This is a genomic window from Paenibacillus sp. Z6-24 (assembly GCF_054161335.1).
Genome location: NZ_CP096398.1, coordinates 2,129,745 through 2,245,087, shown reverse-complemented (window position 1 = coordinate 2,245,087; position 115,343 = coordinate 2,129,745). Strand labels below are relative to the sequence as shown.

105 protein-coding genes, 3 pseudogenes and 1 riboswitch (2 of these 109 cut by a window edge) are annotated in these 115,343 nt (G+C 47.9%); of the genes and pseudogenes, 28 read left to right on the top strand and 80 right to left on the bottom strand.

Features of this window, described 5'->3' with window-relative positions; all coding sequences use genetic code 11:
- The 11 genes from thiO to rnz form a co-directional block, all read right to left on the bottom strand.
- Positions 1-1,020, bottom strand: the 5' portion of a protein-coding gene (gene thiO, locus M1D61_RS09915) for a glycine oxidase ThiO (RefSeq protein WP_458122187.1). 207 nt of this gene lie to the left of the window's left edge; the window shows 1,020 of its 1,227 coding nt (coding positions 1-1,020); the start codon lies at positions 1,018-1,020; the stop codon falls past the left edge of the window.
- A 22-nt stretch (positions 1,021-1,042) separates the two neighbouring features.
- A complete protein-coding gene (locus M1D61_RS09910; protein WP_458122186.1) occupies positions 1,043-1,774 on the bottom strand; it encodes a thiamine phosphate synthase in 732 nt (243 codons plus the stop codon).
- Between the two features lie 394 nt (positions 1,775-2,168).
- Positions 2,169-2,275, bottom strand: a riboswitch (TPP riboswitch).
- Between the two features lie 55 nt (positions 2,276-2,330).
- Positions 2,331-3,167: a hypothetical protein gene (locus M1D61_RS09905; RefSeq protein WP_458122185.1), complete on the bottom strand. Its 837-nt coding sequence runs from the start codon at positions 3,165-3,167 to the stop codon at positions 2,331-2,333.
- Positions 3,168-3,189: 22 nt separating this feature from the next.
- Positions 3,190-4,686, bottom strand: a complete 1,497-nt coding sequence (locus M1D61_RS09900) for a protein kinase domain-containing protein (RefSeq protein WP_458122184.1) — start codon at positions 4,684-4,686, stop codon at positions 3,190-3,192.
- A gap of 190 nt (positions 4,687-4,876) precedes the next feature.
- The gene (locus M1D61_RS09895; protein ID WP_458122183.1) at positions 4,877-5,347 is read right to left on the bottom strand and encodes a DinB family protein; all 471 of its coding nucleotides are present in this window, start codon (positions 5,345-5,347) and stop codon (positions 4,877-4,879) included.
- A 44-nt stretch (positions 5,348-5,391) separates the two neighbouring features.
- On the bottom strand, positions 5,392-6,462 hold the full coding sequence (locus tag M1D61_RS09890) for an SAM-dependent methyltransferase (RefSeq protein ID WP_458122182.1): 1,071 nt from the start codon (positions 6,460-6,462) through the stop codon (positions 5,392-5,394).
- A gap of 25 nt (positions 6,463-6,487) precedes the next feature.
- Positions 6,488-6,811, bottom strand: a complete 324-nt coding sequence (locus M1D61_RS09885; protein WP_052723681.1) for a thioredoxin family protein — start codon at positions 6,809-6,811, stop codon at positions 6,488-6,490.
- Between the two features lie 17 nt (positions 6,812-6,828).
- Positions 6,829-7,176 carry a cyclic-phosphate processing receiver domain-containing protein gene (locus tag M1D61_RS09880; RefSeq protein WP_458122181.1) on the bottom strand — a complete coding sequence of 116 codons (348 nt, stop codon included), beginning with the start codon at positions 7,174-7,176 and terminating at the stop codon, positions 6,829-6,831.
- A gap of 18 nt (positions 7,177-7,194) precedes the next feature.
- The gene (locus tag M1D61_RS09875) at positions 7,195-8,019 is read right to left on the bottom strand and encodes an Fpg/Nei family DNA glycosylase (RefSeq protein WP_458122180.1); all 825 of its coding nucleotides are present in this window, start codon (positions 8,017-8,019) and stop codon (positions 7,195-7,197) included.
- Between the two features lie 72 nt (positions 8,020-8,091).
- Positions 8,092-8,877, bottom strand: coding sequence for a TIGR01457 family HAD-type hydrolase (locus M1D61_RS09870; protein ID WP_458122179.1), 786 nt, complete (start codon positions 8,875-8,877; stop codon positions 8,092-8,094).
- A 108-nt stretch (positions 8,878-8,985) separates the two neighbouring features.
- Positions 8,986-9,906: a ribonuclease Z gene (rnz, locus tag M1D61_RS09865; protein ID WP_458122178.1), complete on the bottom strand. Its 921-nt coding sequence runs from the start codon at positions 9,904-9,906 to the stop codon at positions 8,986-8,988.
- Positions 9,907-10,408: 502 nt separating this feature from the next.
- Between rnz and M1D61_RS09860 the strand changes: the two genes are divergently transcribed.
- Positions 10,409-10,948: a cupin domain-containing protein gene (locus M1D61_RS09860; protein ID WP_458122177.1), complete on the top strand. Its 540-nt coding sequence runs from the start codon at positions 10,409-10,411 to the stop codon at positions 10,946-10,948.
- Positions 10,949-11,067: 119 nt separating this feature from the next.
- Here the strand turns inward: M1D61_RS09860 and M1D61_RS09855 are convergent, their stop codons facing one another.
- The 4 genes from M1D61_RS09855 to M1D61_RS09840 all read right to left on the bottom strand — a co-directional run bounded on the left by M1D61_RS09855 (position 11,068) and on the right by M1D61_RS09840 (position 13,599).
- Entirely contained in the window at positions 11,068-11,862 is a 795-nt protein-coding gene (locus M1D61_RS09855) for an HAD family hydrolase (protein WP_458122176.1), read from the bottom strand.
- Between the two features lie 55 nt (positions 11,863-11,917).
- Entirely contained in the window at positions 11,918-12,442 is a 525-nt protein-coding gene (locus M1D61_RS09850) for a methyltransferase (RefSeq protein ID WP_458122175.1), read from the bottom strand.
- A gap of 273 nt (positions 12,443-12,715) precedes the next feature.
- Positions 12,716-12,907: a DUF896 domain-containing protein gene (locus M1D61_RS09845; protein ID WP_458122174.1), complete on the bottom strand. Its 192-nt coding sequence runs from the start codon at positions 12,905-12,907 to the stop codon at positions 12,716-12,718.
- 119 nt (positions 12,908-13,026) lie between these two features.
- Positions 13,027-13,599, bottom strand: coding sequence for a LysM peptidoglycan-binding domain-containing protein (locus M1D61_RS09840; RefSeq protein ID WP_458122173.1), 573 nt, complete (start codon positions 13,597-13,599; stop codon positions 13,027-13,029).
- A 276-nt stretch (positions 13,600-13,875) separates the two neighbouring features.
- Here M1D61_RS09840 and lexA point away from each other — a divergent pair, with 276 nt between their 5' ends.
- Positions 13,876-14,502: a transcriptional repressor LexA gene (gene lexA, locus M1D61_RS09835; RefSeq protein WP_458122172.1), complete on the top strand. Its 627-nt coding sequence runs from the start codon at positions 13,876-13,878 to the stop codon at positions 14,500-14,502.
- A 258-nt stretch (positions 14,503-14,760) separates the two neighbouring features.
- On the opposite strand, the gene M1D61_RS09830 is transcribed toward lexA, so the two are convergent.
- The 20 genes from M1D61_RS09830 to M1D61_RS09735 all read right to left on the bottom strand — a co-directional run bounded on the left by M1D61_RS09830 (position 14,761) and on the right by M1D61_RS09735 (position 41,718).
- Positions 14,761-15,144, bottom strand: coding sequence for a hypothetical protein (locus M1D61_RS09830; RefSeq protein WP_458122171.1), 384 nt, complete (start codon positions 15,142-15,144; stop codon positions 14,761-14,763).
- A gap of 300 nt (positions 15,145-15,444) precedes the next feature.
- Positions 15,445-16,272, bottom strand: coding sequence for a sporulation transcription factor Spo0A (gene spo0A, locus M1D61_RS09825; protein WP_458122170.1), 828 nt, complete (start codon positions 16,270-16,272; stop codon positions 15,445-15,447).
- Positions 16,273-16,685: 413 nt separating this feature from the next.
- Positions 16,686-18,014 (bottom strand): type I glutamate--ammonia ligase, encoded by a 1,329-nt coding sequence (glnA, locus tag M1D61_RS09820; RefSeq protein WP_458122169.1) that lies wholly within the window; start codon positions 18,012-18,014, stop codon positions 16,686-16,688.
- A gap of 24 nt (positions 18,015-18,038) precedes the next feature.
- Positions 18,039-18,452 carry a MerR family transcriptional regulator gene (locus M1D61_RS09815; protein WP_017812459.1) on the bottom strand — a complete coding sequence of 138 codons (414 nt, stop codon included), beginning with the start codon at positions 18,450-18,452 and terminating at the stop codon, positions 18,039-18,041.
- Between the two features lie 371 nt (positions 18,453-18,823).
- Complete coding sequence (locus M1D61_RS09810) at positions 18,824-20,077, bottom strand: methionine gamma-lyase family protein (protein WP_458122168.1); 1,254 nt, start codon at positions 20,075-20,077, stop codon at positions 18,824-18,826.
- Positions 20,078-20,314: 237 nt separating this feature from the next.
- Positions 20,315-21,601, bottom strand: coding sequence for a GTPase HflX (gene hflX, locus M1D61_RS09805; protein WP_458122167.1), 1,287 nt, complete (start codon positions 21,599-21,601; stop codon positions 20,315-20,317).
- Positions 21,602-21,834: 233 nt separating this feature from the next.
- Positions 21,835-22,380, bottom strand: a complete 546-nt coding sequence (locus M1D61_RS09800) for a DUF402 domain-containing protein (RefSeq protein ID WP_458122166.1) — start codon at positions 22,378-22,380, stop codon at positions 21,835-21,837.
- 102 nt (positions 22,381-22,482) lie between these two features.
- Positions 22,483-25,182 carry a PBP1A family penicillin-binding protein gene (locus tag M1D61_RS09795; RefSeq protein WP_458122165.1) on the bottom strand — a complete coding sequence of 900 codons (2,700 nt, stop codon included), beginning with the start codon at positions 25,180-25,182 and terminating at the stop codon, positions 22,483-22,485.
- A 139-nt stretch (positions 25,183-25,321) separates the two neighbouring features.
- The gene (hfq, locus tag M1D61_RS09790; RefSeq protein WP_017812464.1) at positions 25,322-25,561 is read right to left on the bottom strand and encodes an RNA chaperone Hfq; all 240 of its coding nucleotides are present in this window, start codon (positions 25,559-25,561) and stop codon (positions 25,322-25,324) included.
- 90 nt (positions 25,562-25,651) lie between these two features.
- Complete coding sequence (miaA, locus tag M1D61_RS09785) at positions 25,652-26,629, bottom strand: tRNA (adenosine(37)-N6)-dimethylallyltransferase MiaA (protein WP_458122164.1); 978 nt, start codon at positions 26,627-26,629, stop codon at positions 25,652-25,654.
- Complete coding sequence (locus M1D61_RS09780) at positions 26,626-27,402, bottom strand: class I SAM-dependent methyltransferase (protein WP_458122163.1); 777 nt, start codon at positions 27,400-27,402, stop codon at positions 26,626-26,628. Before M1D61_RS09780 ends, miaA begins: the two co-directional genes overlap by 4 nt.
- Positions 27,403-27,430: 28 nt before the next feature.
- The gene (gene mutL / locus M1D61_RS09775; protein ID WP_458122162.1) at positions 27,431-29,656 is read right to left on the bottom strand and encodes a DNA mismatch repair endonuclease MutL; all 2,226 of its coding nucleotides are present in this window, start codon (positions 29,654-29,656) and stop codon (positions 27,431-27,433) included.
- A 55-nt stretch (positions 29,657-29,711) separates the two neighbouring features.
- Entirely contained in the window at positions 29,712-32,549 is a 2,838-nt protein-coding gene (mutS, locus tag M1D61_RS09770) for a DNA mismatch repair protein MutS (protein WP_458122161.1), read from the bottom strand.
- 325 nt (positions 32,550-32,874) lie between these two features.
- Positions 32,875-34,674: an oligopeptide ABC transporter substrate-binding protein gene (gene opp4A / locus M1D61_RS09765; RefSeq protein ID WP_458122160.1), complete on the bottom strand. Its 1,800-nt coding sequence runs from the start codon at positions 34,672-34,674 to the stop codon at positions 32,875-32,877.
- 36 nt (positions 34,675-34,710) lie between these two features.
- Positions 34,711-35,610 (bottom strand): ABC transporter permease, encoded by a 900-nt coding sequence (locus tag M1D61_RS09760; protein WP_458122465.1) that lies wholly within the window; start codon positions 35,608-35,610, stop codon positions 34,711-34,713.
- Between the two features lie 78 nt (positions 35,611-35,688).
- Positions 35,689-36,657, bottom strand: a complete 969-nt coding sequence (opp4B, locus tag M1D61_RS09755; protein WP_046213950.1) for an oligopeptide ABC transporter permease — start codon at positions 36,655-36,657, stop codon at positions 35,689-35,691.
- Between the two features lie 19 nt (positions 36,658-36,676).
- Positions 36,677-37,603, bottom strand: a complete 927-nt coding sequence (locus M1D61_RS09750; RefSeq protein ID WP_458122159.1) for an ABC transporter ATP-binding protein — start codon at positions 37,601-37,603, stop codon at positions 36,677-36,679.
- On the bottom strand, positions 37,581-38,612 hold the full coding sequence (locus tag M1D61_RS09745; protein ID WP_458122158.1) for an ABC transporter ATP-binding protein: 1,032 nt from the start codon (positions 38,610-38,612) through the stop codon (positions 37,581-37,583). Before M1D61_RS09745 ends, M1D61_RS09750 begins: the two co-directional genes overlap by 23 nt.
- A gap of 192 nt (positions 38,613-38,804) precedes the next feature.
- The gene (locus M1D61_RS09740) at positions 38,805-39,779 is read right to left on the bottom strand and encodes an aromatic acid exporter family protein (protein WP_458122157.1); all 975 of its coding nucleotides are present in this window, start codon (positions 39,777-39,779) and stop codon (positions 38,805-38,807) included.
- Positions 39,780-40,197: 418 nt separating this feature from the next.
- Complete coding sequence (locus M1D61_RS09735; RefSeq protein ID WP_458122156.1) at positions 40,198-41,718, bottom strand: carboxypeptidase M32; 1,521 nt, start codon at positions 41,716-41,718, stop codon at positions 40,198-40,200.
- Between the two features lie 280 nt (positions 41,719-41,998).
- Here M1D61_RS09735 and M1D61_RS09730 point away from each other — a divergent pair, with 280 nt between their 5' ends.
- From M1D61_RS09730 to M1D61_RS09705, 6 genes and pseudogenes are all read left to right on the top strand, one after another.
- Entirely contained in the window at positions 41,999-42,577 is a 579-nt protein-coding gene (locus tag M1D61_RS09730) for a beta-class carbonic anhydrase (RefSeq protein WP_458122155.1), read from the top strand.
- 304 nt (positions 42,578-42,881) lie between these two features.
- Positions 42,882-43,445, top strand: a complete 564-nt coding sequence (locus M1D61_RS09725; protein WP_458122154.1) for a PadR family transcriptional regulator — start codon at positions 42,882-42,884, stop codon at positions 43,443-43,445.
- A gap of 121 nt (positions 43,446-43,566) precedes the next feature.
- Positions 43,567-44,010 (top strand): hypothetical protein, encoded by a 444-nt coding sequence (locus M1D61_RS09720; protein WP_046213943.1) that lies wholly within the window; start codon positions 43,567-43,569, stop codon positions 44,008-44,010.
- A gap of 5 nt (positions 44,011-44,015) precedes the next feature.
- Positions 44,016-44,306 carry a YxcD family protein gene (locus M1D61_RS09715; protein ID WP_046214553.1) on the top strand — a complete coding sequence of 97 codons (291 nt, stop codon included), beginning with the start codon at positions 44,016-44,018 and terminating at the stop codon, positions 44,304-44,306.
- 355 nt (positions 44,307-44,661) lie between these two features.
- Positions 44,662-46,101, top strand: a complete 1,440-nt coding sequence (locus tag M1D61_RS09710; protein ID WP_458122153.1) for a 6-phospho-beta-glucosidase — start codon at positions 44,662-44,664, stop codon at positions 46,099-46,101.
- Positions 46,102-46,286: 185 nt separating this feature from the next.
- Positions 46,287-46,672, top strand: a pseudogene (locus tag M1D61_RS09705) (PTS glucose transporter subunit IIA).
- A gap of 77 nt (positions 46,673-46,749) precedes the next feature.
- Here M1D61_RS09705 and M1D61_RS09700 read toward each other — a convergent pair.
- The 22 genes and pseudogenes from M1D61_RS09700 to M1D61_RS09595 form a co-directional block, all read right to left on the bottom strand.
- Entirely contained in the window at positions 46,750-47,892 is a 1,143-nt protein-coding gene (locus M1D61_RS09700; protein ID WP_458122152.1) for a PP2C family protein-serine/threonine phosphatase, read from the bottom strand.
- A 155-nt stretch (positions 47,893-48,047) separates the two neighbouring features.
- Positions 48,048-50,108 (bottom strand): HD domain-containing phosphohydrolase, encoded by a 2,061-nt coding sequence (locus M1D61_RS09695; RefSeq protein WP_458122151.1) that lies wholly within the window; start codon positions 50,106-50,108, stop codon positions 48,048-48,050.
- Complete coding sequence (locus M1D61_RS09690) at positions 50,109-50,420, bottom strand: STAS domain-containing protein (RefSeq protein WP_458122150.1); 312 nt, start codon at positions 50,418-50,420, stop codon at positions 50,109-50,111.
- Position 50,421: 1 nt separating this feature from the next.
- Positions 50,422-52,521 carry a flagellar assembly protein A gene (locus M1D61_RS09685; protein WP_458122149.1) on the bottom strand — a complete coding sequence of 700 codons (2,100 nt, stop codon included), beginning with the start codon at positions 52,519-52,521 and terminating at the stop codon, positions 50,422-50,424.
- A gap of 56 nt (positions 52,522-52,577) precedes the next feature.
- Positions 52,578-53,393, bottom strand: a complete 816-nt coding sequence (locus M1D61_RS09680) for a PP2C family protein-serine/threonine phosphatase (protein ID WP_458122464.1) — start codon at positions 53,391-53,393, stop codon at positions 52,578-52,580.
- Between the two features lie 9 nt (positions 53,394-53,402).
- Positions 53,403-53,711: pseudogene (locus M1D61_RS09675) on the bottom strand (response regulator); the annotation flags it as partial.
- A gap of 193 nt (positions 53,712-53,904) precedes the next feature.
- Positions 53,905-54,195, bottom strand: a complete 291-nt coding sequence (locus tag M1D61_RS09670; protein WP_458122148.1) for an RDD family protein — start codon at positions 54,193-54,195, stop codon at positions 53,905-53,907.
- Positions 54,196-54,647: 452 nt separating this feature from the next.
- Entirely contained in the window at positions 54,648-54,986 is a 339-nt protein-coding gene (locus tag M1D61_RS09665) for a hypothetical protein (protein ID WP_458122147.1), read from the bottom strand.
- A 588-nt stretch (positions 54,987-55,574) separates the two neighbouring features.
- Positions 55,575-56,054 carry an SMI1/KNR4 family protein gene (locus M1D61_RS09660; RefSeq protein ID WP_458122146.1) on the bottom strand — a complete coding sequence of 160 codons (480 nt, stop codon included), beginning with the start codon at positions 56,052-56,054 and terminating at the stop codon, positions 55,575-55,577.
- Positions 56,055-56,059: 5 nt separating this feature from the next.
- Positions 56,060-57,103: a deaminase domain-containing protein gene (locus tag M1D61_RS09655; RefSeq protein ID WP_458122145.1), complete on the bottom strand. Its 1,044-nt coding sequence runs from the start codon at positions 57,101-57,103 to the stop codon at positions 56,060-56,062.
- Positions 57,104-57,366: 263 nt separating this feature from the next.
- A complete protein-coding gene (locus tag M1D61_RS09650) occupies positions 57,367-57,852 on the bottom strand; it encodes a hypothetical protein (protein WP_458122144.1) in 486 nt (161 codons plus the stop codon).
- Position 57,853: 1 nt separating this feature from the next.
- Positions 57,854-59,251, bottom strand: coding sequence for a hypothetical protein (locus M1D61_RS09645; protein ID WP_458122143.1), 1,398 nt, complete (start codon positions 59,249-59,251; stop codon positions 57,854-57,856).
- Between the two features lie 293 nt (positions 59,252-59,544).
- On the bottom strand, positions 59,545-59,763 hold the full coding sequence (locus M1D61_RS09640) for a hypothetical protein (protein ID WP_458122142.1): 219 nt from the start codon (positions 59,761-59,763) through the stop codon (positions 59,545-59,547).
- Between the two features lie 666 nt (positions 59,764-60,429).
- Positions 60,430-60,759 (bottom strand): hypothetical protein, encoded by a 330-nt coding sequence (locus M1D61_RS09635; RefSeq protein WP_458122141.1) that lies wholly within the window; start codon positions 60,757-60,759, stop codon positions 60,430-60,432.
- Positions 60,760-60,762: 3 nt separating this feature from the next.
- Positions 60,763-63,891 (bottom strand): contractile injection system protein, VgrG/Pvc8 family, encoded by a 3,129-nt coding sequence (locus M1D61_RS09630; RefSeq protein ID WP_458122140.1) that lies wholly within the window; start codon positions 63,889-63,891, stop codon positions 60,763-60,765.
- A gap of 19 nt (positions 63,892-63,910) precedes the next feature.
- Positions 63,911-64,330, bottom strand: a complete 420-nt coding sequence (locus M1D61_RS09625) for a DUF4280 domain-containing protein (protein ID WP_458122139.1) — start codon at positions 64,328-64,330, stop codon at positions 63,911-63,913.
- Positions 64,331-64,343: 13 nt separating this feature from the next.
- Positions 64,344-64,877, bottom strand: a complete 534-nt coding sequence (locus M1D61_RS09620) for a hypothetical protein (RefSeq protein WP_458122138.1) — start codon at positions 64,875-64,877, stop codon at positions 64,344-64,346.
- Positions 64,874-66,154, bottom strand: a complete 1,281-nt coding sequence (locus M1D61_RS09615) for a pentapeptide repeat-containing protein (RefSeq protein ID WP_458122137.1) — start codon at positions 66,152-66,154, stop codon at positions 64,874-64,876. Before M1D61_RS09615 ends, M1D61_RS09620 begins: the two co-directional genes overlap by 4 nt.
- A gap of 64 nt (positions 66,155-66,218) precedes the next feature.
- Positions 66,219-67,634: a phage baseplate assembly protein V gene (locus M1D61_RS09610; RefSeq protein ID WP_458122136.1), complete on the bottom strand. Its 1,416-nt coding sequence runs from the start codon at positions 67,632-67,634 to the stop codon at positions 66,219-66,221.
- A complete protein-coding gene (locus M1D61_RS09605; protein WP_458122463.1) occupies positions 67,615-68,298 on the bottom strand; it encodes a hypothetical protein in 684 nt (227 codons plus the stop codon). Before M1D61_RS09605 ends, M1D61_RS09610 begins: the two co-directional genes overlap by 20 nt.
- A 427-nt stretch (positions 68,299-68,725) precedes the next feature.
- Positions 68,726-70,834, bottom strand: a pseudogene (locus tag M1D61_RS09600) (thioredoxin domain-containing protein).
- Positions 70,835-70,942: 108 nt separating this feature from the next.
- On the bottom strand, positions 70,943-72,244 hold the full coding sequence (locus tag M1D61_RS09595; protein ID WP_458122135.1) for an NCS2 family permease: 1,302 nt from the start codon (positions 72,242-72,244) through the stop codon (positions 70,943-70,945).
- A gap of 401 nt (positions 72,245-72,645) precedes the next feature.
- Between M1D61_RS09595 and M1D61_RS09590 the strand changes: the two genes are divergently transcribed.
- Positions 72,646-72,813: a hypothetical protein gene (locus M1D61_RS09590; protein ID WP_458122134.1), complete on the top strand. Its 168-nt coding sequence runs from the start codon at positions 72,646-72,648 to the stop codon at positions 72,811-72,813.
- A 292-nt stretch (positions 72,814-73,105) separates the two neighbouring features.
- A complete protein-coding gene (treP, locus tag M1D61_RS09585; protein ID WP_458122133.1) occupies positions 73,106-75,127 on the top strand; it encodes a PTS system trehalose-specific EIIBC component in 2,022 nt (673 codons plus the stop codon).
- Here treP and M1D61_RS09580 read toward each other — a convergent pair.
- The 4 genes from M1D61_RS09580 to M1D61_RS09565 form a co-directional block, all read right to left on the bottom strand.
- Positions 75,103-75,390 carry a hypothetical protein gene (locus M1D61_RS09580; RefSeq protein WP_458122132.1) on the bottom strand — a complete coding sequence of 96 codons (288 nt, stop codon included), beginning with the start codon at positions 75,388-75,390 and terminating at the stop codon, positions 75,103-75,105. The two genes, treP and M1D61_RS09580, sit on opposite strands and share 25 nt — an antisense overlap.
- Positions 75,391-75,785: 395 nt before the next feature.
- A complete protein-coding gene (locus M1D61_RS09575) occupies positions 75,786-76,568 on the bottom strand; it encodes a class I SAM-dependent methyltransferase (protein ID WP_458122131.1) in 783 nt (260 codons plus the stop codon).
- 242 nt (positions 76,569-76,810) lie between these two features.
- On the bottom strand, positions 76,811-77,014 hold the full coding sequence (locus M1D61_RS09570) for a hypothetical protein (protein WP_046216516.1): 204 nt from the start codon (positions 77,012-77,014) through the stop codon (positions 76,811-76,813).
- Between the two features lie 129 nt (positions 77,015-77,143).
- Positions 77,144-78,100, bottom strand: coding sequence for an NAD(P)-dependent alcohol dehydrogenase (locus M1D61_RS09565; protein ID WP_458122130.1), 957 nt, complete (start codon positions 78,098-78,100; stop codon positions 77,144-77,146).
- Positions 78,101-78,217: 117 nt separating this feature from the next.
- Between M1D61_RS09565 and M1D61_RS09560 the strand changes: the two genes are divergently transcribed.
- The 5 genes from M1D61_RS09560 to M1D61_RS09540 all read left to right on the top strand — a co-directional run bounded on the left by M1D61_RS09560 (position 78,218) and on the right by M1D61_RS09540 (position 83,778).
- Positions 78,218-79,090: a hypothetical protein gene (locus M1D61_RS09560; RefSeq protein WP_458122129.1), complete on the top strand. Its 873-nt coding sequence runs from the start codon at positions 78,218-78,220 to the stop codon at positions 79,088-79,090.
- Positions 79,091-79,349: 259 nt separating this feature from the next.
- Complete coding sequence (locus M1D61_RS09555; protein WP_458122128.1) at positions 79,350-79,823, top strand: DinB family protein; 474 nt, start codon at positions 79,350-79,352, stop codon at positions 79,821-79,823.
- 93 nt (positions 79,824-79,916) lie between these two features.
- Positions 79,917-80,900: a phosphotransferase family protein gene (locus tag M1D61_RS09550; protein ID WP_458122127.1), complete on the top strand. Its 984-nt coding sequence runs from the start codon at positions 79,917-79,919 to the stop codon at positions 80,898-80,900.
- Between the two features lie 104 nt (positions 80,901-81,004).
- Positions 81,005-82,066, top strand: coding sequence for a Gfo/Idh/MocA family protein (locus M1D61_RS09545; RefSeq protein WP_458122126.1), 1,062 nt, complete (start codon positions 81,005-81,007; stop codon positions 82,064-82,066).
- Positions 82,067-82,239: 173 nt separating this feature from the next.
- Entirely contained in the window at positions 82,240-83,778 is a 1,539-nt protein-coding gene (locus tag M1D61_RS09540; RefSeq protein WP_458122125.1) for a hypothetical protein, read from the top strand.
- A gap of 87 nt (positions 83,779-83,865) precedes the next feature.
- Here the strand turns inward: M1D61_RS09540 and M1D61_RS09535 are convergent, their stop codons facing one another.
- Positions 83,866-84,402, bottom strand: coding sequence for an AAA family ATPase (locus tag M1D61_RS09535; RefSeq protein WP_458122124.1), 537 nt, complete (start codon positions 84,400-84,402; stop codon positions 83,866-83,868).
- Positions 84,403-84,736: 334 nt separating this feature from the next.
- Between M1D61_RS09535 and M1D61_RS09530 the strand changes: the two genes are divergently transcribed.
- Positions 84,737-85,141, top strand: a complete 405-nt coding sequence (locus M1D61_RS09530; protein WP_458122123.1) for a CBS domain-containing protein — start codon at positions 84,737-84,739, stop codon at positions 85,139-85,141.
- Positions 85,142-85,294: 153 nt separating this feature from the next.
- On the opposite strand, the gene M1D61_RS09525 is transcribed toward M1D61_RS09530, so the two are convergent.
- From M1D61_RS09525 to M1D61_RS09490, 8 genes are all read right to left on the bottom strand, one after another.
- The gene (locus M1D61_RS09525) at positions 85,295-85,558 is read right to left on the bottom strand and encodes a hypothetical protein (protein ID WP_046216507.1); all 264 of its coding nucleotides are present in this window, start codon (positions 85,556-85,558) and stop codon (positions 85,295-85,297) included.
- Between the two features lie 526 nt (positions 85,559-86,084).
- Entirely contained in the window at positions 86,085-89,216 is a 3,132-nt protein-coding gene (locus M1D61_RS09520; RefSeq protein WP_458122122.1) for an efflux RND transporter permease subunit, read from the bottom strand.
- Positions 89,209-90,666: an efflux RND transporter periplasmic adaptor subunit gene (locus M1D61_RS09515; protein WP_458122121.1), complete on the bottom strand. Its 1,458-nt coding sequence runs from the start codon at positions 90,664-90,666 to the stop codon at positions 89,209-89,211. The genes M1D61_RS09520 and M1D61_RS09515 overlap by 8 nt, the downstream gene beginning before the upstream one ends.
- Positions 90,667-90,724: 58 nt before the next feature.
- Positions 90,725-91,294: a TetR/AcrR family transcriptional regulator gene (locus M1D61_RS09510; protein WP_458122120.1), complete on the bottom strand. Its 570-nt coding sequence runs from the start codon at positions 91,292-91,294 to the stop codon at positions 90,725-90,727.
- 336 nt (positions 91,295-91,630) lie between these two features.
- Positions 91,631-92,269, bottom strand: a complete 639-nt coding sequence (locus tag M1D61_RS09505; protein WP_458122119.1) for a DUF421 domain-containing protein — start codon at positions 92,267-92,269, stop codon at positions 91,631-91,633.
- A 186-nt stretch (positions 92,270-92,455) separates the two neighbouring features.
- Positions 92,456-92,905, bottom strand: coding sequence for a glucose starvation-inducible protein GsiB (gene gsiB, locus M1D61_RS09500; RefSeq protein ID WP_458122118.1), 450 nt, complete (start codon positions 92,903-92,905; stop codon positions 92,456-92,458).
- A 309-nt stretch (positions 92,906-93,214) separates the two neighbouring features.
- Entirely contained in the window at positions 93,215-93,526 is a 312-nt protein-coding gene (locus M1D61_RS09495) for a hypothetical protein (protein ID WP_458122117.1), read from the bottom strand.
- 156 nt (positions 93,527-93,682) lie between these two features.
- Positions 93,683-94,780, bottom strand: coding sequence for a GntR family transcriptional regulator (locus tag M1D61_RS09490; RefSeq protein WP_458122116.1), 1,098 nt, complete (start codon positions 94,778-94,780; stop codon positions 93,683-93,685).
- Between the two features lie 307 nt (positions 94,781-95,087).
- Here M1D61_RS09490 and M1D61_RS09485 point away from each other — a divergent pair, with 307 nt between their 5' ends.
- The 5 genes from M1D61_RS09485 to M1D61_RS09465 all read left to right on the top strand — a co-directional run bounded on the left by M1D61_RS09485 (position 95,088) and on the right by M1D61_RS09465 (position 99,678).
- Complete coding sequence (locus M1D61_RS09485) at positions 95,088-96,380, top strand: ABC transporter substrate-binding protein (RefSeq protein WP_458122115.1); 1,293 nt, start codon at positions 95,088-95,090, stop codon at positions 96,378-96,380.
- Between the two features lie 120 nt (positions 96,381-96,500).
- A complete protein-coding gene (locus M1D61_RS09480) occupies positions 96,501-97,358 on the top strand; it encodes a carbohydrate ABC transporter permease (protein ID WP_458122114.1) in 858 nt (285 codons plus the stop codon).
- Positions 97,355-98,230, top strand: a complete 876-nt coding sequence (locus M1D61_RS09475; protein ID WP_046216499.1) for a carbohydrate ABC transporter permease — start codon at positions 97,355-97,357, stop codon at positions 98,228-98,230. Before M1D61_RS09480 ends, M1D61_RS09475 begins: the two co-directional genes overlap by 4 nt.
- A gap of 440 nt (positions 98,231-98,670) precedes the next feature.
- Positions 98,671-99,141: a GNAT family N-acetyltransferase gene (locus tag M1D61_RS09470; RefSeq protein WP_458122462.1), complete on the top strand. Its 471-nt coding sequence runs from the start codon at positions 98,671-98,673 to the stop codon at positions 99,139-99,141.
- 99 nt (positions 99,142-99,240) lie between these two features.
- Complete coding sequence (locus M1D61_RS09465; RefSeq protein ID WP_458122113.1) at positions 99,241-99,678, top strand: hypothetical protein; 438 nt, start codon at positions 99,241-99,243, stop codon at positions 99,676-99,678.
- Positions 99,679-99,726: 48 nt separating this feature from the next.
- Here the strand turns inward: M1D61_RS09465 and M1D61_RS09460 are convergent, their stop codons facing one another.
- From M1D61_RS09460 to M1D61_RS09450, 3 genes are all read right to left on the bottom strand, one after another.
- Entirely contained in the window at positions 99,727-99,981 is a 255-nt protein-coding gene (locus tag M1D61_RS09460; RefSeq protein ID WP_458122112.1) for a hypothetical protein, read from the bottom strand.
- 291 nt (positions 99,982-100,272) lie between these two features.
- Complete coding sequence (locus tag M1D61_RS09455) at positions 100,273-100,596, bottom strand: hypothetical protein (protein WP_458122111.1); 324 nt, start codon at positions 100,594-100,596, stop codon at positions 100,273-100,275.
- Between the two features lie 189 nt (positions 100,597-100,785).
- Positions 100,786-102,885 carry a glycosyl hydrolase gene (locus tag M1D61_RS09450; protein ID WP_458122110.1) on the bottom strand — a complete coding sequence of 700 codons (2,100 nt, stop codon included), beginning with the start codon at positions 102,883-102,885 and terminating at the stop codon, positions 100,786-100,788.
- 268 nt (positions 102,886-103,153) lie between these two features.
- Between M1D61_RS09450 and M1D61_RS09445 the strand changes: the two genes are divergently transcribed.
- Positions 103,154-103,336, top strand: a complete 183-nt coding sequence (locus M1D61_RS09445; protein WP_458122109.1) for a hypothetical protein — start codon at positions 103,154-103,156, stop codon at positions 103,334-103,336.
- Positions 103,337-103,593: 257 nt separating this feature from the next.
- On the opposite strand, the gene M1D61_RS09440 is transcribed toward M1D61_RS09445, so the two are convergent.
- Together M1D61_RS09440 and M1D61_RS09435 are read right to left on the bottom strand one after the other, a co-directional pair.
- Entirely contained in the window at positions 103,594-104,397 is an 804-nt protein-coding gene (locus M1D61_RS09440) for a hypothetical protein (protein ID WP_458122108.1), read from the bottom strand.
- 53 nt (positions 104,398-104,450) lie between these two features.
- Entirely contained in the window at positions 104,451-105,086 is a 636-nt protein-coding gene (locus M1D61_RS09435) for a hypothetical protein (protein WP_152663627.1), read from the bottom strand.
- A 631-nt stretch (positions 105,087-105,717) separates the two neighbouring features.
- Here M1D61_RS09435 and M1D61_RS09430 point away from each other — a divergent pair.
- The 3 genes from M1D61_RS09430 to map all read left to right on the top strand — a co-directional run bounded on the left by M1D61_RS09430 (position 105,718) and on the right by map (position 108,328).
- Positions 105,718-106,740 (top strand): hypothetical protein, encoded by a 1,023-nt coding sequence (locus M1D61_RS09430; protein WP_458122107.1) that lies wholly within the window; start codon positions 105,718-105,720, stop codon positions 106,738-106,740.
- A 249-nt stretch (positions 106,741-106,989) separates the two neighbouring features.
- Positions 106,990-107,574, top strand: a complete 585-nt coding sequence (locus M1D61_RS09425; RefSeq protein ID WP_458122106.1) for a TetR/AcrR family transcriptional regulator — start codon at positions 106,990-106,992, stop codon at positions 107,572-107,574.
- 7 nt (positions 107,575-107,581) lie between these two features.
- Positions 107,582-108,328, top strand: a complete 747-nt coding sequence (gene map, locus M1D61_RS09420; RefSeq protein WP_458122105.1) for a type I methionyl aminopeptidase — start codon at positions 107,582-107,584, stop codon at positions 108,326-108,328.
- A 158-nt stretch (positions 108,329-108,486) separates the two neighbouring features.
- Here the strand turns inward: map and M1D61_RS09415 are convergent, their stop codons facing one another.
- From M1D61_RS09415 to M1D61_RS09395, 5 genes are all read right to left on the bottom strand, one after another.
- Positions 108,487-110,121, bottom strand: coding sequence for a right-handed parallel beta-helix repeat-containing protein (locus tag M1D61_RS09415; RefSeq protein ID WP_458122461.1), 1,635 nt, complete (start codon positions 110,119-110,121; stop codon positions 108,487-108,489).
- A 64-nt stretch (positions 110,122-110,185) separates the two neighbouring features.
- Complete coding sequence (locus tag M1D61_RS09410) at positions 110,186-110,731, bottom strand: GNAT family N-acetyltransferase (RefSeq protein ID WP_458122104.1); 546 nt, start codon at positions 110,729-110,731, stop codon at positions 110,186-110,188.
- A gap of 75 nt (positions 110,732-110,806) precedes the next feature.
- A complete protein-coding gene (locus M1D61_RS09405; protein ID WP_458122103.1) occupies positions 110,807-111,256 on the bottom strand; it encodes a DUF3221 domain-containing protein in 450 nt (149 codons plus the stop codon).
- Between the two features lie 197 nt (positions 111,257-111,453).
- The gene (locus M1D61_RS09400; protein WP_458122460.1) at positions 111,454-111,561 is read right to left on the bottom strand and encodes a WG repeat-containing protein; all 108 of its coding nucleotides are present in this window, start codon (positions 111,559-111,561) and stop codon (positions 111,454-111,456) included.
- An 812-nt stretch (positions 111,562-112,373) separates the two neighbouring features.
- Positions 112,374-112,988, bottom strand: a complete 615-nt coding sequence (locus tag M1D61_RS09395; protein WP_458122102.1) for a DUF1836 domain-containing protein — start codon at positions 112,986-112,988, stop codon at positions 112,374-112,376.
- A gap of 372 nt (positions 112,989-113,360) precedes the next feature.
- On the opposite strand from M1D61_RS09395, the gene M1D61_RS09390 reads away from it, so the two are divergent.
- The 3 genes from M1D61_RS09390 to M1D61_RS09380 all read left to right on the top strand — a co-directional run.
- On the top strand, positions 113,361-114,248 hold the full coding sequence (locus M1D61_RS09390) for a DegV family protein (protein WP_458122101.1): 888 nt from the start codon (positions 113,361-113,363) through the stop codon (positions 114,246-114,248).
- Positions 114,249-114,450: 202 nt separating this feature from the next.
- Complete coding sequence (locus M1D61_RS09385; RefSeq protein WP_458122100.1) at positions 114,451-114,993, top strand: sigma-70 family RNA polymerase sigma factor; 543 nt, start codon at positions 114,451-114,453, stop codon at positions 114,991-114,993.
- On the top strand, positions 114,980-115,343 hold the beginning of the coding sequence (locus M1D61_RS09380; RefSeq protein WP_458122099.1) for a DUF4179 domain-containing protein. The gene runs 779 nt beyond the window's last position; the window shows 364 of its 1,143 coding nt (coding positions 1-364); it begins with the start codon at positions 114,980-114,982; the stop codon falls past the right edge of the window. Before M1D61_RS09385 ends, M1D61_RS09380 begins: the two co-directional genes overlap by 14 nt.

The window sequence follows — 115,343 nt, the reverse complement described above, 5'->3', positions numbered from 1 at the left end:
CATTCCCATATAAGGCAGCTCGTCCGCCGTACCCGGCCGTATACCGGCCCAGCAGCGTACCAGTTCCCCGTTGGTGATGGACGGAATATACTGCTGCGCTTTGAACAACAGCTCGGTGACTGACCCGGCTTCTACCAGCGTATCTATTCGGCCGGGCTTACTTGTCGCCCCGATCCAGATGCGATTGCCCTGTTTGGGAATAATATAGATTTGATGACCATAAATCGTATGATTCAGCCAGCTTGTCGGTGTGCGTATTTCCAGCAGTTCTCCTTTGACCGGTAAAAAGGGCAGCCGGTATCCTTCAGCCTCGATCAATCTGGCACTACCAAGTCCGGAAGCCAAAATAATCTGCTCCCCATACATCACTCCCTGCTCTGTCACCACACCGGTAGCCCTTCCATACTCCCCGTGTTCACGCAGCAATCGTCTTACTTCCGTCTGCCGATATAACACTGCTCCCAGACATACTGCCGCCAGCACCAATGCTTCATTCAGCAGGGAAGGAATAAGCTGCTGTTCGGATCGGTTGTAGAGCATCCCATGCTCTGAGCGGATATATGGCTCTTCCCTTGCCAGACGCTGATTATCCCACCATTCCAGATGAGAGTTGCCAGCCTGTACGCTATCCTGCTTGTTATTATAAAGTCGCTCTCCAACGGAACCCGGATCTGCAGAAGCAAGCTGACGAGAATGATGTTCCAGATCATGTGGTTGCACAGGCAGCAGGAATCCTTCACTGCGCAATCCACAATGTATACCTGTCAGCTCATATAGCTGTTCGGTCAGCCCGGTGTACAGAGAGCGGCTGTACAGAGCCAACTGACGAAGATCCGCATGCTGGAAATGTTCCGACTCCGCTGCCAGCATTCCTCCGGCAGCACCCGATGCCCCCGATGCAGGCTGATTTTTCTCAATGATGGCTACTTTCATGCCTTTCACCGATAATTCATAAGCGATAGAGGCTCCAATTACACCAGCTCCGACTACAATCGCATCATAATATCCGTTGCTTCTCATTGCTCATATCACCTTCCTCAGTCTATGTTCTCTCTATCACAGCTGATGCAGCGGATAAGGCTGCTCTGTAGGCAGCAGCCTGTTCAGCCGGATCATCGGCTGCGAATATGCCGGACATGACAGCTATACCGGCTGCTCCGGCATGAGCCAACTCCTCAGCATGCTGCGGCTGAATGCCTCCGATGGCAATAACAGGAATATGCACAGCACCACATAGCTGATACAGCTGATGAATTCCGCGGGCCGGAACTCCCCGTTTGGATGGTGTCTTATAAATATGCCCGTAAAAAAGATAATCCATGCCTTCCTGCTCTGCCTGTATCGCATGCGCGGTAGTGTGTACGGATCGCCCGGCTATATATTTCCATGGATGCTGAATGCCCTGTTCCGGTTCGTATAAAGCGGACGCCGTTTGCAGTAGACTCTTCATGTCATGCCGGGACAGATTATTGTCTGAAAGAGATATACTTGGCCTCCATCGATCCGCTTCTGCTCTGTTGAAACTGTGCTGTTCAGGCAAATGGATGCCCCCGATTCCCAGCTCCGCAGCAAGCTGAACTCTGCTATTGAGGCGAATCTTGGCAGCAGGGATTCCTTCCTGCAGCATGACTTGTATCAATTCTTTCACCTGATCGTCTGACCACTGCTTCTCCCGAATGTGAATCGCTGTTACCTGGTGATGCACCTGTGTACCGACTGCAAGTATCTTCTCTGCCGGCTGACTGCCTGTACTCACAATGTGCAGCTCCATCATGCACCTCCTGCTTTCTACTCACCGACTAATCTGTATCTCTAATCTGTACAATTGAATAATGAGCAACGAACCGACCGTGCCTTTAAAGGCTAATCAGACAGAACCCGATAACGCAAAAAAACCACCTTCCCGCAGGAAAGTGGTTGTCTGATTCAAACAATAACAGGACTATTTTACAAGCAGCCTGCCGAAGTATAATCTTGTCAAAACATTGATGATATCATTGTGTGCATCCTTATGTATTATTGCCTGATAGATGCCGTTAATCCGTTCAGCGCTGAATAATGAATGAGAAACAGGATTGCCTGTTCATTCATGTATCTGCCGCCGGCTGCATAATGATAATTTAAATCCAGTCTGCATCGGATTCAGTTGATATACTCGTTCGTCCAAGGTTATTCTTCTACCACTTCCCTACGCTGGTATAATCCAGATCAGGTACAAAGGGTTCGGCAATCAGTTCTGCCATCTCAGCCGTTACAGGCTCCCCCAGTGCATTGTAGCTATTCAATTTAAGCATATTTATCTTAGCAAAACTGCTCTTATAAAGCAAATATTATGTAGAAATAGGAAACCTGACAACAGAGCCTGATAGCACAGGCACACCACCCAGCTGCTCCATAACCGCCGCTGTCAGAAAAAAAGACTGTCGCAGAAAATCAGCAGATTCCGTATGAGTCCGGTCGAGAATCAAATGGTAACGCATAAAGGAAAGCAGGTCCTGCGCGTTCCATGCATCTTGAAAAGCCTGGTAGTAATTCAGCATGTACATAGGCTGATGTACACCGAATCTGCGAACAATACTGGCAGCAGTCAGCAGAGACTCTGGCTGATATGCACCAAGCACCGGAATCCAGGGTATGGAACGAAGCACTTCATCATGGGCATATTCATGGAAAAATGTTTTCAACTGTGCTGTATTCTGACTCAGATTGACAACGATAAGATCAGCTTCTCCGAGCATCGGCATCTGCTCTGTTCCAGAACCAGCGTCCATCAGGATTAGATCGTAATATTCCCCGGCTATGGTGAGCAGGTATTTCCAGAAAAGATGATCCGGCATCTTCTCTTCCCGCTCATCTGTGCCGATCAACAGATCAAGTCGATCTTTGAGGAGAGGAATCATATAATCCGATACATTATTACGAGTCAGAATACCTGATTCATACAAATAACGAATCCGGTCTACTCCCGGCCTTTTAGGCGGATGAGTATGATTCATAAGTACATCTGCAGACAATAAGCCCGCTTCGACACTTTGGTTACGACACTGGTTATGACACAGCAGCAATCTCAGCCGATACTGCAGCGAGGCGGTAACAGCGGCAATGGCTGTATGGGATGAAGTTCTTCCGTGGCCCCCATCCGGACTCCAGAACATTACGGTAGTCATTGATTTCCTCCTTTTCGCTGGATTAGCGTAGATTGAACCATAGTTTGCGCTTTTTCACCGGGGAAGGCAGATAATCGCTTAGCAATTCTCTCAGCACCGATGCTGCTGCCGGCTGATGGTCAAATGGATCGGGATTCCAGGGAATACTATGTACCTGCTCCGTATGAAGCTCCCGCTGCAGACGCTGTACCGCATCTTCCGGAGCCAGCGGCAGACAATACTGCCATTTATCCTGGGGATACCGCTGCAGATCGGCAGCCATCTTCAGTACATCCTGGTAACGCCATTCCGCCCCTGATCCAACAATGATAGGAATATCCGCCCGTAGAAATTCTTCCAGCCGGTCATTTTGCTGGTAACGCCCCAGATCCAGAATGATAAACCGGTAGCTGCCACCGAGCAATCCTACCACTTCCGCTCTGGCTGATTCACGCCAGTAATCGACACCTTCCAGTGTAAACTTGCGTTCTTCCAGCAGCATATGTCGCTCTGCCATTCCGTTCACCGCTACCTGCTGTATACGGGCAAATGCTCCAGGAATATGGTTCATTTCCACCAGCGCGACCTTTTGCTGACTTCTCGCCAGATGATGGGCAATGGACACAGCCGTATGTGTAGTTCCTGTACCTGATGTTGCTCCCATAACCGCAATGACCTGTGTCATCTTGTTCCATCTGCTGGCGGATATGCCGGACTCTCCATGCACGCGGCTATAGTGCTCATTCACAGCCTGACCAAGTGCCTGCCTCGTATCAGCTGCAGACTGGAAGCGCTCGGATGGCTGATGATGAAGCAGCTTGCACATGACCGGAATTATGGCTTTGGGTATGTCATTCCTTATAAATTTCTCCATGCCAGGCATCCACTCACTGTAATGCCCTCCGGTTGCCAAATACAGAAGGAGCGCTCCCAGTCCGTACAGATCCGAACGGTGATCGGTCTGTCCACTTCCGTACTGCTCCGGCGCAGCAAAACCGATGGTGCCCAGTTTCACGGTATCCTGGCTTTCCTCTGGTTTAAAGGTACGGGCTATGCCAAAATCAATCAGCCGAATATCCATTCCCAAAGTGATCATTACATTGGATGGTTTCATATCGCGAAATACAATCGGAGGCTCATGCTGATGCAAATATTCCAGGACACTACAGAGCTGATCGGCGCAGCGTATAATAAACGCTGCATCCACTTCGGCAGGTTGACTTTTAAACTTTTGCTCCAGGGTCTCTCCTTCGATATAATCCATAACCATATACGTATATCCATCCGGATCATCAGCAATAAAGTCGACAATCCGTGGTAAAAACGGATGACTGAGCGTTGTTAGCATTTTCGCTTCTGCCGCTACCTGCCTGTACTGAGATGGCGGAGAGATACTTTCTTTTACAGCCCATTTCTTGCCGGGCAATCTCAGATCATGAGCCAGATAGACGTGGCTCATCCCCCCGCTGCCCAGTTTCTCGTCAATACGATAGCGCTCTGCAAGCACCATTCCCTCATACAGCCGGGTTGAATGAATCATATGTATCTCTCCCTTCATTGATACAACAAAAAAGGGAAAGCCTCCGTCTTACCAAGCAGACATGAACTGTCTGTTCAGAAGACGGGATGCTTTCCCTATCCATTGTGTATCCATATACCTACATTATAATGAATTTCTCTAAGTTTGTAAAGGGGTATATGAGCCTAAAGACTCATACTATTACACGGAATCATTTTTGTACTGCAAATGCTTCGCGATTGCGCTGAACCTGATTCACATGGCCTTCCAAATGAGTAACGCAGAGCTTTTCTACCAGATCACGAGCCGTAATCTCGCCGTCTATATTATGCTGACCTGTACGCTTCTGGTCCTCTTCAGTAATCGTCTCCAGTACAGGCGCAAATGCTTTGCGCATAGCCAGCAGCGCCTGCAAATGATGCTCCAGATCGAGTGAAGCATATCCAAGCCGCTGTGCCCAGCGATCCTGATCAAAAGCGATGATTACCGGATTGTCATCCGCCAGTATGGCCTTCAGCCGATGCTGCAGTACAATCTCTACATCATACAGATGAACAACAATCTCGTGAATACTCCATGCTGCCGGGTCAGGCTTGAATTGCAGCTCCGCTTCGGGAATACAGCGTACCTGTTCGATAAAGCGTTCCATATCCGGTAAATAACGATAGATTGCATTTTGCATAACGCACAGCACATCCCTCTCAAAGATATATAAACCGTTACAGATTAGTATTTCACCATATACAGCGTAATCTCGTCGCGATTGTGGAAAAGCTGCTTGGCTCGCTGTATCTGAAGTCTGGATTCCTCGAACATATGGATAACCTCTTTGATCAGCGCAAGCGGTTTTTTATGCATCAGTTTAACGGTAACGATGACCGTACCACCGGGCACGACTGCATCCAGCAGATCAATAACGAGCCGTGCGGTCAGTTTGGGGCTCCAGCTCATATCACAGACGAGCAGATCAAATTCTCCTGCACTGAGCTTCACCTCGGATGCATTGCGCCGGATCACTTTGAGATTCGGATGGTTTTGCAGGGAAGGATGCATTTTGGCAGGATCGACAGCTGTTACCTTCATGCCTCGCTCAAGCAGAAACGACGTCCAGCCTCCAGGTGCAGCTCCCACATCCAGGGCGGAGCGGAAGCTTGTAAAATCAATACCAAACACCTTTTCCGCTTCCAGCAGCTTGAATTTGGCACGTGAAATCTGCCCTTCTTCCCGCTGAAAGCGTACCGCCCCTCCATTCCAGTCAGACAGGTTATCTTGCGGAAGCGATATGCCTGCATACAGACGGTCTGCTGTCCAGAAGACAGACAGGATCAGATCGGGATTCTGCACGGTATATTCGGAGTGCAGCGAAGCCAGACGTTCTTCGAGCAGATGGCGAAGCTCGGACATGTTCTCTGCGACGTCTGCGTCTGCAGTCTTGCGCACCTGCACCGACAGCGATATGCCGTATAATTCTTCGCGCTTGAGCAGCAGTTCGGTCAGTACATCCAGCGGATGTTCTCCGGGTTCCAGCTGCTCCAGCACCAGATCGTAGCGTACCGGCTGGATATGACGCAGGAACATCGGCGGTTCCATTTTCAGACGGGCAATGACATCTTCCGGTGCTGCAGGAAGTGTCAGCAAAAGCACTTCACTATGGATCAGCACTGAACTTTTTACGGAGCCAAAGCTGCGTTTCAGTTCCTCCTGCGCATATGCGGCGAATCCGTGATTGGCCGTTCCGATCCAGCGGGATTCCGCCTGTGTGTCCTGCTCCTGCTGTATAGTATTCTCATCATTCATGAATATTCTTATAGCCTCCAATAGTTTATGCAATAACACTACGTATATGTTCAAGTATACGCTGTACCGACTCCATCCGGTAGAGCATGTGCGGACTTTTAACGCGCCAGGCTTCAAATGCGATCAGGCAGGGAACACTTGTTATTTCATAAGCCTGTACAAACCGGGGAGCAAAATTGATATTCAGCGCATAGACCATATGATCCGGCAGCAGTGGAAGCGAAGTCTCCAGCATCCGCCGCCCCATCCGGCAGGTACCGCATAACGGAGTGTATACGTAGATCGCAATGGCCTCTCCGGATTGTGAGGCCATTTCCAGAGCCTGCTGCTCCGTTAATTCCTGAATCACGGCCATCACTCCCTGTATTATTTGCCGCGTGCAGCTGCACGGGCGATTTGTTCCAACAGCTCTGCCGGCATCGGGCCATTATGCACAATAACCCCTTCCGGCTTCGCCTGGTAAAGCAGTTCATACATCTTTTTCTTGCCGTACATGCTGGAGGTATGCAAATAGATTTCCCTGGCATACAATCCCTCATGAATCATGGCTTTGACAACATCCGTTCCATCCATCTGGCCAAAACCAAGCTCATGATCGAGCGAAAGGATGTTCACTTCGCATTCGCGGAGCATCATCAAACATTCCTCTCCGTCTCTTGCCAGCGCGAATCCGTCAGGGCAGGGACGGTAATCATCCATATACAGATTGATCATCAGCCTTTTCCTCCCGGATTACTGCTCGAACTGGGATGCCGGACAATAGTAGGCTTTTTTGCCTGCCACATCGGTTTTGACCACTTTATCTGTCGCAGAGCGTACCGAAGGTTCTCCTTCGCGTTCGTAGACACGGCGCAGCGCATGGAATCCACCGGTCAGCGAATCGTTCGCTGTCAGCGGCTGTCCTTCCATATGACCGCCTGCTTCAATCGCTTCTTCTAGTACAATGTGCATTGCATTGTACAGTTTGGACAAGGCTTCGTCGTCAAGATCCTGTACTTTGGCTGAAGGCAACAGTCCTGCCGTAAAAGCAATTTCATCCGCATAGTAGCTTCCGATACCTGCAATCAGGGACTGATTGACCAGTGCGGTCTTGAGTGCGCCCCGGCGACCTTTTAACAGGGTGATAAACTGCTCCCTGGTCAGTTTGCGGTCAGTTGCTTCAGGTCCCAGATCGGCAAAGTAGGCTTGTGTTTCCTTGGCGGAACAGAAATACATCAATCCCTGGCGTCCGGCTGTATAATACAACGCAGTACCATCTTCAAATTGCAGCTCTACATCCGACTTGCGGTCCGCATTCTGCTCACGGATACCATAATACAGCGAACTTCCGAGCACGATGCTGATCAGCAGGCGATGGCCGCTGTGCAAATGCAGGTTCAGATATTTGCCGCGACGTTCAATAAAAGCAATCCGGTTGCCCGCCAGCATCAGATTGACATGATCTGCTTCAATATTTGTTGCTTTTGGACGATGAACGACCATTTTCTCAATAGCTACATTCAAGATATAACCTGTCAATTGAACCTTATAATTTTCGAGTTCTGGCAATTCAGGCATGGGTTTATCCCTCTCTCTCCAAGTATCATTTCTGTATTTCATAATCACATGAGCGGTTAGACCGGCCAATTCTTATAACTGATCGGATCCAATCTCGGCCAATGTCTGACAGATTCGGTCCGGCTTCACACCTGTACGATGCTGGTGACCGGCCAGATTATCCATTGTTGTCACACCGGTTGTCACCAGCACAGTATAACAGCCCGCGGCAGCTCCTGCTGCAATATCTGTCATCATATTATCTCCTACTACAATCGTATCCGCAGCAGGCAGTCCCAGGCGTTCCATCGCATATTTCATCAAAATGGAAGAAGGCTTGCCGATCACAACAGGCTCCACACCTGCAGCCGCAGAAATTGCTGCTCCCAGCGTCCCTGCTCCAGGCAGCAGCCCATCATGAGAAGGTAGCTGAAGATCGGGGTTTGTCAATACAAAACGCGCTCCCTCTCCAATCAGCCGCAATGCTCTCGTTAACTTCTCATATGTAAAAGACCGGTCAATCCCCTGCAGCACATAATCCGGCTGCTGCTCGGTGGTATGCAGCCCTGCTTCGGCAACTGCCTCATACAATCCCGGTTCACCAATTACATATACGGATGCTCCAGGCGATTCTGCCGCGATGTAGGCTGCAGCGGCAAGCGCAGACGTGCATACACGCTCTGCAGAAGCCTCAATGCCGAGACCGCGCAGATGTTCTGCCACCCCTTCTGCCGTACGGGAAGAATTATTTGTTACATATAAATAAGGAATATTTGCCTGATCCAGGCTGCTTATCCATTCGGCAGCACCCGGAATCACGCGGTTACCGTGATACAATGTACCATCGAGATCAATCAGTAATCCTTTGCGATTGCTCATTTTCAAGCCATCCTCTCTATTACTCACAATCCCCATTGTAAAAAAAGTTGCGGCATAAGGCAAACGCTTTGCTTACCCTGCCGCAACCGGTCTGTTGGAATCTACGGATTAATGCACCGGAAAAAGCTTATGCTCCTCCGCGAGCTGTGTGTTGGCAAATATACTTTGGGCTTCTTCCAACAACGAATGAAGCTGCTCATCGTCCTTATAGCGCGAGCTAAAGTGAGTCATAATCAGTTCGCCCACCTGTGATGCTTTTGCCGCCTCTGCAGCCTGTACAGATGTACTGTGATAATATTTGCGCGCCGTATCTTTCAGATCATTGCTGAACGTAGCTTCGTGAACCAGCAGATTCGCACCATATGCGAGCTTCTCCACATTTGGACAAGGGCGGGTATCACCGAGAATAGTAACGATTTTACCCTTTTTCGGCGCACCGACCACCTGATGGGAATGCAAGGTTTCTCCATTTTCCAGCTCTACGCTGCCGCCGTTTTTCAGCTTGCCATACACGGGACCCGGCTGGATGCCGTGCTGCTTGAGCAGTTCCTGATTGAGCTGGCCCGGGCGATCCTTCTCAATAATCCGATAGCCGTAGCTGTCAATCCGGTGTTCCAGCAAAGCGGATTCCACCAGGAACGTCTCATCTTCAAAAACGACTCCGCCTGTATGCTCCTCGACGATCAGCTCATACTCCATGCGCGACTGACTGAGTTCCAAAGCCATATCGACAAACTGCTTGATCCCCGGAGGGCCATACACAGTCAGAGGAGAAATCCCGCCTTGATTGGAGCGGCTGGACAACAATCCCGGCAGTCCAAACAGATGATCACCATGCAGGTGAGTAATAAAGATCTTCTCCAGCTTGCTCAGTTTAAGCTGTGAACGAAGAATCTGATGCTGTGTTCCCTCTCCGCAGTCAAACATCCACAGGGCTTTGCGCTCTTCGTAGAGCCGCAGGCCAATTGATGTTACATTACGCTGCAGGGTAGGCACACCTGCATTTGTTCCCAGAAAATATAATTCCATACCTGATAACCCTCTCTCTATAGCGTTTCCTGCTGTCTTCATGCTATGCCGTATCCTGAAGCCGGAATACATGTCACTCACGATCATGCATCCATCTGCTGCGGCTTAATAAAAATCCCCCGATGATTTCGGAGGATTGTGCTTGTCATCCTGCCGTTATGGGGTCGGATCGGTTCCGGACACACCCAACGGTGTTCTATCGCTCAAGCTCAACTCTATTATCATACCATGATATGAGCACTTCCAAAAGTCACTAGATAGGCCGCTGCTTCTCGTCTATACGGAAGCCGTCTGCCTTCGGACCGGATGTATTTTAATACCCTTATTTAAAGGCGTGAAATCATGGGATATTTTTGCTTAGTTGAACCTGTTTGTGTCTTGCTTTATGATCAGTAGGAACATGGACAAACAGCATTAATAATGAATTGTTGATGAAAGTGTCGACAATGAAAGTATTTTCTTTTATAATACATCATAAAAATGATGAAAGAAGGGTAATCCGATGGCTGAAATCAGAATTAGAAATACAAATGAGCGAATTTCCGGAGATGACAATGTCCTGGAGTTCCTGAACAAGCACGAAGTAGTCTACGAGAAATGGGATGTGTCCAAGCTGGCTCCCGAGCTGAGCGAGAACTTTACGCTGACTGACGAGCAGAAACAGGCTGTACTCGATACATTTGATGCCGAGATCAAAGATCTTTCAGCCCGTCGCGGTTACCGCACCTGGGATGTGATCACTTTGTCCGAAGCGACTCCTGACCTCGAAGCCAAACTGGCCAAATTTGAGGAAATCCACACGCATACTGAAGACGAGATTCGGGCAATCGTATCGGGGAATGGTATTTTCATCATTAAAAGTCCGGAGCATGGCTACTTTGATGTAGAGCTGGAACCTGGCGATGTTATCTCTGTTCCGGAGAACACGCCCCACTTCTTCACCCTGGTGGATAATCGCAAAATTGTCGCTGTCCGCCTGTTTGTCGAAACCGATGGCTGGGTAGCTCATCCGTTCGCGGATTCCAGTTTCCAAAAAGCCTGATTATTCTTTGCATTCATCTGCTACAAATTCCATTCAAACCTGTGTATTCCAAAAAAATCCCCTCAGCTGTATATAGCTGCAGGGGATTTTTTCATATCTGTATATAATCTGTGCTGCTGTTAGACCAGTTGAGCGGTAATACCATGAAGATCCGTCAGACGCTTAATCTCGTAATCCGGTTGAATGTCACTGTCATTCACCTTGTGGTTGCGATTTACCCATACGGCCTTGATCCCGGATGCCAGTGCACCCTTAATATCGGTCGTCAGTTTGTCTCCGACCATCAGCGCCTGTTCCGGCTGTACATCCAGCAGCTGCAGGGCATGATGGAAAATGGACGGATCCGGTTTGCCTTTGCCAAACGCTCCGGATACCACAATATGGTCAAAAAATGGAGTCAGTTCCGGCACACCATCCAGTTTCTCCTGCTGCAACGCCGGACAACCATTGGTCAGCAGCAGCAGTTTGACCTTGCCCCGCAGCTCGCCCAGAATCTGCAGCGTCTCTTCATAGATATGCGGACGACTGCGGCGTTCCTGTACAAACTGCTCAGCCAGTTGATCCGCCAGCTGTTTATTCTCCACTCTCAGCGCACTTAATCCGCGCCTCCAGGCATCCCGTCGGTACACTGGAGCGATCTGCTGCAGCTGCCGGAATTCCTGCTGTTCGCCAGCAGAGAACTGTGCCCACAACCCTTCAAACGGATTGATGCCGATCTGTTGAGTAAAAGCGAAAGTCTCATACGATTCATACAGTGCTCTGGCTTCGCGGCGTACCGATTCTTCCAGAGCGGAAGCATCAACACCTGCCGCCTGCTGTGCCGTCAGGCAGGTCTGCTCAAAAGCTTCCTGTATACTGCGTTCATCCCATAATAAGGTATCGTCCAGGTCGAATAAAACAGCTTCAATACTCAACGTCAAATCCCCCTTGATCTTTCGGTTATTCCCGATTGTCTAACACAGCTTCATATTACAATTTATCTTCAAGTGTAACATTATGGGCAGCTGCAAAAGTTCTCAGCTGTGCAGCCATTGCATTCGTATCATAACGGTTCAGTGTGCGGGCAAATACCCATGCTCCACCTTTGCCGCTGTGCTCGATGATCACATAGCCTTTTTGCAGACGGATCTTTTTGATCTGAGCTGCCGTTACGAGGCGTTCACGATTGAACTTGGTCGTGATCACTGCATCTTTGCCGACTTTGAGATACGGTCTGCGCAGATAAAGGATGACGCCCAGCAGCAGATACATAACTACCGTTACAATAAATAATACGGTGCTGCCCATGGATGCAGGATACATCAGACCCATCGCACCATAAGCCAGACCGAGCAGAACCAGCGTAGCCGGGAATACAAAATTCCGGCCTTTGTAGGTCGTATATTCGGATGGTTTGGTGCTCTTGCTGCCTACTTCGCTTTGACCGGCCTTTTTACGCCGGGCATTGACCTGCTTGGTATTGCGTTTGACTTGCCTCTCCCAGGAACGGGACATCGCGATTTCCCCCTAAATAAAATATAAAAGATGATTGTTCTATATTCAGACTGGTCGAACTGTTGTCTGTACTTCCCCATAGGCAAGCCGGACAGACAGCTCAATGATCTCAATACGCTTACATGTTGAGGAACCGTGACATGAAAGGGGATGCCCAGCCATGATCAGCTATGACATCCCTGTATGGTTGTTGCATCTTATTATAATGAAGATTGAACAATACCATCTTATTTATATTGGAATATCCAGTTTACCCTGCTGTGCAGCTGCTGCTCAGCGTTTGCCGCCTTCAGCGTCTTCAACAAACTCAATCGTCTCCAGCTGCTGGCGGAAATTACGGCGGATATTGCCAAGATAAACGGCACGAAGTTCATCCCGCTCGATCGTTTCTTCAGCGGTCAGACCGGTGTCCTTCTTTTTACGTGCCAGTTCATTAATACGCGCAATCAGTACATCGATGTCCATGACTAACCTCCCATTCTTATCTTTACTAACTTTGACATGTAAAAAAAGGCTTGTCAAGGCTATTACAGCCGGACAAGCCTTTTATATATCAATATAGAAATAAGGTGTATATATCGTATTTAATCATAAGGGATTACCAGTACATCGCCACTCTCAATCTGGGTGGAAACCAGCTGGTTATGATCACGGATCTCGGCTACATAATCGCGAATATCCGACTCCTCCGATTTGTAACGGGACGCGATTGCCCACAGGCTGTCACCGCTCTCGACGATAACACGCTGTTCATTGCCCGGCACTTCATCGGCAATAACCAGATGCTGAAAACCTCCATATAAAAGGATCGATGCGAACAAAACACATATAAGCAGTCGTCCGCTCGATTTCCATTTCGATTTCTGAACGGTCATCTCGATCAGATTCAGTGTCTTCTGCCGCAGCGTTTTTTTGACAGGCTTTTGACGGGCAGCGGCTTGCCGTTGCTTATTTGTATCATCAGCAGGCTCGGAAGCGTATGTCCATGTATCGACTGTCATCCCTTTCTCTGCCTTGCTGGCAGAAATCGGTGCAGACTGGCGAAGTTCATTCGTATGCGCAGATGTATGTTGAATATCCGTTTTAGTGGAAGCAGAAGATTGATCCTGCTGCTCCGGCTGATTGTGTATGCTCTTGTATGTACTGTACTTTAACATGAATACCACACCCCAAACGTTTGTTCTTGTTTCTCCGTCAATAATATAGCACGAACATATGTTTTGATCAACACCTTTTTGCGAACTTTCGTTCGCTTTTTTAGAAATGAGGTGTATGATGAGTAAGGAAGCAGGATGAGGTAACCATCAGGGACTCGTCTGCTGCCAAATAAGGCATGGGGAAATAGTCACTAACTTTTAGAACTTATGTTTGTACGAACGGAAGTTCTATGTTATACTTTTTCCAAACGTTACTAGTATTGGGGTTGATACGGCATGTCCAAGATTTCAAGTCGCCAACAGGCTATTCTGGAATTTATCCGGAATGAAGTTAAACTCAAAGGTTACCCGCCGTCCGTACGTGAGATTGGTGAAGCTGTAGGTCTGGCTTCCAGCTCTACTGTACATGGTCATCTGGATCGTCTGGAGAAAAAGGGCTTGATCCGCCGCGACCCTACTAAACCTCGTGCGATCGAGCTGCTGGGTCAGGAAGAAACCGAAAATAATCTGCTGTTTGCGCAGACGGTGTCCCGTGTACCGATTATCGGCAAAGTTACCGCCGGCGTACCGATCACTGCTACCGAACATATTGAAGATTATTTCCCTCTTCCACAGCAATTTACAGGTGACAACCAGATCTTTATGCTTTCCGTTGTCGGAGACAGTATGATTGAAGCCGGTATTCATAATGGTGACTTTGTTATCGTCCGCCAGCAGCAGACTGCTGATAATGGAGATATCGTTGTTGCCATGACGGAGGAAGATGAAGCCACCGTCAAAACGTTCTACAAAGAGAAAGATCATATTCGTCTGCAGCCAGAGAATGCAATGTACGAGCCGCTTCGTCTGACTCGTGTAACAATCCTCGGCAAAGTAGTAGGCTTGTTCCGTAACCTGCACTAAGTTATGCCGCTGCATGCAGAATGCTAACCAGCCTTTTGCCTGTATGCTCACTCTTGTTCCGCCACTTTCCTTTTTGGCGAAATAACGAAACGCAAAAAAGACTCCTGTTTATGGAGTCTTTTTTGCGTTTCATGGTTTATTTCTTTTGTTGCCTGGATTCTGCCTATCTAGTTTGTCCATCTACTGCATTCATCTGCTCCAATAAGCCGATTCAGCTATGATTAACAGTGCCTGTTATGATTATGCACTGTTATTTGGCTACACCTTACGCAGCCTGGTCAGCTCCTGAAGGAATCCCTCGAGCAGCAAGCTGATATTTTTAATCTCCGCAGCATGCTGCAGCTCGAGCTTTAACTTGCGCGCTTCGAACACTTCCTTGGCCTTGGTCGTATGAAAAGAGTACGAATGGTACATATCATAGGTCTCGCCTTCGCTGGCTCCTTCGATATCAATCCGCTGATAAATCTCTTCCAGACGTCGGCAGATCTCCAGCTCAACCCGTACATCGATAATGTCTCCGCCTGCCACGTCACTTCCCCGCAGCGGATTCTCGATTGTATACAGCTTACGCAACTGCTCCTCCAGATTGCCAATATGCATCTCACAAATAGTAATCAGACGCTGCCTGACTTCCTTGTCCATTGAAATGCCTCCTTTATTTGTACGAATGGTGCTGCAACAAGTGGTCAGTCATTTATTACCCGCACCGATCACAGAGTTACCTCTTGTTCGTAAAATAGAAGAGTGTGTTCTTGCATTATTACCGGATAAAGAAATGGCAGCGGATACTCCATTTTGATTCTAAAAAGGAGTGTATGCAATTATTCGATTACATAATTGATCATATATAAAAAATAAACACCCCGAACCCCTCCAACCTTTTGAAGATTTTATAGTGAAATTGCAATCCGTATCAGCTACAAACTTTATACAAACTTTATTCTATGGAGAACTACTATGTTCAATCCTCAGCTTGTCTGCAATGGCGGCAATGAAGGAGCTGTTGGTCGGCTTTGTTTTGCTAATATTGATCTCATAATTGAAAAGGTGACTCATATGTGAGATATCTCCCCTTTTCCAGGTAACTTCGATCGCGTGACGAATTGCGCGCTCAACCCGGGCTGGATTAGAATTGAACTTTTGGGCTATTTGAGGATACAGCACTTTAGTCACGGAGCCGAGTATATCGATATTGTGATATACCTCTGTAATAGCTTCTCGTACGTATTGATAACCTTTGATATGCGGAGGTACACCGATTTCGTTGAGAATCTTGGTGATGGACGCTTCCAGAAGCTGCTCCTTGCCAGCATTATCAATCGGGGCTGCCGCTGCTACAGGGCGCGGCGCTGCAGCCACCAACGGCTGTGAACGATAGGCTTTCGCTGATACCGGCACTTCAGCCAGCTGCCGTATTCGGCTGCCCAATACCTGAAGATCGAAGGGCTTGAGCATAAAATACGAGGCACCCAATTCCAGAGCACGCTGTGTTACTTGTTCCTGTCCAAAAGCAGTCAGCATAATAATCTTGGGTTTGGGAATAATATGCATATCAGGAAGACGTTCCAGCACTCCTAATCCATCCAGATGCGGCATAATAATATCCAACAGCACGACATCCGGCGGTTCCGGTAACTCTTCGATCAATTGCAAAGTCTCCTCCCCATTATAGGTCGTACCTGCGAGAGTCATATCTTCCTGATGGGAGATGTAGTCTGACAGCATCTGCGTGAATTCCCGGTTATCATCTGCAACGAGTACATTGATCATTATAAATACATATCCTCCTTTTCGTTAGTAAAAATCATATCATCACAAATATATGTAATAAAATGGTATTAAAGGTATTAATATGATTGTAACACTTTTAGGGAGTCAGTTTTCAAATTTAGGAATTTAAAAGAAATTTATTCTATTATTTCCCAATTTATTTGAAATGTTTGATACTCTATAGTGATTTCATTTTGGTATATTATGGTTTCCAATAAAAAAAGACGATGCTATGATATGCTCTCGTCTTTTGCTATGTGATTAACTTTGCCAGGTCATTATTATGTTGAGTTGATCTTTTCAAACCTGTCGCTCTTGATTGGGCAGAAATAGTAGTCATTCAGATGATTCACGAATAAAATAAAGCCCTGCTGCCGGAAAGTCCGGCAAACAGGGCTTTTGTCAACTTAATTCTAATACAGCGTCATATACTGATCGCGTTCCCACTGGTGAACCTGTGTTCTGTACATGTCCCATTCGATCTCTTTTAGCTCATAGAAGTGAGCTGTCGCATGCTCTCCCAGTGCTGTAACGACTACATCGTCACGCAGCAGTTCGTGCAATGCTTCTTTCAGATCGCCTGGCAGACTCGGGATACCTTCATCGATACGCTCATCTTCAGTCATTATGTAGATGTTGCGGTCGATTGGTTTTGGCAGGTTCAGCTGGCGATCGATTCCATCCAGACCGGCTCTCAGCATAACGGCCAGTGCCAGATACGGGTTTGCAGTTGGATCCGGGTTACGTACTTCGATACGTGTGCTCAGACCACGGGAAGCCGGGATACGAACCATCGGGCTGCGATTACTTGCAGACCATGCCACATATACAGGAGCTTCATAACCAGGTACAAGACGCTTATAGGAATTCACTGTCGGGTTGGTTACTGCTGCCATGGAACGTGCATGACGCAGAATACCTGCCATATAATGACGGGCTACCTGGCTCAGCCCCAATTCATCCGATTCATCATAGAATGCATTGCTGCCATTCTGGAACAGCGATTGGTGACAGTGCATACCGGAACCGTTCATACCGAACAATGGTTTTGGCATAAATGTCGCATGCAGACCATGCTGGCGGGCAATCGTACGAACGACCAGTTTGAAGGTCTGAATCTGGTCAGCCGCCTGCAGTGCATTCGCATATTTGAAGTCGATCTCGTGCTGACCTGGAGCTACTTCATGGTGAGAAGCTTCAATTTCAAAGCCCATTTCTTCCAGCGTAATCACGATCTCACGACGGCAGTTCTCGCCCAGATCGGTAGGTGCGAGATCGAAGTAACCGCCCTGATCGTTCAGCTCTTCAGTAGGATTGCCGTTGGCATCCGTGCGGAACAGGAAGAATTCCGGCTCCGGTCCAACCATCATCTCCGTGAAGCCCATAGCTTCCGCTTCCTTGAGGTTACGTTTCAGAATACCGCGCGGGTCACCGGCGAATGGTGTACCGTCAGGCATATAGACATCACAAATCAGGCGTGCTACGCGGTTCTCGGTTACCCACGGGAAGATCACCCATGTGTCCAGATCCGGATACAGGTACATATCGGATTCCTCAATACGTACATAACCTTCAATAGAAGAACCGTCGAACATCATTTTGTTATCCAGTGCTTTGGTCAGCTGGCTCAAAGGAATTTCGACGTTCTTGATCGTACCCAGCAAGTCAGTAAATTGCAGGCGGATAAATCGTACGTTTTCTTCCTTGGCAATACGCAGAATATCGTCTTTTGTATAACTCACGTTACCCTCTCCTCTGTGCTCTTTTTATTTTTTATTGAAGAATCGGGATAATTCCCCTTGGATCAGTGATACCTGTCCAGGGCGTTTGCCTGTGACAAGCTGCTGCTTAAGCATACGATGAAGTTGCGAATCTGACAATTCCCTGCGGCGTTCTTCCGTGTCCGCCGTAATCACTGTAGCTTCTTCCGATTCCTTGGATACCGGATTCATCACCTGCTTGATTCCTGCAATATTTACCCCTTTTTCGATCAATGCCTTGATCTCCAGCAGACGCTCTACATCATTAAAGGAAAACAACCGCTGGTTACCTGACGTCCGCGCCGGTACGATCAGATTATGCTGCTCATAGTAACGGATCTGCCGCGCGGACAGGTCTGTCAGCTTCATTACGATCCCGATAGGGAACAGCGCCATATTTCTCCGAATTTCATCGCCCATATATTCATCAACCTTCCAATTAACTTTTAAGTTATCTGTATCCTATTGTACATATCCTGATATCAAGCGTCAATAACATGTTAAGTTTACTCACAATAATTTTATACCCAGTTAACATGAAGTTAATAAATCTGAGTCTAAACGCTTTCTAACAATATATTTTCATTCATTTATGGATATTCTATGACATCTATTCCCACCCAGTTAACCCAGTTTTCCAATAGAATTATCTTAACCAGAACAATGAAATGCCTGTTTAAAATCGCTGCATGTAATGACAAGCTTTATCCAGACCTCTTTTTATCCAAATCAATTTGAATGACTGCCACCCGATTGGTAAGCTGCGCACGCTGGTTCTTTGCCTGCAAAATTTATAATAAATTGCGTTCCAGCATCGTCTGCAGCGCCATCAATACACCCAGTTTGACATGGGAAAATGTGAGACCACCCTGCATATAGCCGATATATGGTGCACGGATCGGTGCATCCGCAGACAATTCCAGACTGCCGCCCTGGATAAATGTACCGGCTGCCATGATGACTGGATGCTCATAACCCGGCATATCCCAAGGTTCAGGTACGACATGACTGTCGACAGCTGCAGCCCGCTGAATGCCCTGTACAAATGCGATTAGCTGCTGCTCATCCTTAAAGGATACCGCCTGAATCAGATCTGTCCGCTGTTCACTCCAACCCGGCTTGCTATTAAATCCGGCTACTTCAAACACGGCTGCGGCATAGATGCTGCCTTTAAGTGCCTGTCCTACAATGGTAGGCGCCATGTATAGCCCCTGATAAATGCCGCGTGTGGTCCCAAGCATCGCTCCCACCTCTCCGCCGATTCCCGGAGCGGTCAGTCGGTAGGAAGCAAGCTCTACATACTGGCGTTTGCCGCATATGTAACCGCCCGTTTCGGCAATACCGCCGCCTGGATTTTTGATCAGCGAGCCGGCGATAAGATCTACACCTACCTCTGTCGGTTCCCGTGTCTCCGTGAATTCGCCATAACAGTTATCGACGAAAATAATAAGATCTTCGCGGTATTCACGAATCCGGCGTACCATCTCTTCAATCTGATCTATCGTAAAGGAAGAACGCCAGTCATAACCACGGGAGCGCTGAATTCCGATTACGCGGGTCTTCTCATTGATCAGCGCTGCTACCTGTTCCCAATCCACCTGTCCGTCTGCGGTCAGTGCAGCTTCCTGATAGGTAATGCCGAAATCAGCTAGCGATCCTTTGCCATCACCGGGTTTACCGACTACTTTGTGCAGCGTGTCATAGGGACGACCTGTAATGTACAGCAGTTCATCTCCCGGCCGCAGCACGCCAAACAGCGCTGTAGCAATCGTATGTGTACCTGAGGCAAAATGCGGACGCACCAATGCAGCCTCACTGCCGAATACTTCTGCATAGACTTCTTCCAGTACTTCTCTTCCCCGGTCATTATAAGCATAGCCGGTTGACCCTGCGAAGTGATAATCGCTTACACGGTGTTTTTGGAAAGCTTCAATAACTTTCCACTGATTGGTATCTACAATACGGTCCAGGCCTTTTAGAGCCTCACCAATCATCTGTTCAGCCTGTTCGGACCATTTCATAATCTGTGTATCAAAAACTGCCATTTCCGTCTCTCCCCATAATGATAGCCCGCCCCTATGAATATAAGGCGGGCTATCAGCATATTCATCTTCCATCATTCTACCACAAACTGACGCCGCTGGCTAAGTCAGCGCCTCGTTGGTTACATGAACACAACGTATCCATGCCAATTGCTCCGTAAAATGTAAACTTTCGCGCTTCATATTTTACACGGAGCGGTAGGGTAAAGGGAAGTCTCTATTCAAAATGTCGTAATTCTGTCACTTTATCTCATACTCCTGCAGCCGGTAACCGAATTTATCATAATCGGTCTGGTTAATCTCTACCGTAAACAGAGCATCATTGTCTTCGTAATCCTGATCTACTACACTGCTGAATGTGTACAGCTGCGAGATCAGATCACCACGATCAGCCGGGATACGGTAAATGCGTTTGCCGCCTGCCAGCTGATCCTGGATCATATTTTTGACCGCTTCAAGATCTTGCTCATTATAAGCGCTGATACGCAGATGAGTCTGATCAACCGGCAGCATCTCCTGCTGCTGCAGATTACAGAGATCAATTTTGTTATATAAAATGACCTGCGGCTTATTACCCGCGCCAAGTTCCTGCAGAATCTCATCTACAACCTTCATCTGCTCATCCCTGCGCTCTGAAGAAGCATCGACAACATGGAGGATCAGATCAGCTTCATTGACTTCTTCCAACGTAGCACGGAAAGCAGCAATCAGATCATGCGGCAGATTCTGGATAAAGCCAACCGTATCGGTCAGTACAATTTCTTTGCCTCCCGGCAATTCCAGATTGCGGGAAGTAGGATCGAGGGTAGCGAACAGCTGGTTCTCAATATAGACGTCCGCATCTGTCAGCTGCTTGAGCAGGGTCGATTTGCCGGCGTTTGTATAACCGACAAGAGCTACCTGTATAACACCTGTTTTTTTACGGCGTTCACGGTACAGGGTACGATGACGCATAACCTCTTCGAGCTGACGCTTGAGATCAGTGACACGGGAACGAATATGACGACGATCTGTCTCCAGCTTGCTCTCACCGGGACCACGTGTACCGATACCACCGCCCAGACGGGACAAATTCTTGCCCTGGCCAGACAGACGTGGCAGCAGATAGCTGTATTGAGCCAGCTCCACCTGCAGAATACCTTCACGCGTCTTGGCACGCTGAGCGAAGATATCGAGGATTAGCTGGGTACGGTCAATAATTTTGGCATCCAGGTGCTCTTCCAGATTGCGTACCTGTGCGCCGGACAACTCCTGGTCAAAGATCACCGTATTCGCTTCGAGGGAATCGACGAGAATGCGAAGTTCTTCCACTTTACCTTTACCGATAAACCAGCGTGAATCCGGTGTTTCCTTGTTCTGGGTCAGTTGTTCCAGCACTTCCACGCCTGCTGTCTCGGCGAGACTGACCAGCTCTTCGATTGAACCTTCGGCGTTCACGTTATTTCTTTTATCCATCTGGGTATACAGGCTGACCAGTACGGCTCTCGCCTGCTGCTCCGTCTGTGTATCATGCGTTTCATTTTTCATAGTATCCTGCTCCTTGTGAGATATAATGGCCCGGGTTTGTAAGGAAAGGGAATCGTTAGCCCTTCATCCTGTTATTCAGCCCCCGCTTCATTGTGCAATGATGTACTTGTTCTATATTTACCATTGTTGCTACGGATGAATCGGATCAGGAAGAGTTTTAGATTTTTCTATCCAATAATCATATTTATAGTTAATTTAGGAAGCTCGATACAGATAGAACCTCTGTCTCATATCTAGCGATGCTCCCGGTTGAACAGACTCTGGCGATGCTTGAGTGATAACGAGAATAACGGAAAGGCATGAGCATCGATCTGTTTGAGCAGCTTGCGTGCAGTGCGGTGCGCCAACTCATAATCCTGTTGGGTAATGGCTCTGCGCCGCAGTGCATCATCCAGTTCGTCTTCGTCCAGCAGGAAAATCTGTCCATCTTTCATAACAACGATATCCAGATACAAGTCATCAAACCAGGGCACTCCCTGATCTGTCACTCCCTGTGTTTTGCAAATATCGATATACCATTCGATAATTTCCTGCTTGTCATCGAACATGGCAGTAACGACATAATTAGCGTTCTCGGGATAATATTGCATCCACGAATATTCGGCTGCTGCGATACAGAACCGGCGTCCTCCATAGATTTTATACAGAGGTTCACGCAGACGGTTCATATGGTACAGTGTCACATATCCTGTAAAAATACTATTATTGACGTAGCGACGTGTATAGCTGCGTTGGATAACACGCCGCCAATTCGCTCGATCTGCAAATTTACGTTTCATGGAAGTGTCCCTTTCCTACAAAGTAACTTCAGAATAGCATATTTGCGCGTATCACTCAAAAAGCCTCCAACCGATAAGATTGGAGGCTTTTGAAATTACGTTTTACTGGGTATCCGTTGGTGCCGTCGGGTCTGCCTGTGTATTACCCATATCTCCAGTGGCTGCCGCAGGATCGGTAATGCCGGTAGATGGTGCAACGGTACCGGTAGAAGTACCCTCACTTCCCGGCGTGGTTGAACCATTCGTTGGAGATGTGGTTCCTCCATTGTCGGCTGGTGTCTGAGAATTACCATTCGGTCCACCATTTCCATTGCCGTTTCCGTTATTGCCATTACCGTTGCCATTGCCATTGCCATTGCCATTGCCATTGCCATTGCCATTGCCATTGCCATTACCATTATTGCCGTTCCCGTTGCCTTCGACGTTTTCCGAACCTTCTTCACCCGTAGGTGGAGTTTCTGGTGTTCCTTCCGGTGGAACAATACCATCGGGATTGTCTACAGGCGGCTCAACAGGTTCTTCCTGGGCCTGATCCACAGTAATTTGCACCGTATCCGAGGCATCAGATTCGCCGCCATCCGTCGTAGCTGTTACATAGTATTCATAAGTGGCACCAGGCGTAACACTGCCATCTTGCAGGGAAGTACCTCCGGAGCCGCTGGATATCGCAGTAAACTGGGATTCTGAGCTTTCCTTACGATATACCGTATATCCGGATGCGCCTGCTACTCCAGACCAGGACAGAGCCACTGCCTGGTTATCCTGATCATAGGAAGCCGAGAGTCCTGTCACTACTTTTGGTGCTTCCGGTTCTTCTTCTACCGGCTGCTCTGGTTGAACAGGTTCAGTAACCTGCGGCGCATCAAAGTTCTGCACCGGATAACCTTCCAGTGCCGGCCCCATTACGGCAGCAAACATCGCTGCTGCCCGGCCGCTGCTTTCCTTAAGCAGATGATTGCGATCCGGTCTGTCATATCCCATCCAGACAGCTGCGGTCCATTCTTTGGTATAACCGACAAACCAAGCGTCACGGTTGGCACTGCTGCGCAGTCCTTCAATTCCGTGCTGCGTCGTACCGGTTTTACCGGCTACCGGACGGTTGATCTGTGCCCGCTTGCCTGTACCATCGGTCACGACGTTCTGGAGCATGGCTGTCATCTCATCAGCAGTCTGCTTGTTCATGACATTTTTGGAATCCATCGCATTTTTATATATTTCTTTACCGGAATTATCCGTAATACTCTTTACCGCATAGGCGGCTGTGTAATTACCGCCATCTGCAAAGGTACGGTAGGCTTGTGCCATTTCCAACGTATTGGTACCACTGCTCAGGCCACCCAACGCAATCGCCAGGTTACGGTCAGCATCCGTAAATTTGAAGCCCAGCGATTTGGCAAAGTTAACGCCCGTGTCTACGCCGATCTGATTCAATATCCACACTGCCGGAATATTAATGGACTCTTGCAGCGCATCCGCCATCGTGACGGTACCGGAATAACCATGCAGGTTGCTCGGGCAGTAGCTGCCAAAGCATTGCTTTTCATTGCTTAGCTGCGAAGTTGGTGTGAATTTGCCCGATGCCAGCGCTGGAGCATAAGATACAATCGGCTTGAACGCCGATCCTGGCTGTCTACGGCTGTTAACACGACTAAAGTCACCTTCACGGTAATTCCGGCCGCCCAGCAGCGCAACCAGTCCACCGGTATCGTTATTGACGATAACCATGGAACCCTGAACAGGAATATCATCCGCGCTTTTCTCGAACAGATCTTCATTTTTGAAAGCATCTTCCAGCGTCTGCTGGGCTTTGGCATCCATTGTGGTGTAAATGTTATATCCGCCACGAGTCAGATCATCCGAAGACAATCCGGTGACATCTTCCGCTTCCTGCATCGCATACTCCACAAAAGCCTGATAATGCGATTCTTTGGTGGAACTGTTGGAAGGACTCTTGTACACTACCGCTTTGGCTTCCTCCGCTTCAGCTTTCGTAATATAACCCTGATCGGCCATTAGCTGAAGTACTACTGCTCTTCGTTCCGTGGATAAATCCGGATTGGTGAGCGGGTTGTAACGGGAAGGAGCTTTGGGCAGCCCTGCCAGTGTGGCAATCTGCCACAGCTTCAGCTTATTCAGATCACTTGTGCCAAAATAAGTCTCGGAAGCTTCCTTGATTCCGTAAGCGCCCCGACCGAAGAAAATACGGTTCAGGTAGGTGGTAATAATATCCTGCTTCGATTTATCACGCTCAATCGCCAGCGCAATGGAGAGCTCGGTTGCTTTACGGAAAAATGTTTTATCATCATTCAAAAACACGTTTTTCGCCAGCTGCTGGGTAATGGTACTGCCACCCTCTACAGCCGAGCGTGCGATAATATCTTTTACAGCGGCCCGTCCGACCGACCAGAGGTCTACCCCCTGATGATCAAAAAAGCGCCTGTCCTCGGTCGCCACAAATGCATTTACCAGCATTGGAGGCAGGTCTTCGTATTTGACCGGATCACCCTGCCGTGCGGAACGCTCAACGATCAGCGTGCCGTTGCGGTCATAGATTTTGGTCGGTTCGTTGATCACAAGTTTATCGATATTTGCTTTGTAGATTTTTTCCCCACTTACCATAATGAATAAATAAGCGGCCAGTGCACAAAAAATACCTAAAGCTGTTACACCGAACAATGTCCAGAACACGCGCTTGGCGGTTATCTTCTTCTTTTTTGTTTTGGGTGCAGGTTTGGACTGTCCCGGTCTTGTTCTTTTGGGTGGTTGGTTTTTGTCACTGCGGGATAGATTCTGTCTAGGCATATCTCATTCTGACTCCCTTTCGGTAAAACAAATTGAACCCCTTTAACGGAAAGAAACGAACAACCCTTTTGGAGAGGCTGTCCGATTCTTTCTCTTCATTAAGACGCTATATGAAGCTTAAAGGTTTCGTTTTTTTGCATTAGCCTTCGCTCTGGTTATCCTGCATAAGGGATACGTTGCGCGATGGTGTGAAGGTGGACACTGCATGTTTGTAAATCATTTGCTGGCGTCCTTCACTGTCTACCATAATGGTAAAGTTATCAAAAGCCTTGATCGTACCGCGGATTTGAAAACCGTTGACCAGGTACACAGTTACCGGAATATTTTCCTTGCGCAGTTGATTTAAAAAAGTATCCTGGATATTAATCGACTTGTTCATTGACCGTACCCCCAAATGATTATTAATTCAGCATTAGCAAAATGCTCAATTGTAATACGAATATGATACCTGGCTAAGCTAAATGTCAAATTAAGTTGTTGAAGTATATTCCCTGTCTCTGTATAAATTTCCTGCCACAATTTCATATACTTTATCGATATGCTGTTCTCTATGATTCGTATCCGTCACATCGACCCAGTGAATATCCTGCATATGGCGGAACCAGGACAGCTGCCGTTTGGCAAAACGACGTGTATCACGCTTAAGCAGCACGACGGCTTCCTGCAGCGGTACACCACCTGACAGATGCGCGGCAATCTCCTTGTATCCGAGCCCCTGCATGGCTACCATTCCGGGAGTATACCCTTGATCAAGCAGATGCTGCACTTCCTCCAGCAGACCTTCTTCCAGCATTTGATCAATCCGCGCTTCAATACGTTTATATAGCATTTCCCTATCCATTGTCAAACCGACGATACATAATTCATAGGGAGACTGCTTCATTTGCCGGGACAACTGGTCCGAAAGTTTCACTCCAGTCATATGATACACTTCCAGAGCCCTTATAATGCGTCTCTGGTCATTGGGATGCAGGCGAGTCGCCGACTCCGGGTCCACCACTGCCAGGCGGTCATGCAGCGCCTGTGCACCATGCTGCAATGCATAATCGGTCTGTTCCTGACGGAACTGTTCATCCGCTCCGGTCTCACTGAACTGAAATTCATAGCTGACCGATTCGACATACAGACCGGTGCCTCCGACAATAAAAGGCAGTTTGCCGCGGGAAGCGATCTCCGGAATCAGTGTCCGGCAACGCTGCTGAAATTCGGCCACCGAAAATGGTTCGTCCGGCGAATGAATATCAATCAGATGGTGGGGAATGCCTTGCATTTCGTCAGGGGTGATTTTGGCTGTACCGATATTCATACCACGGTACACCTGCATAGAATCACCCGAGATAATCTCGGCGTCGAATCTCCTGGCAATCTCGATGCTAATGGCCGTTTTCCCTACAGCGGTAGGGCCAACAAGGACCAGTAATTTGGGTTTTTCTGCTGCCAGGCTCATACGTGAATCACTCCATATTCAATTTTGGAATTCTTGCGGCGGATGCGCTCAAATCCAAGCCGCTCGTATTCAGGACTATCCCATTTTTCCTTGAGCATCACCGTTTTGCGAGCTACGCGAATCGCATGAGAAATCGACTCCGGATCAAGCGCATGATCATTGGCAAAGCCGCGCAGCGGCGCGATCGCAGCCGACTCATGCAACGCTTCACGGAACATGGGATCAAAATATACGATATCCACGCTTTTATCCGGAAGTTGGCTCAAATAGGTCTTGTGGTCCTGCTGTATTACCCGAATGCGTCGCATCGCTGCATTAACAGGTTCCAGATTGCTTGCATAAGTGCGCAACCCTTCTGTCAGGAGCGCCGCCAGCGGAGCAGAGCTTTCCAAAGCGGTCACCTGTCCCTCTGGACCGGCTGCCAGGGAAAAGACCAATGAATCTGCTCCTAGTCCCGCTGTGCAGTCCAGAACGGTATCTCCCGGTTCCAGACGGGATACGGTGATCATCGGATCCTCTTTTCCCTGCAATAAGCGCTTGGCCCGTACAAACGCCATGCTTGGATGGAAAAACATCGCAGACTCACCCGGACGGACCAGCCTCGCTTCATTTTCCACCAGTATAATAATATCCTGTTCCCCATGACGGGCAGCCAGCTTAGCTACCGACTGTCCGCTCCGCGGAACAAAAGGAACGGCGAATTCCGCTGCCAGCTGCTGTGCACGCTGCAAAGTAGCCTGGGAAGCATCATCACCTGTTGTAATTATCATCATTCATTCTCCATTCTTCTTCACACTTCAATTACATGACCCGTTTGAACATTTTCTCCAGATCATAACTGGAAAAGGATACGACAATCGGGCGGCCGTGCGGGCATGTATAAGGCTGCCTGCATGCGGCGAGGCGATCAAGCAGCGCCTGCGCCTCGGCCTCGGTGATTCTCTGGTTAGCTTTGATCGATGCCTTGCACGAACAGAGCGTAGAGGCCTGCTCTCTCAGCTGTGCCAGATCAATCTTGCGTTCGCTAAGCACCCACTCGGCCATTTCTTCGATAACACGCGCTTCCTCGCCTTTGGGGAACCAGTACGGATAGGCACGTACACGGAACGTCTGACCGCCAAAATGCTCCAGATAGACACCGACACGCTCAAACCAGTGCAGACGGTCCTTGAGCTTGTCTGCTTCTGCACGCGTAAACTCCAGTGTGATCGGCAGCAGCAGCTCCTGGGATGCGGACTCCGGCTGTCCGAATTTCTCATAGTAAAATTCGTAATTGACCCGCTCATGGGCAGCATGCTGATCGATCAGAAATAATCCCTCTGCATTTTGTGCGATCAGATAGGTACCATGATGCTGACCGATCAGATTCATTTCCGGAAACTGCGGCAGCCCCGGCTCCTCTGCCGTTCCATAAATCATCTCGGCCGGAATGCTGCGATTCGCTCCGTTCGGCCGCTGCGGCGTCCGTGATGACGATTTGGCAGCCGGGCGATTATAGTCACGGGCATAGGATTGCTCCCGTACCTGCTGTGCTGCTGACTGCGACGGATTATGGCGTTCATATTCTACCGGTGCTGAGCCTGTGTCTCCCGCTTGCGGCAAGCTTGTCTCCCCTCCGGGCAGCTGTGCATATTCGGCAGTCGGTACAGAGGATTGATCCTTGTCCGCTGGCAATCCGGCTGTATCTCCAGGCAGCCCATTGGAACCGGATTGCTCCATTGTATCCGCTGCTGAACCGGCAGTTGCGTTATCCGTCTGCTGTCCGAAACGATCATCCGGCATGTCGGAGCGGCTCGGAATTCCCGGAATATCCTGATCCGTATATGGCGGTACATAAGGTGCATCCAGATCGCCCAGTTCGGTTCGTATCACTGGTGCAGGATTCTTAAAAGTGGATGAAGCCGCAGCAGAGCTTGCCGGCTCCTGCAGATCATTTTCAAGATTCACAGCCGGTGTGCGGTTAAAATTGAACTGCTCCTGAATAATCGACTCACTGCTGCCGCGCTTGACGGTCTGCTTGGTCGCGTGGGGAATCAGTATTTCCTTGCGCAGGGTCTGGCGTACCGACTCTTCCACAAACATCATCAGTTCCGCCTCCTTGCTGAATCGCACTTCCATTTTGGCCGGATGCACGTTAACATCGACCAGCGACGGATGCATCGTCAGACGCAACACGGTCAGCGGATACCGGTTGATCGGCAGCAGCGTATGATACGCTCTCAGAATCGCCTGATTGACGGCATAACTCTTGATATAACGGCCATTCACGATGACCGACATGGCATTGCGGTTGGCTCTGGCAATCTCCGGGCGGCCGATATAGCCGCTAATGTGGTAATCCAGATGATCTTGCTCAATCGGTAGCACCATCTTGGCTGCTGAGGTGCCGTAGACGGCAGCGATCACCTGCAGCATATCGCCATTACCCGGCGTCTGCAGCAGCAGATTGCCGTTATGCCGCAGGGTAAAAGCAATCTCCGGATGTGCCAGAGACATACGATACATAATATCCGAGATATGTCCCAGCTCGGTCTGAACGGTTTTCATATATTTCAACCGTGCTGGCGTATTGTAAAATAGTGAATTGACCCGGAAATCGGTTCCGCGTGGAGCTGCATCATCCTCATTGCTCTTCAGCGTACCACCTTCGATAACAAGACGTCTGCCTGCTCCGTCATCGGTTGCACTGGTGAGCAGTTCCACTTTGGAGACGGCTGCAATACTTGGCAGTGCCTCCCCGCGGAAGCCCAGACTGGTAATCTGATACAGATCACGGTCGTCCACCAATTTGCTGGTCGCATGACGGTAAAAGGCAGTCTCGCAATCCTCGGCGGCGATTCCCTGGCCGTTATCATGCACACGAATCGATTCCAATCCACCTTCACCGATATGGACATCTATCCGGGTGGAACGCGCATCAATTGCGTTTTCGACGAGTTCCTTGACGACCGATGCAGGTCGTTCGACCACTTCACCGGCCGCAATCTGGTTGGCGATATGTTCATCCAGCACACGAATCTGACCCATGGTTTTTCCTCCCTCCGGTTATTTTAATTTCAGTTGCTTTATTGGTCGATACGAATTAACGCATCGTTTTCATTTTCAGTTCATTCAGCAGCTGCATCGCCTGCAGTGGTGTCATATTCATCAGATCAGCACTCTGGATCTGGCTGACGATCTGTTTGGCGACCGGATCTTCTTTTACTTTCACCGGCTGAGGAACTTCATCTTCCTCAAAAATCGACAGCTGTACAATATCCTGCTGTACAGCACCTTTCCGGCTTCTGGACGCATCGCTGTCTGCTGGCTCAGACGGGAATCCGCCTGTCGCCAGCACCGGGATCGCTTCATCCTCTGCTGACTGGCGTTCTTCGTACATGTAGCCATGTGCCTGCTCTTTCACCGAATCGCTATTTCCCGCAACAGGCGCATCCTCTGCAGATAATACAGACTGCGTACGCTCTGAGGAGCTGCCTCCTGCTGTCGCAGCATAATCGACAGCTTCATCCTGAGCCACCACGGTGCTTGTCGCTGCCTGTTCCATCCGGTCAAGCAGCAGATTGGCACGGTCGATAATGCTGCCAGGCAGGCCCGCCAGCTGTGCACAATAGATCCCGTAACTGCTGCCAGCCGCGCCGGGTACGAGCTTGCGCAGAAAATGCACTTTGTCCCCGCTTTCCTTGACCGCCATGGAGAAGTTGCGCAAATGTTCCAGCGTCTCCTCCAGATGAGCCAGTTCATGGAAGTGGGTAGATACGAGCGCTTTACAGCCAATCTCGTGATGGACATACTCGATCACAGCCTGGGCGATTGCCATCCCTTCACTGGTCGATGTTCCCCGTCCCAGCTCATCAATAATGATCAGACTGCGCCGGGTCGCCCGTTCGGTCATTACCTGAATATCTGCCATCTCTACCATAAAGGTACTCTGGCCACCAATCAGATCATCCGCTGCTCCGATCCGGGTGAAAATCCGGTCAATCATCGGAATCTCCGCCTGGCGTGCAGGCACAAAACAGCCAATCTGCGCCATGATGGACAGCAGCGCCACCTGACGCATATAGGTACTTTTACCAGCCATATTCGGACCGGTAATCAATACGATATTGGCTTCTTCTTCCGTAATATTCGTACTGTTGGAAATAAAGCTGGCATGATCCATAACCGCTTCCACGACCGGATGACGTCCATCCTGGATTACCAGATCATACCGGTCGGTCAATACCGGTTTGACAAATGAACGCTCGGCACTGACGGTTGCAAAGGACTGATACACATCAATCTCGGCCACTTTCTCGGCCAACAGCTTAAGACGGGCTACCTCACTCGATACACGGGTACGCAGATCGGTGAACAGCTCATATTCGATATCGACCATCTTCTCCTGGGCTTCCAGGATCAATGCTTCTTTTTCCTTCAGTTCCGGTGTAACAAACCGCTCGGCATTTGCCAGCGTCTGCTTGCGCTCATACCGCCCTTCCGGCAGGATGTTCAGATTGGAACGGGTAATTTCAATATAGTAGCCAAATACTTTGTTGTAGCCTATTTTGAGCGACTTGATGCCTGTCGCCTGACGTTCAGCAGCTTCCAGTTCGGCGATCCACTGCTTGCCATTCACACTGGCTTCACGCAGCTCATCCAGATGTTCATGATAGCCCTGACGGATCAGTCCTCCATCACGCACCGAAATCGGCGGATCATCGACAATCGCCGAACCGATCGCTTCCGCCAAATCATGGCAGGCATCCATCTGCTGCGCGACGCTCTGCAAAGTGGATGAAGGCGAATCAGCGCACAGCTGGCGCAGATCCGGAATACGCAGCAGGGAGTCCCGCAGCGCGAGCATATCCCGTCCATTGGCGGTACCAAATGCCATTCGGCCAACGAGACGCTCCAGATCATAGATGCCCTTGAGCTGCCCTCTCAGATCCTCACGCAAAATAAAGCCCTGATGCAGCTTGTCCACTGCTTCCAGGCGTTCTTCCACCAGACGGCGGGACAGCAGCGGCTTGTCAATCCAGCGGCGCAGCAGACGTCCACCCATCGGTGTCTCTGTGCGATCCAGCAGCCATAACAAGGTGCCTTTGCGTGAACGCTCACGTACGGTCTCCACTAGCTCCAGATTACGGCGAGTGAATGGATCGAGAATCATATAATTTTCCGGTTCATAAGCGTTAATATGGGTCAGCTGGCCGAGTGAACGCTTCTGCGTCTCGCTCAGATAGGCAAACAGCAGCGCAATACAGGCCTGCCGTTCCTCATCCAGTCTCGCCCAGACCGCTTCGCCAAACTGGCGCCTTGCCAGTTCTTCGCGGGATTTGTCCCACTCTGTATACAACACCTTGCGGCCCATCTGTGACGCCTGCTTGTATACATCGTCAATCAGTTCAATCCGGCCGATAATCTCGGACGGCTCATACAGTCCCAGCTCGTCACGCAGCCATTCCTGCGAAGACAATGCCGAGGTGACATGCAGTTCACCGGTAGACAGATCACAGGCAGCCAGCGCCATTTTGCCGTCCTGTTCGGTCACACAGACCATATAGTTGTTGGCCTTGTCGCTGAGCGCCTTGCTCTCCATCATCGTACCCGGCGTAACCACGCGGATAATTTCACGCTTCACGATGCCTTTGGCTGTCGCCGGATCTTCCACCTGCTCGCAAATGGCGACTTTGTAGCCTTTTTCAATCAATCGGTGGATATAGTTCTCCGCTGAATGATAAGGCACTCCGCACATCGGGACACGTTCCGGCACACCGGCATTTTTACCTGTCAGCGTAATTTCCAATTCCTTGGCAGCCAGCACAGCATCATCAAAAAACAGTTCATAAAAATCGCCCAGACGGAAAAATAAAAAAGCGTCCTGGGCCTGCTCCTTGATCTGCAGATACTGCTGCATCATTGGTGTATATTGACTCATTATGCCCCTCCAAACCAACCTGTATTCCTGTGCCTGTATGAAGCCTGTTCGCTCCCATACTGCACTTATTTATTATTATTCAAACATTTTTCTACTATTAAAATAGTGAATCTGCGCCAGCACCCTGCTGCACAGCCTATGCAAATGCGTGTTCGTCTATCTATTATAACGAAAGAACCCGAAAAGTTCTACGCTTCCCGGGTTCATTGAACAGCATCCCACTACATCGCAGAACATAACAGAAAGGACCGGTAAGCCTGGGGCTTCCGATCCTCTCCGGATACAGCATATTTTATACGATTCATTGATCCATGAAAATAATGGATTACTGTGTTACTGGTTTGTCCGCTGTCAGTTCAACTTTGGCAAGTGTATCGTAACCTGCATCATACGAAATATCCAGGTTTTTGACACGCTTGTTCACTGCCTGCAGTTCATAGCGGTACAGTGTCGGAATAACCGGAGCTTCTTCAAACATCAGCTGTTGCCATTGTTTGTAGGCGTTTTTGCGGAATTCCATATCAAATGCTTCCGGTGAAGTTCCTTCTTTAAGGAACTTATCCGCATCTTCACTTGTGAAACGGGAATAGTTAAATGCTGCTTCACGACCATATAGACCCGCTGGATCGATATCGCTGCCTGTACCCCATGCTGCGCCGAAGACATCGATATCCGGGCTATCTGCTTTGATATTATCGTAGAAGGAGTTAAACTCTTGCAGGCGACCATTAACCAGTTGTACGTTCAGACCTACATCTTTCCAGTTTTGCATGTAGAATTTGGCAAGCGGCTCGGATACAACATCTCCGCTCATGGCTGCATAGTTAATCACCAGCGGTTGACCTTTAGGATCTTCACGCAGTCCATCACCGTCTTTGTCCACATAACCGGCTTCATCGAGCAGTTGTTTTGCTTTTTCCGGGTTGTACGTGTAACCTGCCAGACTGGAATCATAGTAGTTGGCAAACGCAGGGATGATCAGTGAGGTAGCCGGTGTACGCAATCCTTTGTACAGCTGCGTACCTACCTGAGCGTTATTCATTGCATACCCCATAGCCTGACGCAGGGATTTGTTTGCCATTTTGGCATTCGGATCCATTACGCTTTCGCCTTTGGCTTTGTCATACTTACCCAGTTTGAATCCGATATAGCTATAGGCCAATTCCTGACGACCCAGGAATTGAATATTGGTAGGGTTGGTTTTCTCATCATAAAGGCTGACAGGGAAGCCATCGACATAGTCCACATCGCCTTTTTTGAGAGATTCGATCAGTACGTTAGGGTTAACGACTTTCAGATGTACACCGTCAAGCTTTGGTGCACCGAGGAAGTAATCCTTGTTGGCTTCGAACTCCACCGACTCACCTGTAACCATGGACTTGATTTTGAACGGTCCATAACCAACCGGTTTTTTACGAACAGGATCGGAGGCGGACATATCAGCAATAGCCATATCTCCAAATACTTTTTTCTCCAGTGGATAGCTCCACAGACCGGATTTCACGGATGGAGTAGCTGTAATAAAGTCGATCTGTACCTCTTTGTCATTCAGGATTTTGATGCCTGAAATTGTTTTGGCTTTACCGGCATGATAATCTTCCATACCGACGATATTCATCATCAATGCATCATAACGAACACCTTCATAATCTTTATTGCCAATGACTTCAAAAGCAAAAGCATAGTCTTCTGCTGTAACCGGATTACCGTCTGTCCAGTTCAGCTTGTCATTGATCGTAACGGTAACCGTTTTATTTTCGTTGGACAGTTTGATGTTGGCTCCACCGCCATCCGTAATATCGAAGTTCTTGTCAATTGCAAAAAGGGAAGGATAAAAGAACTGCATAACATTGGCATCCGGATTACCTTCATAGAATACCGGATTCAAGATGCCTTCAAAAGGAGTATCCGAAGCAAGTCCATAATTCAGAATGCCGCCCTGAATCGCTGCTTCATTGTTCGACGTTTTGCTCGCAAACTTGCCTGTTTCCTTGACACTTTCATTTGTTTTTGGTGCATCTGTTTTTTCGGCAGCCGAATTGTTTCCGCTGCTGCACGCAGACAATACCAGAACGAGAGACATGAACAAAATGGATAGTGATTTTTTCTTTTTACTTCCCCACATAAATCTTCCTCCTTTTTGATATACAGCTCTAATTTATTATCCCAATCGCTGTTTGGCGTCGGATGCACGTTTGAGTGCCTGTCCAATAAAGTTGATCGCCAAAATTAAAATTAAAATCAGCAGCGATGCCGGTAACCAGTTCCACCAGTACTGCTCCAATACGATCGGATTGGTCGCGCTGCTCACCAGCGTACCCAGACTCGGTGTTCCATCAGGCAGACCGAATCCCAGATAAGACAACCCTGTCTCAATCCCGATATTACCGGCCAGATTCAGAGTAAGATTAACAATAACGATAGAACTGAGATTAGGCAGTATGCCGAATGTAATGATCTTCCAGTTCGGCGTACCCAGTGTCTTGGAAGCCTGAACATAGTCCAGTTCACGCTCTGCCAGCACTTTGGCCCGGATTAGCCTTGCTTTGCCGACCCAGAGAAATGCGGTCATAATAGCGATAAATTCCCATACCCCATACTTGGGAATAATGGTAACAAATACGATGACCAGCATCAGGAAAGGAAGCACAAGAATAAAGTCAATAAAACGCATAATGATATTATCAACCACTCCACCGAAAAAGCCTGCAATCAGACCAATAGTCAGTCCAATCGCTGCGGACAAAATGGTAATCATAAATCCAATCGTAAAGGAGTTCCGTGCTCCGATCACCAGCTGACCGAAAATATCACGGCCCGCATCATCGGTACCGAGCCAGTGATCCGCACTTGGAGCAGCCTGAATCGCCATTAAATCAATAGTTGTCACTTCATCCTGATTAATAAACGTAATAGAACCGTAAATACCGATCAGGAATAAAATCAGAAAGATGAGCGAGCTGATCGCCAGCTTGTCTTTAAGCAGCTCCCGGCCCAGAATAGACCAGTTTGAAGGCGATTTCTGAATCGTTTCAATAGGTGCAACAGTCTCTACACGCATTCCCATAATTTGTACCTGCCTCCGTTCTTATTCATATATTGAATGGTTAAAATGTCTGCGGTTACTGCCTTGCGTGCTTTAACCCATTCGAATACGCGGATCAACCCAGCTTAGAATAAGATCAGATAACAGAGTACCTATTAACGCAAGCAGACCGGATAACATAACCAGCGCTGTTACGACGGAGAAATCGCGTTGGGTAATGGATTGCAGGAACAGCTGTCCGAGTCCCGGATAACCGAAAATGGATTCGATAAACAGATTGCCTGCCAGTACAGCCGTCAGATCATAGCCGAGAAAGGCTGCAATCGGCAGCAGCGAGTTACGCAGGATATGACGGGAATACACTTTGGATTCCGGTACCCCTTTGGAACGGGCTGTTTTTACAAAATCCTTGAGACGGGTATCAATCACTTCGTTACGCAGATACTGGATCGTCGCTGTAGTACTCACTAGCGCACCTGCACATGCCGGCAGAATCAGATGGTAGAATTTATTTACATAATACGACCATGTGCCCGGCTGCACGCCTACATCCACACTTCCGCTCGTCGGGAACCATCCCAATCGGAAGCCAAACACGAACAGCATCAATAAGGAGAAAATAAATATCGGAGTCGCAAAGCTTAGATACGTATAGCCGGTGATCGTCTTATCCAGCAGGCTGTTCTGATACCTGCCGCTCAGAATTCCCAGCGGAATCGAGATTACATAGGTAAGGATCAGTATCGCTACACCAAGATAAAACGTATTGGCCAGTCTGCTTCCGATAAGATCAGTTACACCAACCTTATGTACATAGGATTTGCCAAGATCACCCTGGACCAGATTGCCCAGCCAGCGTCCATACTGCACCCAGGCCGGATCATTAAGTCCCAGTCTCTCACGCTGTTCTTCCAGGACCTGTGCGCTGACTTTCGGATTGGCCTCGATCGCTCCGCTAAGAGCATCTCCCGGCATCGCTTTGGCTACAAAAAAGATCAGCACACTGAGTATGAACAGCTGGGGAATCATGATCAGGATACGGCGAAGCGTGAATTTCCACATAATAGTTATCCCCCTTACGTTACGGTAATGCTACCTGATGAGATGGGCTAATCGTTTTCAAAGCCAGCGGTTTGCCCTCCGCATCCATAAGCTCTTTCAGGTCCTGCTGATATGACACCATAATTTTCTGCCGGGTCCGTGTACTTTCCTGACGCTGGGCCGGGTCAATGTTCGGAATCGCCGTAATCAGACGCTTCGTATAAATATGCTGCGGATTCTCATAAATATCATCCGTATTACCCTGCTCGACCAGACGGCCGCGATACATAATTCCGATCTGATCACACATATGACGGACAATGCCCAGATCATGGCTGATGAACAGATACGTAAGATTGAATTCTTTTTGAATTTCTTTCATAAAGTTCAGTACCTGTGCCTGTACAGACACATCCAGCGCCGATACCGGCTCATCCGCAATAATCAGCTTGGGATTGAGCGTCAGCGCCCGGGCGATACCGATCCGCTGCCGCTGTCCGCCGGAAAATTCATGCGGGTACTTGAAAGCCGCTTCGGGATTGAGACCGACCCGGTCCAGCAGATTCTGCACGCGGCGGCGTTCCTCATCCGGACTCAGCTTCTCAAAGTTACGCAGCGGCTCGGCGATAATATCCATCACCCGTTTCCGGCTGTTCAGCGAGGAGTACGGGTCCTGAAAAATCATCTGGATATCCCTGCGCAGCGGATGCTGATTTTTGTGAGCGATCCGTGTCAGATCCTGCCCGTCAAAGGACACGGTTCCATCCGTTATTTTATTTAAGCCGATAATGGCGCGGCCAGTAGTTGTCTTACCACATCCCGATTCGCCGACCAGTCCATATGTAGTTCCAGGTTCGATCTGGATAGACACCCCGTCTACCGCTTTGACATGATCCACGACACGCTGGAAAAAGCCGCCGCGAATCGGATAATGCACCTTAAGGTTATTTAGCTCCAACAACGCCATCCATTACGATCCCCTTTCCCTCATCTTCAAAATGAAAATGCTGATAGCACGAACAGCGTACCCAGTGTCCTGGACCAACTTCATCCAACTGAGGGTTCTGCGCATGGGCAGTCTGCGGAATCCACGGAATACGTTCTGAGAACCGGCAGGAACCGCGCGGAATATTTTGCAGTGAAGGTACACGTCCATGAATAACATGGAGCTGCTCCTGATCGGCATTGGCACCAGGCATGGAAGCGAGCAGGGATCGGGTGTACGGATGCAGCGGATTGTTGAACAAGTCCATAACACTGGCAACTTCCACAATTTCTCCCGCATACATTACGACTACCCGGTCAGCCATCTCGGCTACAACGCCCAGATCATGAGTAATCAGTACAATACCGGCTTCCGTCTCTGCCTGCAGCTGCTTGAGCAGATCGAGGATCTGCGATTGAATCGTCACATCAAGCGCCGTCGTCGGCTCATCTGCGATGATTAGGGAAGGTCGACAGGCGATCGCGATAGCAATCATGACACGCTGCCGCATCCCTCCGGACAATTCATGTGGATACTGGTTGTACACACGCTGCGGATTCGTAATGTTTACATGTTCCAGCAGTTCATAGATGCGCTTTGTTTTTTCCTTTTTGGATAAGGTCGTATGATAGTCCAGATTCTCTTCGATCTGTCTGCCGATCGTCATTAGCGGGTTAAGCGCCGTCAGCGGGTCCTGAAAAATCATCCCAATCTCGGAGCCACGAATTTTGTTCATCTGTCCAGGCGACAGTTGGTTAAGATCCTGCCCCTTAAAAATGAGTCCACCATCAATGCGTGTATTTTTGCTATCATGCAGTCGTGTCAGGGAAAGTGCCAAGGCACTTTTTCCACAGCCTGACTCCCCTACGATAGCCAAAACTTCGTTTTTGTTAATGGTTAAATCCAGTTGATCGACAGCCGGATAATACTCATCCTTAATGCGGAAAGACACCGTCAGATCTTTGATTTGCAATACCGGTTCTGTATTCAAAATTCTGGTTGCCCCCTCACCTCAAACTTTAACGCAATGTAAACATTCCTCATAAGATTGTTATCATTTTATATTCATAATCTTCCACAGGTCAATAAAATTTATCTTTTTACCAAAATGGACGAAAGATTTTAGTAAAAAAGCTATCACCAAATGTAATAAAGGTGATAGCTTTTGCCTATAGCGTTATCCTTATTTTACCTTATTATCCTGAGTTAGCAAGGGGTTTCTTGCTTTATCCCGCTTAGAAATTTTGAGATACTGCTCCAGCTCTCTGCACAGCTGCAAAATGGCAGAATACACTTCGAATTCTTCACGTGTAACCGGCAGTCTCGTTTTACGGAAATCTTCTTCGAATTGTAAAAGCAGCTTTTCTGTTTTCCCTGTGTAATACGGCGTTTTTACATCCTGGGACAGCTGTTCGAAAATCTCGGCGGCCTGATCTCCCTGAGGCATTTTGCTGTACACCTGGGCGACGAGCTGCATCATGTTCTGAATGGAATCCAGATGCTGCTTGCGCATATAAAAGTATACAATCCACGACTCATCCGGGTGCAGCATCTGGTTCTCCAGTTCGCGCTTGGCTGCTGTATGTCCCTGCTCCACCTTGGCCGCCGCCTGAATCACTTCTTCCCCATCCCATACATAGGCAGGTTCATGCAGTGTACGGGCAATCTGACCAAACATCTGGGACAGCAGATCATTCACTTCCTTCCGAATGGCATTCAGCCGCTTATACGGATTTGGCATATACACCAGATTGACGATCGCCGCCGAACCGAGGCCAATCAGCAGAAGCTCCACCTCAATCAGCATCGCCTGTGCAGTCAGCAGTCCACCGTTGTAGATATGGACAACGATAACCGAACTCGTGACGATTCCTCCGCTGAAGCCGGCGCGGGTAATGATCGGAAAAGCCAGCAAAATATACAGCGCAAATACCCAGTGTTCAAAACCAAAAATCGAAAATAATACAAACGCACAAACCATCCCGATCAGTGATGCAAAAAAACGGGCAGATATCGTCTGAAGACTGCGTTTGCGTGTAACATCCACTCCCAGTATGGCGAGCAGTGCTGCCGACATTGCGCTGCTGATTCCCAGCGTACTGGCTGCTACTACAGCCAGCAGTGCAGCAATGGCGGTCTTGATCACGCGAAAGCCCATCGGTTATTCTCTCCTTACACTCTTCTCTTATAGTGTTCTCTATTTATTTATAATCAACCTGACAAAAAGGGTATATGGTGTCACCCGAACATCCTGTCTGAACAGGTTGGATTTATCCAATTTCGTATAACATCTATCCTACTGTATTTCGTCTGATCCTACAATGTGGATAACGATGCAAAAGCCTCTCTTCCACCTTTGAAAAAGTGAAAGAGAGGCTTAACGAACTGCGTCATTTGATAATCAAAAGGTATACTGACCCAAGCAGCATAATGGGTAATTAGTTACATATCAGATGATATAAGATCATACAGTCAGACCTATTGACTTTTTGGTGCTTTTTCAAACTCCAATTCTTTTCCTACTATATATAAGAGCCTGCTCTCACAAATTAATACAGCCAGACCTAAAAACTGGATCAGACCAGCTTATAAATCTCTGTATACTTCTGCTCCAGATAATCGGCCAAATAATCCGGATTCAGCTCTTCACCGGTTATCGCCTGGATCAGTTCAGATGGCGTTCTACTTTTGCCGTAACGATAAATTTTATCGGTCAGCCATTCCTTGATCGGCAGCAGATTGCCTGCCGTGATCCATTGTTCAAACTCCGGCAGCTCCTTGCGCATCGTATGGGTAATCTGGGCGGCATACATATTGCCAAGCGAATACGAAGCAAAGTAACCAAAATCCCCACCGGACCAGTGTACATCCTGCAGAACGCCCTGCGCATCATTTGGCGGCGTGATACCCAGATACTCTTCATATTTGCTGTTCCATACTTTCGGCAGATCGGCGACAGCCAGATTCTCGTTGAAAATCATTTTCTCGATTTCATAACGAACAATAATGTGCAGATTGTATGTCAGCTCATCCGCTTCGATCCGGATCAGTGAATTTTCCACCACATTGGCAGCACGGTAAAATTGTTCTTTACTTACACCGGACAGCTGCTCCGGAAACAAGGACTGCAATTTATCGTAATAATGATCCCAGAATACACGGCTGCGGCCGACAATATTTTCCCAGAAGCGGGACTGGGATTCATGAATTCCCATCGACGTACCGGTTGCCAGCGGTGTACCGACCAGGTCAGCCGAAATATTTTGCTCATACAGCGCATGTCCGCCTTCATGCAGGGAACTGAAAATGGCGCTCATCAGATCTTCCGGATAATAGTGCGTCGTGATGCGTACATCGCCCGGAGTGAGTCCGGTTGCGAACGGATGCTCACTCTCATCAAGACGCCCTGCCTGGAAGTCATAGCCCATCTGCTCCAGCAGGAACAGGCCGATTTCCTCCTGTTTCTTCAGATCATACTCCTGCTTCAGGAATGAATTGTCCGGTTTGTCGCTTGATTGCTGGATTTTTTGCAGCAGCGGGACAAGACGCGATTTCAACCGCTCAAAAACGGCATCCAGCTTGGTTACCGTCATATCCGGCTCATACATATCGAGCAGCGTATCATAGCGGGTATCCTTGACACCCCAGTAATCGATAAACTCGCGGTTCATCTCTACAATCTCCGACAGCATCGGTTCAAAGCCCTGGAAGTCATTGTTATGCTTGGCTTCTTCCCAGACGGTCTGGGCATGTGTCGTCAGGCTGGAGTACTTTTGAATTCTCTCCGGCGGGATTTTCTGGCTGCGTTCGTATTCCTTGCGGCATTCTGTCACCGAGCGCTGATCGGTATCACTCAGCTGACTGAATACGTCGGTGCGGGACAGAAACTCAATATAGCCTCCCATCTCCTCGGAGACGGACAGCTTGAATACTTCGGTTGACAGCATCCCGATCGTTTCTGCACGCATTTCCGCACCTTTACGCGGAGCGCCGGTGCGCAGATCCCAGCCCAGCAGGCCGAGTGCTTCGTGGTAGCTGCTGATCTTGCGAACCAGCTGCCGGAATGAGTTTAATACCTGTTCTACGTTTTGTTCCATGATCGGGTACACCTCATTTATTTATATTTTGTAACTATATCCATCTTGATGATACGTTTTTCAAACCGTATAATCAATGTTACATAATTTAATATTTTGGAATCAAGACATTTACAGACCTCAAAAACTGATGTAAAATCTATTCGTTTACATGAGAAAATGATGTGTAGTTGTGCAGGAAAGTAATGAAAAGAGTTATCATGCGATTTCAGCTGATAATTTTGGAGATTCCACGATCCAATATTCACTAATCTAATGTTTTAATTGAGGAGGAAATACAATGGATTCAGTTACAAATATTATGCAGCATAACGAGCAATTCGTGCAGACCAAGGAATATGAAGCTTATCGCTCCAGTGCTTTTCCGGATAAAAAGCTGGTTATTCTGACATGTATGGATACGCGTCTCACCGAGTTGCTGCCCAAAGCCATGAATATCCGCAATGGTGATGCCAAAATCATCAAAAACGCCGGCGCGGTTATCTCTCATCCCTATGGAAGTGTAATGCGCAGCATACTGGTTGGGCTGTATGAGCTTCAGGCAGAAGAAGTTATCGTTGTCGGTCACCATAGCTGCGGAATGGCTGCGCTCGATGCCGATCATATGATTAATGAGATCAAAGAGCGCGGCGTTTCCCCAACTGTATTGTCAACTCTGGAACATTCAGGAATTGATTTAAAAAGTTGGCTGCAGGGGTTTGGTAGCGAAAAGCAAGGGGTAATAAACACTGTGGAGATCATTAAGAATCATCCATTACTTCCCCCCCATGTACCAGTACACGGCATGATCATTGACCCCGCAACAGGTCAACTGGAATTGCTCGTGAATGGGTACACCCAACAAGAGACATCATTGTAGCAGAAATCGCGGGCCGGCTCCTTACATAATGAGGACTTAGCACAATCCGATTTACTGCTAAAGCCCGGATGAATTCATCCGGGTTATTTTTTATCAGCTGCTGCTGCTGTTTATTTGGAAAAGTTGAATCTTTTTGCATATTCATACGTAAGCTTAATTATGACTATTTTTTGTCTAATATGTACTTACTTTTGTATGCTTTCTTCTATTTTGTTCGTCGATTTCTTGCGAAAGCATACAGTTGTAGTGTACACTTTATTGTAAATCGGCCGATTTGCTGCTTTAGAGATAGGAGAGACTGCTTATGAATACGCTATCGTATGGTTTACTTGCACTGCTTGCACGCAAACGTTCATCCGGATATGACCTGATGCTCAGAATCCAACCGTTCTGGCAAGCCAAACACAGTCAAATTTACCCACTGCTCTCACGTATGGAAGAGCAGCAGTTGTTGACAGCGGAATGGATAAAACAAACAGACAAACCGGACAAAAAAATCTATGCCATTACTCCGCTTGGCGAGCAGCGTCTGCAAGAATGGATGCAAATGCCCGCCAGTGAACCGGTGACACGGGACGAGCTGGTACTCAAGGCATTCTGTCTGTGGATTACGGACAAGGATACTGCACTCGCCTTGTTCCGCAAAAGATCCATCTTTTATCAGGAACAGATTCACTACTTTGAGCAGGCGATCCACAAAATGCCTGACGAGAGCCACCAGTTTGGTTCTCAAGATTTTGGATTGTATATTTTGCGTCAAAAAGCGCTCGGAACAGCAAGATCGAATATGGAATGGACGACCTGGGTGATCGATATGCTCAAAAATTCGACACCACCGGAAGTATCTTCTGAACCACAGCATTACTAGTACCATCCGGTAAACCGAATTTATTTAAAATTCGTCTAAAATCGTGAAACCGGTCGATCGTCATTACGTATTACCGTAAGAGTACCCAAACACAATACCAACTAGGGGGATAATGGACATAATGAAAAAAGTGCTTATGGTCTTCATGGCATTCACAGTCGTTTTTGCTTCCCTTGGCATCTTTGCCAGCGATGCAGATGCAAGACGTGGTGGCGGCGGATTCAAATCTCAGCCAAAATCTTATACAAACACACCGAACCGCGCGGATAACAACAGCGGCAGCGTAAACAGCACCAACCGTTCCACTACCAACAACCGCAGTACAGCAGCTACAACAGGCAAACGCGGATTCTTCAGCGGCGGTAACTTCTTTACAGGTATGATGGTCGGTGGTCTGGCAGGTATGCTGTTCGGCAGCATGTTCGCGAACATGGGCTTTATGGGTAACTTCCTTGGCCTGTTGATTAACCTGATTGCTATCTACGTACTCTTTATTGCAGCTCGCGGAATTTATCGTATGATCCGTCAGCGTAAGAAATCCGCTGACCCTTACAACAGACGTTAATGGCAATGCGGCTTAGCATGGATGAGATTATCAATGCAGTATGTCTGAACATCGCCGAACGTAAAGGCATCCAGCCTACGGACGTCACTGTTCAGCTCGCCTGGGAAGAAGATACAGGCTATACAGCAGAGGTCTGGGCGCAAGGTCGCAGTCAGTACCTGATTGAAAGTAATCTCATAGAAGCGATTCTGCGGTATATGTTTTCCGAATACGACGCGAGAGTGTTCCGGGAACAGGTTGAACTGATAATCAACGATGACGTAGAAGAGATTCAGGCTATTATTCACGACAATTAAGTAATTTTATTACTTCCAGCATAATATAGCATTTCAGCAAGCCCTCCTTTGTATCCCAACCGGTGCATGGAGGGCTTTTATTTTTTGGTGACTGAACCGCAGCCTTGGATCATTTATAGTACAGTGCTGAATAATGCATTTCTTTATCGGCTAGCGACTGAATAAAACGCTTTCTTATTGACATTGTGCCTGTGACTTGTTAGAGTTTTAGTGAAAACAGAATATGAATTAGGGATGTTACCTGTTGGGCATAACCTGAATTCTCCTGTCTGCTTGTGATGAGCCGTCGGGAGCGTTCAGGTTTTTTATTTGCCCTGAAGATCCCCTACTCCAGGTATACGGAAGGAGAACGACTATGACAACATTGAAATTTCCCGAGAATTTTTTATGGGGAGGAGCGATTGCGGCGAATCAGGCTGAAGGCGCTTATCTCAAAGATGGTAAAGGGTTAACGGTAGTGGATCTGCTGCCTACCGGCGAGAAAAGATACGCGATTATGAAAGGCTATCTCTCCTCTCTCACCCCACTCGAGGGAGAGTTCTATCCGGCTCATGAAGCGATTGACTTTTATCATCGTTATCCGGAAGATATTGCCCTGTTTGCCGAAATGGGATTCAAGGCACTGCGTGTCTCTATTTCCTGGGCACGTATTTTCCCGACCGGTGAGGATGCCATACCGAATGAAGCAGGTCTTGTCTTTTATGACCGGCTGTTCGATGAGCTGTTAAAGCATGATATTCAGCCGGTAGTCACACTCGCTCACTTTGATGTACCGGTACATCTAATCGAGAAATACGGCAGCTGGCGCAGCCGCAAGCTCGTCACCCTGTTCGAGACGTATGCGCGTACCGTGTTGGAACGTTACCGGGATAAAGTAAAATACTGGATGACCTTTAACGAGATCAATATGCTGCTGCATCTTCCTTTCCTCGGGGCAGGACTTGTATTCAAAGAAGGGGACAATATAAAGCAGATCCAATACCAGGCAGCCCATCACCAGCTGGTCGCCAGTGCACTGGCGGTCAAAGCCTGCCATGAACTGATTCCGGATGGACAGATCGGCTGTATGCTGGCTGCCGGCAGCTTTTATCCGTATACATGCAATCCGGAAGATGTGTATCAGGGTATGGAAAAAGACCGCGAATCCTACTTCTTTATCGATGTGCAGTCCAGAGGGGAATATCCGGGTTATGCCCGCCGCTTCTTCCGCGATCATCAGCTGGACATTGTCATGGAACCGGGAGACGCGGAGATCCTGAGAAATAACACGGTCGATTATATCGGATTCAGCTATTATTCCAGCCGGACCACCAGCACAGATCCAGAAATTACCAAAAATATAACTTCCGGCAATGTATTCGGTTCGGTAGCTAATCCTTATCTGGACAAGTCCGAATGGGGCTGGACAATTGATCCAAAAGGATTCCGGATTACAGCCAATCAGCTGCATGATCGCTACCAGAAGCCTCTGTTTGTGGTGGAAAACGGCCTGGGAGCCGTGGATGAGCCTGCTGCAGACGGAACTGTGAATGATGATTACCGAATCGATTATTTGCAGCGCCATATTGCCGAGATGAGCGAAGCGATTGAGGATGGTGTGGATATTATTGGCTACACCAGCTGGGGACCGATTGATATTGTCAGCGCTTCGTCCGGTGAAATGCGCAAACGGTACGGTTATATTTATGTGGATCGCGACAATGAAGGCAATGGCTCTCTAGAGCGCAGCCGCAAAAAGAGCTTTGACTGGTACAAGAACGTTATTGCGTCGAACGGAACCGATCTCGGTTTGTAATGCAAATGGATTTCCATATGTAAATGCCGATAAAAGTCTGCTGTAACCAATCAAGACATCATATACGAGCGAAGAAGTCTGGTCAGACCAGGCTTCTTTTTTGCATCATGATAGCATTGACAATAGGGTTTGTTCCAGCTGCATTTTATGCATAACTGTATAGACGATAGGAATTGTTACTGGTTATGCAAGCAAAAAAAGGGCTGCTTATTGTCAGTAATGCCGGATCGCTGACAACGACAGAAACCAACTATACGATCCTGATGATGACAGCGGACAGTCCGTTTTGTTTCCTGCAGCTCCTGTTAGCAGTTACCATTGTTCCTGATCCGGCATTCACTTCGGAAGGTGTGGGCAAAGGCATCGCAATTAAGCCCGCTGTCGGGCGTATAGCTGCTCCACTTGACGGCAAAGCGGCGGTTATATTCAAAAAAAAATATGCATTCGTGCTCGTCTCCCAGCACAGATTCCGACTCATGTCGGCATCGATACGGTAAAGCTTGGAGGCCAACCTTTTACTATATATGTACAGGGAGGTAACCGTGTGACCCAAGGACCCTTATCCAAATAAAAAAGTACTCGCTTGAACAGAGAAAAACGACTGCCCCATTATTATACTGGAGCAGTCATTCTGATTATAAATATTCACTATTTTGTAGCGGGATTCAGATCAATGGATACAATATACAAATCTTCCTGATTGCGGCCCAGACGAGCCAGCTTGGTCAGAAATTTCTCGTTATCGATATCCATGAGGCTATGAGCGTAGTGTTCCAATTCACCGATCACCAATTTGGGATTACTGCCTGGACGATTAATTAACCCATTAGTATACAAAACAATCCGCGTATTTTCACCGTATTCCAGTTTTTGTGTATTACCGTTGACATTTTGATTCATACCTACAGGATCTGTTGTTACATTCAGTCTGGCTAAGGGACCCTCCCTATCAATCAACAAACCTGGTGTATGACCGGCATTGAAATATTCCAACTGTTTGTTTTCAAGATCAATGAGCATATAAATGGCTGTAAAATAAGCAGTACGTCGTGTCTTGCCAAACAGTATACGCATTTGTCGGTTCAACTCGGCATATACTTCTTTGGGCTTGCGATATATGCCAATAATATTGTCCAGCAGAGAGCGAATGGACATACTGACCAGTGCTGCCGCGATACCACTGCCAGGAACATCAATCAGCAGTACGCCACACTGACGATTATTAAACATCCTCCAGTAAAACATATCTCCGGACACTTCGGAAGATTGAAAATACTTGCTGTGAATCTGGATACCCGGCTCGGTTAATGGAGGAGTCAATACGCTATTTTGCAGATGCTTGGCGAGCTGCAGATCCTTTTGTACTTTTTCTTCCCATGCTTTGCGGGAATCCATTTCCTTTTTCAGACGCAGTGCAGATTGTACACGAGCCAGCAGCTCATAATCAGGGCCGCCTTTTTCAATAAAATCCATTCCGCCTGCACCAAATGCTTCCTTAAAATGAACACGATCCGCAGTCAGAAAAATGATCGGTAAATCCTGATATACCGGCAGGCTTTTAATTAAAGCACATGCCTCGATACCATCGATTTCGGGCATAACAATATCGAGTAGAATTAAATCAACCGATGCGGCTTTGCGTGGGGCCTGATTATTATAAATACCTAAAATCTGATACGCTTCCTGTGCTGATGTTGCTTTTTGCACATCTTCATATCCAGCCGTTCTCAACACATTTTCCATGAATGCTACGTTCAGTTTGGAATCATCCACAATTAGTATGCTGCTCATTGACTCTCCTCCGAAATCAGTATACTTATATTTCGACAAAATCAGTCAATTATGTAATAGCCAGCACGTAAGATCCTTGATAATATAATCTGCCTCTTTAATGGGAAATTCCGCGCCTTATATCAAAAAAGGTTAATCATTCGTTGGTAGAATGATTAACCCGCTACTTGCAAAATTTCATTGAATTCCAGTAAAATAGCTGTGCCTTCCGTACCTGTATGCAGCATAATACGATCTGCCGAGAGATGCATCAAAGCAAAACCCTTACCAAGCGAACTTTTACTGCTATAGCCGGAAACCAGAATGGTTTTGGGCAGTTCATGTAATGGAATACCCGAACCGTGATCCGTAATATAAATCTGGTATTTTCCATTTTTTTGATAAACGGATATTTTGCCTTTCTCCGCATGCTTAATCAGATTGGTCACAGCTTCAGATACAGCCAATTTGACACTCATTACTTTTTTGGCATACTGCTGCCGGATCAGTTCAGGAATATGCTGGGTTACCAACGTACGACTGGAAGATACATCTGCGCGTGTGTTTACTTCCATTTCATCCATCCAATCGCCCAGCTCATGTTCAATCTCCTGTGACTCCAGACAAATATCAATTTTGCTGTGAGACAACGTACTAATTACATCTTTGTACGCACGCAGTGTTTTCAGATGGAGTTCTTCCCGATATTGCAGTGCTGGTGTAATATCATTGAGCACAATAGCTACCCAGTCACTTTCTGGATAAAAATGAGCTTCATACGTATTGCCCTCACTTACCAGAACTTCATAAAAGTGTTCCGATAATACCAACGCACGGGAGGCAAGTGCTTCGATATCATGAACTATGCTAAATGGCAAGTCGGTGTATATATGCAGACTGCTGGAACCTACAAATTTTAGTAAACGCGTTCCGCCGGTAATGTTCGACAGTTCCCGATTCTGCTGTCTGTCCGGCTCAGTAACAGAAACAAGTTCTACACTGCTAGGAGTGTCATTATAAATCATATACTGTCTCAGCCACGTAATGGTACCGGCATGAATATGGCTGACCAGCTCGGGATCAAGTTCTTTGTGAGACATGTTTTTCAGTTGTCTAATGACCTCATCATCCTGATTAAAATGTCTCATCAAGTACTCAAGTTGATCACACAAATGAATGATCCTGGCCTCGTATGGGATTTCTTTTCCTTTCAGGCGAGCAGGATAACCTTTGCCATCGTAACGTTCATGATGATACAAGATCCAATCCGACATCTTTTTATCACCTGTCACTTTTAGCACTATCTCTGCACTTTTTACCGGATGGGATTGATATTGCTCCTCTTCACTCAGCGATCTTGCTCCTCGCTTGGTCAAAATGTCGAGAGGCAGCAGCATTTTGCCAATATCATGAATAGCAGTCATATTGATCAGATCTACACGCTTTTTTTTGGGATAGCCGAGCAGTTCCAATACATATTCACAAATAACGCTCACATTATGACCATGACCCTGTACTCTTTTGGACATACGCATCTCACCAATATGGATAAACTCTTCTGCTCCGCGCCGCCAAAATCTAAGCTGACGAATATACCCATATGAAAAAAAGATAATCAACATTAGGAACAATAGAATAAAAATGGTCTCATGAAACATATATCTCAGCGATAGATGCATCAGAAAATGAGGAACAATAATAGTACAAAGCAATACAGGAACTGCCAGTTCCTTACATTTCATAATCAGGTTGTTGGATAATGAAGTACCGTTAATCGTCTTGTTTATTCCTGCTTTCAACAGCATATGCAGCAGGCTGAATATTAACGCCGCCACGCTGGCTTGGATATAAAAGGAAGCATTTTCCATACTTTTCACGATTTCATAAGCAGCGTAGAGACATAAGGTATACTTACCCTGAACCACTAACAGGCGAAATACGTTGAACCGATGAAAATTGAAGCTTATGCTATGCAGATGACTAATAATATTACTCAATGCGATCCCATACAAAGCTTCTACGGGTCCGTAAGCCAGCAGTAGAATCAGGAAACCAGCCAGACTGCCACTATATTTTTCTCCGCTCAGCAGACGAACCGGGAATAAGTCAAGCAGGGTGATCAGCAGGAGAATCGGTACAAGCCGAATAAACTCCACGCTGTCTCCCCACATCATGTAGAATATGCTAACAATCCCAAGGATGCTCAACAGGATGGTATAGACATTTTTCTCTTTCATTTAACGTAGGGTATCCTTGCCTAAAATCTCATCCAGCTGCAGCAGCTCGAATACCTCCATTACTTCGAGCTGTGTTTGTTCAATCCATACCTGTTTTTCTTGCTCCTGCAGATTTTGTACCAGTTTGATCAGCAACCCTATACCCGATGAGTCGACAAATTCTACTGCTGCCAGGTTGAGAATAATTGCTGCAGCCTCCGCCAGCTCCGGCTCCAGCTGTTCTTCAAAAATATCACCGGCATCAATATCAATATCTCCTTCGCAATACACAATAATTTGCTGCCCAGTTAAATTCAGATGATAGGTAAACATATTAATCTCTCCCATTCCATACGATTTGATGGTTTTCGTCCAATCGGATTATGACGTGATCAGCATCTTTGACAAACTGGTGAATTCGCTCTCCGATTTGAATAGTAGTACCCTCCAGAATCTTTTTTGCCTGGATTTGTGCTTTGGCATCCACATGCAGTCTGGTTACTCCCGTACCTGGTGATCCGGCTTCCTGCAGTACCATACCTTGTGCTGCATAATAATTCCCGCCACGCAGTGCTCCTACTGCTTCCAGTCTGCCTTCACAATGGAGATGCGCATTGTAGGCTCCCTTTTCCACAACGATATCACCACCACAGCAGACAGTACTGTTTTGAACATAATGCAATCTTGCAAAATTTGTTTCCGTTGCAGGAATAACAGCCAGGGTGTAGAAATAATTGGTTCGCCGTATAAAGTTCTCCAAATCTTCGGCTGTACAGAACGGACTTGATTCCTTATTCATAAATCCAATTTTGATCTCCTGAAAATAGCTGATCCATTCTTCCTTAAGCACAGGCTGATACTGCTCTTCCAGTTTGATTAACCGTTGCAGCTGTTCCAGCAGCCATTTAAATCTCCCCTGAAATAGTACCTGAAATAATGGAGCAAGACCTGTATCATTCATATCATTAATCTTAAAAGCAGAGGCTCGACTAACCTGCCGTACTGCCTGCTTCAGCAATTCGACCTGTTCACGCAAGTAAATCAACATTGGTGCCACCTGTCCATAAAACAGCTGCAGCTGTCCGACAGTCACCCGGCTGCTGATAACATTGGCATGAACAATTAGTGAATTACCTGCAATAATTTGCGCCATATTAATGTTACCGCGTACACGTATATTACCTTCTGCCTCAACTTCCATCGTATCCTGTACTGCCCCACTGATCTCTACATCACCCTGAAAATGAATATTACCGGTCGCAAGGTTAACATCTCCGCTGTGCATCAGCCTTGGGATCATGGATAGCTTAATATAATGCCCATTACGAGTCTGACTGGGCATACCTGCTTTCAATGCGAAGGCACTTCGTCCGTCGTCGGATAGCCTTACATCCTTGGAAGGGATGATCTGAAGATCATAAACAGCAGGGGCCTGAATGACATTTCCGTAGATATCCATTCCATCTGCTCCAGGATGAGATGGAAGTATGGTACCAATCAGCTCCCCTTCCAGCACTGATGGAAATTCTCGGGTTTCCCGGTAATCAATCGTACCGTTATCCCGCACCTTTGGCTGTACTTTACGGGCAGCAGAATCGGTCTTTGACTGAAATACCCCGTTGTTTCCGTGGATGGGAGAACGTCCGGTTACAATAACAAAATTCCCTTCATTGCCAGCCCGGCATGCCGATTCAATTGCCGCCGCATCTATACCAAAGATGATTTCTTTGGCAGCAAGCTGTTCGTATACCAATTGAGGATTAATTTCGATCGGTTCTTTTCTCTGGGCAACGCGCAGTATTAAACGGGTTGCCGGCTCGGCATCCATCAAATAGCGTACCATACGGTAGCCCGGCTCGATTTGAAGGGAAGCTTTCATTCGATCAGCATCTATATTCAGCTGCCAGCTTGGATCTTTGGACTCATCGGTAAGCCGGACTTCAACATGATCCTCCTTGCTTACTGCAGCGGATTGCCCTGCAAGAAGTTCTACTCCGTTAATCAATATATCGCCACTCTTAAAAACGTCGATGATCGGCAGGCTTGCTCCTGCTGGCACATTCACATTTATCTGCCCGTTAGTAATCCAGATTTTCCCCTCTTCTTTTATCTCAAAAGGCAGACCTGAATCCTGACGATCTTGGGATAAGTCTGTTCGCATAGTTTCTGGAGCAGGCGATACTGACTGAATCTGTACCGCATCTTCTAAAGCGTTTGCATTAGAGGATACTGATCCCATGCCGGAATGGAAATTTACAGAGGAATTGGGAACCGCAGGTTGTGCAGCACTAGCAGCAAGCAGACTGACTTTGACAACAGCCGGCTTGGAATTCAGCCCCAAAAATCCTCGATTCTCACTATCAATAATCTCAATACTAACCTCTTTTTTACTGACTTCCAGCAGAGCAAGCGCTCGGTCCACTGCCTGTTCCACTGTTTTGCCTTTAGAAATTATACTTCGTTCCATACGCTATCCCTCCATTTCCTCTGTTACTTCAATTCAATTGACAGAATACAAATATCATCATCACGCTGACGGTTGAGACGCTCCAACTTGCCAACAAAAGTTTTATTATCCAGATAGTGCAGACTTTGTGCATACTGCTCCAGATTTTCAATCCCGGTATGAATGGATAAGCCGGGGCGTTCTACCAAACCATCAGTATATAGTACGATTCGTGCAGGATTATCATACGTAATGGTAGCAGTATCCAATTTCATGTCCGGCTTGATTCCAATGGGTACTGTAGTACCGGTTAATTTAATGGGACTCTGGTTAGGGCTCAATAGTAAGCCCGGCGGGTGTCCTGCATTAAAATATTCAATTTCCCGTTTCTTCATATCAATATATAAATAGATCGCTGTAAAATAGGAAGTTCGACGATTTTTGCCAAATAACAGCCGCATCTGCCGATTCAATTCGGCACATACCTCACGCGGCTTGCGATATTGGCCTACAATGCCATCCAGCAGTGAGCGGATAGACATGCTGACCAGCGCTGCAGTAATTCCATGGCCTGATACATCAATGAGCAGTACACCGCACTGACTGGAATTAAACATTTTCCAGTAAAACATATCTCCTGACACCTCTGAAGATTGCATATACCAACTATGAATGCAGATGTCTGGCTCCATCAATGGTGGTGTCAGCACACTGCGCTGCAGATGCTTGGCCAGCTGGAGATCCGTCTGTACTTTTTCTTCCCAGGCCTTGCGAGAATCCATTTCTTTCTTTAGTTTCAGGGCAGATTGAACACGTGTCAGCAGCTCATAGTCCGGCCCGCCCTTTTCAATGAAATCCATTCCCCCTGCATTAAAGGCTTCCCTGAAATGCATACGATCAGCTGTCAGAAAAATAACAGGCAAATCCTGATAAACACCCAAACTTTTAATTAGTTTACAAGCTTCTATTCCATCAATATCCGGCATTACAATATCCAATAAAATCAGATCCACCGAAGCCGGTCTACGCGGTGGTTGTCCATTATAAATCCCAAGAATAGAATAAGCTTCCTGTGCTGAATAGGCAGTATAGATATCCTCATATCCAGCCTTTTGGAGCACATTTATCAGATATGCTATATTCAATCGGGAATCGTCTACAATCAGTATGCCGCTCATGAGACCGCTCCCCCAAAGTCAGTATACTTAGTTTATCGTCATAATGTGCTTGTTATGTAATATAAAGTATGAAAAAGCCCGGGATAGAATGTGAGATTCTGTCCCGGGCTGCAGCATTTTTTATTTAAATGGTTGTAGATGTTGAAGATTATGGACTATCGCTCTCTAGAATGAAATGGCTGCGGCAGTACTGCTACTTCATTTGCTCCTCATCAACCTCCTGAAACTGACGCTGTCGCAGCCATTCCCGTTTGTTCATCACAAGAGTGCTGGCAATCATATCGTGTAATCCCTGCTTACGCGGAGTCCAGCCAGCGATCATAAAGCCAATTCCGAAAATGTTGCTGAGCATTTTCCCCCAGTATCGTCCAGCAGCACGACCAAAACGCAGGGGCTGGTAATAACTGTCGACAGCCATAATCTTCATTGCCATTTTCCCGGGAGTAGCATGAAAACGGGAAGATTCAAGTAGACTAAAGTACAACCATGGAAAAATCAGCTGTGTGAATTAGTCATTTCTGATTTTTGTGCTTCTTTTGGTTCATACATATTGTGGTGTTCCTCCGATAATTCATTTTGCTTTTGTACATAAATATAGAATTTTCATATAGCAGCGTATAATTACAATAGTCTTAAAGCGAAAACCAATCAAATCTCGCCTTTGATTCCTTTCTTGTTGAGAATCTAATTTTGCTCCCTGTACTTGGTAAATAAGTTTGCTTACTTTTAGAACTTTCAATTTCAACAAGTATATTTTTTCCTAAATAATAGCAAAACCTATTACTTTCCAAGTATCTCTACATAAGAAAAAAATGATATCTCTTATTTTTTAAAAGCTGATTCTCCTTATTATTCAAATTGGAATGAGTTTTGAATCGATTATCAAGGGTTTAGGGTGATCAGTGTTTTGTATATTATATAATTTGAACTAAACAATTACACGTTCAAACAAAGTCGATCAATCACTTCTTGCGACTGCTGATTCACACGCGACAAGTATTTTCGGTGATAATCTATATGATCGTCGGATAGCCGCCAATCATACTGATTAAGGAACTGAGCAACTTTGGCTAAGACTTGATTCCGATGAACGACATCATTGTGCTTCGATTTAGCAAGGTAATTAGCGAGGCTTAGCTCGACTTGCTCCTGTGACATCGGGTCTATGACATACTTGACGAAGATTTGGGTAAGTTCATCAAGATCAAAGCCATGTCCTAGTACATTCTCCCGCCGCATCAGGGTTAGGGCTGTATTTAGCGGTAGCCGTTTCATGGATGCACCCTCCCTTCTGCGGCGGCAGGGGCGGCTAGCTTTTGCTGAACGCTCCATTTCCTCCATAAGAGATACTGCCGCTGTGCTTCCTGTTCATCATAACCATGCTGTACCATGACATTCAGGATGGCGCGGGGGATGGAATCGGTGTAGCCATACAAGCAACTACGAAACCTTTCCCATGAGATGTCATACAGGACAACAAACGCCCGATGTGTTAGCCCTAGCTTCTGAATGCATTCTTTGACTGGATGCATCATGATAGATTTCTCCTTTCAAGTTGTCTTCCCTTATAGGTTAGACACTCTACAGGCAGGAATCACACCAGACATACAGAAGCATAGGGAGCTAATTGAATCTTGAATTTGTCACATCTGAATAACCCATGAATAACAAGACAGCCTAGATTATAACGGTAACTTCCGAATGCATTCAATTAGAGTACCGCATCTCGTCACCCTATTGGAATGATTAACCTTTTCGGTCTAATCTTCGTACGAACAGGAAAACCCGAATTTGCTTGACTTCGTTATCCCCCGCCCGCTAATTGGGCAGTTCGTGATGCGCAGTTGTCGGCATCCCCCACCATTACAACGGAATGATCCCATCCTTAATAGCTTGAGCGCATGAATTTATTGATTTTCTAAGAAATGCACTAAAACTGTCCCAAACTAAAACAGGAGGACCGTCCCCCTCGACATACTGATAAACTGGAGGATCATTACCTTCTGATATAACAAAGAAACTGAATTCATACCCTTGATGCATAGAAAATACAAAAGCATCCGTTGGTAAGATATAGGTTTCTTCGTTTTCCGCCAATAAATCTTCAGCTTCTTTTCTTAATTCTAAAAGATCATCTACATTTCGAAATAATATATCAGTTCCTTGAAAAAGTAACCCTGCATCATGACCAATAGCCAAAAGAAACTCTCGGTATTGGTTTGGTAATTTTGACCCTAATACTTGTTCACATTGTTCTACTTCCGATGCGGTAAAACCTTGAATTTCGTTATCATTTGCAATTTTGTATTCACTCAATAAACTGACTATTTCTTTCTTATCCATTGATATCACCTACTTTTACTTGGTCCATGACTTATTATAACCTCAACATTAGGAAACTGCTCTTTAAACTGTTTTATCACACCTGAACATGATTGGCAAAATGGTAGTTCAGAGAACAGATGAACTTTCCCTGTTACGTTAGTTGGCAACTGGGAGGCTAATTCCTCTAGAATCTTCACTTCTGCATCTAAGGTTCTTGGATTACCATCTGGAGTTGTTATCGTCTCGAACTTACGTTGATTGGGCACTCCTGCTGTTCCTGCTCGATCTGCCTTACCACTAACCCCAATAATCTCACCTGTTGATCCATTAATTTCATATTCAGCAAAAGCTATGTTTCTTTTTCCACCGATGTTATTAGCTTGTCGAATCTCATTTATTTTCTCTAATGATTCTTCAACAGAACGCGAACCAATTCCAACACCTTGTCCCGTCCCCTCAGAACGCATATACCCGTTCTTTTCCGGACCCGGCAGATCTTTCTCCGCAATCCGATACACCATCCCATCGGCCCCCACGACTTCCATCCCGGGATTCGGTCTCGGCATATCAAAAGGCAACTTGGGTACTTTGGTTTTGAGGGGGAGGAAGCCGAGTACCAACTCTGTCATCATCCGCGTCTTCTGTCCAGAAGAAGACTCACTAATCTGATGATAGGTCTGAACAGGATGAACTGCCATTCCTACAAGTCCCGCCATGCCGTCAGCTACTTCATTTGCACGCTCTTTAAGGACTTCCGGCTTGCCTTCTACCAGATCCACGAACAGCGACACGCCACCTTCCGCAAATGTACCAACTTCATCCCAGATAATCCAGGCCGTCGAATGATTATTCCGCTCCGCTTCCTCCGCGGCCTGCTGCGCAATTTCTGCCTCTCTTTCCTGATACCTTTGCAAATTATACGCTTCCCAGGCTTTGCGCTGTGTCTCATTATCCCAGCGCAGACGGACATCTTCCGGGATCTGGCGATAGGATTGTTCCAGGCTGACCTGTGAGGTCCAGCCGATTGGACTAAAAGGAGTCAGTAGCGCAATACGAGCCTGGGTCATGACTTTGCCTGCCCACCAGTGCCGGTAGTGCTGATCCCGTTCGTCGATGCGTCCCGCCCAATCCCAGCCACTTCTATTCCTGGATTCAGCTTCGCCACTCGTTTCATTCTTTTTTAACTGTGAGTATGCAAGAAAAGCTCGTTCCTACTCATGGTTCAAGTGGGAAAGAGCTTTTGAAGTTTATCAAGTGTTTGAATTATTTAGTGTTTGGTTTGTTGGTTGTATTGTACGATCTTGTTGTTGGGGCTGTAAACCCTCATAAGTTAGTTTTTAGGATTCTTATAGCACCAATCTGGGTCATACGGTAACAATTTTAATTTTTGCATATCCTCCCAACTGTAGACCCAATCATAGTCCGCGACCCAAAAGTAATCATCGGGGTTTAATTTCAGGTATTCATATATAAAGCGAAATATCAATTCTTGGGCACCATAAATCTCCTCAATTCCACCCACCTGATATAGTGAAAGACTCGGATCCAAGCCAAAAATGACCTCGTTATTATCATAAGTGATCTCGTAGTTATCAAGTCCATCAACATAAAATATAAATTGCTGATTATTCTCATTAACCAAAGGCTTATCAGTAACATTTAAGGTTGTATATAAGAACTGTTCATTCTTATATTTTTTATAGTTATCAAAATACAATCTAGCATCTGCATGAAAAGCAGCTACTATCGTGTCGCTTAACAATTTTTCAGGGGTATACTTTTCTTGCTTCATTAAAATAAATGCTGACGTTCCCATACTACTTTATCACCTTTCCTAATTCGTCTAATGAATTAACGATAGTCACACCCAGCTCTTTAATTTGTTCTAATTTTTGTATATCTCTCGGAGATAAATTACCAAAGGGCTTATCGATATACAGAATAACTTTCTTTTGTTCTGGATTGAAATAGAACTCGTCAGTCGCATCTGTCATTTTCTCCAGTTGCCCTTCCTTGACAGCTTTAAGTGATGCCTTAACTTCAATCATTTCATCTTTTGTAACCACATCTAAGTCACCTGCGGCTTGACCATCCTTCTTCAATACCTTCTGTCCAAAACCAGTTACTTCCTTCTGTTGTCTTAAGAAATCCGCGACCTTTGCTTCAGTAGCTTTGCCAACGTCTGAACTATTCAAAAAGCTATCAATATCACGATTAATATTTTTCGGATGTTGATCAACCCACGTCAGTTCGTTGCCAGCAGGATTTTTGTAGGTCGTTTTACCTCCGTCTTTAACTATATTACCAAGATTTTGAGGTTTATCCGTCCCCTCAGAACGTATATACCCGTTCTTTTCCGGACCCGGCAGATCTTTCTCCGCAATCCGGTACACCATCCCATCGGCCCCCACGACTTCCATCCCGGGATTCGGTCTCGGCATATCAAAAGGCAACTTGGGTACTTTGGTTTTGAGGGGGAGGAAGCCGAGTACCAACTCTGTCATCATCCGCGTCTTCTGTCCAGAAGAAGACTCACTAATCTGATGATAGGTCTGAACAGGATGAACTGCCATTCCTACAAGTCCCGCCATGCCGTCAGCTACTTCATTTGCACGCTCTTTAAGGACTTCCGGCTTGCCTTCTACCAGATCCACGAACAGCGACACGCCACCTTCCGCAAATGTACCAACTTCATCCCAGATAATCCAGGCCGTCGAATGATTATTCCGCTCCGCTTCCTCCGCGGCCTGCTGCGCAATTTCTGCCTCTCTTTCCTGATACCTTTGCAAATTATACGCTTCCCAGACTTTGCGCTGTGTCTCATTATCCCAGCGCAGACGGACATCTTCCGGGATCTGGCGATAGGATTGTTCCAGGCTGACCTGTGAGATCCAGCCGATCGGACTAAAAGGAGTCAGCAGCGCAATACGAGCCTGGGTCATGACTTTGCCTGCCCACCAGCGCCGGTAGTGCTGATCCCGTTCGTCGACGCGTCCCGCCCAATCGACGAATCCATCCATAAGAAAATGAAGATAACAAAAAATAGGTAGATCATGGAGGTAGTCGATATACTCCTGCTGTTCCCGTCCTCGCTCGGCCACATACTGCATGATATGATTTCGTTGATACAGCTCTTCCTTGCTACCCTTCCAGGTCGCATCCCCAAAGGCAATGTCTGTTCCTGTTGCCACCAAATTGCCTACATCGTTTGCCAATCCGCATAGTCCAGCCCATATTAGAGAATAGAATAGCAGAACGAGAAGAAACACTGAGGATGTCTAGCATCAGAATAGACAGCACGAATCAGGATTCAATGAATCATGAATAGATATGTAGATGATTGAGATCGTAAAACCTCGAACTCCCCCATTTTTTATATCCCAATGAAAAACAACAAAAAAAAGAACCCCACACAACGGCGGGGGGATAGTTAGCCAAACAACGGCAAGTATTTACGATAGTAATCTATATGATCGTCGGATAGCTGCCAATCATACTGATTAAGGAACTAAGCAACTTTGGCTAAGACTTGATTCCGATGAACGACATCATTGTGCTTCGATTTAGCAAGGTAATGCGCGAGACTTAGCTCGACTTGCTCCTGTGACATCGGGTCTTTGACATGCTTGATGAAGACTTTGGTAAGTTCATCAAGATCAAAGCCATGTCCTAGCACATTCTCCCGCCGCATTAGGGTTAGGACGGTATCTAATGGCAGTCGTTTCATGGATTCGCCCTCCCTTCGGTAGCGGCGGGGGCGGCTAGCTTTTGCTGAACGCTCCACTTCCTCCATAAGAGATACTGCCGCTGTGCTTCCTGCTCATCAATACCATGCTGTACCATGATGTTCAGGATAGCGCGGGGGATGGAATCGGTGTAGCCATACAAGCAACTACGAAACCCTCCCCATGAGATATCATACAGGACAACAAACGCTCGATGTGTTAGCCCTAGCTTCTGAATGCATTCTTTTACTGGGTGCATCATGTTTGATTTCTCCTTTCAAGTTGTCTTCCCTTATAGGTTAGACACTCTACAGGCAGGAATCACGCCAGACATATAGAAGCATAGGGAGCTATTTGAATCTTGAATTTGTCACATCTGAATAACCCATGAATAACAAGACAGCCTAGATTATAACGGTAACTTCCGAATGCATTCGATTAGAGTACCGCATCTCGTCACTCTATTTGGATGATTTACCGATTCGGTTAAATCTTCGCACTGGCATGAAAAATTGAATTTGCTTGGCTTCGTTATCTCCCGCCCTCTCAATGCATGGTGCACGGTGCGCGACGGGCATCAGTCTTACTACGATATTACATGGGTTATATGTGTTACTGATTGAATGATGAATTCATTCAGCACTGGGTAGTCCCTCCAAACTACCAGTCTACCCTATAAAAACAACTGCATCCTTACGTTGAAATGCGAGTGGTAATTTATCTTGGAGTCCTGCTATTCTTTCAAATATCTTAACTTTTTGTTCCTCATTTAAATTTTTTGCCGCCCATTCTTTTATACGAATAAGTTCCGCAATAATTTGCGGTACATCTTCCTCCTCTACATCAACACCTGTTGGGAAGAGGTCTGTCCATTGTAACCCTAATGATTCAATCGCAGGTAGCCAACACTCCTTAAAAAACGACTCCGTAGCAACTGGAATAAAAAAATTTTTTTCGTAATCATTTTGTGGGTCAAGAATTAATGCACTGATAGCCATAATCTATTTACCTCCAAAGATTGCACTGAACTTGTAATCAGGAAATTCTTTTCTTAGTTGGTTCAAACTATTTTCAACTGCCTGTCTTAGTTCGGGTGTGTCTCCATCTAATCTAAAAACAAATTCTCGGATACCCTTAATGTCTTCAAGATTCGGTATTTCTGATGAGCCATTCTTTGTTGCCCGTGTAGAAGTTGCATTTTCTAGAGCATTAATCCGATTTCTCGTTTTGGTCAATATCTGTTTATCTGCAAATTGTTGTGGAGTTTGTGCAGGTAAACCTGTTTTGGGATTAACCTTATTGAGACCTTGAGCGGATTTATCCTCATAAAAAATCTTTTTCACCAAATCAATCTCATCTAACTCTCCTAAAGATTCTCCTCTGTGGTTTACTATTTCAACCTCTTTAGCACTTTTAATCTTAGGAATTTCACCCGTCCCCTCAGAACGCATATACCCGTTCTTTTCCGGACCCGGCAGATCCTTCTCCGCAATCCGGTACACCATTCCATCGGCCCCCACGACTTCCATCCCGGGATTCGGTCTCGGCATATCAAAAGGCAACTTGGGTACTTTGGTTTTGAGGGGGAGGAAGCCGAGTACCAACTCTGTCATCATCCGAGTCTTCTGTCCAGAAGAAGCCTCACTAATCTGATGATAGGTCTGAACAGGATGAACTGCCATCCCTACAAGTCCCGCCATACCGTCAGCCACTTCATTCGCCCGCTCTTTAAGGACTTCCGGCTTGCCTTCTACCAGATCTACGAACAGCGACACGCCACCTTCCGCAAATGCACCAACTTCATCCCAGATAATCCAGGCCGTCGAATGATTATTGTGTTCGGCTTCTTCAGCCGCCTGCTGGGCAATCTCTGCTTGTTTCTCCTGCAGCCTTTGTATATTATACGCTTCCCAGGCTTTGCGCTGTGTCTCATTATCCCAGCGCAGACGGACATCTTCCGGGATCTGGCGATAGGATTGTTCCAGGCTGACCTGTGAGGTCCAGCCGATCGGACTAAAAGGAGTCAGCAGCGCAATACGAGCCTGGGTCATTACTTTACCTGCCCACCAGCGGCGGTAATGCTGGTCCCGGTCATCCACGCGCCCGGCCCAATCGACGAAGCCATTCGCTACGATATGACCGAGCTGGCTCCAGCTCATTGGGCGATGATTCGAAGATGCGCGGGCCGCGGCATGGTACACCTGACTGGCTGCAGCAGTTACGATTCCCTGACTGCCTCCGCCGGAGCGCCGGGCAGGTACGCTGGCATTGACCTGCATCAGGGCACCTGTTACTTTGGCTAGCGAATTGTTGATGCCGAGCAGCACTTTGCTCGTTGTTTTGGCCGGAATGGCGCCTGCCACTTTGGACAATAGTCCGAGCAGGCCATCCGACTTGGCTTTTTGGGCAGGGGGTGTGATTTTGGCCTTGGGAGCTGCCGCGTGAGTTTGTGCTTTTTGCTGCTGCGCGGCTGCCTGGCCCGCCTGGTAAGCCTGAATGCTCATCAGTGGCGGCTCGGGAACGGGTGCCAGATCGGCGACATATACCGGAGCTTTGACTGTTCCCACCTGATGGATGGTTGGCGAATGGATATCCGTATCCCCATCTACGATCATACTGCTTTGGCCGCCCTTGAGGTGGATCGCCCGGGCTGCTTCCAGTGACAGGGTCTGTGCGGCATTTAGCGCTATACTGCCTCCCTGAATCCCTATATTCCCCGGGCTGCTGATCTCGATTCCACTGTCAGGCTGCAGGGATATGGTCATGCTGCCTGATGTGGACAGCCGCAGTTCATGTCTATCCATTTGCAGCTGATTACCCGCCGGATGGCTCCATACTTTGGTGTCGGGATCATGGATAGCCGCGGTCTGCTGGCGCAGCGTACCGGTTACATAGCTGCTGCCTTCCCAGGACAACGGAATATACAGTTCGACCTGCTCCCCCTTTTCCGGCATATCGTGCCAGCCGGTATGCTTTTCAGCCGCATACGGTGTACTGACGGGAAACCAGATCAGTTCCTTGTTCGTTGCTGCTTGAGGGTGATTGCGATGATACTCCTCGTCGATATCCAGCTTTATCCGTACAAAGTCAGCCGCAATCTCCTCTACGATACCGGTCAGGGTAATGCCGGTTGTCTGCTCATTCTCATACCGATAGAACTGAATCTGCTCCGGCCGTTGCAGTTCATAGGAGGTCTGGATCAGCCCATCCTCCAGGCGGCTCTTCACTTCCACGACGACCAGCTCTGCCGAACCTGCACTGGCTGGCATCGTCAGATAATCACCGAGCGCATAATACTGGAGACTATCGATATAGTAGGATACATAGCCCGGCTGATGGCGAGCAGCAGACACTTCCGGATTTTGCGAACCGGCAGGATATGCCGCTGGACTAAATTGCCCGGATGAGAGGTCTACAGATTGCACGGAATCATGGGCAGCTGAATGTGTTGCAGCGGGAGCAGCATTATAGGATGAATACGCCGGATTCATCTGTCCAAATGTTTTACGAATCCGGTAAAATGTATCTTCACCAAGCACATGACGCCTGCCTTCCGGCATACCAAAAAATAGTTTTGGTGAGGCAGCGATCGTGTCCGGTACGAGCACCGAGCTAAAGCGGGAAGCCAGCCGTTTCAGAAACTGCCAGTCGGTCTCGTCATACTGCAGCACCAGACTGTCCAGTCTGGCGGAATCCGATATGGTATCGATAGCATCCCCATACGTATACTCACGTACAAGCCGGGTAACCAGATCGTCATACGTCTGATCAGCATTCTGAAAAGAACGTCGCTTGCGTTCGATATCCATTTGACCCGACTGGGAGATCGCTTCAAGCTCAAATGTATACACGCTGCGGATGCAGTGAATGGTGAACCGGGTAATCACGCCATGGAACAGACGCTGGACGGAATGTCCCCCGGCGTCCAACTGACGCAGCACGACAGGCTCACCTTCGAAATCGTGGTGAAGCGATGCTGCGCCCTGTTCTTCCGGTATGATACCGGTGACGAACATATAGCCATGCTCATTGATTTTACGGGTAATCGTCAACTCATTCAAGCGCTGCGGATGAATCGGTCCAGCCAGCCGCAGACTCTCATAGCCGATTCCCTGATGTAGTACAGTCACGGGTATGTAGTCTCCTGTCTTAAAAATCTAATTCCTGCCCATCATCCTCAATTCGGATATTGCCTGCATACAGGCATTGATGGGTACAATTGTGCGTCAAGGCCGGCTGCCCTTCGATCAGTACATCCGATTTGCCGTTTAGCCACGGCTGGGTCAGCACAGGGATGCACGGTGCTTTTTTGACTCCGTAGATATCGACTATCTGACTCGCCTGTACGGCTGGATTGAGCGGGCTGGAGCAGTTGCCGAATGACTTGATATTTGTGCCGGGCAGGTAGTCTCCGATATTCATTTGAGCTTTATTTTTGACGTATACTCCATGGCTGAATGGGCGCTTGAGCCGGGTCGGCTGGGTGCCATAACTGCAGCTAAGAATAGCGCCTGCAACGACATAACTCTTTTTGGCTCCACTGCCGGGCTGTACCTGTGCATTGTCCATATCGATCTTCCTTTCATAGTTTTTGGGCTTCTATAGGTATACGCAGCAGTCGAATGCCTGTATACGAACGGCGGAGCAGGCTTTCGGCTGCTGCCAGATTCACATACACATACGGTTCGCGCAGACCGGATATGCGAAATAGAGGCTGATCGATCTTGTCATGATCCAATACCAGATGCTTTAATGTGCCGTCAGGTCGGAATGTCGTCTGCTCTGACAGAGCGTCGATCACAGGCGGCTGCAGCAGCCAGTACAGATGCTGACTGCCACGCCGAATATCCGTCAGCATCACTGCACGCCATCCGGTATCCGGCAAGAATAGTTCCAATAATGACTTGACCCTGTCAGATACGAGTGGTACCGGAGAATCCAGCAGATCCGGATAGATCGTATGACGGTCTTCCTGAACATGTACGGTCAGCGGAAGCTGTTCCTCGCCTGGTGCAGATATGGCTCCCAGCAGTTCCTGCTGCTGGAGCAGAGACCATGCAGAAGGCTGGATCCGATGGATAATGCGCTCATCCGCGAGCAGCTGAAAATATCTCATTGCAGCCTGCCTCCTTTGCCTGTTAGATGATCCCGCCTCACTGTTCTGTTCAGCTGATCGGGTGATATTATCGCGCCTGTAAAATCAGTCTCGTCCACTATCGCACCATTCAGCGAAGCTCCCTGCAGATTGGCTCCGACAAAAGATACCCCTGTCAGATCACAATGATCGAGACAGGCTCCACTCAGATCGGCTCCCTGCAGTACAGCATCCTTCATGATCGCTCCGCCAAAATCAGCTTCTCGCAGATCGGCATCGGTAAAATCCGTCTGTTCCAGCACACTGTCCCGGAAACAGGCACGATAGAGAGAGGCCTTTGACAATGTACTTCCTGACAAATCCGCTCCGGTAAACTGTACACTGTCAAATCCAAGCACTTCCCAATCCAGTTCTGCCAATCCGGCAGCCCCCATCACTCCATCCAGTGTACAGTTTCGCAGCACACAACGGCTGAAATCCGCGCCATGGATCATACTCAGCGCGAGCGTTACCCCATCCAGTGTGCAATCCTGCCATACCGTTCCGATCAGCACACCAAAGCTCAATCGGCAGACCTTCGCATGCACACGTCTGAATATCGTGTACCGAAAATCCATCTCACTATAGTCACCCAGAGAGAGCCCCGCATCATGAATATCCTGATATCCATACGCATACGGCCGCTTCTCTGCCAGCCATGCATGAAGAGCCGCTGCATTCATTTCATTTCGATCTTCCTTATAAAGGTAAGTATTCTGGTCCAGGTACTCTCCTGCCCGAATCTCCAGCTGCAGCGCACGCTGCAATTCCATATACGCTGGCCGGTTCACTGCCTGCCGTACCGCCTTGCGCAGTATCATCATCATGACCTGATGAAAATAATCCGCTTCATCCAGCCTGATCTCATCCAATTCCAGCTCGCTTATTTTCCAGCCTGCCGAAGCCGCTTCCTGAATAATCCTCTCCAGTAGCTGATGCCAATACTGGAAAATACAGTTTCCTTCATATTCATACTCGACAGGGTTCGGATCCAGTACTCCGCGCTCATCCGCCGCCTGAATCAGATAGGCCGGATGTCCATCGAGCAGCCCCGTACGCAGGAGAGAGTAAGTGATGTAATGAATTTCGCCTTTACGTCCTTCCAGCTGCTGCTGGCGGATATGATTACAGCATCCGATAAAATTATTGCTGACTTCCTCTATCCATCCAGCCTGCCATTCCTGTCTGTTCTGCTCAAGCTGCTGCTGTATGTACAGCCTAGCTTTGCTGCGTATATGCTGCTTTTGTTCTGTAGTCACGCTATTAAAGAAGTATATGATTGCTCACCTGCTTTGCATTTCGCATTCTGTCTATGGCTGTCCATCAGTTGGATTTCACTTCTGCGCCCTTCATATCCGCGGTGCCACTTAGTTCAATATGGCTGCCATTACAATCCAGTGTCAGCGAGCCGCCTGCTGACAGATTCATCGTTTTGCCGGCGGACAGGCTCAGATCACCACCTGCCGAGATGCTTACCTGCTGATTGCTGACAATTTGAATCCCGTTCTGGTTATCCAGCTTGATAAATACGGCTCCATCCTGTGCACTGACTGTAATCCCATCCGGAGCGAGCTGGATCTCGCGCCCATGCGGGGTACGCCAGATTTTCACGCTGGGATCCGACAGTTTGTTATCTCCTGCATCTCTCTTTGCTCTGCGGATGGCTCCGCGTGCATAAGCGTCTTCCTCCCGGCTGCCGGGGAAATAAAGGCTGACCGGGTCCCCTTTTTCCGGCATCACGTACCAGCCAGTATGGTTGCCTGCACTGTACAGCGTGGAATAGGAGAACCAGTGTGCTTTGGATACATCCTGCTGCGGATCACAGTCCAGGTGAATACGCACCTGATCCTGCTGCACATCCAAGACAGTACCGCTTAGCGATGCACCGGCCAAATTTTCCTGATAATAACTTCTCTGCCGCAGCCCTTTATACGTACAGAGTACGTACAGATGGCGGAGCAGCCCACTATGCATGTCCGTGTAGACTTCGGTCACATATAGGCTTTTCCCCTGAAAATGGACATGACCGCCCAGATCAAGCACCTCATCCGTCTCCACTTCATAGACGATAAAATCTCTTTCTTCCAGCGAAGTCCCATCATTCTCCTGAAAATAACGAAAAGGAACCAGCTGCTTGCGCACGGTATACCGGGTATGATCCAGCACTACCGGCTGGTACGTGTCCTGGATGCCAAAATAAAACTTGGGCGCATCAAACTGGGCTACCGGCATCAGACTCGTATGATAGCGTGAAGCCAGACGACGCAGGAATTCCCAATCAGTCTCCCGATACTGGATCGCGATACGCTTCATTGCACCGCCGCCTGTCGCACCATCGATCACATCGAGTCCTTCATAATGGCGACCGATCTGCTCCAGCAGCTGCGGCAGTGTCATCTCTGTATCCTGAAACGAACGGATACGGCGCTGCACATCCATCCGGTACGTATGCGAGACAGCTTCCACCTCCAGATAATAGACGCCGCGAACGACCTTCACCTCTACAGACAGAGCGATACCGCTAAACAGCGGCTTGATCTCGCCATTGTCCTGCAGCTGCCTCACCTGTATAACCGTGTTGGCTTCGGTGCTGTCAATATAGCTATCCTGCATTTCTTCGGGAATAATTCCGGTAAAATACAATCGTGTATGCTCGTTGATCTTCTTGCTGAGTGTAAACTGCTCCAGATTCACCAGCGGAAACGGCTGAATCTGCAAATTATGATAATCCAGGCTCATATGTATTCTCCTCTATGGTCAAAAAGCGCAGCGAGCGGATCAGAATCTCCGTCACCGGCTTCCAGTGTTCAATTTCTGCAGCTTCACAATGAAAAGTGCCAATAATCAGCTTGCCCTGGTCATTCACCAGCAGCATTTCGTTATACATCTCGCCATCTATAATAGATACGACAAATCGGATCACAGCCATTGTGAGATGGTCCGTTTTGATCATCTCTACTCCCTGCCAGCTGAGGATCGGCTGTATCCGCCGGATCATCTCGCCCAGCTGCCGGGCTGTCGTCCCCAGTTCCTCCTCTTGGATCTCCATATCAGTGGGACTCCATGTAAAATCCACTATACCCTCGGGTTCCGCGTAGATCACCTGCGGGCGATGCTCCGATGGATACTTGATACGAACTTCCTCAATAGACATCTGCCCAAAATGATCAGGCAGCAGGCATTCCAGTCTCTCGCTTAACAGCTGAACGGCTCTAAAGCGCGTGGGTCTTCCTTTGATATTAATCCGCAGCTCTGCATCTGCTGCAGAAGCAGTGGTTATGGACTGCATACCGGCTTCCTTTTCCGATGATACCGGCAGTCCTTGTCCTGCCGGTTCCGCAGCATCCAAAGATTGCTTCGCTGCTCGTTTCCCGTACAGCTGTGAGACAATATACTCATCCATATGTTGCAATATACACACTTCTCCTTCCCTTCCTTGTATAATTTTATTAAATATGATGTAAAATTCCTATTCTTCTAAAGTCTTAAATGAATAGGTAGTAACGTTACGTGGATACGTATGATTCCATACACCCAGATCATAGTACATATTACAGTATTTATACCTATCGAATACGCTTACTCCTCCATAATCTGGATATTCACACAAGATAAAATAATATCTTACCCGCTTAGGTTTGCATAAATGTGTAAATATTCTCTATCTCTATCTTATCTCTTAACTATTGTACGAACTTTTTATCGATATGTAAGCTATCGTTTGATAACAGAAAAGAGCAGCTATTTGCTGCTCCTTTCTGTCTGATATCTGCTATTGTCTGATCCATTTCCCATTCCATGCTATGCTTCTTTGTTACATCTCACTCCATCTATCCCTTTTTCACCAGTGCCTCCCGTAGTGCTTCCACCGTAGTCAGCGGCTCATGACAGACAAATCCTTCACAAATATAGGCGGTCGCGCCATCCTGCATGCCCATATCCGCCAGATGCGGCAGCAGCTTCCTTGCGGCTTCGCCGTCTGTTCCGGCATTGTTTAGCAGCAGGGCAGCGAACGGACGATATGCTTTCTGGGTCTCGGCGATCATTTCCTGGTAAGACAGATCTTCCACTTTGCCAGCCAGCACAATCTCTTCCGTACCGTGCAGCATCTGCATACCCGCCAGCAGCATCATCGCATATCCGGACGGATACTGCTTCACCGTTCCGGCAAAAGCATTGAGCGTCCGCTCGGCATAGCCGAGCAGCTCCTCATCCTGGGTAACAGCCGCCAGACGGGCAAGCGTCCAGGCGGCCACCGAGTTGCCGGATGGCATGGCGCCGTCGTACGTCTCTTTGGTCCGGGTGAGCAGCTGTTCACTGTCACTGCCGGCAAAGTAGAACCCGTCATTCTCTTCATCCCAGAAGAGAGCGATCAGCTGATCCTTGAGAATCAGCGCCCGCTCCAGCAGCACGGTCTGCCCGGTTGCTTCATACAGTTCCTGCAGCCCCCAGATCAGATAGGCATAATCATCCAGATAAGCCGGATAGGCAGCATGTCCATCCCGGTAGCGGGCGAGCAGTCGTCCATCTTCGCGGCGCATATGCTGCCAGATAAAGTCCGCTGCCCGCATTGCTGCCTGTGCATATTCCGGCTTCTGCAGACGCTTGCTGCCGCGTGCGAGGGCCGCGATCATCATGCCGTTCCAGGAAGTGAGCACTTTGTCGTCCTTAGATGGATGGATGCGCTGTTCCCGATAATCGAACAGCTTTTGCCGGGCTTCTTCCAGATCAGTCAGCAGGGCCAGTTCGTTCAGATCACGCTGCTCGGCAATCTCGGCTGCAGTGAACGGGATTAAGTTAGGGATATTTGATCCTTCAAAATTGCCTTCCGGCGTAATATCGTAAATATTGCAATACTTGTGCATCTCTTCCAGACCGAGCACTTCCTCGATCTCATCCCGGTCAAAGACGTAGAACTTGCCTTCTTCTCCTTCAGAATCGGCATCTTCCGCGCAGTAGAATGCCCCTTCCGGTGAGGTCATATCCCGCAGTACATACGTAAAGACCGATTCGGCGATCTGGGCATAGCGTCGTTCATTCGTCAGCTGATACGCATCCAGATACGTAATCGCCAGCAGAGCGTTATCGTACAGCATTTTCTCAAAATGCGGTACCAGCCACTTCTCGTCCGTCGAATACCGGGCAAAGCCAAAACCGATATGGTCATAAATGCCGCCGCGATACATGCTGTCCAGCGTATGCTTGACCATCTCCAGCGCCTGCGGTTCCTGGTAAGTCTGGTAGTAGGCGCTGAGGAACATTAGATTATGCGGCGTCGGGAACTTGGGTGCTGCACCGAACCCGCCATATACTTCATCAAAGGAACTGACAAATGTCTTGTACCCGCGGTGGATAATATCTTCACTGAACTCGCCATGCTGCGTCTCGTTCGCATACAGCATCATGCGCTCGACGATCTCATCACCCGCCTTGACGATCCGGTCGCGGTCACTGTTCCATTGTTCCCGGATCTGGGTGAGCATATCGATTACACCGATGCGCCCGTACTTGGTCGTTTTCGGGAAATAAGTGCCTGCATAAAATGGCTTCTGCTCGGGTGTGAGCAGCACGGTCAGCGGCCAGCCACCCTGTCCGGTCAGCGCCTGACAGTAAGCCATATACAGATTGTCGATATCCGGACGCTCCTCCCGGTCGACCTTGATCGGAACAAAGTACTCATTCAGAACAGCTGCGACTTCTTCATCTTCGAAGCTCTCGCGCTCCATGACGTGACACCAATGGCATGTGGATGTAATCCTCCGCTAGGAATAACCTACAGACAGAAACACCGGCTTGCCCTCCCGTTTGGCTTTGGTGAACGCTTCCGGCCCCCAGGCCATCCAGTCGACCGGATTGTGAGCATGCTGCAGCAGATACGGCGACTTTTCATAAATCAGACTGTTCGTATGTTGGTGGTTACCTTCGATAAATTCGCGCATGGTTGATTCCTCCTTAGGTTTGTTATTGATAATATAACCGAATATGAGAGGAAAGAAAAAAGAACCGTCCATAAAAGACGGTTCTCTTTCTGGTATGCCATCCTAATTCTAGTGATCCAGGAACACCAGCTGAATAAAGAACAATACCGCAAAAATATAAAAGATCGGATGAACTTCTTTGCCTTTGCCGCGAAGCAGCTTGAGCAGCGGATAGAAAATAAATCCAAATCCGATACCGGTCGCAATACTGTGGGTCAGCGGCACCAGGATGATGATCAGGAAAGCTGGAAAAGCTTCTTCGAGATCTTTCCAGTTGATTTTGCTAATCACGCTAATCATGAAGTAACCGACAATAATCAGTGCCGGTGAAGTGATCGCCGGGATACCCGAGATGACACTTACGATCGGGGAGAAGAACAACGTGATCGCCAGCAGTATGCTGACTACGATCGCTGTCAGCCCCGTTCTTCCTCCTGCAGCAACACCTGTGCTGGACTCGATATATGCCGATGTAGGACTTGTTCCGAGCAGAGAACCAGCCGTCGTTCCCACTGCATCTGCGAGCAGTGCGCCGCGGGAACGCGGGAACTTCCCGTCTTTGTTAAGGAGGCCGGCCTGCTCTGCCACGCCAAGCATTGTCCCTGTCGTATCAAACAGAGTGATCAGCAGGAAGGTAAAGATAATCGTATACAGGCCGCTTGAAAATACACCTTCCAGATCCAGCTGGAACGCCGTTGTTGCCAGACCATGCGGCATTGCCACAATCGATGCCGGCAGCTGAAACAGTCCGAGAATCCAGGCCAGAATCGCAGTTACGACCATACCGATAAACAGATACCCTTTGACATTATAGGCCATCAGTACAACCGTAATCAGCAATCCGATAATCGTCAGATAGGTCATTGGTGAGGCCAGATTACCGATCGTGATCAAATTGGATTCCGAAGCGATAATCACACCGGAATTCTGCAGACCCACCGTCGTAATAAATAATCCAATACCTGCTGTAATCGCATGCTTCAGACTCGCAGGAATCGCATCCAGCAGCATATAACGGAAAGAAGTGACCGATAAAACAATAAACAAAAGCCCTGCAATAAATACCGCTCCCAGAGCAACCTGCCAGGTCACTCCATATCCGCCAACTACACTATACGCAAAAAATGCATTAAGCCCCATACCAGGCGCCAGAACGATCGGATAATTGGACCACAGCCCCATAATCAAAGTCGCTACAATACTTGCCAGCACGGTAGCAATAAATACCCCGTTAAAATCCATCCCTGTGCTGCTCAGTATGCCGGGATTGACGATCACAATATAGACCATCGTAAAAAAGGTAGTGAGCCCCGCAATAATTTCGGTTGAAACAGTCGTGCCTCTTTCTTTGAGCTTGAACCAGTTATCCATGTAAAGCCAGCCTCCACGCCATCGGTTATTCATAAACGCCATAAAATCCTGATTCTTTTATTAAGACCGCAATTTTCGCGCTGCTGTATTTGTCATTAGGATTCAATAAGAGAAGTGTATGAATAAAATCAAGGCATCTATTTATTATTTTTAACCCGATTTACCTTTCGAATTTTAATGAATTTAGCATGCTTTGTCAACGAAAATCGTATCTTTTTCTTATTATTCACGAACTATTCATCTGATTCGTTCACTTTTCATTCGTTTTTTATACATGATAGTGTTGGGAGTATGATCAACCCAATCCAGCGCGGCGATGCTGTATGCAGGGCAGTATGACAAGCAGGATAACAGACTTTAATAAGCTGACAAATTGTATTTGCAAACAGAAATTGCGTCTAATGATGGGTATCTTGGTTAATCATTCTTCAACCGAGCATATCCGGCTGCAGGTATCCCGTAATGATCATATCTGGAGCGATCCTGTACCGGACGGTGGGTTCCCAGCGCGGCCATCCAAGTTTGACATTTCTCTCAGCAGTATGAAAAAGCGGCAGGTCATACAGTAGGACCCTGCCTAACAGGAAGCAGATGATTTTAACCGAAAAATAAAAAAGTACGACAGCAAGCAATGGATTTGATTCCATACGATTTTAAAGCATTCAAGAAACTGCTGTCCAAAGAGCAGAACGAACTACATAGGCGGGAGCTGGAAGGCACCCTTTTGGAACCAGCTCGGGAAATGCAAACCATGCTGCTGCAAGGAGCCACATCATTTTGCTTGAACATTATGCATCCTAAATATGGGGGATCATCCGGGGAGTTTCTCCGGTAGGGACCCAAAGGAATGGAGATGAACACATGTCGGTAAAAAGAGAAGATGTTGAGAAGATTATCGAAGCCATTGGTGGCAAGGATAACATCGAAGTCGCTACGCATTGTGTCACACGGCTTCGTTTCTCGCTGCTCGATGAAAGCAAGGTCAACAAACAGGCGCTGGATGATAACGAACTGGCCAAAGGCTATTTCTCTACACAGGGGCAATTTCAGGTTATTATCGGACCGGGTATTGTGGACAAAGCCTATGAAGAATTGATAGCGATTACCGGAGGCCAGCGTGCCAGCAAAGAAGATGTCAAAGCCGCAGCCATCAAGCATAAAAGTCCTATCCAGCAATTTATCAAAACCCTGTCCGATATATTCATTCCCCTGCTGCCTGCACTCGTCACCGCAGGTCTGCTGCTCGGGATCAACAATTTGCTCACCGGGCCGGATATTTTCTATAAAGGGCAATCTCTCGTTGAAGTGTTTCCGCAGTGGGCGGACTTTGCAGCGATCGTCAATACGATTGCCAGTACGGCCTTCACCTTCCTGCCTGCACTGGTCGGATGGTCGGCAGCGACGAGGTTTGGCGGCAGTCCGCTGCTCGGCGTCCTGCTCGGTCTGATTCTGGTCAACCCTTCCCTGCTCAGCGCATACGATTATGCCAAAGCATATAATGCAGGAACCGTACCCACCTGGAATCTGTTCGGTTTTCATGTAAATGCCGTCGGTTATCAGGGTCAGGTCCTTCCGATGCTCGTCGCCGCCTACGTATTGGTCGTGATCGAGAAATGGCTCAATCGGAAGGTACCCGATTCATTGAAGCTGCTGGTCGTAGCGCCTGTCGCTCTGCTTGTCACCGGATTTCTCGCTTTTGTCATTATCGGTCCGGTTACCTTTACGGTCGGTAATTGGCTCACTGCCGGGGTGGTGTGGGTTTTCTCCACGGTTCCATGGCTCGGTGGTCTGCTGTATGGCGGTCTGTATGCCCCGCTCGTTATTACCGGGATGCATCATACGTTCCTCGCGGTCGATCTGCAGCTGATCAACTCAACCGGTGGTACATTCCTGTGGCCGATGCTGGCGCTCTCCAATATTGCGCAGGGTTCCGCAGCACTGGCGATGATGTTCGTAATCCGCTCACAAAAGATGAAAAGCCTTTCTGCCACGACTTCGATTACGGCATTTCTTGGCGTAACCGAACCGGCGGTATTTGGTGTCAATGTTCGTTTTAGATATCCGTTATTTATGGGTATGCTCGGTTCGGCGATCGGCGGCATATTGCTGACGATGAACAATGTCAGAGCATTTGCTGTCGGTGTCGGCGGCCTGCCCGGATTCCTAGCTATTGATGTAGGCAACTGGGGTACGTTCTTTATCGGTATGGCGATATGTCTTGTTGTTCCTTTTGCCGGTACCCTGCTCTGCCGCAAGCTGATTATACGCAAGCAGGAAGCCGCCGGAGAGTCTGTGGAAGAGGATATTGCTGATGATGATGTGAAAAAAGTTGAAAATGGTCGCAGTCCGATGAAGGATTCCGATCAGGTGGCGGCTTCTGCCTCATCCACATCGGCCAAAGATGTGGATGTACTGGAACTGCTGGCTCCCATCTCGGGGAAAGCCGTTGCGCTGGATAATGTTCCTGATCCAGCCTTTGCCGAAAAACAAATGGGTGAAGGTATTGCAATCGAACCAACAGACGGCAAGGTATATGCTCCATTTGACGGTACTGTAGCCCATGTCATCGATAAGAGCAAACATGCTGTTATTCTGGAACATGCCAGTGGTGTGCAGATCCTCGTTCATATCGGTATCGATACGGTAGGTTTGAAAGGCGAAGGATTCAAAGCCCATGTCGCTACCGGTGATACCGTGACCAAAGGACAACTGCTGCTGGAGTTCAATATGGAGACGATCAAGGCAGCCGGTTATCCGACGATCTCCCCGATCATTGTACCGGTCGGTCAGGATATGATCGAACGTATTGAAGAAATTCCGGGTCCTGCCGAAGCCGGAAAAACACCGGTCATCCGGATTCATCTGACCAAAGCGCATATGTAACTCATCCGTGGATTACCGAATTTAATAGTATGTACCGTATCGTCTGCTGTTCGGCTCATTGCTGGCAGCAGGCGTTTATTTTGCGGTTTCAGTCTTTTGATTTTTCGATAAATCGTCTTCTCCCAGTCTTCGATCTGAAGCACGGACACCGGGGAACCTGGCATGATACTCGCCTTCAGGAAGATGACATCCACTCTGCCGAATATGAATTTGGCAAAGTGGATTAGAGACCGGTTATCCTCACGGCTGGTTACCTCGGTCACATGGCAGGCTGCTCCTCCTTCATTTGTCCGAATATCCTGTAGCAGCTGGGCCGCTTGCTGGATCGGATGCTGTAGGATTTCTTCCCGGAAATCAGGCAGATGGATATGATATTGTTCGGTTCTACTGAAAAGCGACGTAAAAAAAGCGAAATTAGCTGGTTGGGTGGAAACCTTGCTTTGCTGCTCGTGAGGTCAACTATTACGGCACTGTGAGGACACGCGCTTCGGAAAGAGATTCTACCACTTCCTCCGGTTAAAAAGGGAGATCTTGAACAACCGCCTGCAGCGGTCGATCTCCCTTTTTAAATGTCGGGCGTTGGTAGAATTCTCTTTCCTGCGCTCTGTACAGGAAGCTGCTTTGAGGGATCTAACCTTTGTGAGGCAAATAAGTCGGCTTATCTCTTTTGACAGACGTATACCATGTGTTTGCTGGTGGCAGACAGTGGTGTCTTACGCCAATCTTCATAACGATGCAGAACTTCGAATCCATGTTGATTGAGCAGTCTTTCCAGCTCCTGTGGATATGTATAGCGCAGATAGATCTGTGTGGACAGTTCGTTAACAATCTCTCTCGTATTATCCTTGTAACGCCGGATCGTACGGTAATGCTGAATCTGAGTTAGCGTATCATAATGACTGATTGTCGATACTTCCACCTGATGTCCTGCAGCGCTATCTGTATAGGTACGCCAGTATTCTTCCCTCTCCGGCTGAAGCAGTTCTGCTGTGGATGGGAAGCGCGTATTAAATACAAACCGCCCTCCCGATATCAGATGCTGATATACCGAGCGAAGCAGCCCATCCTGCTCTTCATTGGTCAGGAAATGCTGAAAGGAATTGCCTACTGTAAATATAAAGTCACTTTGCTGATCGAGCTGCAAAGACGCAATGTTCTGCTGAATCCATTGTATCGGGTTCTTCGGGGCAGGCAGCGAAGCTGATTTGCTTCTGGCTGCATCCAGCATACCAGGATGGAGATCCACACCGATCATACGATGGCCTGCGGCAGCGAGCGGGATTGTGGCTCTTCCTGTACCACAGGCCAGATCGATCACAGGTCCTTTTGTCGATTCTGCCAGAGAGGACAGGAAATAAACGTCTTTCTGGAAACCTTCATTTTCTTCGTCATATAAGTGTGGATGATCGTATTCTTCGTCATTGTAATACCGAGTTGGCATAGCTTTTCTCTCCTTGCTGTTATGTAGGATTGCTGTTTTGATGGGTGAATTATACTTCTTCTATCTTAATTGGTGACCTTGCAAATTACATTATTTATTTAAAAATAATAACAGTATGCACAGAAAACAGTAGTTCCCCAAGAAACTACTGTTTGTGAAAGTGAATTTTACGTATCTCTTGTATAGGGAAGAATCTCTGACCTTAAAAACTTGAAAGTTGACTTGGCGACCAGCTGGCTGGATTATTTGCTGTCCGGCATGTGATAGACTTCCTCGCCTCTTCTCAGGTAATAAACGATATCGTCGATAATCTTTTCGGCATGCATCTGGCTATATTTTCCGTAGACCTGTCCGTTGATCCGGACAATACAAGGAGAATGTGAGATATCCACCGTCGCTTCCTTCAATTCCACAATAGACATCTTATCTTGCGAGCAAACAAACATTCGAATCTCCTCCCGGCGGGTATCTGCCTGTTAGTTTATTATGATTTCCATTATAAGGTATAAATTATTAAATAATACATGAATTTATCAATCATTATATAAAACGATTAATGAAGTGTTCCTATTTATTCATAATTTCTTTGGCTGCACTATATCAGTACCCTCCGTATCCGCAGTGCTAACACGAATAACCACATTACCCTTTTTATGACCTTGTTCCACGTAGCGGTGGGCATCCGGTACTTCATCCAGCGTGTAATAACGGTCAATGACCGGCCAGATCTCTCCCGCTTCTGCGCGTTCTCGAATATAGATAAGGTCATCTCTTGTAGTACGGATCATGCCTTGCCCATCTACCGTTATATACGTGCCACCCGGCACAAGGGCTGGAACTGCCTGCTTCTCCGATAATTTCCCTACTGCATCGAAAATAATATCGTATCGTTCCGGCTGTTCATGGAAAACGGTTTTTGTATAATCGATAACCTTGGACGCTCCCATGGACTGGACCATCTGCAGATTGTTCGGACCGCATACGCCGGTGACGACCGCTCCGTAATGAGCCGCCAACTGAACGGCCGTGGAACCGACGGCGCCCGATGCGCCATAGATTAATATGCGCTGGCCGGGTTGAATGCGTGCCCGCCGCAGGAAGCATAGCGCAGATGTGCCGCTGTATGGCAGAGCAGCCGCCTGCTCATAAGCCATCCCCTTGGGCATCCGAGTAATCTGGGCACTCTCGGGCAGGCGTATATATTCGGCATGGGCACCGAAGCGCATTCCGGTAAGCGCAAATACACGATCTCCCCGCTGGAACTGGGTGACTTCACTGCCGCAGTCCACCACCTGTCCGGCCAGCTCTACGCCAAGCACCGGATTGCGGGGCTTGCGTATACCGAGCACCAATCGCATAGGTATCCACAGCAGGAGTGGACTCCGGAACTGACGCACCCGTATATCCCCTGCAGATACGGTCGTCGCATGAATACGGACAATAATATCTTTTTTATCGGGAACAGGGGTATCCATCTGGGCTATTTCCAGGAAATCTGCCGAACCATAACGAGTACATATAACTGCTCTCATTATTAGCCTCCAACTTATATTTATTTATATTCGCACTGCCATGGTAAAATGTCTCCACAATCAGTATGCTAATGATCAGAAACCGCTTTCTACTTTCTTGTAAAAAAGGAGCTAATCATGAATCCAAAACTGCTCAAAGTACTCAAGAAACTGTACAAGCATCCTAATTATACCTATGATGCGGATCGGCGGATTAGTCTTTATCGGACAGACACACTATCCTCCGACGAACAGGAGCTGATACTGCAGTATCACTGGGAAGCCAATGCACTGGATAAATTTACTCATGACAGCATCCATGAACGCCTGATATCGCTGCAAACCCTTCCTGTACTTTCCTGGGAATCGGCAGCTGCCGCCTTTATCGCCGGTGTAGGCGGCAGCTTCCCGCGCGGCATCTCTTCCCTCGAGAGCTACCACCGTATGATACATGCTGCTGCGCATCCTTATGAACAGGCTGACAAGTTTATTTGCTGCGGCGTATGCGGATTCAGTGTCCATTCAGCCGGCTGGACGAATCTGTCGTATTTGCGCTATGTGCTTCATCTGGGCAATGCGTATGGCAGTGATCCGATTGGAGCGCTGGTTGATCTGACCGAGCTGGCAGAGATGATGAATGAGCAGCCTGTGCGGCCTTCTGCTGAAGATATTGCGGTATTCCGCAGCCTTTTGCAAGTATTGGATGAAGCACCTGCAAATGAGACACCCGGTCAGCTGGAGAAACGGCTCACCGCAATGAAGCTGGTCAAAGGCACTGCCGGTATCCGGCGCGGCATCCTGCAATCGCTGGCTACCGTCGGCATTCTGCCCAATATGATTGTAGAGCTGTATCCGGATCGCTGGACGAACAAGGAGATTATTATGAATGGAGAACTACAGCTCAGCAATACCCGTGGACGCTCGGATATGCAGATGCCCTGGGCCGGCTGGCAGGGCGAACTGGGAGTGGATCACAATAAGTCGCAGCAAATTTTCGGACGCTGGATATAGTCACACGCAATAGTAAAAGCCACAAAGAATCCTGACTCTGATGCAAGATCCTTGTGGCTTTTGTAGATATGTTGGTCCGAATACGCGAATGGGATAAATAAATAGTAAGATAGTTCATTTCTTTTATTCCCGAAAGTTATTAAGCTGTATACATACCATCTTGCATTCAACGAGGATGGGCACTTGATACAGGAGATGATCGCACAGGAAAAAGCAGATAACTACCTATTCCCACCACCAATGAAAAGAGGTTTTTCCCATGAATACATACTGCCAGAGTGTTTTTGATCAAATGGATATGGCGATCGAATCCATGGTTCAACTCATTCGCATACTGGATGAACAGGATCTGCATATTCGGCCGACTCCCGGCAAAATGTCCATCGGCGAGCTGATCGCCCATATCGCCGTATTGTGCAAAGCGGACTTCCTGATTGGTGCAGGGGTTTCGGAGGATGAGATTGACCGGTTCTATGAGCAGGCCGAACCTGCTATGCAGCCGGCAGCACTGGAAACTGCTCTGCTGGAAAATTACGATTTCCTGCGAAAAGGCATTGCTGCGCTGGATGATGTCGAATTGATGCGCAGAACGACCGCTTTCTGGGGAGGTATTCATACCCGTTTTGAATGGCTGCTGGATACGCAGGCCCATCTGTATCACCATCGTGGACAGCTCCATGCCATGATGGTACATGTACTGAAGATCGAGCCGGGTGTACGTTTATTTGAATAATCGCCAGCTTCTTCCGAGCCAGCGGGAACCTTACGGAAGACAGCGAGGCAAACTGGCAGAACGAAGAATTCCTTACAGACAGGGGCGGATGGCATGAAAGAAAACTGGGAACATTCGAGTTTGGCTTCAGGCATTACACAGCCGGAGATCGAACAGATGATAGCGGCCGCTTTTCCGGATCAGAAGCTGCTGCAAGCCGAGCGTACAGGCACAGGTCTGAGCAGCGGAACATATAAAATCCATCTGGAACATACAGACACCCCCTACTTGCTCCGCATCTCTGCCGGTGGCGCTGCTACCGCGCAGATGGAGCAGGCGATTACAGCCAAGGTCCAAGCCTCGGTTCCTGTCGCCCGGTATATCCATCTGGATACCAGTGGTACTGTATCCCCGCATGCGTGGTCGATCCTGGAGTGGAAAGAAGGCATTCTGCTGCGGGATATGTTGCAGTCTGCCGGAGAACAGCAGACTGCCGAAGCGGCGGCAGCGGTAGGAACCGTACTCGCTCGTATACATGAATATTCATTTGAGGAACATGGATTCTTCGCACCTGATCTGAGTATTGCTGATCCGTTTGCCATGGGAGCGGATGGGTTCCTTGCATTTATTGAAGAGAGTCTGCAGCCGGATCAGTCCGGACAGTGGCTGGACAAGCCGGTACAGGAAGAATTGTGGGACTTTTGTCTGCTTCACTCTCCTCTGCTGTCTGGCTTAACCGAGCCACCGCTGCTCGTTCATTCGGATTTTAACGGTCTGAATCTGCTGCTGACGACCGACTCAGCAGGTGTAAAGGTCTCCGCTGTGCTTGACTGGGAATTTGCGTTCTCGGGCAGCCGGTATGTGGATATTGGCAATATGCTCCGGTATGGGCAGGAACAGTCGGTGTATGAGCAGCATTTTATACAGGCTTATCGTCAGGCAGGCGGACAGCTGGATGACCAGTGGCGGCTGTTATCCCGATTGCAGGAGCTGATTGCGCTGCTGGATATGCTGAACCGCTCTACCGCAGAGATGCCTGTTCGGATTGCCGATTTGCAGCGGCTTATTGCGCGTACGATTATATTGCCCGCGTTATGATGTTAATATTAGGAATTGTGAATTTGTTGGATCATTCTTTTGAAATATATGGAAAAAGGGTACAATGAAATGAATCTACCTATAGAGAGGAAGGCCAACACGCTATGGAACATAAATCTGCTTATAATCTTGTTATTGTCGGATATGGCGGCATGGGAAGCTACCATGGGCAGCTGATCGAGAAAACGGAGCGGCTGAACGTATCAGGAGTATTTGATACCGCCGATTACCGTATGGATCTGGCCAAAAGCAAGGGATATCCGACGTATGACAGTATGAAAGCGGTATTATCCGATGAAAATGTGGATATTGTGCTGATCGCCACGCCCAATGATGTGCACAAGGATCTGGCGATTGACGCGCTGCGTGCAGGCAAGCATGTTATCTGCGAGAAGCCGGTCACCATTCACAGTGCCGATCTGCTGGACATTATCAAAGTTGCCGAGGAGACAGGCCGTGTCTTCATGGTCCATCAGAATCGCCGCTGGGATGAAGACTTCCTCATTGTGCGTGAACTCGTCCAAAATCATACGGTCGGCCATGTATTCCATGTGGAATCCCGCGTACAGGGAGCAAACGGCATCCCGGGTGACTGGCGTCAACTCAAAGCTTACGGCGGCGGTATGCTGCTCGACTGGGGCGTGCATCTGCTCGATCAGCTGCTGCTGCTGACCGACAGCAAAATCGACAGTGTCTCCTCTCATCTGAGTACCATTCTGGATACCGAAGTGGATGACGGGTTCACTTCCTTTATCCGGTTCAAGGACGGCCTTACGGCACTGGTCGAAGTAGGTACGACCAACTATGTCAAGCTGCCGCGCTGGTATGTGAAAGGTACGGAAGGAACTGCGGTTATTCACGACTGGGATCTGAGCGGCGAAGTGGTACGCAACAATCCTGATGTCGACAAAGTAGAACCCAAGCCGATTCAGGCAGGACGCGGATTAACCAAGACGATGGCTCCTCCTTCGGAAGAATCGACGATCCGCAGTGCGATTGAACGAGCCAAAAATATTCCCGAGGAATTTTATAACAACTTTATTGCCGTGCTTGAAGGCACAGCCAAACCGGCTGTTCCCAATGAAGAAGTACACCGGGTGCTGGTGCTGATCGAGACCTTATTCGAGGCAGCAGAGCAGAACCAGATCATCCACCGCGAGATCTGATCCATCTTCCTCCCGGCTATTCATCAGGGCTGTGGCAGAGGCTGATCCAGTCAGCAGCTGGCGCAGCCTTTTTGTCATGGAAATATGGATTCGCCGCTGTGTTGAATCGCCAGGCTGTACATACTATACTGTAAGGCAATGTGTCATCAAGCCTGAAAAGAAAGGAAATCGCCATGATCCCACAAATCGGAGATATTTATTGTGTCTATTCGCAGCAGCTGCAGCAGTATACGGCCTGTCAGGTGACCGACTATCAGGAAGATGAATCCGGAGGCGGCGGACTGCTCGCTGCCGTTCTTACCCTCGACTGGGCCGGGCAGGAGCTGCCTCATAACGATCAGCTGCACCGAATGCATCCGCTTATATGCAATTATTTTTTCTGGAAAGACAAGCTGGATCACAGCTATGTAAATGCCCTTGTGCCTCCAGGCTATATCTACGTCGGCAATATTCCGCCGCTCACCACGAGCAAAACACACAGTTATGGCGGCGACTGGAGTAACGGGGACAGTGTCTATCGCCAGCGGCAATGGGAGCAGATTGACCCTGTACGGCGCCGGGAATTCAAGGAGGCAGCCGACGATTACAGTGAAGTGCAGATTGGTCATGCATCTCTTCCCCGCCGCACACACCGGCTGGATGTGAAAATGCTGTCCGGACTGGAAGACTGGTCGGAGCTACGCAAGCTGCCCTGTCTGACCGAAATTCATACCGACCGCTATGATGAGAATCTGCTCGCCTATCTGCGCAGCAATCCATTTCTGATCAAGCTGTCCCTGTCCGGAGAATGTCCTGCTGTAATGGATCTCTCGGGAACCCATATTACGGATCTGAGCCTGAATGTTGATAGGTTAGAGCAGCTGATTACCGGCGAACAGACCACGCAGCTGCATCTATCAGGATCTGCATCAGCTCCATGGACCATTCAGACACCAGACCAGGGACGCGGGATGACCCTGTCGGTTGGTCATCCGGGACTGCTGTTCAGCTTGCAGGGACTGCAGCGGCTGCACAGTCTGTATGTATACCAGATTCAGGAGCTGGATATGCAGGAGCTGATCCAGCGGTTTCCCCATCTGCATCAACTGCGGCTCTGGGGCAAGCCGGGAGTCATCAGCCAGATGAATACACTCATCCGTTTAAGCAATCTGCATGGGTTCAGTACGCATGATCTGTTCGGATTTACCGGTGAGGAATTTCCTGCACCGGAGCAGCTGCCTTATCTATCCTCGCTGTGGCTCAGCAGTCTTCCTGCCGATGCCGCGAAAAGCATCAAAAAAGCATACAAACCGCGGATTCCACTCGGACTGGATCTGTCTGTCACCAAGCCCCGCAACCCGCAGTGGCTCGAGGGGAATCTGCATAATCCTTTTCGGGACTGGGACGGCCGGGAACATATTGCTGCGGCCCATGCGCGCAAAGCAGCCCAGCTTTACAAGAAAATGCTGTCTGCAATCCGCAAGCTGGACGCACAGGCTGCAGAACGAGATATTATAGAGCAGCTCGTCGCGCTGGTCACCGAGTATACGGAAGCTTTTAACAAAATGGATAAACGCAAATCATTTATTGATACGATTGAGCGTGAAGAGATCTATGCGGTACTGGAGCAGCTGCTGGATCAGGCAGAACTGCGATACGGGCAGCAGAAAAATCCGCTCCCCGTAGATCGGGAGCAGCTGTATTCACTGTTTGATGAATTGCGTGATTTTTAAACAGTAGATTCGAATATGGTAAATCGATTGGGTAGACAGACTGCAGGTCCGCCGGAATCAGATAGATGATCAACGAAGCGGCTGGTATCAGCCGCTTTTTGCAGTTACCAGGGAGTGTATGTACCTCGCAATCTCTGCGGCGCTGAGCGTATCGGTGTCGATGTATTCGCCAAAGTCTCCTGATTCGTACGCGGCCAGGCAGCGATCGGTCTGCTGGAAGCACCAGTTGCCCTGCTCTTCTCCTCTTGCCAGCAGCCGCTCGTGAATGACCGATTTGGAGGCGCGCAGGCAGTAATGATAAGTATTCCGGTCAATTATCTCGAATCCGCGACGGATGAATTCGAAATTCTGATCGCCGTAGAGCGTCATCGGAACGATCAGATGCCTTTGATACTGCGAATATAGACTTTCAGCGACCTGCACGACAAGAGATTTCCACAGATCCATATCCTGAAAATCCCCTGTCTGCTCATGAGGCAGCTGCACAGCAGCAGGAATCAGCTGCCTCAGCATATAACCAACCTCCTCCGGATCATAAATCATGCTGTCCGGGAGCAGCTGATGAATCTGCTCGGCAACTGTGCTCTTGCCTGTACCAAAAGCACCATTGATCATAATTATCATTAATACTCCTTCTTTCTGCATATATGGATTTGCAGTATTTATATATTTCATATATTCTCTATGCAGCTACAGATCATGCAGTGTCTATCCAGTTCGGGACTGTTCTGTTCACATACATACAAATGCTGTCTCGTCCATTGCCGGTTTGTTCCATCCCACGGTATATAGTCATCATTTTGGCCGAATGTTGCTCGGCCTTCTATCCGCTACCTATTTGCTGTTCTGTCAGGAACAGAGCGATGGATACAAAGCTGTAAACCTTTACACACGAACGCCAAAATGTGTTTTAATAAGACTATTATTGATTACATCAGATGTAAAGGAGTGTCAACCCATGCAAATATCCTACTTTCTGCTGCCCAAAGAGCAGGTCGCCTATATAACTTCCTCTATATCGATGATGGAAGCCATGGAAGATCTGGAGCGTCATCATTATACGGCAATTCCAATCATCGATGATGAGGGTAAATACGTAGGCACCCTATCCGAGGGTGATCTGCTCTGGAAACTGAAAAATTCATTCAACCTGAACTTTGAAGCGATGCGTGATATTCCGATCGCCCAGCTGCAGCGTCGTGTACATAATGAGAGCGTAGAAATCACTGCCAATATGGAGGATATGCTCACACTGGCCGCGGATCAGAACTTCGTACCGGTCGTCGACAGCCAGGGAATCTTCCTCGGCATTATCCGCCGCAAGGACATCATCGCTTATTATACCGATAATATTACCGATTAATACGCCGGCGGGCAGAACGTATGGACGGACGATTGTATATTCATACTTCGGGTCCGCAGGGCAACCGGATCATTCTGGAACTTCCGCTCACATGAAAAAAGCCGTTCCGGCAAAAGCGGAAGCGACTTGGGGATATGCTGGGAATCAAGCTTATCACTTGGCTGTTTCTTCGATGACATCAATACCATAGGGCGTAATGGAAAAGTGGATAAAACCGACAACGTCCTTGATCTCAATCAAGCCTTTTTTGCTGAGATAATCGTAGGCGAGCCGGGTCTCTTTGTCTGTGAGCGGGCCGGTATTTTTCTTGGGTCCGGGCAAATTGTAGGACTTCTCATCCGGACCGAAATGGTATTCGTACAGATCCTGGAGCAGCTTCATTCTCAATTGCTTTCTCTCTTCAATTGTCATTGTCATGGGTACGTTCACCTCCAGTGCAGCGTGCATCTCAAGCCAGAGTGTCTGCCGACCAACCAGCTGTATGTAAACGCCTTGTATAATCTAATGATAGCACGAAGTGAACTATTTGTATGTTGCTGCCGGAAAGTTTGTGGGCCGGTTTTATTCGCAAGTTGGATACATTCCGATATATTGCGGCAACTTTTCCCCTCTATACTTACCGAGCAGCTGCTTTTTCCCGATTATCCTACCTATGGCAACGATCACAGCCTGATGGCAAAGAAAATATTTAAATGATTGATTTTAGAAAATTCACTGCAAGACATATCCCCTCTCCCGGCGATATGGACTGATAAAGGCAGGCAGCGTAAGCAACATTATGCTGACGCGGATGCGGTAGTGACAGTATGACTACAGGCAGCGAAGAACAGCCTGTCGGATAGCAAAAAGCAATCACACCTACTGCACACTGGCAGTAGGGTGATTGCTTTTCTTCTCTTATGGTTATCTATGCTTCTTGCCCCTCATTCTTTTTATGCTTTGGCTATATTTCGATATACCCCTGCTTCAGTCTGGCTTCGTACTCCGCATCCTCTTCTGCACGCTTGGCTTTGCGCTTGTCATCGCGGCGGGCCAGTACCATATACAGTGATGGTACGACGAACAGTGTCAGTACAGTGGAGAATACAAGACCGAACACGATGGCAATCGCCAGCGGACGGAACAGTTCCTCTCCCACGGTAGCCATCGGCAGCAGCGCTACAATCGCGGCAAGTGACGTCAGCAGAATCGGACGGAATCGGGCCGAAGCTGCCTGAATAATCGCTTCCTTCATCTCCATCCCTTCATGCCGGGCATCCTCGATAAATTCGATCAGTACAATCCCATTACGCACCACGATACCGGCCAGGGAGATAATCCCCATAATGGACATGAAGCCGATTGGCGTCTGACTGATGAACAGCCCAAGCACTCCGCCTGCTGCCGCCAGATAGACGGTCGTCATGACGATCAGCGGAATCCACAGCGAGTAGAACTGCATCGTAATCAGGATCAGAATCAGTACCACGACCACAGCGAACAGCTTGGCGAGATCGATGAAAATATCCGACTGCTTGGAAGTCTCACCGCCCGCTTCCCATGAATATCCCTGTGGAAAATTGATTTTGTTCAGACTGGCGCTAATATCGGACATCGCTTCTGTGGCGGTACGTCCGGTTACGTCCGCTTCGATCGTATTCACGCGGGACAGATTGTAATGGTTAATCTGCTTAATCGAAAAGTCCGGGCGAATATCGACGAGCTGGGACAGCGGAACCTGAACATTATCCGAGTTCGTCACATTGACCTGCTGGAACAGGATCGATGGGTCCACCGTAGAGGCATCTTTCATAAAGATCTTGATATCGACCAGATCCTTGCCATTATCAAAGTCACCCACACTGACACCGGTGCCCATCATGAGCAGTGTTCGGGTCAGATTCTCATAACTCACGTTATATCGGTCCAGCGCAGGCTTATTCACCTCAAAATCCAGCGTGTAATTCTGAATGCCCATGCTGTCGGTTACGTTGCTGGTACCGCTGGTCGCTGCAACTACATTTTTGACCTGTTCGGTCAGCTTGCGCAGCTCATCCAGATCGGTACCGGTGACCCGGATCGAGACTGGCTTGCCGACCGGAATGCCCAGCTCGGTCTGCTTGACCGCTGTGCTGACTTGCGGGAACTTCTCTTTGAGCAGCAGCGGCCAATCGGTCACCGCCTTGGTACTGTCGAGCTGTTCACTGTCCCCTTTGAGCAGAATCTGGGCCTGAGTTGTGGAGAAGCTCGCTATATTCGTAATATTGTAAAAGAGCGGCGCTGCCGTGCCACCAGCGGAATAGGAAATATTCTGCACTCCCGGCTGCTGCTTTACCCAGGCGGCCATTTCCTGTACCGTCTTGTTTGTATCCTGGATCGACGAACCGGTAGGCATCGTAATATCCATCGTCAGCTCCGCATTACTGGAGCGGGGGAACAGCTGGACCGGTGTAAATACCGCCAATCCGTAGATCGCCGTACTGATCATCAATCCGAGCAGCGCGATCAGCATCGGCCGTTTCAGTACAACGGGCATCATCCGGTGGGCATACGTATTCGAAGCCATCTGAATCTGCTTGCCCAGCAGGCCGACAGGCTTGTCGCTGCGGCTTTTTTTGCCTTTTAATATATTGCGGCGTTCATACCACTCCCGGAAAATCGGGATAATCGTCAGCGACATTGCCATGGAGGCGAGCATTGCCAGCGAGATCACGACCGGGATCGGCTTGATAAATGCACCGACATCCCCGCTCAGGAACATCAATGGTGCAAAAGCGGCAATCGTCGACAGCGTCGCTGTCAAAATGGAGATCGCGACTTCCTTGGTTCCCCGGATCGACGCATCATGTGGATTCTCCCGGAGCACGGACAGCCGCCTCTCAATATTATCGTTGACGACGACAGCATCATCGACCAGAATCCCCAGTACGATAATCAGCCCGACTACCGTAATCTGATTGAGCGTAATGCCCATCACCGGCAGCAGGATCATCGCGATAGCTACCGATATCGGTATCGCCAGCGCGACAAAGGACGACGTGAGCCAGTTCAGCCCGAGCATACAGACGATCACGACAACCGCAATTGCGATCATGGTCTCATGCAGCAGATTGTCGAATATGCGATCGGTCTCGTCTTTTTGGGCAAATAAGGAAGTGATCTTCATCGTGGCAGGCAGCGTCGGTTTCAGTTCATCCATCTTGGCGTTGACCCGTTCATACACCTGTGGCACGTCCGAGCCGACTTCACTGTTGATCAGGATAGAAATGGACGGCTGACCGTTATAATAGCTCATATACCCGGCTTTTTCGATGGTCATTTTGACGGTGGCCACATCTTTGAGATAGACCGGTGTACCCTGGGAAGTGCGGAACACGGCGATATCCTTGAGACTGTCCACCTGATAGTTGAGCGGCACTTTCAGCTGGTAGCTGCGGTCTTTGTAATCCAGTGTACCCGTAGGTACCCTGTTATTCTCGGACTGGACCGCCTTCATGACCGCTTCCCACGGAATGCCGTACTGCTGCAGCCTGGACATATCCGCTTCGATCCGCACCTGCTGCTCCGGCAGTCCGTTTACCGTTACCTCCGTCACGCCTTCCACCGAGCGCAGCTGATCTTTCCAGTCGGTCATCAGATCCTGCAGTCCGAGCAGGCTATTGTAATCCTTGTTATAAATGGCAAAGGATTGGACGAACGACTTGGTCAAATTATCGTTGATCACCGGTTTGTCGGCGGAATTCGGCAAATCCGACTCGGCATCTTCCACCTTTTTGCGCAGCTCATTCCATACCGCCGGAGCATCCGCTTTGGGCTGTGTCTCGAGAGTGATCATCGATACCCCTGCTCCGGAAATGGAACTTACCGTCTTCAGATTGGATACTTCCTTGATTTTGGATTCCAGGACACGGGTGACCGTCGTCTCCATCAGTTCCGGTGTGGCGCCCGCATAGGTCGTCGTCACGGTGGCCTGCTTGACGATAATATCCGGCATCAGCTGCTTGGGCAGACCCAATCCGCTAACGGCACCCACGAGGATGAGCATGCCGAAGAATAGCAATGTAATCTTGCGCTTTTTGACGATATATTCAATCATTGCTGGCGGCCCCCTGTGCGGCGGCTGCCGTCTGTCCCTGGATCTCGTCGCCATCAAATAACCGGTCTGCTCCCGCAGTCACAATCTGATCACCGGTCTTCAGTCCGCTTCTAATCACCAGCTGGTTATCGTACAGACCACCGGTTTTGACCGGTGTACGAACTGCTTTGCCTTTTACATTTTTGAATACATAAGGGGCATTGCCCGTGCTGATCACCGCTTCGATCGGGACCATGATTCCTGTTTTGGACTGGGTCTGACGGGACGCTTTGACGACCTGACCGGGCTTCCAGTCCAGCTTGGGATTGGCGATGCGTACTTCCACACTGATGGAGCCGGTACTGTCATTTGTTTTGGGGTAAATGCTGGTGACTGTTCCAGTGCGCTGCTCATCGTAGAGCGTAATGCTCACCTGCTGGCCTTTTTTCCATTTTCCGATTTCATCATCCGGTACAGGCAGCAGGACTTTGAGCGGGTTAATCTCTCCGATCGTAAATACGCTTGTGCCTATACCAGCAACCTGTCCGGTCGAGATATTTTTCTCCAGAATAACGCCGCTGATCGGAGACTTCAGTATGGACTTGGACCGGGCAAGCTTGGCCTGGGCGAGAGCGACACTGGCCTGATCATAACTCGCCTGGGCTTGCCGGGCACCAGCTTGAGCCTGCTCAATCCCCGCCTCGGCCTGGGATACGCTGGCCCGGGCGGATTCGATACCCACCTGCGCCTGCTTGACGGCTGCAGCTGCACTCGCACGGTCGGATGTACTCGCGCCTTCCTGGACGAGTGACAGCTGTTCTCTGGCGTCTTTTAACGCTGTATCTGCATTGGCGAATGCCGTCTGGGCCTGTTCATTTTCCTGCTGGGACAGCAGTCCGTTCTGATACAGCATTTCAGCCCGCTTGGCAGCAGACTCTGCCTGATTATAGGCGACTTGCGCTTTGTTCACCGCATTTTGCGACTGCGCTTTCTCCTGGCTGCGCGCTCCATCGAGTACACCCTGCTGCTTGCTCTGCGCCCCTTCGACCTGTGCCTGGGCTGCGGCTACACTTGCTTGGGCAGCAGTGCGAACAGCCTGCGCATTTTGCAGGGAAGCTCTGGCGGCACTGACTCCTGCGGCAGACTGCTGTACCGCCTGCTGCGCTTCGGCTACTTTCAGATCCAGATCATCCGTATTGAGCCGTGCGAGTACCGTGCCCTTGTTTACGGTATCGCCAATATCGGCACCCAGCGAATCGACAGTTCCTCCCATTTCAAAGGATACCGGTGAGGATGTCCGGGCCTGCAGGGTGCCAGACAGATCATAGATAGCGGTCAGCGGTGCTTCTTTTACTTTCATAAGGGATACCGTATTGACCGGATGTTCTGCAGCCGGTGCTGCTGAACACCCGGACAGCATAATACTTAATACGATTCCACTCATCCATATCCGACTATATTTTCTGCTCATACGTGTGGTTCCTCCAATATACAATTACAATCTATATCAAGACCGCTCCGACTCTCGATTACATCAATACTTTACGCAGCATTTCAAAAATCACTTTGTCTTCCAGCGGCTCACGATGCAGCTCCCACTGCGAAGTAAGAGCATCATACAGATGAGCCAGCGCAAAGGCTGTCACTTCCGTATTCTCGATATGCACCAAGTCCTGTTCCACTGCTTTATCCAGCAGCTGTCGTACGGAAGCGATAGTAGCATTGTTAAATTTGTTCAGTGCATTATGGGAGACTACCGTACCGAATTGTCCGGCTTCCAGGGTGAGCTTATCCAGAATGCATAGATTTTTGCGGTACATGATACAGGCGTAGATCGCACGATACAAGCGGTCTTCCGGGGTGCCTTCCCCATTGATTGCTTCTTCGGCCTTGCCGATCATCTCACGGATATAATTATCCATGACTGCAATCAGGATCTCTTCCTTGGTCTCAAAGAACAGGTAGATGGCACCCTTGCTGATTCCTGCGGTTTTGGCGATCCGGTCAACCGTCGTCGCCTTGTAGCCGATCATGGAGAATACCTCTGTTGCTGTGTTAATAATCTTCATGTATCTCTCGTCCGAATGGTGATTGATCATCTGCGTACATCCTTCCTCAGGTAAATGATCCAGCATAAATGATAATTTAATGATAGTTATATAGTTAGCATTACGTAAAGTGTTATCCCATTCGCTTATGCATCTGGCAAGTGCAGCAATGATTTTCTTTTTTTGACCAAAAAACTATTTTGGTTTTCTGGTCAAAATATAGCATGGATAAATAGTGATTGCAATTTTTGATTATTTTTTTGATAAAATCAAAAAAACTGCCTGAAGCGCTTCCCCGATATACGGTCAGGAAGCTGCATTCAGGCAGCCGTTGTCAGCACATACTGGCTGTTGGATCGGTCTATCATTTGATTTACTACTTATCCTCTACTCTTTATCCGGATAAAGAACGACATATAGTCCATTCTCCTCGGACCATTCCGCGCAGAAGATCCGACTGATATCGGAATAACCGCCTTCTTGCAGCTTTTCCTTTACCCAACCTTCATCCCGCTGACGATCCTGATCAAAATCCGCTATTACATATTCGCCTGTATTCGCCAGCAGAATAGAAGGTGTACGGCAGAGTTGTTCCTTGTGAATTACACTGATACCGCCATTCGTCTCCAGAATCGCATACGTCACATCCGACATAGAGAAGACTCCTTGCTGACGGAGAAGGGTACGGTACTGCTCCACTTCCATTTTGTGTTTGATAAAAGCCTGTACTCTCATTTCAGAATCGGATACAAGCAGGACTGCTGCTCCTTTGATCAGACTACGGGCCTTTTCCTTGCGGCTCACAAAATATTCAATAAGATAAATCATGATACACCAGAGAGCAATCGCTCCCAGCAGATGATACAGCTGTACCTGCTCATCATATACAGCCTGTATCAGTACTCCACTCAATACAACGACATATATAAGATCAAGCGGCGTGGTCTGAGCCAGTTTCTTTTTGCCCAGCACTCTTGCCGCAATAATCAGAGCTACCAATCCAATGACCAGTTTCATTACTATCATCAGGAAAAACATCGTATGACCGCCTTTTCTCTCTAATTGCAGGGTATATAAGATGTAAGGATACATTAAATACATGTCCCTGTTCATGTGGATGCAGTCTCTTGCTGCCCAGGACATAGAAAACGAACCGCCTGCAAAGACGGTTCGTTTTGGAAAACCTATCGTGCGTATTATCCGTTATGTGAATTAATCGTTGTCGTTATTGTTGGAGCGCGCTTGGCCGCCTTTGCGTCCTGCCTCTTCACGGCTCATGCCATCGGAATCGCTGCGGGCTTTGCCGCCTTCGCTGCCGATTTCCTGATAGAACTCCTTGCCGTGGGATTCAGAAGTAGCTTCGCCGCCTTTTTGACCGATCTCCTGGTAGAACTCTTTACCATGAGAATCGGAAGTTGCCTGGCCACCTTTTTCACCAATCTCCTGATAGAACTCTTTGCCATGAGAATCAGCGGTTGCCTGGCCGCCTTTTTCACCGATTTCCTGATAAAATTCTTTGTCGTGAGATTCGGATGTTGCTTCTCCACCCTTTTGGCCAATTTCCTGATAGAATTCTTTGTCATGATTTTTGGAAGTTGCTTCGCCACCCAGACGACCTGCTTCTTCTCTGCTCATTTTGTTATCATCATTATTATTTGCCATTTGTACTCACTCCTTGAATTTATTTGATAATCTGTAATGTGTTGTAAGCGTCGACAATATATCATTACCCCTGCATCTGCTAAATAAACGGCATTTTTCGCTTTCTTTATATTTGTGACTTTGTTCATTGGTAATGATGGGTCTTCCACACTATCCGGGTGCTGACAATCCCGACATTTTACCCGCCTGTCGTCAGCAAAACAGCTGCTGTGACAAAAAAACAGCATCCTCACGGATGCTATATGTAGTTCGTCTGAAGTTAGATGCCGCCTGAACGGTGTATGCTTGTATCCTTTCCAATATACTCGTTTAGAACGTTTTCGAAAACTCATCCAACAACAATTCCTGTACGACCTCCAGCGTATCCCGATCATGGCTGTGAATCAGTCCGTTGCTGTCATAGACTTCTTTGTTCCGATAAATATCATTGCCTTTGAGAATAAATTTTTTGAGACCAATGCAGACCATCCATTCCAATGGATAGTGACTGGTTAGCGTCTGGCTCGTCGGCACACCAAGACCCTCAAGTTCCTCCAGGCAATTTTTTAATACGGCCTCAATTTCTTCCTTGAAGTCCTTGTGCGCTCTGTATCTCTGGGATATGATTTCCGCCCAGCTCATTTCTCTCACTCCCCCGTTTGCTGTCATTTGCTTATTGTTATCTATAGTCAGATTATTATCTGTTAGCCATCATTCACCTATATAACTACCAGTTGAATCTGACTTTACTGTAATAATTTCACTTTATTTAATTAATATACTATCTATACTAGCCTTTTATAATGTATTCTCCAGGAAGTTCAGCTTGACCGGTACGATATACTCCTGCGGGCTATACTCTCCTTCCATCTGGGATTGAAGCAGCTTCACCGCCCACATCGCCATCGTCTGTTCATCCTGCATAATGCACGCTACCCCCGGCAACCCCGGATCGTCAAAAGAAATGATCTCGGTCACCCCAATACGCCTCAGCTGACGCAATGATGCATGTGTCAGATCCGCCGCTTCTGCAGTAAGCGCAAATACCGCTGTAATATACGGATATCTCTTCAGAAAAGCCGTTACATACTCCTGTGCTCCCGCCGTTCTTAGAATATCCAGCGGTACATGGCAGAGCAGATTTTTGTCGATGGAAATATGCTGATCCATATAGGCATGCTCCAACCCAAGCGTACGATCCTGAATCGCTGTATTGGTATTATCCGGCGAGATCAGCGCAATATGCCGGTGCCCTTTTTCCAGCAAATAAGAGACGGTCTGATATGCTCCGGTAAAATTATCCGAAATCACCCTATAGGTCTCAATATTGCGCAGATACCGATCCATGAATATAAAAGGGAACTTGTCCAGCGACAGGCGCAGCAGCGATTCGCTGTATTTCTCGTCTTCCGTAGGAAATACAATAATCCCCTGTACGTGCCGATCGATCAGCTGACGAATCGCTTCAGTCTCATTGGTGGCGCATTCACGTGTAATATGCAGGATCAGCTGATAACCCGCCTGGTTGGCATAATACTCTGTATAATCGACCAGCTTCTGAATGACGCGCGTCTTCATCGTCGGGATAATAAGACCGATTACCGGAGCCGGAACGGTATTCTGATGATAGGGGAAATAGGCGATGCCGGTCTGTCCGGCATTGAGCGTACGTGCTCCCGGCTCCAGCGAGACAAATGTTCCTTTGCCCTGAATACGCTTGACCCATCCCTCTTCGGCCAGTTCGATCATAGCGTTTTTGACTGTGATTTTGCTGACCTGGTATTCCTCCATCATCTCCTGTTCCGAAGGCACACGGTCACGGTAGCGCAATTCACCGGATGCAATTTTTTGCTGAATATGCTGCTTGATCTGTTTGTAGAGAGGAATCTTTTTCATTATGGCTCACCCCATTTTTCTGAAAATAAAATCCAATAGATTGATAGAAGTCAGAAAGGCATAATTACGTTTTTACGTTTTAATTTATATAATTATTCTTCCCATCATTCGCTCCTTTCTACGACACATCCCTGTTGGTGTTGACATTATCTTACATATTGATAACGCTTACAATAGTGAATTTAGTATTAATACAAAAATATGTTTTTTATAAATTTATAACCAATTGAGTATATAAATTGATGGTTGTGCATTTTATAATACACGAATAAAGCGCTTACAATAATACTTTAGTGGAGGTTGGATAATGAAAAAAACCGGATTCTTTCTCTCTCTGCTGCTCGCTGGTTCGATGGCTCTCACCGGATGCGGCAATTCCGGAGCATCTTCAGGCTCGGGTGGTGACGCAGATGGCAAGGTAACCCTGACCGTTACTCACTATATGGTCGAGAAACCCAAAGTCGATACGTTCAAAAAATTGACCGACCGATTCACCGAACTTCATCCCAACATCGACTTTGATATCCAGGTGATGCCGGTCGATAAGTACAACGACAATATCAAGATGAAAGTCGCTGCCGATGATCAGCCGGATATCATTTTTGGACGTCCGCAGGGCATGATTGATATTACCAAATCAGGCGCCTTTCTCGATCTGACCAACGAAGCATTCATAAAGAGGGTCAATCCGGATTATCTGCCCAACGTCTCGTACGAAGGTAAAGTATATGGACTGCCGGTGGATCTGATGACCAACGCCGTCATTTACAACAAGGATCTGTTCAAGCAGGCTGGTGTGGAAGTACCCACAACCTACTCCGAACTGGTCGACGTGTCCAAAAAGCTGCAGGCCAAAGGCATTACCCCCTTCGCCGCTTCCTGGAAAGATGCCGCTTCCTACATGAGCTTCATGTTCCCGGATATGTTCGGCAATCTGCTCAAGGACAACCCGGATTATCCCGGACAGATCATGGCTGGCGAGAAGAAATTCTCGGACATCCCGGGCTATCGCGAGTTCCTGACCCGTCTGAATGAACTGAGCAGCTATGCCAACAAGGATGCCAAGGACATTGATTATGACCGCTCTCTCCAATACTTTGCCCAGGGCAAAGCAGCGATGGACATTATGGGCAGCTTTGCAATCGGTACGATCCGCAGCTACAATCCGGAAGGCAATTTCGGAGTCTTCATGTATCCCGCGACTGACAACCCGGACGAGAATGTGATGACATATTCCACCGATGACACTTGGATGATCGGTGCCAACTCCGAGCATCTGGATGCCTCCAAGCAGTTCTTTGAATTTATGACTTCCGATGAAGGTGCCCAGATCTGGGCGGATGGTGTTCAGACGATCAGCACGATCTCCGACGAAATCAAGCCTAAGCAGCAGGACCCGATCGCCAGCGAATTTCAGGACATTTTCAAAACCGGAAAAGTCGTCAACAACCAGGTCAAGCCGCTCTGGTACGGACAGTATGACACTACATTCGGACAGGATATGACGTTCTTCCTCGTCTCCGATCCGGCGACACGCAGCGTCGATGCACTGCTGCAAAAGCTGGATGAAGACTTTGTTAAAATCAACCGCATGAATTAGACATCGAACCGACGGCGTTAGGCGGGTACCGCTTTGCTCTCTGCGATTACTCGCCTGATGCTACATATGATCCAGGCAATTCATTGATTCCAATCCTGATGAACCATGGAGGTGAGCGTTATGACGCATAGATTCCGGGACGAGTGGGTCAAGTTTACCTTTATCATCCCTGCCCTGCTGTTCTTCCTGCTCGTCGTGGTCTTTCCGTTCCTGCGGGGCCTGAATATTGCCTTTACCAACTGGGATGGTATCGCACCGACGTATGACTATGTCGGCCTGCGCAATCTGCAGCTGCTGTTCACCGATACCGAACTGCTCGATCCAATCAAAAACACATTGCTCTTCACCGTCGTCACTACGATCTGTATCAATGTGTTCGGCCTGCTGCTTGCTGTTGCGCTGAACAGCAAGTTCCCCGGTGTCAATCTGCTCAAAAGCTTTATCTTTATGCCGATGGTGATCAGCCTCGTGCTGGCCGCGATTATCTGGCGGTATATTTACAGCGATATCTTCCCGATTCTGTTCCAGACAGACGGCGGACTGCTCGGCAATCCAACCACTGCCATGCTCGGGATCGCCATTATCTGTGTGTGGAAAGAAATCGGACTCGCCATGGTCATCTACTATGCCGGTCTGCAGACAATCCCCAAGGACATGTACGAGTCGGCCCGCATCGACGGTGCAACCAACTACAAGCAGTTCACCAAAATCACCGTTCCGCTGCTGCTTCCGGCCTTCACCTACTGTATTCCGCTCTGGATCGGAACCGGTCTGCGGCAGTTCGATTACCCGATGGTCGCCACCAAGGGCGGTCCCGGCACTTCTTCCCAGACGCTGGCCATGTATGTGTACAATTATGAATTTCCGTATTTCAAAGCCGGCTATGGACAGATGGCGGCACTGGTGCTGTTTGTCTTCATCCTGATCGTGACCGTAATCATCACCAGCTATTTCCGGAGAAGGGAAGTGGAGTATTGAATACAACTCATCCGACTGCCGCTGCCGTCCAGGTACGCGAGCCGCGCCCACGCCGTAAATGGTCGCATATTCTGCGAATAGCGCTGTTGTATCTGATCGCCATTTTGTTCCTGTTTCCGTTTTATATCGCCGTCATCTACTCGATCAAGACACCGGTCGAGACGGCGCAGAGTCCGCTCGCCTTCCCGACGCATATCGCCTGGTCCAACTATGCGGAAGCGATCGAAGCCTCGAACTTCTTTCTCGCGCTGCGCAACAGTGTGCTGACGACTGTCGGTACGGTGGCGCTGACGATTGCCGTCTGCTCGATGGCTGCCTATGTGATCGCGCGCAACAATACGCGGTTTTATAATTTCTTCTATTATCTGTTCATGTCCAGCATCATGCTGCCGTTCCAGGTGCTAATGTTCCCGCTGTACAAGACATGGAGCGAGCTGAGTCTGCTCAATACGATTCCGGGGCTGATCATCGCGCTAACAGGGGTGCAGATCGGGTACTTTGCTTTTCTGTATGTAGGATTTATCAAGACCGTGCCGCGTGAGTTGGAGGAATCGGCGGTGCTGGACGGGGCATCAAGGTACCGGACGTTCTACAGCATTATCTTCCCGCTGCTCAAGCCGATCAACTCGACGATCCTTGTACTGAGTGCGCTCGGGGCGTGGAATGACTTTGTCGTATCGATGATTCTGGTGCAGAAGAAAGAAGCGTCTACGCTGCCGCTGGTGCAGTTCCAATTCTTCGGGGAATATACGTCGCAGGTAAATATGGCCTTTGCCGCGATTATTCTGTCGATGATCCCGATCATGCTGTTTTATCTGTTTGCCCAGAAATGGATTATTGGCGGGGTGACAGCCGGGGCGGTGAAAGGGTAAGCAGAGGTTATTGTACTCGCTTCACGCTTCAATATTATTGGGAGGCATCAATCACTCCAGAAAGGAATAAGGACACGTCCTCCGGTGGAGCCCGGGAATCTACGAAATAGGCAATAGTGTAGATTCCCGGGCTCCAATCTCGTCCTTTGCCCTTATTTCCTTTCTTCCGTTTTGTGCATATTGCAGCATTTGTTATGTAGTTATAGCATCATTTCAGATCACGGATATGCTTTTTATTTTTACATTACTTCTATACATATTCATTAATAAGTCTCCAATTATATCTGCGCTGTATTCTCTAGTCATCATCGTCTAATCAAGTGTCGATTTTTCGCCAATTGGTAATTTTTTTTTGTATAGCCAATCATCTTGCTTTATCATGAGAAAGATAGATCATCCACACATATTCCTTTGACATACCAAGCGAGGTGCATACCATGATACATATCCACCCTCTCCAACCCGGGCAAAATCCGCCGATGGAGCTGCTGCTATCCGCCGACCCTTCACCTGCTATTATCAAAGACTATCTCTCTCGCGGACAGTGCTACATTGCCAACCAGCAACAAAATCAAGAAATTATCGGTGTGTATGTGCTGCTGCCAACTCGCCCGAAGACCATCGAACTGGTCAATGTAGCGGTTGCCGAATCCTACCAGAACAAGGGGATCGGCAAGCAGCTCGTTCAGCATGCAATTCGAACCGCGAGGGACCAGCAGTATCATACGATAGAACTGGGTACCGGCAATTCCAGTGTATCCCAGCTCGCCCTGTATCAGAAATGCGGGTTTCGGATTGTGGGCGTCGACATGAATTTCTTTGTCCGGCATTATGAGCAGCCGATCTATGAACATGGCATCCAGTGCCGGGATATGATCCGACTGGCCCTGGATCTTCATAGACAGGAATGAAATAGGATTAAATTCCAACAAAGACAACTGTATCTTCGACTTGTTATCCATTTTGCTTTGCGAAGCCTGTATCATCAACTAAAATTGAGGTGAAACCCTGTGTATCCATCCAACGATCTGCCTCATTCCAACCTGCAATCTCCGAACAGCCTATTCCATATCGACCGTCAGCATGTCCCTGCGCTGCTGTCGGCCATGCAGACCGGACAGCAGGACAAGATTGCCGAGCAATTCGCCGGCAAAGACTATGCGCTGCCTCTCCTGCTCGCTGTAGAAGCCGCACAGCAGCGGGCGAACGAACTGGCAGAGCCAGCACGGAACTGGTCTCCCCCTCTGTCCATTGATCTGGCACTCTGCTCAATCGATTGTACGGAGGAATACTCACCGGCAGCCGGACGCCTGCTGATCTTCTGGTTCTACTCCGAAGAAGACCCCGGGAACTGGATGGATGGCTATTCCGATCAATTTTACGATATAACGGTGGAGATCAACGCCGATCTGCTAACCGTTCACCGTACAGCCGGACCGAGCCGTTGACTCTGACTGTACGCAGCAGCCTGTAACCCTGTATGTATTTACCCATGATCAGAACACAGTCGTAATCTCTATCCTACTCTCCTGAAAAAGCTGCAGGAACAGCGTCCCTTCAATCTCGGCCTCATTCGCCAGCCGGGTATAATCCATATACACCGGAGTAATCGAACGATTCTCGCATACGAGTACAAATCCACCTTTCATCTGCAAAAATGCATATAGCTTGCCCTGATACATGAATTCAATCTCCCGCTGCTGTGTAAAAAATTCCATTAACTCTTCATAGGTTATATGATGCTCATCCATTCTATTCACCGCCTCTCACTTCTGCATGGAGCTGCGTACCTTTCTCAGCTCCATGATTCCTTCCACACCTATCAATAAATAGGCAACGACGTAAATCATCAAAACCAGCCGGACCAAATCCATAATATCCTCGGGTCTCCTCATCTATTGATCGATATGTATTCATAATGAAATGCCGGGCAGAAGTTCTTCCCTCTCCCGGCATTTGCTCTTCCTGTCATCTGCAGGAGTATTTTTATGCTGTTATTTTATCTATTCCACTGCTGTGTACAGCCTCGTTCAATCGTCTACTCAGAAATTCTCGTTCACAATCCACTCCGCCTCGGCATCATCCGCGCGGTAATGGGTCAGCAGCTGATTCATCGCATGGCGGATCGCTGCCTCTGGGGTATGCTGGCCCTGCTGTTCCAGTACATCCGGCGCGGACTGCTTGCCCGGCTGATAGAAATGGCTCACATCATGGAAATACTGTCCACTGCGGTCCTGCTTGACCCGGATCGCTACGCGGCTCTTGCCCAGCTTGGCGTGCTGCAGCCAGATTTCCCACTCTCCGACAATCGTATAACAATCTATAATCTGCTCATAATCTGCGAATAGTTCGATAGGTTGGCTCATGTTCGCACCTCCGTTGATTTGTGACAGGTCGCTTGTCCTTCACAGGTTCCATTACCCATAATTAGCACCTGTACCCTTTGCGGATGCCTCATATTATAAAAGCCCCGGCAAAAGGAAGTCAAATTCCGCGCCATCTGCCTATATGGAGAATACACTGTACATACAGCCGCTATCCCATGATCCATCCGCCTATTCCACCGCTGCCACTTCTTCCCGGTAAGCACGAATATCGTCAAAATACAGCGTCCCTTCAGGTACTTCCACCCCATCTCCCTTGTTCACATAGATCGAGAACATACGAATATCCCGCAGCGCATCCCCATCCATCGTCTTGCCGGCATTCGCCGTATCCCACGGTGCCGGCTTGAACGCACTGAATGGAATCTTCACCACTCCCGCCTCGGTACCGTTAAGCGAAGGATACGCTTCAAAGGAAGTCCCGCCCGCATTGACCTGAATGACCAGCTTATTGCCGCTGCCATCCGGCTTGAGCCAGAACTGCAGCGCATCCGCACCGGACCAGTCGGCACCCTGCATATTAAGCGACTCTCCGGTATAGCCCTGCGCAGCCAGCATATATTCATACTTCAGCCCGTAGCGTCCATCCTGCTTTTGCTCCGCATCCAGTGAGATCCGGTTGGCATCCCCAGCGGGCGTATAGGCATTATCCAGCAGTTCGTTACTGCCTTTGTAATGTTCAAAGGTATCCACGACGAGCGGATCAGTCGTTCCATCATTGTCGCTCACATACACCTGGATCGTCTGGGTGAGCACTTTTCCATTTTTCAGATAGGCTTTGACAGTCAGCGGGGTACCGTCCTCCGCCAGTGAAGCATCCGGCTGCCAATTGGCTGTGTAATACAGACCGTTCCGGTCACGCGTCAGCTTGTGCTCGGCCGGATCTGTCCGGGTCTGGTAGGTCACCCGGTCGATCTTGGCCTCCACTATGCGTACCCGCAGTGTAGATGGGGTGCTCAGCCGCACTGTCTCCTGATTCGTCGGAGACACAATATGCAGGAACGGCTGCTCCTCCGCCGTCTTCACCCGCAGCGCATACGGCTGGCCCGCCTGCACTTCCCGGTCAAAAGAGGTATAGTCATCGTCATAGAATGCCGTAAAGTCCGGCAGCAGCTCATGGTCACCGAGTCCATTTGGCGCATCCCGGTAAGGGACAAAGATCGAATCCGTACCAAAGTTCGCCCAGGTCAGCATATACGTCAGCTTGCTTGCTTCGGGATCGTTCTTGATCGCAGACAGCAGCCGGGTGTAGAACTGCAGGTCTTTGGTGCCGGTTGGCTTGACATTGGAATAACCGAATTCCGTCAGCGCCGGGACCTTGTGCTTCTCCTCGGCCAGCTGCACGACGAGCCGCGCATCCCGGACGACACTGTCATACCAGGTCGGCGTATTGCCATCATAGTAGGCATCCAGCCCGAGAATATCCACATATTCATCTCCCGGATACGTCTCCAGATAGGTCTCCCTGCTATCGTTAAACGGCACATTCGGCGAGTAGGCATACAGGAAGTTATGTACCCCTTTGACATCGCGCAGATATTCGACGGTGTAGCGGTAAATCTCGATATACTGCTCCTTGGTCCGGTATGGCGCACCCCACCAGAACCAGCCGCCACTTTGCTCATGGAACGGGCGGAAGATCACCGGAATCTCCTCGCCGCGATCATCCTTCAGATGCAGGGCAAAGTCTGCGATCTTGTCCAGAAAAGCATTGTACTCCGCATGCTTATCCCCGCCCGGCAGGATATGGCTGATCACATTGCCCTTGGTATCGTAAAAGTCATTGCCGGTCACAAAGTTCGGCATATGCGAACTGAGCGCCAGCACGCCGCCCTGCTCATAAGCCTGCTTCATCACCCTTACGAGCTCATCCCGGCTCTGCTCCGCCGTTCCGCCATATATACCCGGCTTCTCCTTGCCTTCCAGACTGAGCGTATCCCAGCCAAACATCCCCGGCAGATCCCCGACCGAACGCTGCACTTCCGACTGGCTGCCATCATGAGCCGTAATCCCGATCCCTTCGGTCGTGGCATGCTGGTGACCGAAAATAATCTCCTTGCCCTGCAGCTGATCCAGATAGGCGAACAGGGATCGTGTCGACCGTGTCGCATTACGGTCTGCCAGATCGACTGTTGGTTTGCTGGCATTACTGCTTTCCGTGATCATAGAGGAAGCTGGTGTACTTGCGGATTGTGCCATGGCAGACAGCGCTGGCGTCAGTGCCAGCATGGCGGTGAGGATACCGATGGTGCAGTGCCTGAGATTGCTCATTTACATCGCTCCTTGGGGTTGGTGTGGTATAGCAGACGGAGGCATGATAATTGACAGGATGCAGCAGAATCATGGATACAGTACAATTAGCATAGTAAGGTAAGCGTTTTCAATATGAATATAACAAAGTTCCATCAATTCCTGATATAGCGAAATAACGAACTACTCCGGCAGAAATGGGGTAATAGAGAATGTTCTTTGCATTCAGCTGACTCTGATGTTGGTACTAATTAGATGCTTCTTACTCTCATGGATAAGGTGTGATTTTATGTATTTGACAGCGTTAATCGTTCTGATCGGTAGCGGGATCATTGTCATAGGCGATATTATTCTCGGATTACAGGATATAGGCGGCGGTGCTGCTCTGTCTATCCGCATAGCTCGTTTTTTGTTTGTGCTGTCTTTGCTATTTTTTGTTACGAAACTGCCTGTTAAGAAGAAAAAAACCTAGAAAAGAATAAAACTATTATATTCCTGTTCTTTAAAATTAAAGTAAGCCGGGTGATCATATGGTAAATGTTGCAGCCTATTACTCACTTTGGTTTCAGCTACTATGCTCCTGCTCAGCTAAGCTCCAACAACAGCAAGCTTATACAAGATGATTACCATCTTTGTCGTTTTGAAGATGACCTGCATATGTTTAACACTCCTCTCTAAAATGGCCAGGAGAGGAGTGCAGGACAAATTTAGTGAAACAGCATGAATGCATCATACCTTAAGATCATCTGCAGATATAGGGATATAGGACTTTGAAATCACCAAATCACGACCGTCCAATTGTTGATGTGCAAGAATTTCAAAACTTAATACATTCAATTTGTTTTTCTCATAATATGGTTGATTAATGGTAAAACTGTACTCATACTGCGTTGTCTCCGAATCAGACTTTAGCACTTTAGTAACAGGGTTTAAGATGATTCCTTTTAGTTCGTTCGGAACTTCAAAAGTAATCTTTGAACCCGGTACATTTGACATGTTAAAGGTCATTTTTACTTTTGTGCCCATTTGCTGATAGTGGCTGCCCATCTGATAGACCTGCTGTTTTTCCGGAATAGTATCTTTCGGCAGTCGTTTACCAAATACATATTTACCTGTATCCAGATGAATTTCATTGCCATCCTTATCGATAATCATTAATTCATCAAATGGCTTAGGGACTGTCTTCGATTTAATAATCAACTTATTCTTGTCAAAAGGCTTAACTGTATTTTGTGGATCATGAAGATCTGTAACTACCCGACCATTTAAAAGCAGCGTGGCCTTTTCAATCGGATGTATAAAGTCCACGGCATATGGAAATTGAATAGTAAATGAATGATCGGCGAACAGATAAGATTCTTCATTCACATCAACTTTTTCTAACGCTTGAAGCTGTTGGTTATAGCCACTTCCATTTTGCTCAACGGCTGGAGTTGTAATGGCATTGTTCGTATCTGCTTGTTCATTGCTGTCTTCGCAAGCGGTTAGAAGCAGAACCAGCAACAGTATCGAGGAAATTATTTTATTTTTCATTTCATCACCTTCATATTACAAGAGCACTCTGTTTTATCAGAGTGCTCTTATGTTTATTTTATTTGATTACTGTATACCCAGTATTCATTACCGCGGTGGTCCAGACTTGAAGCCGTGTAACGTTTATCACCAAACCAACCATCGTGTGTGTATCTATAATTTTGCTCCAAAGCTTTTTTAGCGCTTTTTAGCTCAGTCACATGATAACCTTTCACTTTTACATCTTGTGTAAACTCCTTGCTATAAGTCTGACCAATAGTAGCTGTCATAGAAGCTTGGGCAACAGCAGCAAAGTTATATGACATTTCTCCACTAATAGAAGCGGTCATGCTAGAAGTAGTTTTAAGAGTAATCGGAACGGTAGCACCCGTTCTGTTGTTGTAGCGATCCCAATCTGTTCCTGTATAATACGTTCTCTCAGAGACTTTTGTCCACGATCCGACACCTTGTGTACTTATTCCTCCACTTTTATCATGAATAGAGTCTGCAGATTTTTGAAATTCTTTTTCTTTTAGCTCAGCATAATTATCAGGAATAACTTCAATCCCATCTAAGTATGTAACTCCATTTACTGTCTTCTCATCTGGTGCTCTAAAATTACCTTCTTCTGCATAAACTGGACTAGCTAATACTGTAGAAACAATTAAGGATACCCCACATAACTTGATAAAATTATTTTTTTTCATCATTTCCTCCTTCTATTATTTAATGCTGTTACACCGTAACATTTGAAAGCAAAGAGTGTAAAGCAAGCAACCAAAAAGCTATATAATAACCAGGATAGAATTGGTCTCAGATCTACTACCTCTACTAAGTTTAGAATCAACGTCAATCTGATCTGGCTGTATGTGAAAATACACCATCCCCGTATGTAGATATGTTCCAATGGATCTCGTAATTCTGGTAATAGTAATATAGCACCATGCGTTAGCGAAGAACAGAGCATAGGATAGCTGTACATTGAAATAATAGTATGAACAAATCATTTCTCTCCTTGCGATAGAATGACTATGTACTGTATATCCTTAAACTGCTGATTATCCAAGTGATGGGGCTGCTGGTGCATCTTCAATATGTACCATTGCATTGTTCAAACAAACCGAATTGTTGATTATTTGCATGTATAAGAAAGTGTAAACGAACTGGTAAATCCCTGATAAATGTCAATTATAAAGTCTATTTCCAAGTTATAATCTCACACTTTTTTAACAAATGGATAATTTATACACTAAAGTAAAATATAAGTTGAAAAGACTGATGAATCAGTTATAATCAACTCGAAATCCCTTATTTCAAATCCATTACAAAGGAGACGATGCAATGAAGTTAACCTGTCTTGGCCTGAGGACACTTGTCCTGCTCCTGCTGTTCAGCTGGGTACCGTCCGTATTCAGTTATGCTGCCCCTGCCACCGGCGCATCCGGACTCGCCGAAGATGCTGCTTCACCTGTCAACCCACTATCGACCGGAGGAGGTGGCATGTGTTTCCCTTATTTGACTTCTGATTCGGTCAACCCAGCGACAACAACCGCAGATACCTACATAACACCGGATACCGCTGTTTCCGCAGCACCCTCCCCTACCACTCTGGCTCCCTATCCTGTCAACACCTCTGCAGCAACCGCCATCGAGCTGACACCAGGTGTACCGATCGAAGGTTATCTGCCCCCCGATGATCAGGATTGTGTCTGGTTCCAGGATGCCCTGTACTACAAGATCACCGTCACCAAGACCCAGAAGATCACTGCCCTGATGCTCGTCCCTCCGGGTCTGGATTACAGTATGTATCTGGAAGGCACTGCTTCTTTTCGGCATAAAGGGCCTTATGACCAGCTCAGCTATGTCGCCCAGCCGGGAACGTATTATCTGCGTGTCTCCGAAGGAGGTACCCGCGGCAGTCTCAGCCAGCCGTTCAATCTGAAGGTCATGCTGTCGGACAAATTCGATGATTACGAACGGTATTCCGATGACAGTTCGGCGACAGACGCCTATTATCAGGGAACTTCCGTTCAGACGATCGACAATCTGTATGATGAAGACTGGAAAATGTTCGGTCTGGATTATCCAGGCACGACTACCGTTCGTCTGGATAACCCTTCTTCCAAAGGTGTCTACAAAGTCGAGATCTGGGATTGGGACGAAAATGTCATCGCCACCGTGAAGCAAAATGAACCCAAAGCCCTGCGCCTGCCGGTCGATTCCTACTTTATTCGTGTATATGCGCCGACCAAATACGATCCTGATGTTCCCTACACGCTGACACTGGATACCAAGTATGATCCGCGACCGGTCTGCGGATGGGACGAAGAACGCCCATGGGAATGGGTATGTACCGGACCCTGATATGTCAATCTGTACGCAGCGATTGGAATAGACCTTTGTAGACTGTAAGGAGAACCCGTATTGCACCCTGTTGGTTGCAGTGCGGGTTTTCGAGCTTTTGCTGAGTCTAGCGATGGCATGGCGTCTAATTGATCAGGAATATAGAAAGAATAGTCGATATTCACCTGATTTTTTGCATATTTCAGACTCATACGTTATTATTTTTCTATCGACAAATTTGTATGTCTACAAAAGGAGGCTTTTGCAATTATGTGCCCCCGGACAAAAGAACAAAATGAGCTGATACGCCTGCAGCGCAGGGAACAGATTCTGGATGTCGCCGCACGCTCTTATTTCCGCACAGGTGGCAGCTTTGATATTCGTGACGTTGCTCGCGAAGCGGAGCTGGGTTATGGGACGGTGTACCATTATTATCCCAACCGTCATTTATTAATAGATGATCTGCTGAACAGCGGATTCGAGAAGTGCGAGAGCGTCCTGACCGAATGGACGAATGCCAATGGCGATTCCCCGGATGAACTTGTGCTGCTCGCCTATTGCAAAGCTCTGCTGCAGCTCTGGCAGTCGGATGCCCGTACGTATCTCGTCTACAAAATGGCGTCCGAACATTACACCGGCTTGACGGAGAAGGATCAGTACTCCGCCAGGAAAAGATTCATGAAACAACTATATATCCCTCTTCAATCGATCGCCGGGTGCGAAGATGACCGCATCGACCATATGCTGGCCATACTGGTCGGCTGCTGTGGACTGCATTATTACGACGGCAATACCAACCTGAATATCGATCGAATCGCAGAGCTGGCTATGCAAGCTATGACAAAGGAGTCCTGAAACGAACATGATCATCTTAAAAAGCAAACATGAAATCGAAGCTATCCGCAAGGCCTGCCAAGTGGTGGCCGAATGCCATCGTACGATCGCTCCAATCATCCAACCGGGCATTACCACAAATGAGATTGAGCGCATTTTTGAGGAAGTCATGCTAAAACATGGAGCCAAGCCTTACCAGAAGGGATATAAAGGTTATCCCTATGCGACCTGTGCCTCTGTGAATGATGTGATCGCGCACGGCTTTCCCGGTAAGCAGCCGCTGGTAGAAGGCGATATCGTGACGATCGACACCGTCGCCGAGCTGGATGGCTGGCTGGGTGATTCGGCATGGAGCTATACGGTCGGACAAGTCTCTCCAACAGCCGAAAAGCTGATGCGTGTCACCAAGGAATGCCTGGATCTCGGCATTGAACAGGCGAAGTCCGGCAATCGGCTGGGCGACATCACTAGCGTGATTCAGCAGCATGCGGAAAGTAACGGCTTTGGCGTTGTACGTGACCTGCTCGCCCACGGCATCGGCCGGGACCTGCACGAAGAGCCGACGTACATGCATGTCGGCAAGCCTGGCAAAGGCGTTCGTCTCAAAGAAGGCATGGTATTCACAATTGAGCCGATGATCACCGAAGGCACCTACCACATGACGATTGACTCCGACGGCTGGACAGCCCGAACTCTTGACCACAAACTCGCTGCCCAGTACGAGCATACGATTGCCATCACGGCGGAAGGTACAGAGATTCTGACTGCGCAGTGACTGTGAAATGGAAGAAATAGATAGGTAGCTGTTTTCGCAGCTGGATGCGTTTTTGTTGATTTTGTTGATATACTCTAACTAAAAATAACCCCCTCGCAATGTCCTTGCTGCATGGACATGACGAGGGGGTTATTTAGATAGTCCGGTTAATAGATGACTTATTTAGGGTAAACTTTTGTACCTTCCCAGGTGACGATTCCATTTTCAAACTTGTATTTCTCTGGATATGGAGCATTGATAATTGTTGTATTGGTAAAAGTCACATTTCCAACCTTGGCACTTCCCCATACACCTGCCGGAAATTTGGTCGCATTGCGGCTGGTATTGCCAGTGAAGGTAATATTGTCGATAACAATATCATTTGTATTTGCAGAATAACCTCCATATACGAGCATCTCTGCATGACCACCAGTTGGCTTTTGTGCTGTACTATCAAGTGTATTGTTGTTGACCGTCACGTTATTCACTGGCTGTGTTACATATTTATTTTCCTCGCCTGCTTCTGTCGCAATATAGATGCCTGCCATCTGTGTACGTTGGATGCTATTATTTTCAATTCGTATATCACGACCACCTACAACTGATATTCCTCTAGCGCCGGAATCGTATCCGACATCGTTGCCGAGTATACGAATATCATGAGTCGGCAGCAGATTGCCAGCTGCATCTACATTTTTGCCATAGCTGACTACAGCGATCGTATCATCTCCAACATGCTGTACACGGTTATTTTGTACAGTAATATTACTGCTGCCGTTGGTCATATGAATACCATCAGCCTGTGTATCCTGTACAGTGTTGTTGGTAATCGTACCTCCTGCCGAACGCAGAACGAAAATGCCTGCTGTACTGGCTTTATTCACCCACACATTATCAATGGTAAAGTTGGTAGCATTATCGACAGTAATGCTGTTTTTCTCATCCTTGCCATCACGCTTGCCCAGACTGGCATATTCATGCTTCAGATCCCGAATCGCCGGGCTAGTTCCTGTCAGATCAATAGAGCCGCGTTCGGGGTTGGTGGAAGTTAAGATCGATTTGTCTTTACCTGCACCTTTCAGCGTAACGCTGTTCACATTAATAATATCACTCAGCTGGAATGTTCCTGCAGGTACATATACATCCTTGCCCTGCGCACGAGCTGCTGCGATCGCAGCATTGACTGCCGCATAGTCATCTTTGCCGTCATTCGCTATCGCGCCAAATTCCACAATCGACAGACTGCGATCATCCGGCACCTCGGCTCCTGGAGTAAAGGCAATCGCCGGATTCCACAGGGTATGGTCAAAGCTGATCGAACCGACCCGGTTGACGATAAAATGAATGGCTGTTCCTTGTTGCACAGCAATCTTGGATACGCCGCTTGGTGTTACGCCGGTTGTGGATTGGACTTTCTGGCTCCACAGCGTGGTATCGTCCTTTTTGATCGTGGCGAGGATACCGTCTCCGTCAGCGCTTCCTTTCTCCACCGCTCCGGTGATCGTAATTGTGCCGTTCGCCGGGGCGATCCAGGTGCGAACGGAATCGGCATCATTGCCCGGGTGCTGTGCGCTGGCCGTGATCCATGGATAGGTGCCGCCGTTATCCCAACGGCTCGTTCCCGGCTGGTATGTAAGATTGCTGTAGGTTGTGCCGGATAATTTCTCATAGTGCCACTGGTTGGTGCCCTGGGTGGAGCTGTAACCGGCAGACGCCTGATAATTGACTACATCTGCTGCAGATACCAAGCCTGTCCCGGCAGTAACAGCCAGCCCCAACGATGCAATACTTACAGCGATCCGTTTTTTGTTCATTTGCAATTAAATTCCTCCTGTTTTCGTATTAGTTAATTATGTGAATTGTATGACCCTTCCATTATTAACCTTTTATAGGAGGTATAGAATCCGGCAAATGGAAATTTATTGTCCCTTCTGTGCAATATGAGCTGCCCATGAGCTGCGATGGAGCAAATAGCGGCAGATCCGTATTGGAAAATAAATACATAATCATGCCCTGCACCGCCTGGGTGGTATAGCCTTTGCCCCGGTGATCCTTGGAGATGGCGTACATGATTTCCCGGTTGGGCGACAGCAGTTCATCCTTGATGCCAGAGCAGCACCAGCCGATCAGTTCGCCTGTCTGCCGGGATATGATGGCTAGCCGGAGATACATATCCTTGATGTTTTCCCCTCTTTGCAAAGCATTCACAAATTGCCGGTTCCCCGGAATCTCATAGTTCAATAGCCAATCGGCACGCTGCTCTCGGGATACGTTCCAGCCTGGCAGATATTCATGGATTTCAGGCTGCCAGGTCAGGTTATGCAAATCGTCCAGATCCACCGCAGTAAATTCCCTCAGAATGATATCCTGCCCGTCTATGATCAGCAGATTTTCTTCGGGTATAGTCTTGTTATGGGTATTCATTGTATGCATTCTCCCCTTTTCATTAAGCGAAATACCAATATGACCGACTTATTGCCCTCCCTAGCTTCCTGCTGCTCAAGGCTGCTCGGGTGCAGCAGACGAATTCACCGTAATCTTCTCTTCCGGCTGAACGACTTGAATGGCACTCATGCCCGTATGCGCAGGATACGACGTCTCCATAGGTCCGCTCATATTGAGCACTACCTTCTGCCCGATCGGAATCCGGTCGGTATGGCTGACATTTCGCACACCTATCCAGGATGCATGAGGTGAAGCCTGTTCCAGAATCTGTTCAACCGTCTGCTGATCCATGAGCTGCGGATCGATATCCCAGACGAACAGCAGTGCACCACTGTCGGGATCGCGATCAATAATATAACCAGCGAATTGCCAGCTGCCCTCAAGTGAATCCTGCTGTTCTCTAGACAGTACTCCTCCCAGGGTGGGAGAATCGCTGCCAGATATGGAGCAGCCAGCGAGCAGCCACAGGCATAAGATTATGAATGCACGTATAGTAATATTCATATCCTGCTCTCCTCTTTTCCGGATACTTTCCGTCAAACTGGGGCATTCACAGTAAAATGATTCCATATTTAGTAAACGATGGATGACTGGATGATGTTGCATTTCTATTTTACTTTATGGATTTCAAAATCAATTGATTACTACGCGGTAAATTCCAACTTCTCAATGTATGTAGAAACCTGTTACACATTTCCTGACTATCGATTAAAGTTCTGCGGCTTGTATACCCCAGCCTCTTTATATACAGGTGGAATTACAAATTCTCCTTCTTGATCTATAAATCTGTAATTATTATTCTGTTTCATTAAATACAAATTAGCATTCATAGTTTACTCACCTCTTAAATGATGAGGCCCAGATTTGTCATACCAATCTTTAGGCCATTTATTGGCTTTGGTCGATAAAAGATTATATACCGTATCAATATTCTTTCCTGGCAATTCTCCACTCTATATGTCTCAAATGCTTTCATTTGTGGATCGTTAACAGCGCGTGTCTGAGGAATAATATTCAACGGGCTGTCCTCTACTGCATTATCTAACGCACCCTCATTAACCGACTTGATATGTCCTCGCTCTGTTCCTTTAGGTACTTTTGCTCTCCTGTAACCCGAGCCACATTTAACTTTTGTTTCTACTGTCCAGCTCATACCTGTTGTCTTACCAAATTCATCGATCCATACCGATGTAGTAAGAACACCTTTACTATCGAGTACATCAATTTTATACTTGGCTTTTCTATCTCTTAATTTTTTGATTTACTCAGTGTCTTGGATACTTTTTATAGTTACTTGTCCATAATCTCTGTCTACCTGCATCGCCCATATGTTCCGTACGACCGCTCCTCACTAAATCTTAATCTTTATGTTTATGTAGGCTATAAGTGAACAGTATTATAGCTACAACTATAAAAAGACGAAGAGACTACAGTAAACAAACTATAGTTTCTTCATCCTTTGATTTTTTTAGTTATATGCAAGTCACTTTTTTTATTGTCTAGTCAGGAACTTAATACTATTAACCAACTGCTTTTTAGCTTTCTTATCACCTTTAAAGTACAAAAGTATTGGAGTAGTTGAAGATACACCTATTAAGAAAATATATGCCAACCAGCATACTTATTTGACCGCCTGCTGTTTTGATTGTATGGATATTTCTTTCTCTGCTTCCTCGCTCATTTCCAGTCCGGTAATTTTCTCGGCCAGAATCTTGCCTGCGTTGGCAAGGGTCGCCATTTTCAGTGAGAAATTGGACAGCATCTCCTGCTGTGAACCGGCGCTTTCACGTAGAGTACGCGCTTCCTGGCAAGCCAGCTCCATCGTATAGCGGGAAGCGGCTTCCTGTTCATCGCAGAAATGATTATAGATTTCGCCCAGCGTATGAATCTCCAGCTGGCTGTCGATCATCGTCTGTATGGTAGCGATCGGCAGGACCGGCTTGAGATTGCAGATTATGATCAGGTAAGCGATATGGGTGCGGGAATACCTCTTCTTCACAGTAGGCGGGATGACTTTCTGTTTGACATAATTATTGATCATGGATGGAGTGATCAGCTTGCTGCCGGTATCCCCTGGAAACTGATGGAACTGCCCTTCCAGCAGTGCGACCATCTGATCCATATACAATTCAATCCGGGGCAGCTGCTCCCAGCGGGGAAAGCGGTACTCAGTTTTGGCTTCGCCCCAGTCTCTTAATTCATCCAGAAGCGGATACTGCATCACAGGTCGGTTCATCAAGATTCTCCTCCTTTTCCGGTTCATTTATCGATATTATTGTTATATATTTAGTAAAGTTCACCGCTTCGTCACCACTTCAATAAATAACCCATCTTTTGTTATAGCGCCGAACTTTTCTTTCTATTATAACGGATATATTGTATTTCTGTAACCCGATATGCTTTTTATCTGCACATGACAAGTTTGTAATCATCCTTACATATGGTTATAATAACTATATGACAAAGTTTCACACTACATATGTATTTTTTGCAATAACATCTTGCTCGCTATTGCAGAACATATGCTCACAATCTTTGGAAAAGAGCGGCTAGCTGAGCTGGTTTTCAGGGAATTGTTGAATCTTCCATAAGAAAGTAGTGATTTATTATGAGAACAATCGCCTGGGTAACTGATAGCACCGCAATGATCGATCCTGTATTTGCAAGCGAGAATAATATTTATATTGTACCTCTTTGCCTGATCGCCGGTGATGAAGTATATCGTGAGAATATCGATATTACCGCCGAGCAATTTTATGAGAAAATGCGTGTACATGACCGTGTAGGCAGCTCCCAGCCGCCGATCGGAGAATTTATAGAGCTCTATGAACAGATCAAGGACAAGTATGACGATATTATCGTGATCCACTGCTCTTCCGAGTTGAGCGGAACGTACAATTCCTCTCTCCAGGCAGCCGAGATAGCCGAAGTCAGCGTAATCGGCATCGACTCCAAAGTCGGTGCATTCCCGCTGCGTGAAATGGTGATGCAGGGTATCGAGATGCAGCGTCAGGGCAAAACCGCTCTGGAGATCAAGGAACTGATCGATGGCATGATTCAGGAAATGTCCTTTTACATGATTCCGGCCAGCCTGAGCCAGCTGCACCGCAGCGGCCGGGTATCCGGTACTCAGCTGATGATCAGTCAGCTGCTGTCGATCCATCTGCTGCTGCGCTTTGAAGAAGGCAAAGTCATCGTCGAGGACAAAATCCGCACGATGAAAAAAGCCAAGCTGCGCCTGCTGGATATTCTGAAAAAGGATGTCGAGCATATCCGCGACGTATGCATTATGCATGCCAACAATATGGAAGGCGCTTTTAAGCTTAAGGAAGAGATCGCCCATATGGCTCCTCGCCTGCAGATTGAGATTGCTTCCTTTATCCCGGTAGCCGGTATTCACGCAGGTGAAGGTACACTGGCACTGGCATGGATCAAAAACAACTGGAGCGCGATTAATCGAAGCGCCCTGTCTGCCACTGCACATACAACAGCTTGATCGGGGATAATCCGGTACTTATCTGCGCAGCGAGTATCCGTAATGAAGAGTATTTTCATTAGATCCGTACTTCCGAGCAGTCATTAGACAATGTAAAAGGCTTCCGCCGCATCAGGGCGGAAGCCTTTTTTCTGTTTTTATAAAACGTTCTGCCCTGCTCTCTTCGTCTATACTATATAGATATCCAAAAGGGGGAAAGATCGTGACTGTATCCAAAGCAGACACCGAGCTGCACGGTCTAACCGCAGATTATGCCTGCGAAGAAGAACGATTCTACCAGACGGTGCTGTCTCACCGAAATCAGCTTCATCAGATTGCCTACAGCTATCTGCGCAATAACGACGATGCCCTCGAAGCGATCCAGGAAGCAACCTACCGGGCATGGAAAAAACGCAAAACTCTCAAAAATCCGGCAGCTTTCAAGCCATGGATGATTCGTATCTTGATCTACATATGTATTGATGAGCAGCGGCGCCGCAAAAAGATCTCTCCGATGCCAGAGCAGATGCCGGAACCGTCCATCCATATGGATCATCGCCGGATGCAGATGCTGGCGCTGCTGGAGAAGATCAAGCCCAAGTACCGGCATATTCTGCTGCTCCGTTATTACAATGATATGACCGTACCCGAGATCGCCCGTATTCTGGACAAACCGGAAGGCACGATCAAAACCTGGCAGCACCAAGCACTCAAGCAGCTGCGCAAATTTATGGACAAACAGGAGGATTGGTATGATGAAGCATGATGTGGAAAAGGCATTACAGCACGATGCGGAGCAGATGCGCGCTGAGCAGCCTCCTATAGGAGACTTCGAGCAGATCCGGGCGATTCGTGCAGGCATGCAGCAGCCTGCCAGACGCGTGAATGTGGTGGGCAGACTCTTTAAGAGAGGCTGGCCGCGTGTATTGATGAGTACAATATCTGTCATGATTATTGTTGCCATATTGGCGGGAGTAAATCACTGGAGTCCATTGTTATCAAAAACAGCAGCTTTATTGGAAGAAGAACAACAATCAGATGATAACTGGGGAGATCTGGAACCATTTCGAAAGCTGTCAGTTTATATGAATATCTATGATTCACTCAATTCAGCTG

Excerpts from the sequence above, each read along its gene's own strand:
- M1D61_RS09405 (WP_458122103.1), bottom strand. The coding sequence starts at position 111,256 with ATGAATATTACTATACGTGCATTCATAATCTTATGCCTGTGGCTGCTC.
- M1D61_RS09715 (WP_046214553.1), top strand. The coding sequence starts at position 44,016 with ATGCGGCTTAGCATGGATGAGATTATCAATGCAGTATGTCTGAACATC.
- M1D61_RS09445 (WP_458122109.1), top strand. The coding sequence starts at position 103,154 with ATGTATTTGACAGCGTTAATCGTTCTGATCGGTAGCGGGATCATTGTC.
- M1D61_RS09845 (WP_458122174.1), bottom strand. The coding sequence starts at position 12,907 with ATGGACATCGATGTACTGATTGCGCGTATTAATGAACTGGCACGTAAA.
- map (WP_458122105.1), top strand. The coding sequence starts at position 107,582 with ATGATCATCTTAAAAAGCAAACATGAAATCGAAGCTATCCGCAAGGCC.
- M1D61_RS09860 (WP_458122177.1), top strand. The coding sequence starts at position 10,409 with ATGGCTGAAATCAGAATTAGAAATACAAATGAGCGAATTTCCGGAGAT.
- M1D61_RS09485 (WP_458122115.1), top strand. The coding sequence starts at position 95,088 with ATGAAAAAAACCGGATTCTTTCTCTCTCTGCTGCTCGCTGGTTCGATG.
- M1D61_RS09690 (WP_458122150.1), bottom strand. The coding sequence starts at position 50,420 with ATGTTTACCTATCATCTGAATTTAACTGGGCAGCAAATTATTGTGTAT.
- M1D61_RS09495 (WP_458122117.1), bottom strand. The coding sequence starts at position 93,526 with ATGAGCTGGGCGGAAATCATATCCCAGAGATACAGAGCGCACAAGGAC.
- hflX (WP_458122167.1), bottom strand. The coding sequence starts at position 21,601 with ATGAAAAATGAAACGCATGATACACAGACGGAGCAGCAGGCGAGAGCC.
- M1D61_RS09735 (WP_458122156.1), bottom strand. The coding sequence starts at position 41,718 with ATGGAACAAAACGTAGAACAGGTATTAAACTCATTCCGGCAGCTGGTT.
- M1D61_RS09525 (WP_046216507.1), bottom strand. The coding sequence starts at position 85,558 with ATGACAATGACAATTGAAGAGAGAAAGCAATTGAGAATGAAGCTGCTC.
- spo0A (WP_458122170.1), bottom strand. The coding sequence starts at position 16,272 with ATGATCAATGTACTCGTTGCAGATGATAACCGGGAATTCACGCAGATG.
- M1D61_RS09635 (WP_458122141.1), bottom strand. The coding sequence starts at position 60,759 with ATGGCTATCAGTGCATTAATTCTTGACCCACAAAATGATTACGAAAAA.
- M1D61_RS09515 (WP_458122121.1), bottom strand. The coding sequence starts at position 90,666 with ATGAGCAGAAAATATAGTCGGATATGGATGAGTGGAATCGTATTAAGT.
- M1D61_RS09520 (WP_458122122.1), bottom strand. The coding sequence starts at position 89,216 with ATGATTGAATATATCGTCAAAAAGCGCAAGATTACATTGCTATTCTTC.
- M1D61_RS09550 (WP_458122127.1), top strand. The coding sequence starts at position 79,917 with ATGAAAGAAAACTGGGAACATTCGAGTTTGGCTTCAGGCATTACACAG.
- M1D61_RS09640 (WP_458122142.1), bottom strand. The coding sequence starts at position 59,763 with ATGAAACGACTGCCATTAGATACCGTCCTAACCCTAATGCGGCGGGAG.
- M1D61_RS09400 (WP_458122460.1), bottom strand. The coding sequence starts at position 111,561 with ATGAAACAGAATAATAATTACAGATTTATAGATCAAGAAGGAGAATTT.
- M1D61_RS09395 (WP_458122102.1), bottom strand. The coding sequence starts at position 112,988 with ATGAACCGACCTGTGATGCAGTATCCGCTTCTGGATGAATTAAGAGAC.
- opp4B (WP_046213950.1), bottom strand. The coding sequence starts at position 36,657 with ATGTGGAAATTCACGCTTCGCCGTATCCTGATCATGATTCCCCAGCTG.
- M1D61_RS09435 (WP_152663627.1), bottom strand. The coding sequence starts at position 105,086 with ATGATGAAAAAAAATAATTTTATCAAGTTATGTGGGGTATCCTTAATT.
- M1D61_RS09660 (WP_458122146.1), bottom strand. The coding sequence starts at position 56,054 with ATGGATAAGAAAGAAATAGTCAGTTTATTGAGTGAATACAAAATTGCA.
- M1D61_RS09665 (WP_458122147.1), bottom strand. The coding sequence starts at position 54,986 with ATGAAACGGCTACCGCTAAATACAGCCCTAACCCTGATGCGGCGGGAG.
- M1D61_RS09780 (WP_458122163.1), bottom strand. The coding sequence starts at position 27,402 with ATGATGATAATTACAACAGGTGATGATGCTTCCCAGGCTACTTTGCAG.
- M1D61_RS09830 (WP_458122171.1), bottom strand. The coding sequence starts at position 15,144 with ATGGACAAGGAAGTCAGGCAGCGTCTGATTACTATTTGTGAGATGCAT.
- M1D61_RS09905 (WP_458122185.1), bottom strand. The coding sequence starts at position 3,167 with ATGACTACCGTAATGTTCTGGAGTCCGGATGGGGGCCACGGAAGAACT.
- M1D61_RS09590 (WP_458122134.1), top strand. The coding sequence starts at position 72,646 with ATGATGGGTATCTTGGTTAATCATTCTTCAACCGAGCATATCCGGCTG.
- M1D61_RS09565 (WP_458122130.1), bottom strand. The coding sequence starts at position 78,100 with ATGAGAGCAGTTATATGTACTCGTTATGGTTCGGCAGATTTCCTGGAA.
- M1D61_RS09760 (WP_458122465.1), bottom strand. The coding sequence starts at position 35,610 with ATGCGTGTAGAGACTGTTGCACCTATTGAAACGATTCAGAAATCGCCT.
- M1D61_RS09890 (WP_458122182.1), bottom strand. The coding sequence starts at position 6,462 with ATGAATGATGAGAATACTATACAGCAGGAGCAGGACACACAGGCGGAA.
- M1D61_RS09815 (WP_017812459.1), bottom strand. The coding sequence starts at position 18,452 with ATGGGCGATGAAATTCGGAGAAATATGGCGCTGTTCCCTATCGGGATC.
- rnz (WP_458122178.1), bottom strand. The coding sequence starts at position 9,906 with ATGGAATTATATTTTCTGGGAACAAATGCAGGTGTGCCTACCCTGCAG.
- M1D61_RS09695 (WP_458122151.1), bottom strand. The coding sequence starts at position 50,108 with ATGAAAGAGAAAAATGTCTATACCATCCTGTTGAGCATCCTTGGGATT.
- mutS (WP_458122161.1), bottom strand. The coding sequence starts at position 32,549 with ATGAGTCAATATACACCAATGATGCAGCAGTATCTGCAGATCAAGGAG.
- M1D61_RS09555 (WP_458122128.1), top strand. The coding sequence starts at position 79,350 with ATGAATACATACTGCCAGAGTGTTTTTGATCAAATGGATATGGCGATC.
- M1D61_RS09425 (WP_458122106.1), top strand. The coding sequence starts at position 106,990 with ATGTGCCCCCGGACAAAAGAACAAAATGAGCTGATACGCCTGCAGCGC.
- M1D61_RS09430 (WP_458122107.1), top strand. The coding sequence starts at position 105,718 with ATGAAGTTAACCTGTCTTGGCCTGAGGACACTTGTCCTGCTCCTGCTG.
- M1D61_RS09480 (WP_458122114.1), top strand. The coding sequence starts at position 96,501 with ATGACGCATAGATTCCGGGACGAGTGGGTCAAGTTTACCTTTATCATC.
- M1D61_RS09730 (WP_458122155.1), top strand. The coding sequence starts at position 41,999 with ATGGATTCAGTTACAAATATTATGCAGCATAACGAGCAATTCGTGCAG.
- M1D61_RS09710 (WP_458122153.1), top strand. The coding sequence starts at position 44,662 with ATGACAACATTGAAATTTCCCGAGAATTTTTTATGGGGAGGAGCGATT.
- M1D61_RS09560 (WP_458122129.1), top strand. The coding sequence starts at position 78,218 with ATGAATCCAAAACTGCTCAAAGTACTCAAGAAACTGTACAAGCATCCT.
- M1D61_RS09390 (WP_458122101.1), top strand. The coding sequence starts at position 113,361 with ATGAGAACAATCGCCTGGGTAACTGATAGCACCGCAATGATCGATCCT.
- hfq (WP_017812464.1), bottom strand. The coding sequence starts at position 25,561 with ATGAACAAGTCGATTAATATCCAGGATACTTTTTTAAATCAACTGCGC.
- M1D61_RS09880 (WP_458122181.1), bottom strand. The coding sequence starts at position 7,176 with ATGATCAATCTGTATATGGATGATTACCGTCCCTGCCCTGACGGATTC.
- M1D61_RS09410 (WP_458122104.1), bottom strand. The coding sequence starts at position 110,731 with ATGAATACCCATAACAAGACTATACCCGAAGAAAATCTGCTGATCATA.
- M1D61_RS09535 (WP_458122124.1), bottom strand. The coding sequence starts at position 84,402 with ATGATAATTATGATCAATGGTGCTTTTGGTACAGGCAAGAGCACAGTT.
- M1D61_RS09910 (WP_458122186.1), bottom strand. The coding sequence starts at position 1,774 with ATGATGGAGCTGCACATTGTGAGTACAGGCAGTCAGCCGGCAGAGAAG.
- M1D61_RS09740 (WP_458122157.1), bottom strand. The coding sequence starts at position 39,779 with ATGGGCTTTCGCGTGATCAAGACCGCCATTGCTGCACTGCTGGCTGTA.
- M1D61_RS09440 (WP_458122108.1), bottom strand. The coding sequence starts at position 104,397 with ATGAAAAATAAAATAATTTCCTCGATACTGTTGCTGGTTCTGCTTCTA.
- M1D61_RS09540 (WP_458122125.1), top strand. The coding sequence starts at position 82,240 with ATGATCCCACAAATCGGAGATATTTATTGTGTCTATTCGCAGCAGCTG.
- M1D61_RS09625 (WP_458122139.1), bottom strand. The coding sequence starts at position 64,330 with ATGGACAATGCACAGGTACAGCCCGGCAGTGGAGCCAAAAAGAGTTAT.
- M1D61_RS09750 (WP_458122159.1), bottom strand. The coding sequence starts at position 37,603 with ATGGCGTTGTTGGAGCTAAATAACCTTAAGGTGCATTATCCGATTCGC.
- gsiB (WP_458122118.1), bottom strand. The coding sequence starts at position 92,905 with ATGGCAAATAATAATGATGATAACAAAATGAGCAGAGAAGAAGCAGGT.
- M1D61_RS09655 (WP_458122145.1), bottom strand. The coding sequence starts at position 57,103 with ATGACCCAGGCTCGTATTGCGCTACTGACTCCTTTTAGTCCAATCGGC.
- M1D61_RS09545 (WP_458122126.1), top strand. The coding sequence starts at position 81,005 with ATGGAACATAAATCTGCTTATAATCTTGTTATTGTCGGATATGGCGGC.
- M1D61_RS09450 (WP_458122110.1), bottom strand. The coding sequence starts at position 102,885 with ATGAGCAATCTCAGGCACTGCACCATCGGTATCCTCACCGCCATGCTG.
- M1D61_RS09505 (WP_458122119.1), bottom strand. The coding sequence starts at position 92,269 with ATGATAGTAATGAAACTGGTCATTGGATTGGTAGCTCTGATTATTGCG.
- M1D61_RS09415 (WP_458122461.1), bottom strand. The coding sequence starts at position 110,121 with ATGAACAAAAAACGGATCGCTGTAAGTATTGCATCGTTGGGGCTGGCT.
- M1D61_RS09510 (WP_458122120.1), bottom strand. The coding sequence starts at position 91,294 with ATGATCAATCACCATTCGGACGAGAGATACATGAAGATTATTAACACA.
- M1D61_RS09680 (WP_458122464.1), bottom strand. The coding sequence starts at position 53,393 with ATGGATTTCATTGAAAAGGGCGGGCCGGACTATGAGCTGCTGACACGT.
- M1D61_RS09605 (WP_458122463.1), bottom strand. The coding sequence starts at position 68,298 with ATGGATGAGTATATTGTCTCACAGCTGTACGGGAAACGAGCAGCGAAG.
- M1D61_RS09530 (WP_458122123.1), top strand. The coding sequence starts at position 84,737 with ATGCAAATATCCTACTTTCTGCTGCCCAAAGAGCAGGTCGCCTATATA.
- M1D61_RS09620 (WP_458122138.1), bottom strand. The coding sequence starts at position 64,877 with ATGAGATATTTTCAGCTGCTCGCGGATGAGCGCATTATCCATCGGATC.
- lexA (WP_458122172.1), top strand. The coding sequence starts at position 13,876 with ATGTCCAAGATTTCAAGTCGCCAACAGGCTATTCTGGAATTTATCCGG.
- M1D61_RS09575 (WP_458122131.1), bottom strand. The coding sequence starts at position 76,568 with ATGCCAACTCGGTATTACAATGACGAAGAATACGATCATCCACACTTA.
- M1D61_RS09875 (WP_458122180.1), bottom strand. The coding sequence starts at position 8,019 with ATGCCTGAATTGCCAGAACTCGAAAATTATAAGGTTCAATTGACAGGT.
- M1D61_RS09725 (WP_458122154.1), top strand. The coding sequence starts at position 42,882 with ATGAATACGCTATCGTATGGTTTACTTGCACTGCTTGCACGCAAACGT.
- M1D61_RS09700 (WP_458122152.1), bottom strand. The coding sequence starts at position 47,892 with ATGAGCAGCATACTAATTGTGGATGATTCCAAACTGAACGTAGCATTC.
- M1D61_RS09850 (WP_458122175.1), bottom strand. The coding sequence starts at position 12,442 with ATGTCCCGTTCCTGGGAGAGGCAAGTCAAACGCAATACCAAGCAGGTC.
- M1D61_RS09840 (WP_458122173.1), bottom strand. The coding sequence starts at position 13,599 with ATGTTAAAGTACAGTACATACAAGAGCATACACAATCAGCCGGAGCAG.
- M1D61_RS09455 (WP_458122111.1), bottom strand. The coding sequence starts at position 100,596 with ATGAGCCAACCTATCGAACTATTCGCAGATTATGAGCAGATTATAGAT.
- M1D61_RS09610 (WP_458122136.1), bottom strand. The coding sequence starts at position 67,634 with ATGAGCCTGGATTATCATAATTTGCAGATTCAGCCGTTTCCGCTGGTG.
- M1D61_RS09460 (WP_458122112.1), bottom strand. The coding sequence starts at position 99,981 with ATGGATGAGCATCATATAACCTATGAAGAGTTAATGGAATTTTTTACA.
- M1D61_RS09810 (WP_458122168.1), bottom strand. The coding sequence starts at position 20,077 with ATGGCAGTTTTTGATACACAGATTATGAAATGGTCCGAACAGGCTGAA.
- miaA (WP_458122164.1), bottom strand. The coding sequence starts at position 26,629 with ATGAGCCTGGCAGCAGAAAAACCCAAATTACTGGTCCTTGTTGGCCCT.
- M1D61_RS09650 (WP_458122144.1), bottom strand. The coding sequence starts at position 57,852 with ATGGGAACGTCAGCATTTATTTTAATGAAGCAAGAAAAGTATACCCCT.
- mutL (WP_458122162.1), bottom strand. The coding sequence starts at position 29,656 with ATGGGTCAGATTCGTGTGCTGGATGAACATATCGCCAACCAGATTGCG.
- opp4A (WP_458122160.1), bottom strand. The coding sequence starts at position 34,674 with ATGTGGGGAAGTAAAAAGAAAAAATCACTATCCATTTTGTTCATGTCT.
- M1D61_RS09570 (WP_046216516.1), bottom strand. The coding sequence starts at position 77,014 with ATGTTTGTTTGCTCGCAAGATAAGATGTCTATTGTGGAATTGAAGGAA.
- M1D61_RS09900 (WP_458122184.1), bottom strand. The coding sequence starts at position 4,686 with ATGATTCATTCAACCCGGCTGTATGAGGGAATGGTGCTTGCAGAGCGC.
- M1D61_RS09795 (WP_458122165.1), bottom strand. The coding sequence starts at position 25,182 with ATGCCTAGACAGAATCTATCCCGCAGTGACAAAAACCAACCACCCAAA.
- M1D61_RS09720 (WP_046213943.1), top strand. The coding sequence starts at position 43,567 with ATGAAAAAAGTGCTTATGGTCTTCATGGCATTCACAGTCGTTTTTGCT.
- M1D61_RS09490 (WP_458122116.1), bottom strand. The coding sequence starts at position 94,780 with ATGAAAAAGATTCCTCTCTACAAACAGATCAAGCAGCATATTCAGCAA.
- M1D61_RS09595 (WP_458122135.1), bottom strand. The coding sequence starts at position 72,244 with ATGGATAACTGGTTCAAGCTCAAAGAAAGAGGCACGACTGTTTCAACC.
- M1D61_RS09870 (WP_458122179.1), bottom strand. The coding sequence starts at position 8,877 with ATGAGCAATCGCAAAGGATTACTGATTGATCTCGATGGTACATTGTAT.
- M1D61_RS09800 (WP_458122166.1), bottom strand. The coding sequence starts at position 22,380 with ATGAAACGTAAATTTGCAGATCGAGCGAATTGGCGGCGTGTTATCCAA.
- treP (WP_458122133.1), top strand. The coding sequence starts at position 73,106 with ATGTCGGTAAAAAGAGAAGATGTTGAGAAGATTATCGAAGCCATTGGT.
- M1D61_RS09895 (WP_458122183.1), bottom strand. The coding sequence starts at position 5,347 with ATGCAAAATGCAATCTATCGTTATTTACCGGATATGGAACGCTTTATC.